Below are 115,343 nucleotides of genomic sequence, written 5' to 3'. Positions count from 1 at the left end.
TTGCATGTCAGTCACCGAATACAGCCTCGAAATCCAGCCAAGATTTACCGAAACCGATGGCCTAGGCCATATCAACAACACAGTGATCCCCGTGTGGTGCGAGGCAGCACGCACGCCAATCTTTGAGATTTTTAATCCCGAGTTGGATTTACATCAATGGAATCTGATTGTGGCGGGTTTTACCGTGGCCTTTATCGCGCCGACTTATTACGGCAAAAGTGTGACGGTAAAAACCTATGTCAGCCGTATCGGTAATAGCAGTTTCGAACTGACTCAAAGCTGTTGGCAAGCCAGCAGTAAAACTGCGGAAGTGAAAACCACCTTAGTCCACTACGACTACAGCTGCGAAAAAAGCCGACCTATCCCCGAAGATATTCGTGAAATCTTAGCCAGCCTCAATGGTGAAGCGGCTTAAATTCGCGTTCACTTTCATCACGTAATTGCAATTACGTGGTGAAAACGCTACCTTGTCGGCCGCAAATGTGATGCGGATCACTTATCCGCGCCTTTATTCCTCTTGGCCGGATTTAGCATGAGATTTTACTTCACCCGAATGCGTTCTAAGGACATCTGTCCGCCACGACAACCCCTGAAAAAGATCGTTTGGTCATGGGTCGGGGCCTTTTGTGGCATTTATTTAGTCGCCAGCCTAGCCACTTATATGGGCGATAATCTACTCGGTACTATGTTTGTGATTGGCTCATTTGGGGCGTCGGCGGTATTAGTGTATGGCGCGCCACTGGCAGAGTTTTCTCAGCCACGTAACTTGATTGGCGGCAGTGTGTTATCGGCACTGATTGGTGTGGCTGTTTATCAAGTGTTTGCCGATTATATGGTGCTCGCGAGTGCTCTAGCCGTATCACTAGCCATCGCATTGATGTATTTAACTCGCACGCTGCACCCACCGGGCGGTGCAACGGCATTAATTGCTGTGATAGGCGGTGAGAACGTACATCAACTCGGGTTTCTCTATGCGTTGATGCCAGTATTCCTCGGCTCACTACTGTTATTGCTGGTGGCGCTGGTCGTGAATAATCTCTCCACCGATCCCAAGCGCCATTACCCTGTGTATTGGATTTAGCGTACCTGTCGAGAAGCCAGTTATTTCAAAAACTTCTGCACATACCAGCAGCTGGCTTCTATAACGTAATCCTGGGCTTTGGCCCATTTTAGGCCATGGCGAACTAAACGTTCGGCAAGACCTTTGCCACGCAGTTCGTCGGGCACAAAGGTGCGACTAAAATCGATGTGCTGACCATTGAGTCGGTATTCCAGTATGGCTTCATGCCCGTCAACGGGGATCACAAAGCGTTGTTTATCCTGTTGGTGTTCAACGGTGATTTCAATTGGTGCTTTTTCTGACATACAGCCTCCCTCTGATATGGCCTAAAGTGTTATGGCAATGTAGCCATCGACTCGGTAGCTTAAGCTTGCTCGTGTTGTTTTAGAATGGCGAATAATTCTGCGGGAAGCTCGGCTTTTTGGCCGGTTTTAAAGTTAAACATCACAGCGACCGAAGAACCTAAGGTCGTAATGGCCTGTTGCTGCTTACTAAATGCTTGATAATGCATGGTAAATCTGTCGCTTTGAATATCGCTGATACTCACGCTGACCAATAGCGTATCGGGGAAGGTCACTGGACGTTTATAGCGGGCCTGATTCTCGCTAATCACCGGGCCAACACCGGATTTATACAGGGCATCGAGCGGGAAGAGGCGGTTGAAAAAATCGATACGGGCGGTTTCAAAATAACGGAAATAGACCACGTTGTTGACGTGTTGCAGCGCATCCATTTCGCCCCAAGCCACGGGGATTTCGGTCACTATAGGGTGCTGTGCGAGAAACTTTTCCATTGGACTTAGGGTTGGACTTTCCATTGCATTACTCATAGTCAAAAGCTCTAGTTAAAACGCTCGTTTAAGGCTGCCAGACTAGCAGTATAAAGTGCGAGCGACAAGCCTTAGGCAATAGTGACAACATCAAGTGAAGCAAGGAGTTGGCGATGATAAAACAGATTGGGGATACGGTTATTCAGGCAACACATCTTGCGTCTTGCCATTGTGGCGCCGTGGTGTTGGAGTTATCGCTGCCCAATGGCATTGAAAAGCCAAGGCGTTGTGATTGCTCAATCTGTCGGCGCAAGGGCGCTATCGTCGGTTCTGTGCCGCTTGCGGGATTGAAGATTATCAAGGGCGAGGCCGTATTAAAGTGCTACGAATTTAATACCAAAACAGCCAAGCATTATTTCTGCTCTGTGTGCGGCATTTATACCCATCATCAAAGGCGCTCTAATCCCAATGAATATGGCTATAATCTTGGTTGCCTCGAAGGCGTGAATCCCTATGAATTAGGCGATGTGCCCGTTTGCGATGGAGTGAATCACCCTGCGGATAGGTAGATATGATTGCCAGAAAAACAAAAAGCGACCCTAGGGTCGCTTTTGATGTGCAGTGCCGATGTTACTCGATCACTAGCTCATCGAAACTGCTAATAGTGCGAAAATCGCCCGTGCGTTGCTTGCTGTCGCGCACCATTTGGCAGGTCATCATGCCCGCTGCATCGGCGGCTTTTAATTCTTCAATCACATCAGACACAAACAGCACTTGCTTAGGGCTTAAGCTGATGGTGTTGAGAATATTGCAGTAAGCTTGTTTATCTAATTTGTTACCTGTACGGGTATCAAAATGACCGTTAAACATCTCGGTTAAATCACCGCCATCGCTGTGGCTGAATAACAGTTTTTGGGCATCGACAGAGCCCGATGAGAAACTGTAAATACGCAGATTTTGTGCGCTAAAACGTTTAACAGCTTCGATAAAGTCAGGGAAGATATGGCCCTTAAACTCATCATGGGCATAACCTTGCTTCCAAATTAACCCCTGTAGGGTTTTGAGCGGGGTCGCTTTGCGGTCTTCACGAACCCACTGCTGTAAAATTTCAGTCACGCGCGCTAAGTCAGCATCTGGCTCTAGGGCGATATCTCGGGTGTCGCAGATACAGTTTTCCACCAAAACATTGTGTTGGTTCTGCGCTAAAAAGTCTGGCAAGGCTTTGACAGAATAGGGGAATAGCACATCTTGGATAAAGGTTAGGTCTGTCGTGGTGCCTGCTGTGTCTACGACTATGGCTCTGATACCCATAATGTTTTGATACTCCACAATATGTTGGCTAAAAAATGCAACCCTGATCCTAAGCGTTATTGGGGTAATTGGCTAGTGGATTTCACCTTTAAGCCAAGGGAGAATGTGCGCCATATCACTAACTCATTTGGCTGAAAATCAATTAAATGAGTAATTTTAGAGGCTTATCTAGTGGATATAGGTGAAATACTGGATCTAGTGTGGGGAATTATGCTGTTTATAATCCAGCAGTTTGTTGTCGACATAAGACTATGGTCTTAATAGCTAAGGGAAATTTTGGCTGTTATTGTTGCTTTACTCTCTTTCGACTGAATTTGTGCGCCTTTACGATTTAAAGATTGGATTGAGCGCGTAGCAATGATGAGGCTGTTTATGAAATATTTACCCGCATTAGGCTTAGGTATTCTGTTGGCGGTATTGAGCTTTACGAGTTTTGCACTGGTTGCCAGTGCTGGCTATATGCATGCCTTGCTCGGGAGCGTCGATAATCTTAGCCCCACTAGTCCGGTTTATCTGGGGTTAGCTGCCCATGATGCGGGCTTATTATTGCTGCTCTCTGGGCTGATGCTATTTAGCTATCAGCGGCTTTTCCCTCGATTACCATTCGATTGGTACACTGCGGTGGCGATGCAAATGCCACTGGGTTTATTGGTGTTGTGGGCGGATGGGGTTTCCTTTAATCTCACGGATTTTTACGGTGTAGCTAGAGCTTTAACTCTCTTTAGCGCCGCCTTTGGTGTGCTGATTATTTTTGGCTTACTGCAACGCCGTGGCCGCAGGCTTGCTCAGGCTTAATCGGTCATTTGTAGGCCTTAAACTGGCCTTGCAGGAATAAAATCCGTAAAATCATTGGCCTAAATGGATTTGAGTCGTAAAGAGTAGGAGCTAATGAGTTCGATTGAATTTGATATTCCCGAAGAGCACCGCATTCCCTTTCTGAAGTATTACAAACAAAAAATCGCCCCTAAATGTGCACCGTTTGAAGCAAAACGTGAAGGCGTAAACCAAAGGCGGCGTGAAAATGCCAAGTTCACCACCCCAATCTACTACATCTGCATCACGGTGATTTTAGGGGCATTTGCGGGGCTGCTCGGGGTGCAGTTTATGCTGGTGCCTATGGATTATTTTGTGCCTTTGATGATTGGCGCGTTTCTGCCCGTTCCCGTGATTGCGTTAGTGGTCATTGCCTCGGGTAAGGAAAGCGATGAACTCTATAATGCCGCCTTTGAAAAACTCTATCCCATTAGCCTTAAGTATTTTGGCGATGACTTTGCGCTAACGAGGGCGCCTAAGGTCGATTTCTCTCTCTTCCTTGAGCTGGGGCTACTGCCTAAAACCGATAAGCAGTATGCGCAAAATTGCCTTAAGGGAACCTATAACAAGGTGCCGTTCCAGTTTTACGAAGTTGATGCTTACAACACTAAATCGAACGATAATGGTTCGGTTGATCGGGAAACCGTCTTCAATGGTGTACTGCTGGTGTGCAATATTCCTAAGCGATTCAACGCTACTACCTTGTTAGTCACGGATAAGGGCAGTTTAAAAAATCGAATTGAGGGGTTTAAGACAAAGCTGTCGCGGGTCAAGCTTGAGGATGTGCGGTTTGAGCGTTGCTTTGAGGTGTATAGCAGCGACCAAGTCGAGGCGCGCTACTTACTCAATCCTTTGATGATGGAGAATCTCTTAGTCCTTAGTCGCGAATTAAATGCCGAAGTTGAAGCCTGTTTCTATCAAAAACAATTACTGATAAAGATCCCGACTAAACACCATTTCTTTATCAATCAACTCGATTTAGATCGCCCCATCGATTTTAAGCTCAATATCGAGCGGATGTTCACCGAGCTAGGTTATACCTTCTCGACCATCGATACTTTGAAGCTTGATAAACATACCGGGCTGTAGTCAGGCTCGTAAATTTAGAGGAATTTATGTCGCCAGATAATCAAATAGTGTTTAAATCGCTGATTGGCTATGGTTCATTTTTCTTTATGATTTGGCTTGTTTTATCAGCGGTACTTATTTTATCAGGGTCTGCTACTTTTTCAGTAAAAGGCTTAGCGGGTGCATTTGTAGTGTTACAGATCCCGACGTTATTTCTGGTCATTAAAACAAAGCTTCGGATTAATCAAAATCCATAAAAGAGTCAAATACCTGTTATAGGATGTCATGCTAGGCAATATGCAGTCCCATAAAACATGACTTTTGGCACTTATGGGTGATTCCCCGTGCTCGTTAATATCAAGCTTCAAACTTTGATGGAGCAAGATGATGAACACGATTTTCACCCTGTCGCAATTTGTGCATATCACCGCGGGCGCACTGGCATTAGTGTTATTTTGGATGCCTGCCATGCTGAAAAAGGGCAGCGCGAATCACAGTCGTTTTGGCCGTTATTATGTCTATGCCATGTACACAGTGGCGGCGACGGGCGTGGCGATGGCAACAACAGGCCTCATTGATCCGCTCGCGGTAATTAAACTGCCTGCGGCTAACGCCGATGCTTTAGCAGCGCAGATTGCGGATCGTAAAAATGCTTGGATATTTCTCATCTATATCAGCTTGTTAACTCTAGTGACCGTTAGGCATGGCGTGTTGGTTCTGCGTTATAAGGCGCAGCGTCAGCAATTAACATCGCCGCTGCATTTGTCGTTAATGCTGAGCTTAACGTTACTTGGCCCTGTGATGGCGCTATGGGGATACCAAGAAAAGCTGATCCTCGCGGTGATTTTCGGCCTATTAGGCACTACGGTTGGGGCGGGATTCCTGCGTTATAGTTTTAAGGCGACTTTGACCAAATTAGAATGGTGGATAGAGCATTTAGGCGCGATGATTGGCTCGGGTATCGCCTGCTACACCGCCTTTTTCGCCTTTGGTGGCAGCCGTTTGTTTATCGACCATGGCAATTTGCGTCTGTTGTCGTGGATACTGCCAGGTGTTGTCGGTTTTGTGGTGATCCGCTATTTAAGCGGCAAGTATCAACGTCGTTTTGCGGATTAACCTGAAACGTAAAAGCATAGGGAGCCGTAAAAACATAGGGAGCCGTAAAAAGAACAGGGGCCGCCTAAGCTGCCCCGATTTGAGATGATGTGAGCGGTTTTACCCGAGTTAAACCTTGGTCTCGGTAGCATTGGCCGTCTTAGCAGACTCGAGCCACTGATCCATCTTTTGCTCTAATAAATCTAAGGGCAAGGCGCCATTTTCGAGCAATTTGTCGTGGAAGACTTTGATATCCATCTTATTGCCCAAGGCTTGTTTGGCCTTAGTTCGCAGTTCGATAATTTTCAGCTCGCCCAACTTGTAACCTAAGGCTTGTCCCGGCCAAACCACATAGCGCTCGATTTCGGACGTGGCCTCTGAGCGGTGTATTCCCTCAGTCGCCACTGCATAATCAATGGCTTGCTCACGACTCCATCCCTTTGCATGCATACCTGTGTCGACCACTAAGCGCACCGCGCGGTGTAACTCGGACTGCAAGCGACCAAGATCGTTAATCGGATTATCCTGATACATGCCCATCTCAGCGGCTAACCGCTCGGCATAGAGCGCCCAACCTTCACCTGCGGCATTGGAGTAAAAAATGGTACTCAGCAGCGGCAAGGTATCCGACAGACCAATGAGCGTCTGTAGATGATGGCCGGGATTGGTCTCGTGATAGGTTAAGGTTTGCAGCGAATAGGAGGGCAGCGCCGCCATATCGTACAGGCTTATCCAAAAAGTACCCTTACGCGAACCATCCTGTGACGGCGCATCGTAAAATGCACCGCTGGTTGCGGCGGCGCGACTATCGGGCACGGCTTCAACTGCAACTTGTTGATCGGGTAAGCGGCCAAACCATAGGGGTAATTTGGCATTGACTAGCGCCAGATAGCCGTGAATGTCCGTCATTAATTGTTGTTTGCCCTCGGCAGTGTTGGGGTAGATATATTTAGGATCCTTGAGCAATCGCTGCATGCGCTCGCCAACTGTGCCTTTGCGGTAACCCACTTGTTTGAGTAACACATCCATCTCGGCGGTAATGCGGGCGACTTCATCTAATCCCAGTTGGTGGATCTCATCTGGGGTCTTATCTGAATTGGCGAGGTGTTTAATCATCGCCTTATAGAGTTTCGCGCCCTGAGGCTGGTGTCCAAGTCCCGCCACATGGGTGGCCTTGAGACGCACAGCTTGTAGTGCTGAAATCAACTGGCGCGTAGCAGGGTAATATTCAGTCTCCACCAGTTCGGCGGCAGAGTTCGCCAACGCCTCACTTTCTGGTACTTGGGCGGCGGTTAATTTGGCTTTAAAACTGCTGACCAAGGGATGCTTGTTGGCATGGTGGACTAACTGTTGCTGCAACACAGCTATGGTCTTATCGATAATAAAATCGGGTGGGATTACCCCCATTTGTACATCTTGATCCAGCTTATCGATAACCGTACCCATGGCGGCAGGGTACATGCTTAAGCGGTTAAGATAAGCCTTAGCTTGCGCTGGAGTGCTGACCGCAAACTTATCTTCCATATAGCTCGGAAATTCAACATGCAATCCAGATAAGTGGTTGACGACATAAGGTAAAAACCAAACGCCGTATTCACCAAGCATAGTGCCATAGGCCACGGTTTCGGCAGGCAACAGGGCGCCGGCGATTTCAGATTTTATCGAGCCTAAACTCACTTGTTCAGAGGCGCTAAGCTGGCTAGCATCGATAGCGTTGAGTTCGGTTAATATGGCCTTAAGCGCTTTACGGCGATGATTTTCCCCCGACGGGCTGTAATCGGTCAGCTTAGAGAGAACATCTTTACCCGCTTCATCCTCGGCCACGCCATAATAGGTGGCGATTTCTGGCCTTAGGGCAAAATAACGTTGGGTGATTGGCGCAAGTTGCTGCTTAAGGCTCAATACTTGGACGGCCTTTTCGGCCTTGGCCTGCTCAGTGGTTTGATTGGTCTGTGTTGGGTTTGGATCGCTACAACCCGTTGCTAACATGGCCAGAATTAAAGCATTTACTATTCTTTTCATCAGGTTACTCATACAAAAACATTGTGGGCAAATCCGTTGTTGGACTTGTGCCGCAAGCGTTAAACCGTGATTAGTGTGATCAAGCTCAAATTTGAACGGTTATCCTAACAGTTTATTGCACTCAAACTGCATAAATTTTGTTACTAGTTTTATTGATAATCTGGAGTGAAAAGGGAAGTGGGGGACAAGGAAATCCTTATCGAACTTTATAATGCGCAGCCATTCTCAAATAGGTGGCGTTCAAGTGGATTCCCATCCACATAAAACAGCAAAGCACCTAATTCATGTCTAACTGAGAAAGCATTATTCATCATGGCCTCTGGGGCTGATAGGCAATACCATTAGGGCATATCTCGCTGAGATTGCTGCCATTCAGTGGTTAATTTTTGTGATTGAGCGATTAATTGCTGTCTTTGCGTTGTATCTGGGAAAAGTTGTCCTAGGTAATATTAAAAATGAGCGCTTGCTCAAAGGTTTTTACATCCAGAGTGATTTTACTGAACTTAGCGGATAAGGGATTATCAGAGGATTAAGTAAGTCGTTGATGTTTATATTGACTAAGGAGTTGTTGATGAGAAAAACCGCACTTTCGAGCCTTGTTTTTGCACTGCTTTTAGGGTCTCCACTGGCGAATGCCACTAATATCACGGCTGAATTTAAATCGGTTGAAAATATTAAAGATGTGAGGGCATTACAGCAGCAAGCGCCACAGTTATTAAGTTCAGGCTTGCCGAGTGAGCAACAGTTTGCGCAGCTAAAACAGGCGGGTGTGGATGTAGTGATCAACCTTATGCCGGACAATAGCAAAGATGCCCATCCAGATGAAAGAAAACTCGTGACTCAGGCCGGAATGGACTATGTGTATATTCCCGTGGATTGGCAAAACCCTAAAGTAGAAGATGTTGAAGCCTTCTTTACAGTAATGGATCAGCATAAGGGGAAAAATGTGTTAGTTCATTGCCTTGCTAATTATCGTGCCTCAGCGTTTGCCTATTTGTATCAGTTAAAGCAAGGCCAAAAACCAGAAATAGAAAAGACTATGGCGCCATGGAATGGAGAGTTATTAAACTATCCTAAATGGCATGCATTGTTAGTGGATGTAAGTCAAAAATACGGTTTCTAATGTTTCACGTGAGTATGAATCCGCCCGCGCGATTGCTTAGTTATACGCTTGATGCGCGGATGGTATTTTGCGTTAAATCGCCATTATTACCACTTATATACCAAGTGTTTAAAGGCATTGTTTTTTAACAATATACGTTTTTGTAGAGTAAAAGTAATCGCTACAAGTTAATTATTTTATAAAATGGCTTTAATTTTACGATTTTCCCTTCTTGGATGAGTTCGTTAATTATTCTACGGTATGAGCGTGTCGTTATTCCGAGTCGTTTTGCGCCAAGAGTTGATGAAAGCTTAAATTGTTCTTCGCTTGCTAAATTTTTAGCTTCTAATATTTGGTTGATAATACTCACTTTTGTTGATTGTGTCAGATTGCTGATAAGTTCGTGCATATTTAGATTATATCTTTTTGTAATTAATGACGTAATATACATGAACATATTTGAATCTTTTTCTACAATTTTTATAAAATTAGCTTTAGATATTCGATACATTACGCCGGATTTATTTGCTTTTATGCTAAATAAAGCACTGTTGTTTTCTTGGAAAAACTCCATTTCACCTAGAAATCCGCAGTAATTATCTTCAACTTTAAGAATGAATTCATTACCACTCGAGTTTATATAAGAAACAGTTAGGTTGGCATTTTCACAGAATATGAGTTCAGAAACATGCTTAGATTGTCTTAGCAAGTAGGAGTTCTTATGGTATTTAATCTCTGCAATACCAATAGCTTTAACAATAGTAGCGATATCATCCATAAGTATTTGTTACATATTCAAAACATGTTATTTGTATACAAGTATACTATCGCAGTATTGAATAGCAATCACTACCCTGGAGTATGAATTTGGTGAAAGTGGTTAAAACGCATTAAGTTAAGATTTATTCAATACGCTTTAACCATATTAAATAGATTAAATTTTAATGGCCGTTTCTAATGCGACTTTGACCATTTCATGGAGATCGGTTCTGCGTTCGTCAGCCGTTAAATGTTCATGCTGGGTAATATGGTCTGTAACGGTACAAAGAGCGAGTGCGCGGCATTGATGCTCTGCAGCAAGCGCATAAAGAGCGTTTACTTCCATTTCTACACCTAGTACGCCGTATTTTGCCATCAGGGTATAGTCATTTTCATTTGGTCGATAAAATAGATCAGATGAAAATACGTTGCCTACCTTATAGTTAACAGTTGTCGTTTTTAACACTTCAACACACGCCTGTAACAGGTCAAAGTTTGCGATGGCTGCCAGATCGTGGTCTAAAAAGCGAATACGATTTATTTTGGAGTCTGTAGAGGCTCCCATGGCAACAATTAAATCTTTCAGCTGAATATTATCCGATATAGCTCCACAACTACCTACTCGAATAAAGTTTTTAACACCGTAGGTTGTCATCAGTTCATGAAAATAAATCGAGGCTGAAGGTGCACCCATGCCATGACCCATAATTGAAATATCTTTAGATTTATATTTTCCAGTAAAACCTAATATTCCACGGACATTAGTGACTTCCTTTACATCCTCTAAATAAGTTTCTGCAATAAGTTTTGCTCTGAGTGGGTCACCAGACATAATAATTGTTTTTGCAAAGTCACCAGGATTCGCATTGATATGTGGAGTCGACATGTTTCACCTCTAAATTACATTAATGACACTAAGGCGCCTGCAATAGTACCTGACATTAAATTGGCCAAGATTGCGGCTAAAAGTACTCTTGGGCCAATTTGAGTGATAAGTTCTCGTTTATCTGGGCACATGGCAGCGATACCACCAACGACCATAGCAAGTGAGCCAATATTGGCAAATCCACATAGGCTAAAGACAACAATGGCCTGTGTTTTATCTGAAAGAGTATTAGATACTTCTAAGAAACTGATATAAGCAACAAATTCATTAATGGCAATTTTTTGGCCAATAATTGAAGCTGCAGGTATTGCTTCAGACCAAGGGACTCCCATGAGGAATGCTAATGGAGATAGCAAATAGCCAATAATCATTTCTAATGTAAGCTTATCGATACTAAATAAATTACCGATACTACCAATGATGCCATTTAATAATGCAATAATGGCTACAAATGATACTAATAATGCCGTTACAGTAATAACTTGGTTCATGCCCATTAAAGAGCCATCAGTAATGGCTGCTAATAATCCTTTGGGCTGATCAGCATCTTCGATTTTATTGTCATTATTAACTATATTTTGTTCAGTTTGTGGGCAGAGTAGCTTTGCAAATAATAGACCTGCTGGTGCGGTCATAAAACAAGCTGTAAGAATATATTTAGGATCAATGCCTAGGTTGATATATCCCACCATAGTGCCACCCGCGACACTGGCTAATCCACCTGTCATAACAGCAAATAACTCTGAGCGAGTCATGTTTTTGACTAAGGGTCGAACCATCGATGGGGCTTCAATTGGTCCGACAAAAATATTTGCTGTGGCAGAAAGAGATTCAGCTTTACTGGTACCTAATATCTTAGAGAGTCCGCCACCAATAATATTAATGATAAATTGCATGACTTTTAGGTAGTAGAGTACTGAGATTAAGGCAGAGATAAATATCACTACGCAAAGTACGTTGATAACGAAAACAAAGCCTAATTTATAGTTAGCTAGATCGCCAAAAACAAAGGTTAAACCAGAATTTGAAAAGGCAATTACACTGTTGACGCCACTGCTCATGGCTTCAATGATGGTGACTCCTGCTGGTACAAACATAACAAATGCACCGAGTAAAATTTGAAGTGTTAATGCTCCTGCAATGGTTTTAAATTTTATTTGGCGTTTATTTTCGGAGAATAGATACCCAATAAAGACTAGAACAGCAATACCGATACAACTCATGATTGTTGACATAGGTTCATCCATCATCATCTGGTAATAGATCATTTTATAGAGATGAATCATTCAAGATTTTTTCGTTAAAAAAACGGACATTTTTCCTATTTGAGGATAAAAATGTGGTTATTTGCAGAAAATCACATGAAATGTTTAATTTTTATTTTATTTCAATGTGTTAGATGATATGTGTTGGCGGTGTAACCTAATGCATCTAAATCAAGATTATGCTGTTGGAATTTAGGTATTTAGGCGATGTATCTAGTGCAGGAGATCTTGTCACTATTGTCAGAAGGTCTATTTAACTGAGTGAGTGCAGTTAAATAGACCAAAGCTTTGAAATTATTGATGGATTAGCTTACCGTTTTTTACTACATCTTTGCAGGGATTAACGCCGTAGCTGTAGGCCAACTGTGCTGGGGTGGCGATATCCCACAGACAGAAATCCGCCTGTTTACCAACCACTAAGCTGCCGACACTCTCTTCAATCCCAAGAGCCTTAGCGGCATTCAATGTTAAACCCGCAAGCGCTTCCTCTGGGGTTAAGCGGAATAGGGTGCAACCCATATTCAGCATCAATAGGGTCGAGCAAATGGGCGATGAACCTGGGTTAAAGTCGCTGGCGAGTACCATAGGTACGCCATATTGGCGCAGTAAGTCGATGGGCGGTTTTTGGGTTTCCCGCAAAAAGTAAAACGCGCCCGGTAACAGCACGGCGCAGGTGCCACTTTCACTTAGGGCTTTAACTCCGGCTTCATCCAAATATTCAATATGATCGACCGACTTAGCCCCTAAACGTGCGGCTAATGCAGAGCCGCCCATATTGGATAATTGCTCGGCATGCAGTTTAACTTGCAGGCCAGCCGCTTTGGCGGCGCTCAGTACGCGCTCGGTTTGCTCTAGGTTAAAGGCGATGTTTTCACAGAATACATCCACCGCATCGGCGAGGTTTTCGGCAATCACCGCAGGCAGCATCTTATTGATAATTAGGTCGACATAGCCGTCACTATTGTCTTTAAACTCGGGTGGCACCGCATGGGCACCGAGGAAGGTGGTCTTCACATCCACATGGTGATGTTTACCGAGTTCGCGGGCCACGCGCAGGATTTTTAGTTCAGTTTCGGTATCTAGACCGTAGCCAGATTTAATCTCAACCGTAGTCACCCCTTCTTTGGCTAGCGCGTTTAAACGCTGGCGCCCGAGGTCAAATAGTTCGGCTTCGTCGGTCTCGCGGCAGGCGTTAACCGTGGAAATAATTCCGCCGCCAGCACGGGCGATTTCTTCGTAGGTGGCGCCCTTTAGGCGTAGCTCGAATTCGCTGGCGCGATTACCGGCAAAGACTAAATGGGTGTGGGCATCAATCAGTCCTGGAGTGATCCAACCGCCCTTGCCCCTGTAAACAGGAATGGACAACACATCGAAGGCGGGCAGCTCGCTGCGTGGGCCTAGCCAGGCAATTTTACCGTCTTTTACTGCGATAGCCGCATTGGTAATTGCGCCGTAAGGTGCTGATATGGAAGGGTCCATTGTTGCTACGTTAACGTCTATCCAAACCTGATCCCAAGACATTGTTATCCCTCGCTGCGTTGGCTTTTTGGCCCCGCAAACTCTTTATTATCGAAAGTTATGTGAGCTAGCTTGTATTTACTTGTATATACAAGCTAGGATTGTAGCCGCAATTTTGAACGTTTGAAAGTGTGCCCGCATCTAGCACCTATATTCTAGATTTTTATACCGAGGAAGTGTTTTGGCTACGCCTAAGTTTGCAGAAATTAAGCAATATATCATTGGCTGTATCGAGTCCGGTGAGTGGGAAGAAAATGCCCGCGTGCCCTCGGAAAATCAGTTGGCCGAACTGTTTGTCTGTAGCCGTATGACCGCGCGTCGTGCCTTGACCGAGCTGACAGACAACGGCGTGCTTGAGCGTTCACAGGGGCTGGGCACCTTTGTAGCCGGGCGAAAGTCGCAATCCTCGATGTTGGCGATCCGCAACATTGCCGATGAAATCAAAGACCGTGGTCATGGTTACAGTGTGCAGCAGTTGGCACTGAGACAAGTGAATGCTACCGCGCCTATCGCCATCGCACTGGCGCTGGAGCTCGGGAGTCCGGTGTTTCATTCGGTGTTAGTGCATTGCGAGCAGGGCGTGCCGCTGCAAGTCGAGGAGCGTTATGTGAATCCCGCCTTTGCGCCTGATTACTTAGAGCAGGACTTTAGCGAGCAGACACCCCATGAATACCTGTCGCAGGTGGCTCCGCTGACCGAAGCGCATCATACGATTGAGGCGATTATTGCCAGTAGCGAGTTGCAGCAGAGGTTAGCGATCCCCGCGACTGAACCCTGTTTACAGATTTTACGCCGCACTTGGTCACGCCAAGGGGTAGTGAGTTTTGCCAAATTAGTACACCCAGGTAGCCGCTTTAAGCTCGGCGGACACCTGACATTCAATAAATAACGTACGCAAACAGAGGTGAAGGCTTAAGGCATTCATCCGATGTTTAGCGACAAAAACACAATAAAAACAATAGCACTTAGCCTAATGGCAAGTGAGTTCAACAGGTTGAAAGAGGACATCTCAATGGACAAGCGACACGACCCAAGCCGCCGTATTATTGCGCCCCATGGTAGCCAATTAAGCTGTAAAAGCTGGTTAACCGAAGCGCCAATGCGCATGTTAATGAACAACTTACATCCCGATGTGGCCGAGCGCCCTGAGGATTTAGTGGTTTATGGCGGTATCGGCCGCGCGGCCCGCGACTGGGACTGCTACGACAAGATTATCGAAGTGCTAAAACGCCTCGAAGACGATGAAACCCTATTAGTGCAATCGGGCAAACCTGTGGGCGTATTCCGCACCCACGCAGATGCACCACGCGTGTTGATTGCTAACTCTAACCTAGTGCCACATTGGGCAAACTGGGAACACTTCAACGAGTTAGATAAACAAGGTTTGGCCATGTATGGCCAGATGACTGCGGGTTCTTGGATTTATATCGGTACCCAAGGCATTGTCCAAGGTACCTACGAAACTTTTGTGTCTGTCGCAAAACAACACTTTGGCGGTGTGGCTGCCGGTAAGTGGATCCTCACAGGTGGTTTGGGTGGTATGGGCGGTGCGCAAACGCTCGCCGGTACTATGGCGGGCTTCTCTGTGCTCGCCTGTGAAGTGGATGAAACTCGTATCGATTTTCGTCTGCGTACCCGTTATGTGGATAAAAAGGCCACTTCATTAGACGAAGCCTTGTCTATGATCAACTATGCCAATGCCTCGGGCAAACCCGTTTCCGTCGGCCTGTTAGCTAACGCCGCCGATGTATTTGCCGAATTAGTGAAGCGTGGTATTACTCCTGACGTTGTCACCGACCAAACCTCTGCCCACGATCCGCTGAACGGCTATTTGCCACAGGGCTGGACCATGGCGCAAGCGGCCGACATGCGTAAAACCGATGAGGCTGCCGTCGTTAAAGCGGCTAAAGCCTCGATGGCGGTGCAGGTGCAAGCCATGCTGGATCTGCAAGCGGCAGGCGCAGCGACCTTAGACTATGGTAACAACATTCGACAAATGGCCTTCGAAACCGGCGTTAAAAACGCGTTCGATTTTCCAGGTTTTGTGCCTGCTTATATTCGCCCACTGTTCTGCGAAGGTATCGGCCCGTTCCGTTGGGTTGCCCTGTCTGGCGATCCTGAGGATATCTACAAGACCGACGCTAAAGTCAAAGAACTGATCCCAGATAATCCTCACCTGCACAACTGGTTAGATATGGCCCGTGAGCGTATCGCCTTCCAAGGTCTACCTGCGCGTATCTGCTGGGTGGGCTTAAAGGACCGTGCGCGTTTAGCCCAAGCCTTTAACGAGATGGTGAAAAACGGCGAGCTGTCGGCGCCGATCGTCATTGGTCGTGACCACTTAGACTCAGGCTCAGTCGCCAGCCCTAACCGTGAAACCGAATCTATGATGGACGGTTCAGACGCAGTATCCGATTGGCCATTACTGAACGCTCTGCTAAACACTGCCAGCGGCGCGACTTGGGTGTCGCTGCACCACGGCGGTGGTGTGGGCATGGGCTTTAGCCAACACTCGGGTGTGGTGATCGTCTGTGACGGTACTGAGGCCGCCGCTAAACGTGTTGGCCGCGTGCTGTGGAACGACCCAGCGACAGGCGTGATGCGCCATGCCGATGCGGGTTATGAGATCGCCAAAAACTGTGCAAAAGAGCGGGGCTTAGATCTGCCCATGCTTAAAGACTAACAACTCAACACAAACCGTGAAAAACAACGACAAGAATACGGATGTAAAAATGAAATCAGTCAATCATTTAGTATTAACGCCCGGCAGTTTAAGTCTGGCGCAACTGCGTGAAATCAGCCGCCATAAGCTGACACTCGAATTGGCGCCAGAGGCGATAAACGACATCAACACCAGCGCGCAAATCGTGCAAAAGGTGCTGGATGAAGGTCGCACCGTTTACGGCATCAACACAGGTTTTGGTCTGCTGGCCAACACTAAGATTGCCCCAGAAGATCTGCAATTACTGCAACGCTCTATCGTGTTATCCCACGCGGCGGGCACGGGCCAGTATATGCAGGATGCCACAGTGCGCCTGATGATGGTGTTAAAGATCAACTCCTTAAGCCGTGGTTTTTCTGGTATCCGTTTAGAAGTGATTAACTTCCTTATCAGCCTAGTGAATGCCGAGGTTTATCCTTGCGTGCCTGAAAAAGGTTCTGTGGGTGCCTCTGGCGACTTAGCGCCGTTAGCCCATATGTGTCTGCCGCTCTTGGGTGAAGGCGAGATGAGCTACCAAGGGCAGATTATTTCGGCCGCCGAAGGCTTAGAAATCGCCGGCCTTAAGCCAATCGATTTAGCTGCGAAGGAAGGCTTAGCGCTGCTCAACGGTACTCAGGCTTCTACCGCGCTGGCGCTGGAAGGCTTGTTCCACGCTGAAGACTTGTTTGCTGCCAGCTCAGTGATTGGCGCGATGAGCGTTGAGGCGGCCATGGGGAGCCGCAGCCCGTTTGACCCACGTATCCATGCGGCCCGTGGTCAAAAAGGTCAAATCGATTCAGCTATGGTGTTCCGTCATCTGCTGGGTGAAGAGTCCGAAATCAGCTTAAGCCATGCAAACTGTGAAAAGGTACAAGATCCTTACTCACTGCGCTGCCAACCACAGGTGCTAGGCGCTTGCTTAACGCAAATTCGCCAAGCGGCGGAAGTGTTAGGCACTGAGGCCAATGGCGTGACCGATAACCCGCTGGTATTCCAAGATACTGGCGACATTATCTCTGGCGGTAACTTCCACGCCGAGCCCGTTGCTATGGCAGCCGATAATTTGGCGATTGCGATTGCCGAATTAGGCGCGATTGCAGAGCGTCGTATCGCGCTGCTTATCGACTCTAGCCTGTCTAAACTGCCACCTTTCCTGGTTAAAAACGGCGGGGTGAACTCGGGCTTTATGATCGCCCAAGTAACCGCGGCGGCATTAGCCTCTGAAAACAAAACCTACGCCCATCCAGCCTCGGTCGACAGCTTGCCAACCTCGGCCAACCAAGAAGACCATGTGTCTATGGCGACCTTTGCGGCGCGCCGTTTGCGGGATATGAGTGAAAACACCCGCGGCGTATTAGCGATTGAATTGTTAGCTGCCGCCCAAGGGTTGGATTTCCGCGCGCCATTAGCGCCAAGTGATGCAGTGGCTAAGGCCAAAGCCGAGCTACGCGAAGTGGTTGCCTACTACGATAAAGACAGATATTTCGCGCCGGATATCGAAGCGGCAACGGATCTGTTGTACACCGCCAGCTTTAATACTTACTTGCCCCAAGGCGTATTGCCGAGTCTGTAATGCACAGTCTTTGGCGCCGATAACCCCTCTGCGGGTGAAAAGTGCTGAAGCAAGCGACCAATAAAGTGAAAGGCATAGCGATTTGCTATGCCTTTTGTCTATCTTATGCGGCGATTTCGCTGTTTTTACACTTTGTACTTTAGGTGTGTTTAACACCGCAGGATGAATGCTTTTTTATCCAATCTTTACATTGTCAGCTTTGAGAGCTGTCTATCCATCCAAAACCGATAAATATGAGGTGTTTTTAACCATCTCTTATTTCGTTTCGGCTTTAAATCTACACCTTATATAACCTTAATATGCCATTGTGAGACAAAATGGGTCTTGATGGGTGGACAAAATGTCTTTTGGTGCTTTTTGGGTTTATATCTTAATTTGTTTCGCTTTTATAGAGTTAAATTCTAAAAAAATCATATTTAAAATCTATTTAATGGTTGTTTGCTCTGTAGCTGGCAAATTGAGATCTTGATCTCATGTCATTATTTGTTATCTATTTTCACTTTAAGGATAATCTTAAATTAAGTGAGGTCTTTATTGACTCACTCAAACGATTGCAGCGTTACCACTGCAATTACCAAACTCATAACGACAAAAGTGTGAGATAACGCTATGAACAGACGCCAGTTTTTTAAACTGTGTGCGGCCGGAGCGGCAACCTCAGCGATTTCAGCGCTGGGATTGATGTCCGAAAAGGCCTATGCAGCAGTGCGAGAGTTTAAGCTGATCGGAGCCAAAGAAACCCGTAACAACTGTCCGTATTGCTCGGTAGGTTGTGGCCTGCTGATGTACAGCCAAGGCAGCGGGGGTAAAAACTCTGAACATGCTATTTTCCATATCGAGGGTGATGCCGATCATCCAGTAAACCGAGGTGCATTGTGCTCTAAGGGTGCAGGCCTTGTGGATTATGTTAACAGTCCACACCGTTTACAGTACCCAGAATATCGCGCCCCCGGCAGCAACAAGTGGGAACGGATCAGCTGGCATGATGCCTTTAAACGTATTGCTCGTTTAATGAAAGATGACCGTGATGCGAACCTGATTGAAAAGAACGCCGATGGTGTAACGGTTAACCGTTGGTTAACCACAGGGATGATGACTTCATCCGGCATGGCCAATGAAAGTGGCTTAGCGACACAAAAATTTGCTCGCGCTTTAGGCCTTGTAGCTATCGATACTATTGCACGTAACTGACACTCTCCAACGGTAGCAAGTCTTGCTCCGACATTTGGACGTGGTGCCATGACCAACCACTGGATCGATATTAAAAATTCAAACGTAGTGATTATTATGGGCGGTAATGCCGCAGAAGCTCACCCTGTCGGATTCGGCTGGGTTACGGAAGCTATGCAGCATAACAATGCTAAGTTGATTGTGGTTGACCCACGTTTCAACCGCAGTGCGTCATTGGCAGATCACTATGCCCCAATCCGCTCAGGAACTGACATTGCATTCCTTCTGGGTGTGATCCGTTATTTGATTTCGACCAATCAAGTTAACTTCGATTATGTGAAAGCCTATACCAACGCCAGTTATCTGGTGCGGGATGATTTTGACTTCCATGATGGCCTATTCTCAGGCTTTGATGAAGCAAAAGGCGAGTACAACAAAGAATCCTGGTTCTACCAACTCGACGAAGACGGCTATGCCAAAGTGGATGAAACACTTGAGCACCCGCGTTGTGTGTGGAACTTACTCAAACAACACGTAGAACGTTATGATTTTGCAACGGTAAGTAATATCACTGGTACACCAACAGAAGATTACCAAGTGGTATGTGACGCCATTGCGAGCACTCATACTAAAGATCGTGTGGCGACATTTATGTATGCGCTGGGCTGGACCCATCATAGTAAAGGTGCGCAGAACATCCGTTCTATGGCGATGATCCAGTTATTACTGGGCAACATTGGTCAGTTAGGCGGTGGTGTTAACGCATTGCGCGGTCACGCCAACGTTCAAGGTTCAACCGACATGGGGCTACTGGCCCAAAGTTTACCCGGTTACCTTAAACTGCCAAACGATAAAGAACCTACCTTAGCGGCTCACTTGGCGGCGAACACACCTAAGCCATTGCGCCCAGGTCAAACCAACTACTGGCAAAACTATCCGAAGTTTTATGTGTCCTTGCTCAAAGCCTTCTGGGGCGAGAATGCGACGCCTGAAAACGAGTTCGGTTATCAGTGGTTGCCGAAGTGGGATCAGATGTATGACTTCGGTAAGCATCTGGACATGATGTACCGTGGCAAAGTGAACGGTTGTATTGTGCAAGGGGTTAACGCCATTAACTCAATGCCTAACCGTAATAAGAACATCAAAGCACTGAGTAACCTTAAGTTCCTCGTAGTGCTTGATAACTTGTCATCGGAAACCGCCACCTTCTGGCAAAACGAACCCGGTTATAACGAGGTCGATACTGCCAGTATTCAAACCGAAGTATTCCGCCTACCTGCGACAGTGTTTGCGGAGGAAGAAGGTTCGATCGTTAACTCTGGTCGTTGGATGCAATGGCACTATAAAGGCGCTAATCCTCCAGGCGAAGCGATGTCGGACTCAGAGATTGTGTCTGGTCTGCTGCTGGAGTTGAGAAAGTTATATCGCGAAGAGGGCGGCAAACTGCCTGAGCCGATTCAAGCGATTAACTGGAACTATACCGATCCGCACAACCCTAGCGCTATCGAGCTGACGAAAGAGTTGAATGGTTACGACGTCGCGACCAAGCGTCAGATCAGCAGCTTTGCTGAACTGAAGGCCGATGGCAGTACCGCGAGTGCCTGTTGGATTTACGCGGGTTCTTGGACCGAAGCCGGTAACCAAATGGCTCGCCGCGATAACCATGACCCATCGGGTAAAGGTATTACGCCGGGCTGGGCCTTCGCATGGCCGCTTAACCGCCGCGTCCTCTACAACCGTGCTTCTTGTGATGTGAACGGTAAACCTTGGGATGAGCACCGTAAGATTGTCGAGTGGAAAGACGGCAAGTGGGAAGGGATAGACGTGCCCGACTTCAATGCCAAGTTGAATCCACAGGAAAGTGCGCATCCTTTCATTATGCAGGCTGACGGCGTGGGTCGTTTCTTCGCGCTCAAACTGCTTAAAGAAGGACCGTTCCCTGAGCATTACGAGCCAGTCGAATCGCCCATCGGCACCAACCCACTGCATCCTAATGTGGTGCACAGCCCTGTGCTGCGTTGGTTCGAAGGGGTGAAAGAGACCATAGGTACTAAAGAGGAATATCCCTACGCCTGTACCACTTACTCACTCACAGAACACTTTAACTTCTGGACGACACACTGCCGTTTAGCGGCGATTGCCATGCCAGAGACCTTTGTGGAAATGAATGAGCAATTGGCGGCAGAAAAAGGCATCAAGAATGGCGATTGGGTGAAAGTGAGCTCGAAACGTGGCCACATTCTCACCAAAGCCTTAGTGACTAAGCGTATGCGCCCATTGCAGGTTAATGGTCAAACGGTACACACGCTAGGTATTCCACGTCACGGTAGCCATAACGCGCTTACACGTAAGTCCTATAGTTGTAACGTCCTTACCACTGAGATGGGTGATGCCAACACGGGTGTTCCTGAGTACAAAGCGTTCCTCGTGAATGTTGAAAAGGCGGAGGTCTGATAATGGCGACTCAAGATATCATTCAACGTTCCGGCACTTCGCAAGCCACTCCGCCTGCACAGGCGAGAGTGGGTGGCGTGAAGCAAATTGCGAAGCTGTTTGACGCGACTAAGTGTAATGGTTGTAAAGCCTGTCAGGTAGCTTGCTCAGAATGGAATGACCTGCGTGAAGAGGTGGGGTCGTTCCAAGGTACTTATCAAAACCCTGCATCTCTGTCTCCAGAGTGCTGGACCTTGATGAAGTTCAACGAGATCGAAGACCAAGGCAAATTACGTTGGCAGTTTACCCACAGTGCTTGTATGCACTGCGCCGATCCCGCTTGCTTAAAGGCTTGTTCGACCTCTGGCGCAATCATTCAGCATGCTAATGGCACTGTGGATTTCGATTCGGACAAATGTATTGGCTGTGGTTATTGTGCCAGTGCCTGCCCATTCGATATCCCGAAGATCAGCGCCGTCGACAACAAGGCCTACAAGTGCACTATGTGTTCTGACCGCTTGGCTGTTGGGCTAGAACCTTCCTGTGTTAAGTCCTGTACCACGGGTGCGCTGCGTTTTGGTACGCGCGAAGACATGCTATTCGCCTCCGAAAAGCGAGTTAACGAGCTGAAAGAACGTGGTTTTGCCAAGGCGGGACTCTACAACCCTGAGGGCGTGGGTGGCACAGGCATGCTGATGATATTGCACGATGTCACTCAGCCTGAAACCTACGAAATGCCAAAGGATCCGCAAATCCCATTGTCTGTCACCCTGTGGCAGGACTGGGTGAAACCACTAGGTACTGTCGGACTTCTTGCAACGGCGGCTGTGGCCTGCCTGCATAAGATCACCGTCGGTCGCAACATAGTGGAAGAGGACCAACCCGGCTATCAACCGCCAGAGGAAGAGGTTAAGCAGGAAGAGGAGGCCAAGAAATGAGCAAGCATAATAAGCAAGAAATGATAGTGCGTCACAAGCTGTTCGACCGCATCTGTCATTGGTTCATTGTGGCCGTGGGGCTAGTCACGTTTCTGACGGGCTTTTCCTTCTTCTATCCCTCCTTCCAATGGTTGGGCGCGATAGCGGGCACGCCGCAATTGGCGAAGTTTATTCACCCAATTGCCGGCCTGATGATGTGTTTACCGCTGATGTTGATGTTGGTGCGTTATTACCACCACAACAAATGGGAAAAACACGATCTGGCTTGGATGCTCGCCATCAAGGACGTGATGTTCGAGAACGAGGAAAAAATCCCGCCTATCGGCCATTACAACCCTGGTCAAAAAGTGCTGTTCCGTGCCTTTGTGTTGACTTCTATCACCTTAACCGTGACGGGATTCATCATGTGGCAACCCTACTTTGCACCTTACTTCTCGGCCACTGTGGTGGGCTGGGCGATCGTGCTGCATGCCATTTGTGCCTTGATCATGCTGATGTTTGTGATGGTGCACTTTTGGATGGCGACCTGGGTGGAAGGTTCTATCACAGGCATGCTTTACGGCAAGGTCTCTAAGGCTTGGTGCCGTAAACATCATCCGCTGATGTTGGATGAACATTCGGACGTGGAGAAACATTAATGAGTCATACAGCCGAGATACCTATGGTCCCCGGCAGCGAATCGCCGCTGGAGCTTAAACCCTTAAAGGCGGTGGACCCTAAAACTGTGTATCACAGACGGGCGCAGCGTTTGTTGTCGTTGGCCAAGGACTCGCCGCTGGCCGACTACTTTGAGCTATGCCGCCGTGTGGTTGCGATTCAGGCCAGATTGGCGGCGGAGGCTGACTTCGGTCAGCTTCTCGCTTGGGGGAAAGATGAAGCGATTCCGCTTTCCCACTTGGGTTCAGAGGCAGATAGCTATTGGCAAGGACTGCTACAACAACTGTTAAGCGATCTGCTGCCGCAGGTGGATGAGGATATGGCGCGAGTGCTGCGGTTGTTGATGCAGCAATCTCCAGAACAACTCACCTCCTGGGGCAGTGCATTGCGTCAGGGACATATGAGCGCAGTGCCTGCACGCTTTAGTTTGTTTATCTGGGCGGCGATGGGGGTCTACTGGTCCCATTGGGCACCTATGGTGATTAAACGGATCGATCAACGCAAAGTCGTGCAGCAGAACCTATGCCCGATTTGCGGGTGTCATCCTGTGGCGAGCGTAATCGTCGACCAGCCGAGAGCGGGTCTGCGTTATCTGCATTGCAGTTTGTGCGAGAGCGAATGGCACTACATTCGCGCCCATTGCACTAGCTGTGGTCAGGATAAAGGGACGACGCTCTGGTCATTTGATGATGCCAAGGCGCAGGTGCGCATCGAGAGCTGCGACGAATGTCATGGTTACACCAAGATGCTGTTCGTTGAAAAGTCACCGCTGATGGATGTGGCGGCCGACGACTTAGCGACCCTGATGCTCGACAGTGAGCTAAATGCCAAGGGCTTTGGAGCGACCACGGTCAATCCATTGCTACTGGCCCACGAAACTGAGCAATAACCAAAGTCGGGAAGGGCTCACTGAGCTCTTCCCCTTATATTTATCAAGATGATACAAATGATGACCCAAGTACCCGATACACCCCAAGCCCTGTACCGCGCGCTGCCGTCGATGGACAGTTTGCTCGCCGATGCGGCGTTAGCCCCTTTGCTGCAACGCTATGGTAAAGCAGCAGTAAAAGCGGCGTTGGATACTCAGTTACGCACAGCGCGTGAGCTGATTGCCCAAGAGCGGCGCTTGCCCGCTTGGTGTGCTAATCCGGCGTTATTGAGCGGATATTTGGTTGATCAATTGTCTAAGGACTATAGCCATAGTCTCAAGCCCGTGTGGAACCTCACGGGAACAATCCTGCACACCAATCTTGGTCGCGCCCAGCAGTCTGAGGCGGCTATTCGTGCAGTGAGCTCTGTGATGCGTTATCCCACACCGCTGGAATTTGAATTAGCCGCCGGTGAGCGCGGCCATCGAGATAATGCTATTAGTGGGTTAATCCAGCGCCTAACAGGAGCTGAAGCCTGCTGCGTAGTGAATAATAACGCCGCCGCTGTGCTGCTGATGTTGTCGGCGGTCGCGGCGGGCAAAGAAGTGATTGTCTCCCGCGGTGAGCTGGTGGAAATCGGCGGCGCCTTTCGCATTCCAGACATTATGCGCCAAGCGGGCTGCACCTTAGTGGAGGTCGGCAGTACTAACCGTACTCACCTTAAGGACTATGAGCAGGCGATCACCGAAAATACCGCAGCTATCATGAAGGTGCATACTAGCAACTACCATATCAGTGGCTTTACCGCCTCGGTGGATGAGGCCAGATTAGGCCAACTTTGCCGCGAGCGCGGTATTGCGTTGATCTCGGATCTTGGCAGTGGTTCACTCACAGACTTACGCCGTTTTGGCCTGAAACAAGAGCCGACTCCCCAAGCCATGCTGGCGGATGGGGTCGATTTGGTTAGCTTCTCCGGCGATAAACTCCTTGGAGGCCCGCAATCGGGTTTGATTGTCGGTAAACAGGCGTTGATTAATAAGCTTCAAAGTCATCCGCTGAAGCGTGCATTGCGCTGCGACAAGCTGATTCTCGCGGCGCTAGAGGCTACGCTGATCCACTATCTCAACCCCGAAACCTTAGATCGGGAGCTGCCGATTATGGCTAAATTTGCCCGCAGCCAAGCTGAGTTGCGTCAAATCGGTGAGCGCCTGCAGCGCGCCTTAGCACCGCTGTTTGCCCCGAGCTATGGCATCGAATTAGTGGAGTGCCAAACCCAAGTCGGTAGCGGTTCGCAGCCCGATACCTTTTTGCCCTCAATCGCCCTGTGCTTTAACGCGCAAGAGGGCGGCAGTTTAACGCTGCTCGAGCAGCATTTTAAGCAGGCGCAGCGGCCTGTGATTGGCCGAATGACCCAAGATCAACTTCGCCTCGATTTGCGTGGTATCGATGATGAGGCCGAATTATTGGCCGAACTCAGCACCTTAGGTGTGCAGCTATGATTATGGTCACCGCGGGCCACGTCGACCACGGCAAGAGCACGCTGATCCGTGCCTTAACGGGGATGAACACCGACAGGCTCCCCGAAGAAAAACGCCGTGGTATGACTATCGATCTTGGTTACGCCTTTATGCCACTGCGAGATGGCACTCGCTTAGCCTTTATCGATGTGCCCGGCCATGAAAAATTCATCAATAACATGCTGGTGGGCGTGAGCCATGTGCGCCACGCGCTGCTGGTGTTGGCCTGTGACGACGGGGTGATGCCGCAAACCCGCGAGCATCTGCAAATCCTCGCCCTCCTACCGCTCAATAGTTTGACCTTAGTGCTAACCAAGCGGGATTTGGTCGATGACCAAACCGCCGCCAAGTTGGCTTCAGAGGGGATGGCGCTGCTTGCCGAATACGGTATCGAGGCCAGCGGCGTGTTTGAGGTTTGCGCGAATGATGCAGGTGATTCGGGGGTAGAAACCCTTAAGCAACATATTTTAGAGATTGCCGAGCAGCAATCGACCCAAGCGGAAGATGCTAGCAGTTTTAGGATGACGCTCGATCGCGCCTTTAGCGTTAAAGGCGCCGGCTGTGTGGTCACTGGCACTGTGATTAGCGGCAGTGTGTGTGTCGGCGATAGTCTCTACAGTTCAGGCCAAAAGGCCAAACTACGAGTGCGCGGCATTCATTGCCAAGGGATGGAAGTCCACAGGGCCTTAAGCGGCACTCGGGTCGCGTTGAATCTTACTGGTGTTGATAACCATAGGGCGCCCGCCCGCGGCGACTGGTTGAGTAGCCTGCCACAAGCCGAGTTGTGCGCCAGACCTGTAGTGCAAATTCGCAGTTTCGAACCCATCAGCCATTGGCAAAATGTGCATTGTCACCACGGCGCCGACCATACCTTGGGGCGAGTATCGCTTCTGGATGAAGCCGATGAGCAGGGGCGTTATCTGGCCGAAATTGTGCTGGATAAGCCACTACTGTTATGCCAAGACGATCCGATAGTGCTCAGGCATATTGGTGGTAAGCAAACGCTGGGCGCGGGGCGGGTGCTGGCATTAAAAGTTCCCAATCGTAAGAAGCGTACGCTTGAGCGTGTCAGTAAGCTGCAACAGCTGGCCAAGCTCACCAATCCGGTGAATGTGCTGGCGCTACTCGGCCAGACTGAGGCGTTCAGTATCGATGAAATCCATTGGCGCTGGCAGCTAACCGATGAAGGGCTGGCCGCCATGTTAGCGCAGGCGGGGCTGACTCGAATTGGCGCCTACGGGCTATCGACTCAGTTACTTGAGCAAGAAAAACAGCAATTTATTGAGCTGTTACGTGAGTATCACCAACAGCACCCAGACCAATTAGGGCCGGGGCGTAATCGTCTGCAACGTATGAGCCACAGTCTATTACCCAACGAGCTTGCCAATAAGGTGCTCGATAGCCTCTGCCAAGAAGGGCTGATGGTGTTGCGCGGTGCCTTGCTGCAGTTGGCGGATCACAAAATTGTTCTTGATAGCGAGGCGCAGCAGTGCTGGCAACTCTTGGCCCCTTGGCTGGCGCAGCAAACGTCGCCTGTGTGGGTGACTGAGATGGGGGAATATCTGGAACTCGAGCCCGCCAAACTTAGATTGCTATGTTTTCAACTGGTGCAACAGGGCTTTATTACCGCGGTGGTGAAGGACAGATATTTGCTGAGTGAGCAGTTGTGCCACTACGCCAATCTGGTGCGTGAGCACGTGGACACCCACGGCAAGCTTGAAACCGCAGAGTTTAAGGAACTGATTGGCCTCGGCCGCAAGGTCAGCATTCAATTGCTGGAGTTTTTTGACCGCAGCGGTTTTACCCGCAGGAAGTTTCGCAGTAACAGCCGGGAAATTCGGGATGGGGAACTGTTTTATTCCCATGAGAATTGGCGGAAGAACATAGGAGTCGAACCTACCCAGGACTGCTGGCAGCCCTACCCGGATTTGAAATCCGGACGCCTCACCGGAGACGACGTTCTTCCAATAGAAGACAACTCGATAGTAGAAAATGCGTAAACATGAATCAAGCGTATTTGCATTTCATTAAGTGGTTTGTGACTTAAGTCGTATTTTACAAGCAAACTAATTGTTTTTATTTGAATTTATGAGTTTAGAGGGTCGCTATGGAATATCATTCACACGCTGTGGTTACTGAAATAAAAGTGACCCTTTTAGAACAGGGACAGGCATCGGAGTTAACTGATTATGTCGCCAACGAGGTGCGTGTGGCGCTGGTCTACAACGGCATTTCCCACACTGTGATGTTAGCCAGCCCCGAAAACCTCGAAGAGTTTGCCATTGGCTTTACCTTGTCGGAGCGGATTGTTTCCCATGTGAACGAAATCAAAGGGGTGGATCTGGAATTCACTCCTGAAGGCGTGCTCATTCAGGTGGAGATCACCCAAAGATGTTTTATGGAACTCAAGCAGCAGCGGCGCAATATGGCGGGGCGTACTGGCTGTGGTCTTTGCGGTGTGGCTCAGTTAGAAGAGGCGGTAAAACCTGTTATCCGCGTCGACTCGGATGCCAGATTTGATATCGATCATCTTCAAATCGCTCTTGGGCAACTTAAGGAAAATCAGCATCACTTTAAGCTCACTGGGGCGACCCATGCTGCCATGGGCTTAGATCAAGACGGACAAATCATCGCCGCCTTTGAGGACATTGGTCGGCACATTGCACTGGATAAATTAATCGGCGGATTCTCAATGCGTAAGGCACAGCGTCCCGTCGCCGTATTGCTCACCAGCCGTGCCAGTTTCGAAATGGTGCAAAAGGCCGCTAGTGCCAATATCCAAATTCTGTTTGCTATGTCCGCCGTGACTTCACTGGCGTTGGAATTAGCAGAGAAAAGCAATATCACGCTTATCGGTTTTTGCCGTAATGGCAGGGCAACGCTTTACACCCACGGTTATCGCCTGTTGGGGCAGCAGTGTGTCAGCTTAGCTAAAGCCATTTAAGCGTGAGGCCACTTGAGATTGAAGTTGTCGAACGACTTCAATCACTCTGGCACACAGGTTATAAGCGTATTGCGCTTATTTTTTATAGTCTCGTTCATTAGGGTAATGACATGACATGGCAACAATTTAAACAACAATATCTGATCCGATTTTGGGCGCCAATGCCTGCGGTAATTGCCGCCGGTATCCTTTCTACTTACTATTTTGGTTTAACGGGCACCTTCTGGGCGGTGACGGGGGAATTTACTCGCTGGGGTGGGCATTTGCTGCAATTGGTGGGTGCCAATCCTGAAACCTGGGGTTATTTCAAGGTGATAGGTTTACAGGGGTCTCCCTTAGACCGCATCGACGGCATGATGATCATCGGTATGTTTGGTGGCTGTATTGCGGCGGCACTGTGGGCCAATAACGTTAAACTGCGTATGCCACAGAGCCGTATCCGCATCGCTCAGGCATTAATTGGCGGTATTATTGCCGGCTTTGGTGCGCGCTTGGCGATGGGCTGTAACTTAGCGGCTTTCTTTACTGGTATTCCGCAGTTTTCCTTACACGCGTGGTTTTTTGCCCTCGCGACGGCGGCGGGCTCTTACTTTGGTGCGCGCTTTACGCTGCTACCCATGTTCCGTATTCCAGTGAAATTGAAGAAAGTCGATAAGGCGTCTTCGGTCAAACAGGATGAAAACCAAGCCAGACGGCGTTTTCGCATCGGTATGTTAGTGTTCGCAGCCATTATCGGCTGGGGATTATTAACCATGTTCAATGCGCCTAAGCTGGGTATCGCCATGCTCTGCGGTGTGGGATTTGGCTTGTTGATTGAACGGGCGCAAATCTGCTTCACCTCGGCATTTCGCGATATGTGGATCACCGGACGCACCCATATGGCTAAGGCGATTATTCTCGGTATGGCGGTGAGTGCCATCGGGATTTATAGCTATGTGCAATTAGGTGTGCCGCCGAAAATCATGTGGGCTGGCCCGAATGCGGTGATCGGCGGCCTGTTGTTTGGCTTTGGCATTGTGCTGGCGGGTGGTTGTGAGACGGGCTGGATGTACCGTGCCGTCGAAGGCCAAGTACATTTCTGGTGGGTGGGCTTAGGTAACGTGCTCGGTTCAACCCTGCTGGCCTATTACTGGGATGATATCGCTCAGCCATTAGCAACCAACTGGGACAAAGTTAATTTACTGACCAGCTTTGGCGATAAGGGAGGCTTATTAGTGACTTATCTGCTGCTGGCATTGTCGTTTGCGGCCATGTTGCTGTGGGAAAAACGTTTCTTTGCTCGCAAGGCGAAGCGAGATGAACAATTGATTGCGGAGGCGGCGTAATGAGTCAATATATTCCAGATTATCAACTCGATATGGTGGGCGAGCCTTGCCCTTATCCTGCTGTGGCCACCCTTGAGGCCATGCCGACACTGAAACCGGGGGAGATATTAGAAGTGATCAGTGACTGCCCGCAGTCAATCAATAATATTCCACTCGATGCCAAGAATCATGGCTATAAAGTGCTGGAAATTGAGCAGAACGGACCAACGATTCGTTATCTGATCCAGCGTTAATTGAGCCATTAGAATAAGGCCATCACGGCAAATGAAAAGCGCTGCATTAGCAGCGCTTTTGGTTTTTAGCCTTGGCAATCAACGGGTAAATACTCGTCGGGAATACCATTACTGCTACATACCCAAGTCACATTATCCTGCTCGTCGACTTGTGGCGATAGGTACACCTCATAGTCTTGATAATCCCCTAGGGGTTCGCCGCCCACAAACCCGACTATGCCATCGGTGTAGAGATTAAAGGTGGCCAGTTGTGCATCCGTGAGTCCAAGGACTTCCAATTCTGTCGGCCAAGCTTTGTGGGCTTGGTAGTAGGCCGTTAAAGTATCTGTAATGGGCGTTAATGACTGATGTAATTGATCTATATGTTTAACCGCAGCATCGGTATCGGGAACTGTCAAAGTTAAAGCCGGAGTTTGATCAGTTGGCGCCTCATAACTTACTTCTGCGCCCATTTTTTCTTGGTATTCCTTATAGGCGGGAATCGCGACCGCTGCTGCCACACCGATAATCGCCGCAAGGATGATAATCCCGCCGCCTGCTGTGCCCATACGTGGCATAAACAAACTAAAGAGATAGGCAAATACACTGCGAGAAGGCGCCGTATACACTTTGCCTTGTGCGGTTGCTTGTACTCTTGCCATGCGTTTAGTCAGCCAAGGATAGCTGCTATTGATCTCATGGAAAGACATCCAAAAGCCGCTCGATTCTTGGGTTTGACGAATATATTGATCGACATTCATCCGTTTCCACTGCTCAACCCCGGCGGCGAGTACGGCAACCGCATTGGTGGCTGAACGTAAGCTATTGCAGCAGCGCAAGCCGTGTAAATCACAGGTATATTCACATGCGCGAGCATAGGCGGCGCCGATCAATGGCAGCCAAGTGGCAAACACTAACAGCGGTTCTTTGCCAATATGGTTACGGCGAATATGGCCAAGCTCATGACCGATATAAAAGTTAATTGCGTCTTTATCCGACTCAAGTGCATCCACTATTGATGAGAACAGCACTATGTAGTTGCGGCGCAAAAAGCGGGTTGCGAGGGCGTTTAACATACCATCGGCGGCTAACAGATAGGCGCGCGGTGGTTCTTTAATCTCTAAACGCTCACAGCAGGCGAGGTATTGCTTGTGTAAATCGGGGAACTGCTCAGGGCTAATCTCAACCGCCGTTCCCTTTAAGTAGCTGATAAACGCCGAGTGGGTGAAGAGGTAGATAATAAAAAACATCAGCACATAAATCAGGGCGAGACCTTTAGTGGCTATGATAAGCACGGCCCAAATCAGTCCTGAAATAATCGCTAAAATTGTAAAGAGTGACTTTTCCTTCGAATAGACGGTATCGGTCATTTGAATAGGGTTGTCGTTCCCTGCACTAACCACTTGTTCCATGTTGATCCTTTTCCTAGTGAAATAATAAAGCGGCGTGAAAATAGTCAATTTCACTAGGAAATTCAATCTCTATAACTGGAATAACCGATAATTTACCTTTTCGTGCTAAAAATGGCTTAAGGTGCCAATACGGCGGTGCCATTTTTAATCGCGTTTTGCGCCAGTTCGTAAACCTGCTTTTCGGCTATATTAACTAGCTTTTGGTGTTCATCGCCGAGTTGCTCCATCTCTTTGCCCATCACTTCCATCGATGCGCCTAGGCTTTCAATTTGCGCGTTACTCTCAGCATCTTTTTCACCTGAGGCGAGATTGACTAAGAGGTTGTTGGTTTCGGCACTGATAGCATCACCCTTTACTTGCATTTGTTCGCCTAGACGCTGCATTTTTTCGCCTTGGATCTGCATTGGGCGCACGGCCTCTTTCACTTGATTTACAAGGGCTGGATCGGTAATCACATAGCGGTTTCCGCCAGTCTTAACCCACAGGTAATCCGTTTGGTAAGAATTGCCTTGTTGTTTGAGTGTGTTCCAATCTTGGCTTTCACCCGCGCCTATCGTGAGCTCACCATCTTGGCGTACATAAATCCACGAAAAGTCAGGATAATTACTGCTATTGATTGAAATATTGGCTTCGGTCGATGACTGAGTGATTGTCTGCTGTGTAGCCCAAATTCCACAGGGGATGAGTGCGAGGATCAATAAGCCGCCGAATACTTTAGTGCGTGTGTTCATAATGCTTCCTTGTATGAATAAGTGTTTGTGATTAACTCACCTGTATAAGCAGAGTCCATGCCAATAAAATATTCTTTATTTATCATTCACATGTAGAAAGTGTCCGCCTGGCGAGCCTAAATGTGTCCGCGCGTTCAGTCTCAATGTGTCCGTTCAGTGGACACTTTTGGGATAACCCATCAGGCTGCACTACACTTAGTCGAGTTTGTTAAACACTGCTTGATTGCGGAACAGGCATTGAGTGGTTATTTGTGGAGTAGTGCTGTTTTTTGCCAGTTTGATAAGCGTATTTTGCTTAAGTCAGCTTAGGTTAAGCTGAGATGGCGTTAGCTATGGCAATGAATAGTGATTGGTCGTTGATATAAGGGACTCAAGAGTATGAGGTTAACTAAGATAATCAATATGCAAATCGCAGGAATAGCGGGGTTTTTAGCCATCGCCTTGAGTATGCCTGCTATTGCGGCTGAAAAGCCTTCCTTTGACTGTAGTAAAGTACAGCCGGACAGTATCGAAGATATGGTGTGTAAGGATGCGGGCTTAACTAAGTTAGATAAACAATTGGCCGAGGTCTATGCCAAGGCCACTGAAAAAGCGAAAAATGAACAGCCACCAACGTTAAAAGCGATGCAACGGGGTTGGGTAAAAGGCCGCAACGAATGTTGGAAAAGCGACGATAAACATGCGTGTATTGAATCGAGTTACCAAACTCGGATTGCAGAGTTACAGGCGCAATATCGCCTCGTTGAGATGACTGGCCCAGTATTTTATGCCTGCGATGGCAACCCTGCCAATGAAGTCGTGGTCAGTTACTTTAATACTGAACCTGCCACCTTAATTGCAGAGTATGGCGATCAAACTTCCTTGATGTTTATTCAGCCTAGTGGCAGCGGCGCTAAGTATCAGGGGAGAAACGAGAGCTTGTGGGAACACCATGGCGAAGCCAAAATTGTCTGGGGATATGAAGCGCCAGAAATGACCTGTACGGTCAAAACAGCTAAATGATTAAAAATTAACACCAAGCCCTAGGTTATAACTGACATCCCGAACATGGCGTATCGAGGTTTTAGTCTCATTGATATCATACTTGAATGAGAGGTAAATTTGCTGAGTCAGTAGATACTTAAGCCCAAATGTTGAGTCCGAAATATAATCAATGGTTGGTGTGTCAGGAAAGGCGATTTGGAGATCGGCATAGGTCTCCAATACGCCATCAAACCAATATTGTTTATAGTTGAGCGTGGATGCCCAAGCGTTGAGTTGATAGGTAAATATTTGGGTATCCAACCAAAAATGGTTGTATGTAACAACAAAGTCCAGTTTATCTCGTCCTATTCCCCAAAACCGATAACCCGGACCAATCGCGGCGTAATAGTTGCTAATTGGGAAGTCGAGTCTATCTTCTTGAAAATAATCTTCTTGCCGCAATAACCAATGTTCACTGATGAGGTAGTCAAGGCTGTAGTGGCCTTCAATCGTATTACGTTTGGTGGCGTTACCTTCGGTTTCATAGCGCACTTCACTTTTCAGGTTATGGCGCCATTGCAAGGTTTCGGCTGTGATATCGCTTTTTGCATGGAGTTTTTGGGTATTTTTGCTGTGGCTGGTGACATCGAGTGCGGCCTCAACACTGCCACTATAGCGCCATTCTGAGTCACTTTTTCGGTCTGAATACACCAGCTCACTAATGGGAATTTGTTTATTGTTAACCTGAACAAACCCATCGAGTTCGGAGGATTTTATGCTCACATCTTGTAGCGTACGGTTGATGCTCCAATGCTGATTTTGGGTGGTTTCAAAGCTTTTAATCGCGCTACGCTCTATGGATATTTTGGGGGAATAACTGGGTTTGATAACTAAGTGTGCTTCGTCAAAGCTTTTAATTTCGCCAGTGATTTTATCGCCATTTCTCAGTAACACAGTATCTGCCAGACTTTGCCCACTTAAGCCTGCCAGTAATATGGCTACAGATAACCTAGAAAAGTGATTTGGCATTAGTGGCTGGCTCTAAAAAATAAACAGTGTCGAAGATTTGGGCATTCTAGCCTATATGGCGCAGAGTAAGGCAATAACAATAGGCGAAGATTTCAGGAATTGGATGTTAGCACCCAATTCCTATCTTGCTTAAGGATCAACGAGAATTGATTTCGGTGATTTTGAGATTGAGCAATTGTTTCTGCCAACGGTTTTTGTCAACGCCTTCAACCCAAATCACAGGGCTCTTACGTTGCTCGCCCTTACGTAGGTAGGTTTCTGGCATGCGGAAAATCGCTTCCCAGACTTCCAGTTTTTCGGTTTTGAGCAAGGTGCCATCGTCGGTAAAGAAGCTCGCTTCGACCTCAACTAAAGTCACGTGCTCGCCGCTGGTGCTGGCAAGCTCAAAGGTCAAGCCGAGTTTATCCTGCTTCCATTGGCTCTCGCTGAAGGTGACTTTAATGCCGTCTTTGGCAGTAGAGCCTAAGATCTCGGGTCTGGCGATGGCATTGGCGGTCAAGGTTGTGACAGGTTGGGTTGCTTCAACGGCGGATGTGCTGCTGGCTACTGCCGCTGCGGCTGTTGTTACAGTAGAACTTGGGGCCGCAACTGTGGCAACAGCTGGCGCTTTAGCGGCTTTGGTCTCTGTGATGATATATTCCCAGGTAAAGTCGTCTTTTAGTCTGACCTGAGCGCCATTCTCAAGGGTAATGGTGTCCACATCGGCTGCCATCACTGAGGATGAGAGCAATAAGAGTGAACTAAGTGCGCTAAGGCGAAATGAGGTTTGCATTGATTTTCTGGCTCCGGTATCCATCTGAGTCAACATTCTGCCCTAACATAAACAATTTGCAGCATATTCGTCACTGTCTAAGTCGCGTTTTGATGAATAAAGCGGATTTAGCCGTAAGAGAGGGCAGACTGAGTTTAAGGTATGCGCTTAGGGATAAAAAGTATCAGGGCGTTGTCATAGAGTCGGATTGTCTATAAACGTCTGTAGAGGAGAGTAAAATGCAAGGTAAACATCGTACTTATGGACTCGTTATCGGCTTGATTTTCAGTGCTGTAACCTGGGCAGATGAGCCTCTTAAAACGGGCTGTGCTGCAAAATTAGCGGCTATAAGTGCTGAACTCACTGAGGCTAAGGCTGCTGGTCATCAGCACAAAGTGGCAGGGCTAGAAAAGGCCTATAGTGAGGTCGCAAACCATTGTGACGATGACAGCTTAACTGCCGAGCGTTTAGCTAAAATTGAGGTCTTAGAGGCTAAATTAGCCGAGCGCCAGCATGAGCTTACCGAAGCGATTGCCGATGGTAAGCCTATGGATAAAATCAATAAAAAACGCCAAAAGATTGCAGAAGTTGAATCTGAGCTTGCTAAGGCTAGAGCAGAGCTCGCACAATAACTTCGGACTCTTTCGGTTTAACCCGCATACCCTATGCTCAAAATGGTCGATTCAGTGCTGGAGTTATAACCTGCACTCAGCATGACATGCTCTGTTAGGCGATATCTTAGGCCTGCTTCGGCACCCCAATGTTTGGACTTATCTTCTTCCAACGAGGGTTTGCCATCGACAATGCGGGGTGAAATATTGTTGGTATAAGCTGTGGTGCTGATATAGAGGCTGCCGCCCGCATAAATGCTAAAGTCATTGGTTAAACTGTAGCTTAAGCCTAAGCGCCAGAGGCTTTCTTGTCGATGTGATAGAGCGGGTTCTGGCACCTCAATATCGGTTTCACGACTGCGGGCATAACCAAGGTAATAACCCCATCGCTGATAATCATCATCGAAATGATAGGGCGCAAGGGTGATTCCGTAGAGATTATCTTCTGCGGGAACGTAATCGAGCATCAGCGCTACATAGGGAGTGGTGGTTCTCTCAACTGATTTATCTGGCATCATCAGATGATTTGAAGTGTTATATTCCGTTGCCTGTAGCGGTTGGCATAGGCTCAGTAGCCCAATGCTAAGATAGGCGAATTTAGCTAAATGACGATACATGGGATGGCTTCCTTGGTAGCAGGTGGATTATTGTTCATTTCCTTTTGTGTGTGGTCAATTCAAAATGCTAAAATCTCTTTTAAAATAATTGGTTGTAAAATTTTCGTATCTTATGGTGAGTGTTTTTAAAGGGATATTTAACTGAGGGTAACTCAGTTGTTTCCTTTGTATGACTTTGTTGCGCTAGCGCCTAAATTGGAGTGAATTGTGGATCAGGAAATAAGGCTCGAAATTTCGGCATGGTTAACGGGTTTGGGAATTGACAGTCAACCATCCGACGGAATATCAACCAGCATTATGCTGCTTGCTTGCGTGTTAGTAGCGGCCATTGCCTATTTTATTATGCGCCGTGGGGTGATCCGCGCGGTTAACATGGTGATCCTGCGATCTAGAGTGACGTGGGACGATGTGTTTATGCGCTATAAAGTGCTCGAAAAGCTGGCGATGTTAGTGCCCGCTATCGTGCTCAATCTGCTGGTGCCTATAACCTTAACAGAGCATCCGGTACTTAGCGGCTTAGTTGATCGCCTACTGAGTATCTGGCTGGTGGTATTGATGATCCGCGCTATCTACGCGGGGCTTGATGCGGTTAATGAAATCTCTGACATCAATCTGGTCAGCCGCCGTCTACCGGTTAAAAGCTTTGTGCAGTTGTTTAAGTTGTTCCTATTCTTTGTCGGCCTTATCGTGTCCCTTTCTGTGCTCGCCGATCAGTCTCCTGTGTACTTCCTCAGCGGCTTAGGTGTAGCGACGGGTTTTGTAATGTTAGTGTTCCGCGACACGATTTTAGGCTTTGTCGCAGGGATTCAGCTCGCAGCCAACCGCATGGTAAGCAAGGGCGACTGGATCCAAATGGATAAGTACGGCGCTGATGGCGCGGTGGAGGAAGTGTCCTTAACTACAGTTAAAGTACGTAACTGGGATAAGACCATCACCATGATCCCCGCCTATGCGTTAGTCTCGGATGCGTTCCGTAACTGGCGTGGTATGTCCGAATCGGGCGGGCGACGTATCAAACGTGCGGTTAATATCGATATCAACAGTATTAAGTTTTTAACTGAGGAAGATCGAAATCGCCTGAGTAAAATCAATTGTTTGAAAGAGTATTTCCCCGCCAAGATCAGCGAGATCCAAGCGTCGAATGCTAAAGTGTCGGATCTGGATATGATGGTCAATGGTCGCCATTTGACCAACGTGGGGACTTTCCGCGCTTATTTGCAGGAATACCTGCAACGCCACGATAAAGTGCATAAGGATATGACCCTGATGGTGCGCCAATTGGCACCGACCACCGAAGGCTTACCGATTGAGGTTTATATCTTTACCAATGATACCCGCTGGGCTTTTTATGAAGCGATACAAGCGGATATCTTCGACCATATCTTTGCCGTGTTGCCTGAGTTTGGTTTGCAGGCCTTCCAAGCGCCGACGGGTAACGATATCCGCAGTCTGAAATCGGTGAAGGTCGAGGGCTAGTCTCGACTGACGAGAATCGCGGCGAGGGTAAGAAATACGCCGCCGCTGGTTCGGTCAAACCAATGCAATTTGTTGCTGGCCTTAAGGCTAGGTGCCAGCACATTGGCCATCGAGGCGTAGATCATTACAAAGCTAAAGTCGACCAGCGCCCAAGTGAGGGCAAGAATCGCCAATTGCGGTAATTGTGGTGCGGTTAAATCGATAAATTGTGGAAATAACGCCGCAAAAAACAGTAGGTCTTTAGGATTGCTGATCCCTACTAAAAATGCCTGTTTAAAGAGTTGTTTAGGCTGACCATTTCCTTCTTTTTTTGCCACTTCCAATGGCTGAACGTGCTGTTTTGTGAGCAATAATTTGATACCCAAAAACACCAGATAGGCGCCACCACACCACTTGAGTATGGTAAAGCCGTATTCCGAGGCGCTGATCAGTGCCCCTAAACCTGCCGCCGAGGCCACCATTAATACCAGTGCGGCGCTGACACTGCCAAGCCCTGTGGCTATGCTGCGTTTTTTACCGAAATGAATACCGTGGGACATAGACAACATTGCAATAGGCCCAGGAGAAATACCAATCAAAACAATCGCAAAAAGATAGAGTAACCAAGTTTCGGTCTGCATGTTTTGCTCCGAGTTAGATGAGAGAATTAGCGTTTGTTATCGGGTGAATAATCAGGGATGACCTTAGGATGACGTCCCTTAATGCTGCGGTAAAAGCATAAAATCTCAGCCATATCTTGCTCTATATCCGTGGGTTGCAGTGGTGAACGGATCACCACGGCTTTACGCGCAAAATCTAAGCCTACAGGGACAATAGCGACCTGCGCTTTGGTCGCGATATGGTAGAAGCCGCATTTCCAACGGGTAACAGGGCTACGCGTTCCTTCGGGGGCGAGTGCCAGTTTGTATTCGGACTGAGTGGCAAACAGTTGCACCGCAGAATCGACTAAGTTATTGTTTTTACGCCTATCAACTGGGCTACCACCAATCGCTCGGAAGAACCAACCCCAAGGTGGAATAAATAATTGATGCTTACCAAGGAAGTGGATGCGCGTAGCCAATGCACCGCGGGCGAGTACCCCAATAATAAAGTCCCAGTTACTGGTGTGTGGTGCGACAATGACAATGTATTTGGCTTGATTGGGGAGCTCCCCTTGGATTTGCCAGCCTGAAATTTTGAGTAGCCAGCGGCATAAATGTGTAAACATAGTGTGGTGCCCAGAGTCGAAAAATGAATAATATCATTAGCTTTTTTTAATTATAAATCGACTTAGACAAGATAGTCTGGGCCGAAATACTGATAATACAGTCTAACCTGATTGTGAGGGAGCGGTACTATGTTGCGACAAGGATTGATAAGAAAACCCATTTTGCAGTCTCTCGCGGCGCTTTTGCTGCTATTTGTTGGGCAGGTAAGTGCGGTGCCAACTGATGAGATTACCCAAATGTTAAAAGGTCAGGAAGATGCGTGGAATCGCGGTGACCTTGATGCTTACATGCAGGGTTATTGGCAGAGTGAGCAGCTTAGATTCGTCTCAAACGGTAAGTTTCGTTATGGCTGGGAAGAAACGCTTGCAGCCTATAAGAAAAATTATCCCGATAAAGAGGCACTAGGAGAGCTGAAGTTCACCATCAAAGAAATCAAAATGCTCAGTAACTACGCCGCAATGGTGGTGGGTCGCTGGGATTTAAAGCGACAAAAGGATAGCCCGACAGGCGTATTTACCTTGCTGGTGGAAAAAATTGATGACCGTTGGGTGATCACTATGGATCACAGCTCTGACTGATATACTAAAAATCGGCTAAGCAGTCGGGCTGTTGCGGTAATTGGGACGGTAGGGTGAAGTGAAAATCCTGTTGTCCCAAACGTCGTCCCTTGCCATCGTATCTCACCTCAGTGAACTGAACTTCCCCTTGGGCATTTTGTAGCAAAATGCTGGTGGAACGAGTGCCATAGTCTTGGTGGCAAATATAAATCGCCGCGAGTCGGCGTTCCCACTCTAGCCCGACGCCAGTGTCGGGTAGCTCGTGATCCTGTGGCCGAGAATCATCCTGCATCAACCGTATAAGTGACTCTAGCTCAAGCGGTCCCGATTGTTGAATAAGAGCCTCGAGCGAGCGCTGGCCTTTAGCCATTTTCGGCCAAATATCATCGAGCGCGCCGTTGCTTATTGCATGGAATCCTGCCGTGAGTTTTACCGTTTCTTGCTTAAGACTATTAAAACAGTAGAGATGAGTCCCTTGGCCAAACACGAGATTGAAGGGTTGATAATTTTCAGCGTGTTCCACAAGCCAGTTAGGGCAGATCAGCGAGCCCGAACTTAATGCCTGAATGACAAGTTCGCCGCGGCTGCGCATCGGCTCTTGGGATTTTTGAGCCACCCTGAGGTTAGTGATTCCGGCAATTTGTCCCTGCTTATTCACCCCAAACCAAGTGCCGCCCGCCTGTAAATCTTTGCCCGCGAGCATATTCTGCTCAGGCGGCCAAAACTGTGCAGGTGCAGTAGGCCTGTGGTGAAACTCATCCCGATTCGCACAAATAATCAGCGGATACTGGGGATGAGTATTAAGGGCGACGAAAAGTATGCACATAACAGGCTAAGTTTATCCAAAGATGGGGTTAACTTAGCCTGTCTGTCGGCAAATGAACAGTGTTAGTGCTGGTGCTTATCGCTATGGGGATGGCTGTGGCCGCTACTCTGACCGTGTGAATGAGAGTGGCCATGCCCGTGCGCATGTGATGTTTCGGCTGTTTTAGCATGCGCGTGCGCGTGATCATGGCGGTGTTTATGGCCGTGGGCCACAGGTTTTAACATCATTAAGCGGCGCAAGAATTTACGAGGCCCGAGGCGCAGTAAGCTGGCTGCAAATAAGGCTGATAAGATCAGCAGTGCCGTGAGGTTAATGGCCTCTGGTAGAGTGAACAACGAGAACCACATGGGCAACTTAAGGGCAGCAACGAGGGCTATGGCAATAATTGCCAGCAAAATCCCACGTTGTGACCAACCCATAAGCTTAAGTTGAGCGATATTCAACACCGGAGCGGCAATCAAAGGCAATACGATGGCCAACGGACTCCAGCCGCTATAGGCTAAGGCGATTGACAATACGGCCGCACCTAAATTGCAGAAGCGCATCGGTAAAAATACCAGCAATAGCACGGTAATCTGTAATATAGGGTTACTTAACGGTACCGAAGGGTGACCAATCAAGTTAACTAATACTAAGCTGAGGAGCACCCAAGGTGCGCTGCGATCAACCAAATGGGCGAAACCAAAACGCAGGGCTTGGCTTGGTAATTTAGTATGGGGATCGGTAATGTCGACCCGCGCATAGGCTAAATAGGCACTCATGATCAAGACGACTACGAGTTGAAACAGCGCTAACCAAGGGCCAAGCAATAGCGCCGTCAGTACGAGGGCTTCTGGGCCTGCTAAACGTTGGAACCAACGACGGGCGAGGCTATTGTCCTGTGGTGTTAAACCAAGCTGGAACCTTAGTGCTGCTACGGCGTAACTGAGTAATAGCACTGGCGCTATGGTTATTAGCCATGTTGTTAGCTGCTCTGTACTGTGGTCGTGATGGGCATGTTCGTGACCGCCAGAATCCATCAATAACAGCATCATTAATAAACCAATACCGAGCAAACTGCCGATACCCGCCTGATATTCATACTGGCCTTGTTTATCTGTTTCCTGTTGACCATGTGGCTGATGTAACACAACATGCAGAATCGAGCCTGTCACAAAAGCTTGTAAATAAACGGTTTTATCTATGCTCATGTGCGATAAAAGCTGTTCGCTAGCAAAATAGCCAATACTCGTGAATAGCATAATGGCGCCAAAAATAACCAGCGTCCAACGGGCACCAAGATGAGGTTTTAGTATCCACCAAATAGCAAAACCAACAGGGAGACGATGGAGTATAACGCCCAAGGCTAACAAAATGGAGTTGCCCTCATTTTGGGCTAATACCATAGCGCTCCCATCTGTGATGGTGTGCAGCAATAAGCCACTAATGCCAAGAAAAAGGGCAAAATTATGCGTAATTTCAGAGTAGCGGTGGAACAAGCGTTCACTGGCTGTGGGCCCCCACAGGCCGAGTACTACAAAGACGATGGCCAGCAGGCCGCCATGCTCGAGAAGTTCAGGTAGAATATGGATCAGCACTAATCCGCCTAAGGAGACGAAAATAAAGCCATCAAGTCCCTTCTGCAATCCGCTGCCTGATGCAAAGTAGCGGTAAAACAGTGGCCCGATTAAGAGTGCGAGACAACTAGCAAGAAGATAGAGCATGGATTCCACGAAAATTGGCTGAAAAAACGCTGTAGTATACCAGTTGTAATTTAAATGAGCAGCGACTTACAGGCAATTTACTCAAGCGAGATGTTGTGCTGTGGCTTGTAGTAAAAATGAATCAACGACTCAATGGCTTATGGATGATAGGTAAAAAACCGCTAGAGGATCATGAAACGGCACTCATAATCCATCTTAAGGAATTTTCTAGATAATTTTTCACATCTGTAACGCGAAAAAGTTATACAATATGTGCTCATGTTGGCTTAGACGTTGATAAAGTTAAATGGATATATTTTCTGCTGCGGTAATGTTGTTTCTCATCATGGACCCCCTCGGTAATTTACCGATATTCGCGTCGATTTTACGGCATATTGATCCTAAAAAACGTCGTAGGGTTTTGATTCGCGAACTCATTTTTGCATTAGTGATCATGTTGGCCTTCTTGTATGCCGGCGAAGCCATCTTAAGTTTCTTAAATCTGCGATCTGAATCGGTCAGTATTGCCGGTGGGATTATTTTGTTTCTGATCGCGATTCGGATGATTTTCCCCCAGCCGGGTGGTGTGGTTGGCCTTGCAGCAGGGGAGGAGCCATTTATCGTGCCGATGGCGATACCATTAATGGCGGGGCCATCTATTCTTGCCGCGCTCATTTTACTAGCGCATACCGATAGCTCACGTATGGGGGATTGGACTATTGCTCTCGTATCAGCTTGGGGCGCGAGTGCGGTTATCTTAATGTTTTATAAACTCTTTACCCGTATGTTGGGTGAAAAAGGGTTAACGGCTGTTGAACGTTTGATGGGGATGGTGCTGGTAATGATATCGGTACAAATGTTCCTCGATGGAGTATCAAACTATATGAAAACTGCTGGGTAAGCGTATTGCACCAAGTTATCAAAAACCGCATTACATCGTTAATGCGGTTTTTTTATGGCAAAAAATCGCTGTTGAGGATGCTTGCTGAACCAGCGCTGACAAAAGTACAAAAACCATCACCTTCCAATCTGTATCAAGTTGTTACACTCTTGGTGTCCTGATATGTTTTCACATCCCATTGAAGTTGGCTTTCCGATGAGGGAAGACAACCAATAAACAAACTTGCCATAGAGCAAATAGGCACTAGCCTTAAAAAATAGCTTGGCTATAACAGCGCAGATTGTGACGGAAGGAAGACGGTAATGCGAAGTACAAAGAGTATCACAGCGTTTGGATTGATGTTGGCCTTGCTAAGTGGCGCCAGTATCGCTGCGCCTAATCACACACCAGCGGATGCGGGGGTCATTAACAAAGAAAGGATCCTCTATTGGCTAATTAAGCGTGGCGAAGTCTCCGAGGATGCGAGCGATAGTGTCAAGCAAGCGGCCGTTGAAGCCTATATTGCCCGCGCGAGCCTTGCACAACCTAAAGAACCTCGGGTGGTGATTGAGGCAGAGCAAGAACGCCTCCATAAAGCCAAAACCACAGCAATGATGCGCGCACCTGCGCAGCGTGCTTTAGCGGATGCAGATGTGACTAAAACGGTTAAGGTATTAACCGTACTGATTGATTTTCCTGATTTAAGATATAACAACAACGGCTTAACCGCGAGTGATACAGACATGTATTATTCAAGTTATCCCGCTTCACACTACAAGAATTTACTCTTCTCAACGGCTGGTTTTAGTGGCCCGCAGGGGCAAACATTAGATTCGGCCTATCAGTATTACCAAGCTGTTTCGGGCAAAACTTTCTTCTTCACTGGCGATGTTAAAGGTTGGTATACCGCTGGCCAAAATGCTGATTACTATGGTGCTAATGATGCTGATACCAGCAACGACGTCAAAGTTGGCGAGCTGGTTAAAGAGGCGGTATCGCAGGCGGTTGCCAGTATGTCAGCTGCGGAGCTTGCTAGCTATGATATTGAAGATCCATATGATTTAAATGGTAATGGTAACTTAAACGAAGCCGATGGCATTATTGACCATGTGATGATTTTCCACTCCAGTATTGGGGAAGAAACCGGTGGGGGCAAATTAGGGGCTAATGCCATTTGGTCGCACCGTTATTACGTGAATCAAAGCACTCAAGGTTATACCTTGCCTGGAACAAACAAAAAAGTCTTTGGTTATACGATTCAACCAATAGATGCGGCGACTGGGGTGTGTACCCATGAGTTCGGCCATGATCTTGGGCTGCCCGATGAGTACGACACGACAGATAACGCTAACAAAGATGGCTCACCCGTGGGTTATTGGTCGTTAATGTCGGGCGGCAGTTGGACTGGAACGATTTCTGGCGCACAACCGAGCGGTTTTAGCCCCTACGCGCGTTCGTATTTACAGACGAAATATAAAGGTAAATGGCTTAACGAGCGTGAGATTAGCTTAGATACCATTCCTAGATCGGGCATGGAAATCACGCTCAATCAGGCGATAAACCAAGATGCGGTGAATCAAATATCGATTCCGCTACCTGCGACACAAATTGCCTTTAAAGCGCCTTATCAAGGGACTTACCAGTACTATTCTGGCCAAGGAAACATGCTGAGCAACAGCATGAGCTTTGCTGCAACCTTGCCAGTGACGAGTGATAAACTCACGCTTTCCATGCAAGCGAGCTGGGATATTGAGAATAGCTTTGACTATATGCAGGTCAACGTGGATGGCACAGCGATTGCGGGTAATTACACTCAATCCAGCAACACCATTAATAGTGCTCGACATATCATTACAGGTAAATCATCGAGCATCCCGACCGCAGTGGGCAGCGATGCTTGGGTCGCGTTGGAATATGATTTGTCGGCCTATGCAGGCAAAGCTGTCACTATTGAATTTAACTATGTGACCGATGAGGCAGTTAGTGGCTCAGGTATTACTATCGACAATATCAGCATCAAGCAAGGTACGAGTGAGTTGTATGCCGATAATGCCGAAGCTGCTAACAAAGCCACTTTCTCTGGTTATAGCCGCATTACTAACACTCGCCCAGGACCAGCATCACGTTACTTGATTCAATTACGCAGCCACAATGGTGTCGATGCGGGGTTAAAGAGTAAAGGATTTGATCCTGGCGTACTGCTATGGCTCGAGAATGCCAGCTATAGCGATAACAACGTGTCAGACCATCCCGGCCGAAGCTTAATTGGCGTGATTGATGCTGATCAAAATATGATTGGCACTAACTCTACCGATGTACAAATCCGAGATGCGGCTTTTAGCACGGTAAAACAAACCGCTTATTTTGGTGACAATAGCCTCGATGCGGTCAGTCTTTTTGATGATAGTTTGGATTACAGCGCACCACTACAACCTCAGTCTGGCATGCAACTGCAACAACTTGGGTTGACGATGCAAGTGGTCTCTCAGGCCAGCGACAACCGCACCGCGGTAATTCGTTTAGCCAATGCGAATGCCGATCCAGCGTTAGCTCCGTTAACTGCGGCAATAAATCTGAGCCAAAATGCCTTAACCGCCACGGTAGCCGCAGTGGTTGATGGTGGCGAGGGTGCTTACACCTATGCTTGGGATTTTGGCGTTGCCGGAGCGACGAGTAATTCATCGTCGGCGAGTTATACCTACGCGAGCGCTGGAACTTATACGCTGACCTTAACGGTAACCGATGCAAAAGGCGCAATTGCCACCGCGACGAAAACGGTGGTGATGAGCTTGCCCTTAACTGCTGGCTTTAGCGTCATTGCCAACCAGCTTACGGTGAAGTTTAGCAATACCTCGGCAGGGGGCGTTGGTAGCCTAAGTTATACATGGAACTTTGGCGATGGCACCTCAAGCACTTCGGCATCGCCTTCCCACACTTATGCTCAGACGGGTACTTACACAGTGACACTGACGGTGAAAGATACACAAAATGCCACTGCCAGCAGCAGTTCAAGTGTTACCGTATCTGAGCCAACGACGCCAGGCGAAACCCCAAGTAGTGGCGGTGGTGGCAGTCTAGGTTGGCTAAGCCTGATGTTGCTCGGTGGTTTTGCATGGCGCCGCCAGCGCCAATAAGAAGGGATTGTTCTAACGAAAAATGCCTCTGATATAGAGGCATTTTTGTTTTAGCTTAAGAGAGCTAGGGTTGTAGCCTCGCCATCGCTTGTACAGCGGCCGGAAGGAACATTTCACTGACAAACATTTCCTCTTCGTCATGGTGAAAATATCGGCGTCGGCCCCAAAGTTCATGCTCGACGTTTTGCGCTAAACTCTGTGCCAGTTGGGCAAGGCGGCTATCTGTGTCAAATTGGGCGATTTCAATGCGACCAGGAATGAAGCTATCTTGGCTAAATAATAATTCGCCGAGTGGGCGTGTACCTAGGCCTAAAAAATCGGCTTGGCGTGTCGATAACAAAGACTGAGGGATCAAGGTTCTGGCAAATACCCAAGGTACAGAATCGAGGCAGAGTAACACTTCGCGCACCCAAACGGTGTTTTGCTTAGGATATTCCCCTTCGAGCGGGGCACATTGGCCTTCACCAAGAATTTTGACTTCAAACTTATCGCAGCAGGTTTTGAGTTTTTGCGTCAGGCTTCCTGGCGCCAGCAACCATTCCTTAAGGGGAGAAGCGGGAAAATTTTTGGCATTATCGGCACAAAACCATTGAATAGATTCGCCATAGGGAAAGCTTAAGCTGGTCACATTCATTAAATACTCGTTACAATATAAGCAAACGTCGGCAGTCTACCAGATAGATTGGGAAGTTTCTTCCATTGACCATTATTGTTTTTAGGGAGCTGTAAACCGCGATGAAAAAATTATTATCAGCCTGCCTGATCTTGCTCAGTGCTGTGTTTAGCGCATATGCAGCCGACGAGAAAGCTCCACCCCCTACTGGGGATTTCGCCTATTACGGGTTTGAGCCCGAAATTGTGACTAACTATATTTCAAACCGCAAAAAGCTCGGGTTTGTAAAGATTAGTGTTGAGCTGATGGTAAAGAGTCCCGATGATTTAGTGATCGTTGAGCGCCATGATCCACTGTTGCGTGCCGCCATTATTGAGGTGCTGGGTAACCAAGCCGAAGAAAAAATTAAGTCTCTTACTGGCCGTGAGGAAATCCGCCGTGAATGCTTTGATATGGTCAATAATCTGCTGACCAAGGAAGCGGGTAAACCAATAGTAGTCAATCTACTGTTTACCTCTTATCTTTACGATTAATCCAGCCAATAGGCTAAGGGCCGATCTTTGGATTGGCCCGCTCTTGTTGAACCATCATTATGTCTAAGCCCGTCGTTAAAATTGCCGCTAAGCCTGCGATGTCACCCACAGGAAAACGCAGCAAACCAAGCACGCCTAAGCCACTTGTGGCAAAATCAGCAAAACCAGCCAAACCAAATATTGCCCCCGCTAAAGCGACGAGCAAGCCAAAACAGGGCGTTGAGAGGAAGACCTTGCACCCGCGTAATTTGCATGCTCACGGCTATGACTTTTCGGCATTGATGACGAGTTACCCTAAGCTAAAAACCTTTGTTCGGCCAACGCCATACGGCGCCTTATCTATCGATTTTGCCGACCCCATAGCAGTGAAAACCCTCAATGCGGCCCTCTTGAAACATCATTATGGGCTGGCGTTTTGGGATATTCCTAAGGGGGCGCTGTGCCCACCGATCCCCGGACGAGTTGATTATCTGCACTACTTGGCTGATCTGTTGTTCGAAGGCGCCCCCGTCCAGCGTGCTGGACAAGTTAGCGCTTTAGATATCGGCACTGGGGCGAATGGCGTTTATGCCATCCTAGGGCATCAAGTGTATGGCTGGCAGTTTGTCGCCTCGGATATCAATCCTCAGTCGCTCACTAATGTGCAGCGGATTATCGACAATAACCCGAGTTTGCAGGGGCACTTATCCTTAAGGCAACAGCAGGATGAAAAGGCGGTCTTTAAGGGGATCATTCAGGCATCTGACCGCTTTGAGTTAACTCTGTGCAATCCTCCCTTTCATGGCTCGTTAAAAGAAGCTAGCGAAGGCTCGCTGCGCAAGGTGCGTAATCTGCAACTTAATCGCGGTGAACAGCCTAAAGCGACCAGCGCGACCTTAAACTTTGGTGGTCAAGCGGCGGAGTTATGGTGCCAAGGCGGAGAGAGGCAATTTTTAGCCACAATGATCCGCGAGAGCCAAGCGTTTGCCGAGCAGTGTCTGTGGTTTACCAGTTTAGTGTCAAAGCAGGAAAATCTTAAACCTTGCTATCAAGCATTGGCAAAGTTGGGTGTGGATACCGTTAAAACCATTGAAATGCAGCAGGGCAATAAGATCACCCGCGTGTTAGCCTGGAGTTTCCATTCGCAGGCTAAACGTTTGCAGTGGCGAAATCAGATCGTCAGCGGGACATAAAACAACAGGCGCCGAGTGCGCCTGCTTTTTTACTCAGCCTCAATTACTGGGCTTTTCCTGTGGATGGTCGCGGCGAAATAGCGCCCACTCTTCAATCTGTTCACCGTTTGGCAAGGTACACATACCGTGCTCCCCCTCTGCGGTTCTTTGGATTTCCGATATGCCACCGAGGGAGGCGCAATACTCTGATGCAGGGTTGGCGATTTGTGCTTTTGCTTCCGTTTTTGTTTCAGCCTGAGCGTTTGTTGCTGGCTCGGTTTTCTCGCCGCAGCCGATTAAGCTGGCGCCGATGATGAGGCCGATTAACAGTGGTGAGGTTAGTTTCATGCTGTTTTCCTTGTCATTGAGTGACTTATTTTCGTCCTAAAATCCGCAAAATACGTAGAAATAGATTGATGATATCCATATACAAAGCGGCGGCGCTATCGACGGCGTTATCGACGGTTTTCGGGATTTGGTTCGCGCGGCCCCAATCGTAGCCAATATAGCCACAAAAGATCAGCACAACTATCCAATCTAAAATGCCGTGATGGGTATTAAAGATAAATATTTCAATTAGTTCGACCACTATCACCAATAGTAATGCGATGGTGAGTACTCCAGATATTTTTTGGAAAAAAGCTGGAAACAGGGTGCCCAAACACATCATGGCAATCGTGACTAGGCCAGTTATTCTAATCGCTTCAGTAACTAATGCGGGATCGTACTGACTGACAACCATATTAATAATCAGGCCGAAGGGCACGACTACAAAGTTATAGCCAATAAAGCTGACGAGGGGATTAGTTGAAGATTGGAACAGATAAATCCCCAAGAAGCAGGAGGCAAAGTAACCGATAAAGAACACCCACGGATTCACGCTGGCAATCGCCTCGGGGTCGATATAACTGACCATCATATAGTTCACGGCAAAACCCCAGACGAGGGTTAAGCCAATCACTAAGTTATAGACACCCGCGCCAATAATAGGGTCATCGGTTGTGCTGCGGTCAAATACGCTATTTTCAGTATCCATTTGATTTGTCATTCCTTAATTGTAAAAAGCGTGCTGAATATTAAAGGTTAATGTGCTACTCACCACATATCTTGCAGTGAGGGTGTTTGGGTAATTTCATCTCGCGAAATTCCATGGTCATAGCATCGATCATCAGCATTCGTCCTGCCAGTGTTTTGCCCATACCCGTGATGACTTTGATTGCTTCAACCGCCTGCAAGCAGCCGACCATACCGACGACGGGCGCAAGAATACCGGATTCGACACAGCTGAGTTGCTGCTCGCCAAAAAGTGAACTAAAGCAATGATAACAAGGCGTTTGCGCTTGATAGTCAAATACGGTGACCATGCCTTCCATGCGGATAGCGGCGGCAGAAATCAGTGGGATCTTGTGCTTAAAACAGCTCTGATTTAATTGCTCACGCACGCTGACATTATCAGTGCAATCGACCACGATACTGTGGTTGGCGACTAAGGCATCGATCTCATGGTCATCCAATACCGCATTGATGGTATTGATTTTAACGTGAGGATTGAGCTGATTAAGGCGCTGCTTGGCCGACTCGACTTTAGGTTGGCCAATAGTGGCATCCTGATGCAGCACTTGGCGCTGTAGGTTAGAGAGCTCAACCGTATCGAAATCGACTAAGGTCATCTCGCCAATACCCGCAACGGTCAAATATTGCCCCGCCGCGCAGCCTAAACCGCCGGCGCCAATCATCAACACTTTGGCGAGTTTTAAGCGTTCTTGGCCATCGATATCCATCGCCTTGATCGAGATTTGGCGGCTGTAGCGGGTGAGTTCGCTATCGCTAAGGATGTCTACTTGTTGATTCATAAAAAGACCTTAGCAAAGCACGCTGTTAAAGGGTTCAACCGTGACTTTTGTGCCCGCTGGCGAGTCACCTTGGAACTGTTCTAACAACACAAAGCAGTTAGCCAAACTCATAGAGGTCAACATACCCGACCCTTGACTGCCTGTAATGGCGACTTCCAGCTCGCCCTGTGCATTGCGGGATAAAATACCGCGCTGATACTCAACGCGGCCGGGCTGTTTACGCACTGGTGTCGTCAGGGTAGCCGATAACATCAGTGGCGCTTTTGGGGTTAAGCCCTGCATCTTGTTTAGAATTGGCCACACCAGCTTGTAGAAAGTCACCATAGAGGACACAGGATTACCCGGTAAACCACAGAATACTGCTTTGCCTATGCGTCCCATGGCGAAGGGTTTACCTGGTTTGATGGCGAGTTTCCAGAAGGTGATTTTGCCTTCTTCATCAAGGATCTGCTTCGTAAAATCTGCCTCACCGACGGATACGCCGCCCGAGGTTAATACCATATCCGCTTGGCTTGCGGCATGGCGAAATGCATGACGAATCGCCTCTGGATCGTCAGCGACAACCCCTAAATCCAACCATTCCACATTGGCACGGCTGAGTAACCCTTGGATTGAATAGCGGTTGGAGTCGTAAATTTGTCCTGGCGCTAAGTCGCTGCCCACGGGGCGCAGCTCATCCCCTGTGGAGAAAAACGCGACCTTGAGTTGGCGGTAAACCCGCACCTGACTCACGCCAATGGTGGCTAATACACCGAGCTCGGCGGCTTTAATTTCGATGCCCGCTTTCAGCACTTTGGTGCCTTGCAACAGCTCTTCACCGCGGCAACGCACATTGGCGCCCTTAGCCTTAGGGTGATTGATTTGGATTTGATTGCCCTGTGCTTGGGTCTCTTCCTGCATTTGCACTGTGTCATAACCCGCAGGCACTGGCGCGCCCGTCATAATGCGTACGCAGGAGTTGGGGGTAATTTCACCCTCAAAGCCATGGCCTGCGAAGGAGCTACCAATCAGTGTTAATGTGGTGTGCTCGGTTTGACTGTTTAAATCGGCAAAGCGAAAAGCGTAGCCATCCATTGATGAGTTATCAAAGGGGGGTAAATCGATACACGAGGCCAAATCCTCTGCTAACACGCGGCCAAGCGCGTGGGGAAGTGTAACGACTTCGGTGTCTGACACTGGGCTAACCTGCTCAAGCAGAAGGGGAATGGCTTGATCTGGATGCATTAAGCTAGGTTGCGAACAAGGATCGGCTTTCACGGACATCGGGTCTTCCTTATGGGCAAAGGGTTGGAGCAAATATGGGGGCTATTATGCCACGCTGCGCTTGCTTGGCTATGATCTGCATAGGAGTTTATGTGATTTGTTAGGTAGTTTTCCTTAAGTGTTGCCTAAGGTTTACTCTTTTTATACTTGAGTTTGCAGTACCGTTCGTGCGGTACTAAACGCGATTCTATGAACAAATGAAAATCATTTTTATCAATGAATCATTAACTTAGCTAAGTCAACAAAGGTAAATTTTGTTGCTTTTGCTGCCGCCCTTCATGACAATGTGAGCCGATGATTTAAGTGCGAATGCCCAAGAGGATTAACTATGCTGTCTGCAACCATGATCGAAAAGTTGAATGAACAAATTAATATGGAGTTTTTCTCCTCTAATTTATACCTGCAAATGAGTGCATGGTGTGAAGATCAAGGCTTTGAAGGCGCAGCAAAATTTATGCGCGAACATGCAGATGAAGAAATGGGCCATATGCGCCGTTTGTTCACCTATGTGAGTGAAACCGGTGGTTTACCTCTATTGGGCGCCATTGCAGCACCTCAGTCACAGTTCGATTCTCTGCTGGCGTTATTCGAGCTGACCTATGAGCATGAACAGTTAATTACTCGTCAGATTAACGCGTTAGCCCACACTGCATTTTCGAATCAAGATTATTCAACCTTCAATTTTCTGCAATGGTATGTGGCTGAACAGCATGAAGAAGAAAAGCTGTTTAAGTCGATTGTCGATAAGATCCGTTTAGTGGGTGAAGATGGCAAAGCGCTGTTCTTTATTGATAAAGATCTTGCCAAATTAGCCTCAAAGGGCGGCGAAAGTATTATGAATGCCCAAAGCCAACCGCAGGCTTAAGCGCAACACCTTTGCCCATAAAAAAAGCAGCCCAGGCTGCTTTTTTATGGGCAAAAATCAGGATTTTCGTTAACCTATCAAGCGTTTACGCACTTTTCGCGCGGTTCTTGCTGCTGTAATAATGCCGGTAGTGTTTGGCTTAGCAGCGGCGTAATGGCTGCAAATGGCAGGGGCTTAGAGATCAAATAGCCTTGGGCGTAGTGGCAACCTAAATCGCGCAGTAGATTCCATTGGGCTTCGGTTTCAATCCCTTCGGCCACGAGTTCCATTTCAAGGCTTTGTCCCATCATCACGATGGCTTTCACTAAATTGGTATTTGAGCTATTGCTCAGGGCATTTTCCACAAAGCTGCGATCGATTTTTATCACAGAGATAGGGAATTTCTTCAAATAACTCAAGGATGAATAGCCAGTACCAAAATCGTCGATATAAATCTGCGAGCCTAAATGACGAATGGATTCTAGGGTGGTTAAGCAATGGCTAGCATCGCCCATCAGCATGCTTTCGGTGATCTCAATATGCACGTTTCTTGGGTTGATATGGTGGCGGTTAAAGCATTCTTGCAGCACTTGATCAAATCCTAAACCTCGAGCATTTACACATTGGCGGCTTGAAACATTGATAGCCACGTTAAGGTGTAAGCCAAGTTGCTGCCATTGTCTGAGGTCGTGCATCGCTTGGTTGAGTACCCATTCCCCCATAGGTTCGATAAGTCCTGTTTCTTCAGCGATGCGAATAAACTGGTCAGGAGGGATTAAGCCTAAATCCGGATCTTGCCAGCGGATCAACGCTTCAACACTGCAGACTTTACCTGTTTTCATCTCCACAATCGGTTGATAGTGCAGCGTAAACTCATTCTGTGCCACGGCACGGCGTAGCCGCTGTTCAAGCTCCATACGGGCAAACATGGCTTGGTTCATTCCCGAGGTGAAGTATTTGAAGTTATTGCGGCCGGCGTCTTTTGCCTGATACATGGCCATTTCGGTGTTGCGGGTCAGCGAGCTGACATCTAGCCCATCTTCTGGGTAAACCCCAATCCCAAAGCTGGCGGAAATTTGAATTTCCCGTTCATTCAAGCTAAAAGGCGTCGACAGGGTTTCGATGATATGGCTTGCCATATGCTCGATCGCAAATTCATTGGTGACACGGGGAAGGATAAGCACAAATTCGTCCCCGCCGATGCGGGCGACAAAGTCGGTTTTACCGGCAATATTTTCCAGTCGCTTGGCCACATCTTGTAATAATAAGTCGCCTGTGGCGTGGCCTTGTACGTCATTAATATATTTAAATTGGTCTAAATCAATCAGCAGAATCGCCAGTTTACGGGAGTCATGTTGGGCGAGCTGGATTTCATGCTGCAGCCGCTCATTAAAGAGTTTGCGATTCGGTAATCCGGTGAGCGTATCGAAATGTGCCTGATACCACAGATCCTGTTCATATTGCTTACGTTTACTGATATCCATAAACAAACCAATATGTTGGATTATTTCACCCCGTTCATTACGCACCACTGTAATCGCAAGATACTCGGGATACACTTGGCCATCTTTGCGCTTATTCCAGATTTCGCCTTCCCATTTGCCGTTTTTTTCTAATGCTTCCCACATCGCGGTATAGAAATGGCTTGGATGGCGTTTCGAGCTTAAAAGTGAAGGGCTTCGGCCTTTCACCTCTTCTAAGCTATAGCCTGTGATCTGGCTAAAGGCGGGGTTAACTAATTCGATATGGTTATCGGCATCCGTCACCATAATGCCTTCGGCCGAATAGTTAAAGACCGCCGCGGCCCGATTAAGCGCTTGATTCGCTTTCTGGCGCTCGCTCAGCATACGGTTCATCGCCCGAGACATCCGCGCAAGTTCATCTGAGCCTGACACATCAATATGAATATTCAACTCAGGGTCGGCGGCCATTCGCTGCATATCATTAGCAATTTGGGTGATTTTATCCATAAAGCTACGAATGATTTTCCGCCCTAGCCACAGGGTGATGGTGGCGGTAAATAAGGCGGAGAGCAGATAAATACCTAATAAGGTTAGCGCATGCTGTTGTTGTTCATTACTCTGGCGAGCCATGGTACGCGTGATTTCATTACTAAGCGCGTTCAGCTTATTGATTCTATCTGTGGTTAATGTCCACCAGTGTTTGCTGCTCACTGGGTGGGGAGGCATTAATAATTTATCAATGGCGCTAGTGAGATCGGTATTGTTGATGTGGGCAAGGGCGGTGATTTCAGCGAGCGATAGTTTTTGATCTTTTAATTGTAAGATCTTGGACATGCAGAATTGATACTGGTTAATACTCTCTTCGATAATCTGTACTGCAGGTGCAAGTGAAGGCAGGTTGATTGTTTCGCGGTTGAGTTCTGCGATTTTTTGCTGAATCGTGGCTAAGGATTGATTGAACTTCTCAAGCGATATCAGGCTACCCGTTAATAAGTAATCTTGAAAACTATCGATTAACCCATCGTAACCCAGATTGGCGTTGATGCTTTGTACTAACGTGCTGATATGGATCTGTTGCTCTATTTGTTGACTGATTTTAAGTATTCGCAAGCTTTCCGGTGAGGCTTGTATCTGGCGGATGAGGGAATGTCTGTCAGATATTGAGGCATTGCTGGCATGGGAGATGGCTTGGCCATATTCATACATAATGGTATTGATGGCTTTGTAGTCATTAATGCTGAGGCTTTCTGACAACAACATACGATTGATGGCGCTGCGTTCTTTCACTGCCAACTCTTGCACCATCAGTAGATTCAGTAAATCTGCGTAGGCTCTTGATTGATTAATATCATTGGTGAGTAATTGCAGTTGTTGGATTAACTGCATTAATTCAGAATTAAATTGTTGATATAAATCGATAAATGCAGATGGGTGTTGATCGAGCGCTTCTTGGCGGCTCGATGCCAATTTATGACTTAGCAGCGTTAAACTCGTCAGTTTTTCCTGTAATTGGGTCGATGCCAGTTGGCCACTTAACGCAGTATTCAACGCAAGCAAAGCCGGACTTTTAAGCAGTGCTTCTAGTGCATCAGAGGTCAGTTGTTGCTGTTGCAATAGACGAGTTTCATCTTGAGGCGTAGTGGCGGGGAGTAATTGGGTACTTAATCCATATTCGTTATGAAGTTGATAGAGTAATTCATTGATTTTTGAAGTAGTTTGTATTGCCAAATGGTTTTGAGTGGCAAAGCGATACTCTTTCACAAGTACATACATTCGCGACAGCACAAAAATACTCATCATCAGCAAAGGTAGCAGCGAAAACAGAATCAGTTTCTGTTTCAAGCTGAGATGCTGTAGCGTGGATGGCATACAAACTTACTCCTCAATTGGCCTGATTTGAGACATAAAAAATCAAGGAATTTCCTTGATGGGGTGAAAGCGGAAGGTCAGGCACTGGGTGCGAATATTTAACATAGAAGCCTGTCGCTCGCGACCCTTGGTTTATGGATATCTAATCTAGCTCACGAAATTCAGCTATTTATTATATACACCTAAGATTATATTTTTATTGATGAAATTTTCTCCTAGCAGATAAATTGTTTTGCTGTCTGTGATATCTAGCGTGATTTGATGCTTAACCAAAGTGTTTTATCGAAGTTAAATAAAAAAGGACGCGGGCCTTCGCACGCGTCCTTTAAATTGCATCCTGTTTATGGGGCCAAATTTAGCCTACATTGGCTAATAACGACTTACGGTAAACCACGATATCTTCAATCGTCAGTACAGGCATTTTATGCGCTGCTCCAAAGGCGATAATCTCAGGCAGACGCGCCATAGTACCGTCGGGGTTAGTGACTTCACATAACACGCCAGCGGGCTTGAGTCCGGCCAGTTGCATTAAATCAATAGTGCCTTCGGTGTGGCCACGACGAGTTAACACGCCGCCGGGTTGAGCGCGCAGCGGATACACATGGCCTGGGCGAGCTAAATCGCTTGGCTTAGCATTGTCGGCGATGGCGGTTTTAATGGTGGTGACACGGTCAGCGGCCGAAACCCCAGTGGTTACGCCCACTTTGGCCTCGATACTCACGGTAAACGCTGTGCCATATTGACTCGAGTTGTTTTCGACCATAGGTGGCAGCTCAAGGGCTTTGACCTTTTCATCCGGTAAACACAAACACACGATACCGCTGCATTCGCGAATGAGCATGGCCATTTGCGCATTGGTCAGTGACTCGGCGGCAAAAATTAAGTCGCCTTCGTTTTCCCGATCTTCGTCATCGACCACCAACACACCTTGGCCTTGGCGCAGGGCAGCAAGACCCGCTTCAACGCGTTCGATAGCAGTACCAAAAGGAGCAAGTAAAGACTGATTCATGGTTAATATCCTTCAAAAATACGACATGGGAATATCCAGAATCAGGGCGTGCAGAAATACAGCCATTACCCTAAAGGGGATTGTGCTGTAGCAATCGACCCGCTTTAAGCGCAGGCTTAAAAACGTGATTGCAAAATATGAGGCTAACAGCAGGGATACTTAGCTCAAGTTAATGCCAATTATCCAAGTGTTGTCTTACATTCTCTTCCATCCGGACTCAGTACTGTTGCTTGCGGCAAACAGTCCATTACCGTCGGCTCTGGAATAGTAGCGCTCGATAGGCATTAACCATGGCGAGACAAGCTAGGGCACCAGATCTGCTGACCCCGAATTGCGTTCGGGCGCTCGCGGGCTTTAGTGTGGGGAAATTTATTCACCTCACTATTTACCGCCGGTGGGGAGTTTCACCCCGCCCTGAGAATTGTTGATAGGCTTTGGCCTAAAAACGCGGTTATGTTGCGCCTAATTAATGGTGATGGCAATAACATCGCGCCTGAAATTGGGCAATGTTTGCGCAAGCGCACAATGCCTTGTGATCCTTAAGCAAGCGCAATCTTTAGGAAACTCGCAACTTGAGCTAGCTTGGGTATATCATATCCGGCACATTTACTTATTGGCTTGCCGTCGTGCCCCACGATGGTGTTTGAACGTCACAAGGACGTATACATGCGCTCTCTGCTGCTTACTTTAGGTCTTGCTATGCTATTACCCGGTTGCTCCACTCCAAAAGGGCAAGTCTCTGCGCCCGTTGCGGAAAAAATTCCCCATGTGATGACCTTGCACGGCGTCACACGCACCGATGACTACTATTGGATGCGCGACGATAAACGCCAAGATCCTAAGGTATTAGCGCACCTTAAGGCTGAGAATCGTTATACCCAAGCTTACTTTAAGCCGCTTAAGTCATTGCAAGACGGGTTGTTTAACGAGCTGACTGGGCGTTTAGTGGCTGATGAGTCGAGTGTGCCGTACCAATGGCACCAGCATAGCTATTACCGCCGCTACCAAGAGGGCAGCGAATATCCGCTGATCGCCCGCAAAGGCAGTGACGGGGTTGAGCAAATGATGCTCGATGTGAATGAGCGCGCCAAGGGCCATGAGTTTTATGGTTTAGGTGGCGTTAGCGTCAGCCCAGATGAAACCATGTTGGCCTTCGGTGAAGATGTGTTAAGCCGCCGCGTGTATCACATCTATTTTAAAGATATCGAATCCGGCGCCATGATCACCGATGTGCTTGAAAACACAGAGGGTCGTATCGTTTGGGGCAACGACAATCGCCATGTGTTTTATATCGCCAAAGATCTGCAAACCCTGCTGGGCTACCGCGTATATCGCCACGAACTCGGCACGCCACAATCGCGCGATGTGTTGGTGTATGAGGAGCAAGATGATGCTTATTACATCTCTCTCGGCAAGAGTTTAGATGAGTCGCAAATTGTGCTGTTCCATGAGAGCACTACCACTAGCGAAGTGTCAGTGCTGGATGCTAACGATCCTTTAAGCCTGTTCAAACCTGTTCTGGCGCGGGAAGAAGGCCATGAATACAGTGTCTCTAAGCTGGGTGACAGTTATTACATTCTCACCAACTGGCAGGCGACTAACTTCCGTTTGATGAAAGTGGCGATTAAGGATGCCGCCGATAAATCCAAATGGCAGGAAGTGGTTGCTCACAATCCCAATGCGCGGCTTGAAGATGAGCTGGTGCTGAAGGATTACCTGATTATTCAAACCCGTGAAAATGGCCTGACACGGATTAAAGTGATGCCATTCAATGGCCAAAAGCCTTTTGAGCTGAGTTTCGATGAACCCGCCTATGTGCTGGGTTTAGATGTTAACGCCCAGCAAGATAGCGATAAGTTACGGGTTTTCTACTCCAGTCTGACCACGCCAGAGGCGATTTATGAGTACCACTTAAGCAATCCCGATAGACGCGATCTGCTCAAACAGGATCAAGTGTTAGGCGGCTTCGATGCCAGTGCGTACAAAGCCGAGCGCTTATTTATCACCGCCCGCGATGGCGCTAAGGTGCCAGTGTCCTTGGTGTATCGTAAGGATAAGTTCAAGAAAGACGGCACCAACCCTATGTACCAATATGGTTATGGTTCCTATGGTTACACTGTAGAGCCTGATTTTTCGTCGTCGGTTATTAGTCTGCTCGACCGTGGCTTTGTATATGCCATCGCCCATGTGCGCGGCAGCGAAATGTTAGGCCGCCCTTGGTACGATGCGGGCAAGTTACTGAATAAAAAGAATACCTTTAATGACTTTATCGATGTCACCACCGCCTTAACCGAGCAAGGTTATGGCGATAAAAATAAAGTGGTGGCTTCGGGCGGCAGTGCCGGCGGGCTATTAATGGGCGCGATTGCCAATATGGCGCCTGAAAAGTACTTTGCTATTGCGGCGCACGTGCCCTTTGTGGATGTGGTTACGACCATGCTCGATGAGTCGATTCCGCTCACTACCAATGAGTACGATGAATGGGGTAATCCAAACGACAAGACCTATTTTGACTATATGCTCAGCTACTCGCCCTATGACAATGTTGCCGACCATGAGTATCCCCATCTGTTGGTGACCACAGGTTTGCATGATTCACAGGTGCAGTATTTCGAGCCAGCGAAATGGGTAGCTAAACTGCGTGAAGTGCAAAATAAATGGTACAAACTGGACGATAAGGTGTTGTTATTCGAAGTTAATATGGATGCAGGACACGGTGGCAAGAGTGGCCGTTACCGCCAGTATCAAGACACTGCGCAGGAATATGCCTTCTTCCTAAGCCTGCTCGGCATGACTAAGTAGGCGCCAACGGGTGATCGATTTAGTGATTGAAGCCGCTAATTCAACTCCCTCGGCTAGGCCCCCAAAAGGGGCTAGCCAAGCGCCAGCTGTTAACCAAGTTCAGCTTTCTAGCAAGCCAGAAGCGCTAGGAGCTGAGCAAGCTGTTACTTCGGAGCAAGGTGCGACGTTAGAGATAGAACAAGTCTCGACATGGTATCTGTACCTTATCCGCTGCGCCAATGGCCACTTATACACCGGCATCACCACAGATGTCGCACGCCGATTTAACGAACATCAATCAAGCAGCCCCAAGGCAGCAAAGTACCTGCGCGGCAAAGGGCCATTAACCCTGATGTATCAAGAGCAAGTCGGCACCCGCAGCGATGCCCTAAAGCGTGAAATCTCGGTTAAGAAGTTAAGCCGCGCTCAGAAACTGGCGTTGATTGAAAGTGGGCGTGAAACTGCTAACAGTCTTTTTTCGTCATTCCCGCAATGCTGTTGAGCGTGAATCCAGATCTATTAAATGCATTGAAATGATTAAGCACAGTCATTACAGTGACACGCAGCAAGTACGTCCTTGTATGCTCGACCGTGACATCCATGTCACGGACGGTCACTTCCATGTCACGGACGGTCACTTCCATGTCAGTGCTTAATCCAATTAACCACAGAGTATTCTTTTAGCCCTATATGCTCCGATTTTGTTGTTTCACAGCAGAATTTAACAGTGGGTGTCTCATTAAACTGTGGTGGCCAGGCATCACAAGCAATAGCCAGAAAGACAGACTAGAGCCAATAACTAAGTAAAAATTCACTAAACGCACTTGATTGAAAAATAAATATCCCCATTTATAAATAAATCATTAAAAAGTCATGGATACTGAGATGGAAAGAAGACACAGCGTAATCATTAAGTATCAAGGTGAACATATAGCAATACAGTTACCTTCAGTACCAAAGAAAGGTGAAAGAATTAATTTTGATGGAAAATTACGTGAAATTAAGTCAGTCGAATATGAGTTAAATAACCAAGAACAATCAATCGTTATATTTGTAAACTAACTATTCACGGAAATAATTAGACCTTAAAGCCGCCGTTTTTTGTTTCTATAGTACAGTAAAAAGGGGATTTTAGCCTTTAGATATAGCAAGAGTATTAACAAAATTATGGGCTTGATCCAATCACTAAGTAGCAGTATTTTCTACTTGCACATAACGTTACGTAAAAATTAGGGAAGAGCATGAAAGTTGATTTGGATTATATGGGGAAAATTCTATCTGTTTTTATAGAATCTGACAGAGCACATGCGACATTACATGATTTCGCAGAAAAAGATCTTCGACTTGAGAATGAGCATGGTGAAATTAACCAAAAGCTTTTGTTTCATATTCAGATTGCAATAGATAACTTTTTTTTAGGTACATCAACTTCTAATACAATCCATAATTTAAAGGATATAGGTATCAGTACAACAGATACTGATCTATCGCTGTCAATAAGACAAATCCGCTTAACACAGCGAGGACACGATTTTGCTAAAACGTTGCAAAATAAAGAAGTATTAATAAAATTAAAGACGGAATTTAAAGATGCACCTTTTAATGTAATTTTCGACGGTGGTCAAAAGTTACTAGAGCATTACTTTAAAAAGAAGTTAGATGCTTTATTGGACTAGTAATGTTTGGTGAAATTAGCCAAGCCACTAGTTTATCTATAGTTTATCGAGACACCCACTGTTAAATTTTCTTACAGGAATGATAGGGCTGGAAAAACTCTTTTAGGAATAACAAAGGCAAAAGTCAGGACTGGCATTATTCGGTTATCAATGGTTGCACCCAATCAGGCATTGTTGCGCCAGTGACCTTCTAAAACATGGATGTTTTAGTAGAGCCTACAAGGACGTATCCACGGCGAGTCACTGGTGTAACAGTGCGAAAGCCTGCGGCAGGCAATTAGGGGATACCGTTTAACGAGACCGTTTAGTTTAACGAGACACCCATTGTTAAATTTTGTGAGTGATGCAATAAAAATTAGGCATTACTCGTCTATCAATGGTTGTAAAAGTCATGTAAAAGTCAGGACAGGCATTACTTGGTTATCAATGGTTGCACCCAATCCAGCATTGTTGCGCCAGTGATCTCCTAAAACAGGGATTTTTTAGTAGAGCCTACAGGGACGCGATTTTTAAAACATGAGTACGGCGAGTCACTGGTGTGGCTCATATAAGAGCCTGCGGCAGGCAATTAGGGGATACGATAGCCAGAAGCCATGATGCCGCCTATTTGCCCCTCGAACTATTACCGCAACTAAGTTTTGCTATGGAACTACCCATAGGCAGTATCGATGCCACCACACCTTCTGTTAGTTTTATTCTTGTAAGGTTGATTGTAGCCAGTCAAGAAAGTGTGCGTTATGCCGATTGCTTAGTAGGGCTTTATTGGGGATGTAATAGCAAAGGCCTGATTTTACAGTGTTAGGGCTAACGGCTTGCAATATCCCAGCCTGTACATAGAGTGGTAGCGAAGTTTATCGAGACACCCATTGTTAAATTTTGCCCCACATTTATCGTTGTTACTTTAAATCATGTATTAGCTAAGGTTATGCCTTTTAGAAACCAGCAAATAACTACTATTAATTATCCGTTCGGATAGCGAAAGTTGAATGTCTGGCTTATATATTTATGGAGGGAATAAGCCTGTATCAGGCGTCGTATAAACACATTTGAGCATAGTCATCATTGTCGGGGTTTACATGCGTAATCTAAAGATAAATCATCTTTTACTTGGAGCTTTTGCAATTCCCATGATTGCGATTCTTGGGTTAGCCATGCTAGCGATAGGTAAAATGCAAGTCATTAATGAGCAATCCACCGTCATAGCCAATGACTGGCTACCATCCGTGCGCGTTATAGAACGACTGAATGGCCAAACGGCAGATCTTAGGGTGTTAGAATCCCGTCATATTCTCTCGTTGGACGATGCTCAAATGCGAGATACTGAACGCGAATTGGATAAAATAAAAGCGAAAATTGACGAATCTATACGCACCTATCAACAACTGATCACCGAGAATGAAGAAAAAGTCATATTCAATGATTTTAATCGCTTATATAAGGAGTACCTGGGAATTCAGCAGAAGCTTCTCACTCTCTCAAGGGCAAACAAGAATGAAGACGCCAAACAACTGCTGTTAACCGAATCTCTAAATGCTTATAACGAATACTCGGATTTATTACTCCAATTATCTGATTTAAATAGCAAAGGAGCACAAGCTGCGAGCAATCATGGTGATGAGATTTACGATGAATCGATTAAAATAATGCTATTTATCTTAGTCATTGTTTCGCTATTGGTATTTGCTACATCGATTATCATATCGAGATTTATTGTAACTTCGATTAAGACAGTTCAGGCCTTTATTTCTAAATTAGCAAATGGCGATCTTACAGATCGAATTAACGATATTGGTAATAACGAATTAGGTCTATTGGCAAAGGGCTGCAATGATACTGCTGATAAAATTTCTGAAATGACCGAGCAGTTGATTAACGTTGCCGATAATACAGCGACTTCTGCGGAAGTATTGGCCTCCACTATGAATCAGGTTGAAAATAACTCTAAGCAAATGCTGGTTCAGGTTGAACAAATCGCGACCGCACTCAATCAAATGTCCAGTACAGCCCTAGAAGTGAGTAAAAATGCATCTGAGGCTGAAACCAGTGCAAGGGAGGCAATGGATAATGTCACTGTGGGTAATAAATCCCTCGGTGAATCTGATGTCATTTCTGAAAAAATCGGCGCGGCCATTCGTGATTCAGGAGCCATAGTGAATCAACTAAAAGATTATTCGATAGAAATTGGCTCTGTTATTGACGTTATTACCAGTATTTCCGAACAAACTAATTTACTGGCATTAAATGCTGCAATTGAAGCAGCACGGGCCGGAGAAGCAGGACGCGGTTTTGCTGTAGTGGCAGATGAAGTACGCTCACTTGCCGCTAAAACACAACAATCGACTATTGATATTCAAGGGATCATTTCCAAGCTACAGTCTCAAGCAGGAAAAGCTGATCATTACATGAAAGCAAATACAAGTTTGTTAGATGAATCTCAAATGGTTTCGGAAAAGGTACGTAACGCTTTCCATGGTATTTCCACGTCGGTCAATACAATTTCCAATGTCAATACTGTCGTTGCAACGGCTTCTAGCGAACAATCAAGTGTGACTGAAGATATCTCCCAAAATATTTCCTCTACAGTTGAAATAGTCGACCAAAACGTAATGGGTATTGGCAGTGCCAGCAAGGCCTGCCAAGATGTGTTGGCTGAAGCTGGTAAACAAAAGCAACTACTTGCCTTTTTCAAAACAAAACGTCGATATTGAGTGAGTAAGTCGACACTAAAAAAGTCATGACAGGCATTACTCGGTTATCAATGGTTGCACCCAATCCCGGAAAGTCTCAGACTCAAAAAAAGATGCCACTACAAGGGGTTAGTGGCATAAAGTGCATAAGATTGTCCATGGAACGGTAACGCAAAAGGGGTGGGTAGAAGACTGACATTTGGTTGGGTACTGCAACATCAGTCTCTACGCCGGGAAGTTGGTGGAGCGGTAACGCTATTGGTCTAACGGGCTTAGAGTTTGCTTACTGGGCCATCGATTTTATCGAAGCTCACATCACCTGAACCTGACGAGAGAATGGTTAAGCCCTTAGTGTTCACCACATTGATATCGCCTGAGCCATCGTTGATGGTGACTGTGCTTTGCACATTAGCGACTTCAATTTCGCCTGAACCATCGTCAATGGTGATGCTGCCTTTAATATCATTAACTTGGATACCACCAGAGCCGTCGACAATGGCAAGGTTGCCGTTGACTTGGCTGACTTCAATCGCGCCAGAACCATCGTCGATACTGACATTATTGCCGCCATGGATAACCAGTTCGCCTGAGCCATCCTTGACCTTGATATCCGCAGTCATCTTGTTGATAAACACAGCACCTGAGCCATCGTCGATATCTAGCGCTAATCCGGCTGGCACTTGTAGTTTCAAATCGATATAGGGAGAGTAATTGCTAAAGCTGCTATGGGATTCAAAGTCGGCCTTAAGCTTGGCTTTGTTGGCCTTTTTCTCAAGGGTGAGAATGACTTTGCTATCGTCATTGCTATAGATATCAGCGACTAATTTAATTTGGGTTAGGCCTTCGACACCGATGATTTCAAGGCTGCCCGCACCTGTTTCGGCAACGAGCTCCTGTAAGTCTTGAGCATCGAGGCTGAGTTCACGTTGCTCGTGGTCTAAATCCGGCATGCCAGCGGCGTTCACATTGATAATGCAGCCAGTGAGTGACACGCCAACCGTAAAGAGGGCGACAAATCCGAGGGTGAATATAAAAGGGCGTAGTGACATTTTCTTCTTCCTTGTTATCGACACTCGACGACCGACTGAGTGCTGAGCTATTAGCGATAAGCTTGATATCAGTCGAGATTGCACATCCTATGCCAATTTTAAAATATATTAATAATCATGTAGATAAGTTAAATGTGTCCGCTTGGACGAGGGCGGACATGTCCGCTGAATAAGTGATTTTTCCCAAAGAGTGGTGAAATTACTCACTTATTCAGTTAGCGTGTGTTCAACATTCCAGCTTGATAAAAGCGTAACCAGAAAGGATTCATATGGATTACTTAACGACCAATAAAACCGCCTGGGATGCTCGCACTCGGGTGCATTTAACCTCTGATTTTTATGATGTTGAAGGCTTTTTGAGTGGCAAAACATCCTTAACGGAAATCGAGCTAAACGAGCTTGCGGTGACGGGCAAAAGCCTACTGCATCTGCAATGTCATTTTGGTCTAGATACCCTGTCGTGGGCGCGAATGGGCGCAAAGGTGATAGGAGTCGATTTATCCGAGGTGGCGATTGCTGAGGCGCGCAAGTTGGCGCAGCAGACGCAGTTGTCCGCCGAGTTTATCTGTAGCGATGTCTACAGCGTAGCGGGCAAGGTTGAGCCGCAAGATATTGTTTTTACCTCCTATGGTGCCATTGTGTGGCTGCCGGATTTAACACTCTGGGCGCAGACCATTGCGGCGTGTTTAAAGCCCGGCGGACAGTTTTATATGGCCGAGTTTCATCCGGCGCAGCAGCTATTTGATGGTTATAGCTATTTTAATCGCGGTGAGCCAGACATTGAGCAGGAAGGGACCTATACCGAGAATGCCGGTGATGAGCAGCAAACCTTAATGTGCTGGTCACATAGTTTGTCTGAGGTGATCAATGCCTTATTGCAGGCGGGCTTAGTGTTGGAGTTCTTCCACGAATTTGCGTTTAGCCCCTATAACTGTTTTGCAGGGCTAGAGGCGCAAACCGATGGCCGTTATGTACTAAAACACCAAGGGCAACAGGTGCCCTTGGTGTATAGCATTAGCGCGCGTAAGCCTGCTTAATCCTTGCCGTTTTTAACTGCGGGATTAACGGCTACGGTAGACTGGATACTTAAGATATTGATTATCGTAGTAAGGACTGCGCTCATAGAACCAGCGTAAGCGTGCCTCGGGATCGGCAGCAAACGCTGGGTTTTCCAGCGCTTTGTTAAATTCCGCCTGTAGCTTGGGATCTTCCTTAAGCATCTTGGCGGCCAGCGGCTCTACGGCGTAGTCCTCAATGTATTCGGTACGGGTAAAGATAGGGTTGAAGAAGCCCCATTGCAGTAATGAGTCCGGTGATTGTGGCTCAAGCAGTAAAATCGCCAGATCGCCTAAGGGTTGATCTGTACTGATTTTCACTGTGCCTGCGGGCAAGGTGGTGGTCAGTTTCGCCAGTGTCGAGTCGGTCTTCACTGTGAGTCGCCCCTCGAACGCTTTGGTATTAAACACCGGATTGCTCAGGCTATATTGCTGCAATTTAAGCTCTGTTGGCTTGCTTAAACGTGTCATCCGAATGCCGTGTAGATTCAAGCGGTCAATCACTTGCGTCCACTGGGCGGGAATATAGTAAGCACTCGGGCGAGTGACTTTAATATCGGGCACGGTTTCGGCCATCACAGGCAGGTTAGGGTACAGCTTAGGCTCGCCTGTCCAACGCACTACCTCGGTGCCGCTAATCGGACTCTGCTCAAGAGTGTAGTCGATGCCTTTAAAATCCCAGCCTTTAGCCAGTGGTGCCGATTTCCACGTTAATGTGATCAGTGGCGAGGCGCGGTATTTATCCTCTTGAATTGCACTCTTTAACTTGGTCGCTTGGTCGCCCACGGTTTTAAGGGTTTGCTCAAGCATTACATATGTGCCAAGTACGCGCTGCTTAAAGGGTTTTAAGCTGTGGTTCTCAATCAAAATAGTCGGCAGATGGCGGGCATCACCATAACCATTAGAGAAGCGTGGGCTCGGGTTCCACAGTGACATGCCCTTAGTGATATCGGTATTGTCGATGGCGAAAATCAGCGGACCTGGAATATGGCCCTGGGCGCTTAGCGCGGCTTCTACCGCTGGGCGATAGCTATTTTCGAGCCAGCGGAAACTAGCGGGACTCAAGCCTTGGGCGAGGTTGTAACCGAAGGTGATATCGTATTGGTAATCGATGCCGTCGGTGACATGCACATCGATATACAGATCCGGTTGCCACACATTAATTGCCCGCAGCATATGCTGCATTTCTAGGGTGTCGGCCTTAGCATAGTCGCGGTTAAGGTTGAGGTTATTGGCATTGGTGCGCCAGCCCATATTCACTGGGCCTCGTTGGTTTACGCGATTAAATTCGCCGCTGCGCTCATGGGCATCCACACTAAACATAGGTACAAACAAGAGGTTGGCTTTTTCGATTAGATCGCTTTTGTCGCCTTTAACTATATCCCGCAGTAGCATCATGCCGGCATCTTTACCGTCGATCTCGCCTGCGTGGATCCCCGCTTGTACTAACACCGTTGGCTTAGTGTTTTGCTTGAGACGCGCCGATTCGTTAATGCCTTCACTGCTGGCGACATACATCCAAATATCGCGGCCTTGAGGGCTCTGACCTAGGCTGACTTTTTGCAATTTAGTGGTTTCGGCTGCCAATCGGTCGAGCCATGCGATGGTGTCGTCATAGCTTGGGCTTTCGGTGCCGTTGCTTTGCTCGAAGGGCGTCGCCCATTCGTTATCGGCGCTGAGTAACAGAGCTTCGCTGCCACCATGCCACGTGATGCTCGGCGGGAGAATGGCATCATTGACAAAGGTATTAGCGCGAGTCGGTGTCGCTGTGACTTCGGGAGCGGTTTCTATCGCGCTCAAAGCGCTACCGCTGGCATTTGTTTCAACCGCGTCGGTTTTAGCGGCCTCAGTGCTGGCAACTTCAGCGTTGGCAGCTCCAGAATTAGTCACTTCGGGTTGTGCGACTTCGGTATTCGCGGCAACGGCTAACTGGGCTGTGAATAATGAGCCCGCCGATAAGCAGGCAATGGCGATAACGGAAGGGGAAAACAAGCGCATGAAAACAGTCCACACATCGAATTTTTATTAGGGCGGTATCTTTTCATTAAGCCCCTACAAGTGCAAGGGCTGCCAAGGGTTTATCTTGGTCTGAGGGAGTGGTTTTTCGCTGCTATTCCCGTGGTGACGGCCTATGCGCGCTTGGTAGTTTTATGTAACACGGTTTGTCCGCGATAGGCGACTTCGATAATCTCGATATCGGCGTAGAGAGCTTCGACGGCAATGGCAAGTTGATAGATAAGCCAGCCGTATCCCGTGAGGGCAAATCCCTGTGCGACTTCATTTGCCAAAGGGGGCGAATTTGGTGTCTGAGCGGCCAAGCTAAGTTGTAATCTGTGTTGCAACTCTTGCTCTAATGCATTTGGTAGTGTGGGCAATGTGGCTGTTTTACCTGCAACAAATTCGCTAAGGCGTTGCAGATAAGCCGTAAGCTCGGCGGCGACTTTGTTGATTTGGTGGTAAGCCTCTTTGTCGGCCTCCTGCCAGCGACTCAAAGGTAATAATTCGAGCAGGGTGATCAGCCGCACCTGTTTATTGACTAATTCCGCCAGCAGCACTTTATGTTTTTTTAGGGTTTTGCTTTCCCACTCGAGGGAGAAAAACAGTTTCTTCTGGGTTAATACCGCCTTCATCGCCGCTTCGAGTTCGGCGCGAAAATCTAAATCATGGTTGGCTGGCGCCTGTAAATGTTGGGTCAGCACCTTGGCCATATTATCGATGGCATTGGCGAGCTGACTACGCCAGTCCTGCTTGGCTTTAATCGGGAAGATAAACAGCGACACCAGAATCGCGATAACACAACCCAGCAGAATATTGGCCGTGCGCCATAGCGCCTCAGAGGTATCATGATTAGCATCGCCCACCACTATAATAATGGTGAATCCCGCCACCAGATAGGCATAGCTGTAGCGTCCCGCCGAGATAAAACAGATCAGCGTCACCCCTAAAATTAACAGCCCCATAATCAGCCAATAGCTGTCGAGTGTGGCCACTAACATCACACCATAAGCCGAGCCTAAACAAGTGCCTACCGCCCGTTGTAGCGACTTTTCAATCGCACCACCCACCTGTGGTAGACTCATCATAATGATCACAATCGTCACCATGCTCCAAATAAAATGCGGCGGTGACCAAATGGCATTAATGGTGACGGCAATCAGCAGGGCGAGGCCGAGTTTGAGGGCGTGAATGGCGCGGAAATGGCGATAGATAAAGTCGGCAAAAGGGCTTGCAGGGGCAAAGACGGACATAATGCAACACTCCTTTGGACTGATGGTAGCCAAGTCATTATCGCAGAAACGCACTTCGCCCGTGTGGTTGGGCTGATAAAGAAATGCAAATTGCGAGGCGGCGCTGTTTGAGCTTAGTCCAAGGCACCGCCAAGATCACATTAAAGCTAGGTAATTGATATTAAATCAGTAAGATAGCGTGCAGTCTGTACAAAGCTCCGTCATAAAAAGGCTTGAATAAGCAAGCCTATTCAAGCCTTAGGATGCGCGTGCGTGTTAACTCGGTTCTTGAGTCGGTTGCTCCGCAGTGTACTTATCCATAATCACGGCACAGGCGGCGTCACCTGTGATGTTTAGCGCGGTGCGGATCATGTCAAACACTCGGTCGAGGGCGAATAACAGCGGTAAACCATCAATGGGAATACCCGCAGCCAATAGCACTGCGACCACTAAAAATGACGGACCTGGCACACCCGCTTGGCCAATGGCGCCTAAGGTGGAGGTAAAGATAATCGCAGCATAGGCGGTCATTGATAGGTCAATGTTGTACATTTGCGCGAAAAACATCGCGACCAGACCATAATAAATCGCGTTGCCGCTCATATTGATGGTGGCACCTAAAGGCAGCACAAAGGCAGTGGTGGCCTTAGAAACCTTAAGATCTTCTTCGCAGGTTTCCATATTTACTGGCAGCGTTGCCATTGATGACGCCGTCGACAGTGCCATCACCTGCGGCTTTTTCATCGCCGAAATAAATTGGCGTGCCGATACCTTAGAAAACAGCTGGACCACTAAGGGGAAGAACACAAAACCGTAGATCAGAATCGCGGCCACAAACACGGCAAACAGCTTAAACACGACTTCTAAGGCATCGAAACCGAAGGTGCCGACGGAATCGGCCATCAAGCCAAATACCCCAATAGGGGCTATCACCATCACGCAGTTGATCATCCACACAAAGGCGTCGACTACGGTATTTAACGCTGCCATGATGGGTTTAGCGCCATCACCTTTGACCTTCGTCAGTGCGATACCAAAGAAAATACTAAACACCAGTATTTGAAGGATATTTCCGCCGTTTAGCGATTCGAACACATTGGTTGGGATCATGCCGATAAAGGTGTCGATCACTCCGGGGAGTGCACCATGTTCGGCGGTCACTTCCATCAAGCCATTGCCACTGTGGGCGGTAAAGTCAACACCGGCGCCGGGTGTAAACATCTTACCCATCACTAATGCCAAAGCGACGGCAAGGCCTGAGGTGACAATAAAGAAGCCAAAAGTGCCCACGCCAATCTTACCCGCCGAGGGGCTATCACCTAAGCTGGCGGCGCCACTGATGATTGACACCAGTACCAATGGGATCACTAGCATTTTGATTAAATGGATAAAAATGGTACCAAGCGGTGCGAAGATACTCGCACTTTCACCCATGATAAAACCCACCAGTGCGCCAATAATCATGGCGATAACCACTTGTACACCAATGTTGCCTAATAAACTCTTGCTCTTCATTCTTGCGAAACTCCCCGGTTGCCGCGGCATTTTGTGTCTTAAGACTCGTTATCTATTTACAGGTCAGCCTTTGCTTTTAGCGTAAAAAGCTCAGCCCCGATAGGTTTTTTGGGCGCCTAAGGTATCACAGTTGCTGTAACGGTTTTTGTGAAACATCATCAACCTTGGTTTGAAAATAACCAAAACCTAAATAACATGACCTATAAATAAATAATATTTAAAAATTATCGTATTAAAATGGTTTTTATTTAATTCAGACTTGTTTTTTGTCCATCGAATTGATGAATTGTGATTTAGGCTTTGATGGGCGCAGATATCCTCTCGTATTCTTGGCACCGGTTGAGTCGCGATAATTCCCATCTTTTACTTGTATGAATCTTGAGAGTGGGGAATAGCCAAATAGCCTCCATGACTATTCAACTCTTTGACTTACTCGGTTTTCCCTATGACAACACCATTTCGAGGACATTATGAATATCACTTCATTCTTTGGTAAACCTGAGTCGTTACAGTGCTGGATAAGAAAGTGCATCGAACAACCTAGATTAAGTTATTGGCTGGTCTATCAAGATCTTGATCAAGGTAAATCCCTTCAACTGACCACATTGTTGTTCCCGATAGTGGTTAGGGCGTGTTGACGTTTCGAGATTAGATTTTGTTCGTTCTGGCAAGCACGTGCTCGCGAAACGAGGAATGAAGTGTAGTTATTCTACTCAAATGACGAGTGACAAAGAGCAAGGGCTTGCCAGGCGAACCCTTCGGGCAGCATTTGGCTGGCGTTTCTGCTGCGTTATTGTCCGTTTATGTAGAGTAACTACACTGCACGGACTTTGCCTTGCATAAAAGCCAGCCAAACTGCTGCAAAAACAACCATGAAACGTCAACACGCCCTAATATGAGGGATCTATCGGATGCCGAAATCGATGCCTTTGAGGATGATTTAGGCCGGAGTGACTATGGTTATCTGCTAAATACGGATCAAATCGAGGATGTCATTGCTAATCTTAAGCAGCAAAAAGCTCAGCCCAGTGAACAGGAACTGCTTGAAGCTATCATCTTTTACTATGAGCGAGATGCGTTTATCGATATTAAAGTATTTGTATTTACATGTTTTAAATCAGATGAAATGCCGACGTTTTACGTCGGCATCGGCGTTTAAAGCGAGGTGGTAAGTGGTGCAGTGTTTAGTGGTTATTGAGGATCGAGTGCCCTGTTTTTTATGAATTCAATGTTGCTAGCACTCGATACCTCTTTTCGCCCTAAGGCATTGCTGGGAAAGTGAATGAACTACCGATACCTAATGGCAGACCTAATGCCCAATATGCCAATAAGAAACCGCTCCAAAGCAGGAGAAAACTGATTGAAAACGGCAGCATCAGCGCCACTAGGGTACCAATGCCTGACTCCTTAACGTATTTTTGGCAAAACACTACTATCAGCGGAAAATAAGGCATCAGCGGGGTAATGATATTGGTCGACGAGTCGCCCACGCGGTAAGCGGCTTGAGTCAAATCGGGCGATACGCCCAGCTCCATTAACATGGGTACCATAATGGCACCAATCAACGCCCATTTGGCTGAGGCTGAGCCGACTAATAGATTGACAAACGCGGTGAGAAACACAATCCCCACCAAAGTCACACCCATCGGAAGAGCCAATTCTTTCAACGCCAACGCGCCTTTAATGGCCATTAATGCACCTAAATTGGATTGGCCAAACGCATAAATAAACTGAGCACAGAAAAAGGCCATAACGATGTAATAACCCATGCCGCTCATGGACTTACTCATGCCTTGAATAATGGCTCTGTGGTTATTCGCCGTACCCGCAACATAGCCATAGACTATGCCTGGCACGAGGAAGAACACAAAAATAATCGCCACAATGGAGCGCATTAATGGTGCGGAGGCACTGGTTAAGGCGCCGTCAGTAGCGCGCCAAGCAGAGTTGTCACCATAGGCGGTGAATACTAATCCTAATGCACACAATAACATGGATAGCATCGCAAATCTGAGTCCGCGGCGCTCATGGGGTTGCAGCTCATCAAGTGTGGGGAGTGTTGCTGGATCGCCATTTACCGCAGTGTTTTTTAGGCGCGGTTCGATGATCTTATCGGTAATAAACCAGCCAACTAAGATAATTAACACGGCTGAAGCTGACGTAAAGAAAATATTATTCAGTGGGTTAATTGTTAATGTTGCGGCAGCTGGGTCGGCCGATAATCTTGCGGCCGCCTGAGTTAAGCCCGCTAACATAGGATCAAGACTCGATGGCACGCCCACTGTTGCAGAAAAACCACCGGATACGCCAGCAAAAGCGGCGGCAATACCGGCTAGGGGATGACGACCCGCAGCATAGAAGATCACCGCGCCCAGTGGGATAACGAGTACATAACCTGCGTCAACCGCGACATGGCTCAGGATACCCACTGCGATCAGTACCGGAGTGAGTAAAATCTTGGGTGTCACGGATAAAATTGAGCGCAGCCCCGCATTAATAAAGCCTGTATGTTCTGCAACACCTAAGCCAAGCATTGCAACCAGCACGACACCGAGCGGCGGAAAAGTCACAAAGGTTGATACGAGTGTTGAGGTAAAGGCGGTTAATGCACCGCCTTCGAGCATATTGACGACTTGAATCGGGTTACCCGTTCGGGGATCGATTTCATCAAAACTGACGCCCGATAACCCCCAAGAGATCAGCCAGACCAAGCCTAGAAATAGTGCAAATAATACTGCGGGGTCGGGGAGTTTATTCCCTACTGTTTCGACAGTATTGAGAAATCGCTGGAATCCTGTGGCAGGTTTATGATTTTCCATTTGGGTGCCGCTTCCTAAAAATGATGATTGTTATTGGTGATTATAAAAACGCAGCATTAATTTAAGCTTGGTTTAACTAATCGATAAGAAATAAAACACATAAAAATCTAACGCAGCGACGTTAGTGCGGGTGGGTTTTAGTTACAAAATTAACCGACAAATAAAAAGCGCGGGTTCATCACTGAATCCGCGCTTTTTTACTCAACAATGTGTTTGATTACATTATCTAAATGAATCCGCTACGCGTTTATGCCTTTGGGCCAGCGTTACGGATGGCGTCTGACACTTGATACTTCGCGAAGTTCTTAGTGAAGGCTTCGGCCAGTTTTTGGGCGTATTCGGCGTACAGTGCTTTATCGCTCCAAGTGTTCACTGGGTTGAGTAGATTGCTGTCGACACCGCTAACCGCTACAGGCACCGCGAGGTTTAAGGTATCTAAATGAACGGTTTCAACGTTTTTCAGCTCGCCGCTGACAATCGCATCGACAATGGCGCGGGTGGTTGGGATGTCGAAACGTTTACCAATACCGTGTGGGCCGCCAGTCCAGCCAGTGTTAACTAGGTATACTTGGCTACCGAATGATTCGATACGCTTCATCAGCAGCTCAGCATACACGCCCGCAGGACGTGGGAAGAACGGCGCGCCGAAGCAGGTAGAGAAGGTTGACTGAATCGCAGAGGTTGAGCCGATTTCAGTCGAACCGACTTTCGCCGTGTAGCCAGAGAGGAAGTGGTAAGCCGCTTGCTCTTTGCTCAGGATAGAAACTGGTGGCAACACGCCAGACACGTCGCAGGTTAAAAACACCACTGCGTGAGGCTCGGCGCCACGGTTGTCTTCTTTACGCTGGGCGATATGCTCGAGCGGGTAAGCCGCACGGGTGTTTTCCGTCAGGCTGCTGTCTTTGTAGTTAGGTACGCGGTGCTCGTCCATTATCACGTTTTCCAGCACAGTACCGAAATGAATCGCATCCCAAATCACAGGCTCGTTCTTTTGGCTCAGGTCGATACATTTGGCGTAGCAGCCGCCTTCGATGTTGAATACGCCGCCCGGTGCCCAGCCGTGCTCATCGTCACCGATCAGGAAGCGTTTTGGATCCGCAGACAGGGTGGTTTTACCTGTACCCGACAGACCGAAGAATAGGGTGGTGTCGCCGTCTTTACCTACGTTTGCCGAGCAGTGCATTGGCAATACGCCTTGGGCTGGCAGCAGGAAGTTTTGTACAGAGAACATCGACTTCTTCATTTCGCCAGCGTATTTCAGGCCCGCTAGCAACACTTTGCGCTCGGCAAAGTTTAAGATCACCGCCGCATCTGAATTGGTGCCATCACGCTCAGGAACACAGACGAAGTCTGGTGCGTTGATGATTTGCCATACAGGCTTGTCTTGACGGTTAAATTCTTCTGGGATGATAAAAAGGTTGCGGGCGAACAGTTGGTGCCAAGCGTATTGAGTCGTCACGCGCACTGGCTGGTAATGTTCTGGGTCTGCACCGACTTCGAGGTCAGATACAAACAACTCTTTATCGGCGAGGAATGCTTCTACACGCGCCCATAATCCTTCAAAAGCACCGGGTTCAAATGCTTGGTTGACGGGTCCCCATTCGATATCAGCCGCTGAACTAGGTTCTTTAACAATAAAACGATCGCCAGGAGAGCGACCTGTGCGTGTACCGGTTTTGGCAACCAGCGCACCATTGGCGGTTAATTCACCTTCGCCGCGGAGCAGGGCAAATTCGACCAGTTGTGCTGTTGAGGGGTTGTAATGAACGCGGTTTAATCCATCCGCCATAGTGAGGTCTCCATTGACTTGTATTTGTAAGGTTATTTTTTATCGATCGTCTGCCGATTTTGCTTTTATTTATCGCCCGAGGCGTGCTAGGGGACAAAGTGTGCCGATTGTATCCTATCCGTAGCTAAAGTGTGAGCTGGATCATTGAGGTGGTACAAAAAAGGGCACCCAAGGTGCCCTTTTGACAGTAAGTAAAAACTTACTGCTGGGTATTTGAAGTGGTGCCATTGGCATAGATTGCTGCAACATCAATAGCATCGAACACGTATTTCGCATTGCAGTATTCACAGTCCATGTCGACCTTACCGTCTTCCGCCAGAATGGCTTCGACTTCGGCTTGATCGATGGTTTTAATCGCCGCCGCACTGCGCTCGCGTGAGCAAGTGCATTTAAAGCTGACTTCGATAGGATCGAATAGACGCACTTCTTCTTGATGATACAAGCGGTGTAATACGTCCTGCGCTTCTAGGGTGAATAACTCTTCCGCCTTGATGGTCGCTGTCAGCTGACATAAATGCTCGAAGTCGGCATTGTGGTCTTCTTGGCTTGGTAATATTTGCAGGAACATGCCAGCAGCTTGTTTACCGTCGGCAAATAGCCACATTGCTGTGGGTAATTGCTCTGACTGGTTAAAGTAGTCTTCGACACAGGCGGCTAAGGTGGGTTTATCAAGGGCGACCACGCCTTGATAGCGTTCGCCTTCGTCCGGTGTGAGGGTGATAACCATATAACCTTGGCCAAACAGGTCGGCTAGGCTGGCATCGTCGGCTAACTCGCCATCCCAGCGGGCGATACCGCGTAATTGCTGCTGGTTATTGCCATTGATCACCGCCAGCGATACTGGGCCATTCCCTTGCAACTGCACGCTAATATCACCGCTAAATTTTAGGGTGGCGGTTAATAAAGAGGTCGCCGCTAGCAATTCGCCGAGCAGGGTTTGCAGCACAGGAGGATAGGCATGTGAACCTATTACCTGCTGATAGCTGTCTTGCAATTGCACCAGTTCACCACGCACATCGGCATTATCGAACAGGTAGCGGTGTAAAATATCTTGGGTCATTTTGTATCTCACTATTAGGTAACTTTTACGTAATTCTTAGCATTCTTTAAATCGGATAAGTTGGCGTCGTTGCTTTTTATCCGGTTTATGGTCGGGTGCAGGATTATTAAGAATATTCAATCGTCTTGCTTCGGCATTTAACGCGCGTTTAGCGATGCTGGCGGCGGTTTCTTCGTACAATTCCTGTGCAATTGATGCACTTTGGCGTGATTCTGATAATTTTTTTATGACGATCTCTTTATCGTCATAACCTTGTCGTATCTTAAGGACGGCACCTATCTCAGCATTCTTACTAGATTTGGTGCGCGCACCGTTGTAATGTACTTTGCCGCCGTTGATCATTTCTTTGGCTATGGCTCGGGTTTTATAAAAACGTGCGGCCCATAACCATTTATCGAGTCGAACGCTGCCACTGTCGCCTGAACTTTGTGTCATAGTGTCTCCAAGATAAAAGATCGATGAGTTCACATGCTGAGTAATAAAATGCCTAAGTCGCATTGCTATTATGTTAAAGAGTGGTGCGCTTCACACCCTTTTTAGGCGGGCAAAGTTAGCATAAATGGCCAATTTTCGCCAATTGCAATACTGTTATGGGGTTGTTGCCAAATGCGGCCTAGGTTAGCATGTGGCGAACATGATAATTTTTATAATCAGAACAGAGACCTGTATTGAGGGTCCACATAAATATGGATTTATTAGATAACGTTATCGCAAAAGCTGCAGGTATTCCGCATAAGCCGTTGAGTCAGGTTGTTTTCTGGCTTGGTTTTATTCTGAGTTTACTCTTAGCCGCGCAAATTACATGGAAACTCGTGCCTACCACCTCTTCTCCTACAGCATGGTCTCCCACTGCGGTGACCACGGCGGGTAAAGGGGCTGGGCAAATTGATCTGGCAGGATTACAGCAACTCGCACTTTTCGGCAAAGCCGACGCCAAGGCGGATAAACCTAAAGTCGAAGTGGTCGAAACCGTAACCGATGCGCCAAAGACTTCCCTTTCTATTCAACTGACGGGGGTGGTGGCATCCACCGCTGACCAAAAAGGTCTAGCGATTATTGAATCCAGTGGTAGCCAAGAAACCTACAGCTTGGGTGATAAAATTAAGGGTACATCCGCTTCGTTAAAAGAAGTCTATGCAGACCGGATTATCATTACCAATGCGGGTCGCTATGAAACCTTGATGCTTGATGGTTTGGTTTACACCAGTCAAAGCCCAGCGAATCAACAATTACAAAAGGCCAAGAGCGGAAAAGCTGAAGTCGTTAGCCGAGTGGATCAGCGCAAGAATGCTGAAATCTCTCAAGAGCTGGCCGAATCTCGCAGTGAACTCTTAGCCGATCCCAGTAAAATTACTGACTATATTGCGATTTCGCCCGTGAGACAGGGAGAAAACGTTGTTGGCTATCGCCTCAATCCTGGCAAAGATGTGAACCTATTTAAGCAAGCAGGCTTTAAACCCAATGACCTTGCTAAATCGATTAATGGATACGACCTGACCGTAATGAGTCAGGCGTTAGAAATGATGAGCCAATTGTCTGAATTAACTGAAGTTTCTGTTATGGTTGAACGGGAAGGGCAGTTGGTTGAAATCATGTTTAGTTTGCCGCAATAACACGCGTTAGGGGAAAGTAAAATAATGAATAACAAACGGATTCGACGCAAACTGATTGCTGGAGTTGTGGCGGGCGCCACTATGCTGACCTCGCAATTTGTTTGGTCTGAACAATATGCGGCCAACTTTAAAGGCACTGATATTCAAGAGTTTATCAATATTGTTGGTAAAAACTTGAACAAAACCATCATTGTTGACCCGACGATTCGCGGCAAGATCAACGTTCGCAGCTATGATCTGCTCAATGACGAGCAGTATTACCAGTTCTTCCTCAACGTGCTGCAAGTATACGGTTATGCCATCGTCGAGATGGAAAATAACGTTATCAAAGTGATCAAAGACAAAGATGCGAAAACCGCGGCGATTCGTGTTGCTAATGACAACGATCCTGGCCTAGGCGATGAAATGGTTACCCGCATCGTGGCGTTGTATAACACCGAAGCCAAGCAATTAGCACCATTATTACGTCAGTTAAACGATAACGCTGGTGGTGGTAACGTAGTGAACTACGATCCATCAAACGTGCTGATGCTCTCTGGCCGCGCTGCGGTGGTTAATAAGTTAGTTGAAATCATTCGCCGTGTAGATAAACAGGGTGATACCTCTGTTCAAGTCGTGCCACTTGAATATGCTTCTGCTGGCGAAATGGTGCGAATTATCGATACCCTGTACCGCGCGACAGCTAACCAAGCGCAGCTTCCCGGACAAGCGCCTAAGGTTGTTGCCGACGAGCGGATTAACGCCGTAGTGGTCAGTGGTGATGAAAAGAGTCGTCAACGGGTGGTGGAGCTGATCCACCGTCTCGATGCCGAGCAAGCCAGCACGGGCAATACGAAAGTACGTTATTTACGTTATGCCAAGGCCGAAGACTTAGTTGAAGTGCTAACCGGTTTCGCCCAAAAGTTGGAAGGTGAAAAAGATCCTAGCGCTCAGGCAGCGGGTGGTGGCAAACGTCGTAATGAAATCAATATTATGGCCCACACTGATACTAACGCATTAGTGATCAGCGCTGAGCCAGATCAAATGCGCACTATTGAAAGCGTGATCAACCAACTCGATATTCGCCGCGCCCAAGTATTAGTAGAAGCCATTATCGTGGAAGTTGCCGAAGGCGATAACGTCGGCTTTGGGGTGCAATGGGCCGCGAAAGCGGATGGTGGCACTCAGTTCAATAACTTAGGCCCAACCATAGGCGAGATTGGCGCGGGTGTATGGCAGGCGCAGGATAAAGAAGGAACCTATATCACTAACCCAAGCACGGGCGAGGTGATTGGCCAGAACCCAAAAACTAAGGGTGATGTGACCTTGTTGGCGCAGGCCTTAGGTAAAGTGAATGGTATGGCATGGGGTGTAGCCATGGGCGACTTTGGCGCCCTAGTACAAGCTGTGTCGGCCGATACCAACTCAAACGTACTGGCAACACCTTCTATTACTACCTTAGATAACCAAGAAGCATCTTTCATCGTCGGTGATGAAGTGCCTATTCTGACTGGTTCTACCGCCAGCTCAAACAACAGTAACCCATTCCAAACCGTTGAGCGTAAAGAGGTTGGGGTGAAGTTAAAAGTGGTGCCGCAGATCAACGAAGGTAACGCGGTTAAGCTTGCGATTGAGCAAGAAGTCTCCGGCGTAAACGGTAACACGGGTGTGGATATTTCCTTCGCGACTCGCCGTTTAACCACTACTGTTATGGCTGATTCAGGCCAAATCGTGGTACTCGGTGGTTTGATTAACGAAGAAGTCCAAGAAAGCGTGCAGAAAGTGCCATTCCTCGGCGATATTCCAGTACTTGGCCATTTATTCAAATCTTCTTCCAGTAAGAAGACCAAGAAGAACCTGATGATCTTTATCAAACCCACTATTATCCGTGATGGTGTGACGATGGAAGGTATCGCAGGTCGTAAATACAACTATTTCAGAGCATTGCAGCTTGAACAGCAAGAGCGTGGTGTCAATCTAATGCCTGAGACTAAAGTGCCGGTATTAGATGAGTGGAACCAGTCTGAGTATGTGCCGCCAGAAGTGAACGATATTTTAGATCGTTATAAAGAAGGCAAAGGGCTAGAGACTCAGATGCGTAAAACTGACCCGACTCTCAAGTCGCTGGATGAAAACAAAAACAAAGATAAAACACAATGAGTGAAATACAAGTATCCCAAGTCGAGGATTTAAGCTTAGTTTCCAATGAACTAGGTATTGAAGCCGAAGGTGATGAGGTATTTCGCTCCAGCAGCAAAGAGCGTTTACCCTTTGCCTTTGCCCACCGCCATGAGGTGATTTTAGCCTATGGCGATGATGGCGCCTTGAACCTGTTTTATACCGCCAAAACCCCGTTAGCGGCGATGCTTGAAGCGCGTCGCTACTCGGGCGTGGATTTACCTTTGGTACAGCTCGAGCCGAGTAAGTTTGAGGTCAAACTGACTCAGGCCTATCAAGCCAATTCCTCCGAAGCGCAGCAGCTGATGGAAGACATTGGCAATGAAATGGATTTATTTACTCTTGCAGAAGAGTTGCCACAAACCGAAGATTTGCTCGAAGGCGATGATGATGCGCCGATCATTAAGCTCATTAACGCCCTCTTATCAGAAGCGATTAAAGAAGAAGCCTCGGATATCCATATCGAAACCTACGAGAAGCAGCTAGTCGTGCGTTTCCGTATCGACGGTGTGCTGAAGGAAGTGCTTAAGCCGAATCGTAAGTTGTCATCCTTGTTGGTGTCGCGGATTAAGGTGATGGCGCGCCTCGATATCGCCGAGAAACGTGTACCACAAGATGGCCGTATTTCGCTGCGGATTGCGGGCCGCGCGGTGGACGTGCGGGTATCGACCATGCCATCGAGCCACGGTGAGCGTGTGGTGCTGCGTTTGCTGGATAAGAATGCCGGTAATCTGGATTTAAAACAGCTGGGTATGACGGACAGCATCCGAGCCAAGTTCGATGAGCTTATTCGTCGTCCCCACGGCATTATCTTGGTAACGGGTCCTACGGGTTCGGGTAAGAGTACCACGCTATATGCTGGGCTTACTGAGATTAACTCTAAAGATACCAATATCTTAACCGTTGAAGATCCCATCGAATACGAATTAGAAGGCATAGGCCAAACTCAAGTTAACACTAAGGCGGACATGACCTTTGCCCGTGGTCTACGGGCGATTCTGCGTCAAGACCCCGATGTAGTAATGATCGGGGAAATCCGTGACCTTGAAACCGCCCAAATTGCGGTGCAGGCATCCTTGACGGGTCACTTAGTGATTTCGACTCTCCACACCAACACCGCTTCGGGCGCGATTACCCGTTTGCAGGATATGGGTGTTGAGCCTTTCTTAGTCTCATCAAGTTTGCTCGGGGTATTGGCTCAGCGCTTGATCCGTACCCTCTGTCCAAAATGTAAGACTGCGCATGTGCCCGATGAGCGTGAACGTGAACTGCTGGGTATTACTGCCGATGATCCACGCCATATTTATCGTGCCAACGGCTGTAAGGCCTGTGGTAACAGTGGCTACCGTGGTCGTACTGGCATTCACGAACTATTGTTGGTCGATGATAATGTGCGCGAGCTTATTCACGGTGGACGTGGCGAACTGGCGATTGAGAAATATATCCGCCAGTCGGTACCAAGCATTCGCCACGATGGCATGAGCAAGGTGCTCTCAGGTATCACCACTCTGGAAGAAGTCCTAAGGGTGACCCGCGAGGAGTAAGCTATGCCTGCATTTGAATATAAGGCGCTGGACGCCAAGGGGAAGCAGCTTAAGGGCGTGATCGAAGCGGATACCGCCAGACACGCACGTAGCCAATTGCGCGATCAACGCTTGATGCCGCTGGATATTCTGCCGGTCAGCGAAAAAGAAGCCAAGGCGAAAGGTGCGGGATTTTCGCCCTTTAAGCGCGGGATTTCAGTGGCGGAATTAGCGCTGATCACCCGTCAAATCGCGACACTGGTGGCGGCGGGCTTACCGATCGAGGAATGTCTTAAGGCGGTAGGCCAGCAATGTGAGAAGGCGCGGCTTGCCAGTATGATCATGGCGGTGCGCTCCAGGGTCGTTGAGGGTTATAGTCTGGCCGATTCCTTGGCTGAATTTCCGCATATTTTCGATGACTTATACCGCGCTATGGTGGCCTCGGGGGAAAAATCTGGCCACTTGGAAGTGGTGCTAAACCGCTTAGCCGATTACACCGAACGTCGCCAGCAGCTTAAATCTAAACTGCAACAGGCGATGATTTATCCCATCATGCTGACGATTGTCGCCATTGGGGTTGTCTCAGTGTTACTTGCGGCTGTGGTTCCAAAGGTCGTTGGTCAGTTTGAGCATATGGGCGCCGAGTTACCGGCGACGACCCGTTTCTTAATTGCTGCCTCGGATTTTGTCCAACACTATGGTCTGTTTGTTGTTTTAGCGATAGGTATTCTGCTGGTCGTGTTTCAGCGTCTACTCAAGTCACCGATTTTCAAGATGAAATACCATACATTTTTGCTGAAAATGCCGGTGATTGGCCGAGTAAGTAAAGGACTCAATACTGCGCGTTTTGCGCGTACCTTGAGTATTTTATCCGCCAGTTCGGTGCCTTTGTTGGACGGGATGCGCATTGCCAGCGAGGTATTGCAAAATATGCGGGTACGGGCGGCGGTGGATGATGCAACGGCGCGCGTACGGGAAGGAACTAGCCTCAGTACCGCGTTGACTAACACTAAGCTATTCCCGGCGATGATGTTATATATGATCGCCTCGGGGGAGAAGAGTGGTCAGCTCGAAGACATGCTTGAGCGTGCTGCGGATAACCAAGATCGCGAGTTTGAGAGTAATGTGACGCTCGCCCTCGGCGTATTCGAACCCATGTTAGTGGTGAGTATGGCGGGGGTTGTACTCTTTATCGTGATGGCCATTCTGCAACCGATATTGGCGCTGAACAATTTGATTAGTGGCTAGTTTTTGACATTATGGAATATTGCCTTTCAGTCATACGGCTGAGAATGGCACAGGTTTTTTAGGAGATGTAATCGATGCAAATGAATAAAAAGCACAAGGGTTTTACCTTACTTGAAGTGATGGTGGTAATCGTTATCCTCGGTATTTTGGCGTCTATGGTGGTGCCAAATTTGATGGGCAACAAAGATAAAGCCGACCAACAAAAAGCGGTATCTGACATAGTCGCGCTCGAAAACGCCTTAGATATGTACAAGTTAGATAACGGTGTTTATCCAACGACTGAGCAAGGTTTAGAAGCCTTAGTGCAAAAACCAACGATTTCACCTGAGCCTCGCAACTACCGCGAAGAAGGTTATGTAAAGCGTTTACCACAGGACCCATGGCGTAATAACTACTTACTGTTAAGCCCTGGCGAAAACAGCAAGTTAGATATCTTTAGTGCAGGCCCAGACGGTCAACCAGGTACCGAAGATGATATCGGTAACTGGAACTTACAGAACTTCCAATAAGATGTTAACGCTGCGCCACGCCGGCTTCACCTTGATGGAGGTGATGCTGGTGATTTTGCTAATGGGACTCACCGCCGCGGCGGTGACCATGTCTATTGGCAATTCGGGGCCACAACAGGCGCTGGAAAAAACCGCGCAGCAATTTATAGCCGCTACAGAGTTAGTGCTAGATGAAACCGTATTAAGCGGCCAATTTATCGGTATTGTGGTGGAAAAAACCAGTTATCAGTTTGTTTTTTATAAAGATGGTAAATGGAATCCATTGGAAAAGGACAGAATTCTGTCTGAAAAACAAATGGAACCTGGTGTGGTGATTAATTTGGTGCTCGATGGTTTACCGCTCGCACAAGAGGACGAACAAGATGACTCTTGGTTTAAAGAACCTTTAATCGAGCCTTCTGCGGAAGATAAGAAAAAGCACCCTGAACCACAGATTTTGCTATTTCCCAGCGGCGAAATGAGCGCCTTTGAGTTGAGTTTTATTACCAAGACAGATAAAGGCTCCCTCGACGTGTTGGTGGTGGGCGATGCCCTTGGCCGTTTAACCCTAGGGCGCCCCGATGAAATACGCTAAGGGCATGACTTTACTCGAAGTGATCGTCGCCTTGGCGGTGTTTGCGATTGCCGCCGTTTCAATCACCAAAAGCTTGGGTGAGCAAATGGCGAATATGCCGATTTTGGAGTCGCGCACCCTTGCTCAGTGGGTAGCCGACAATCAAATGGTCGATGCCAGACTCGAGCCTCAATTTCCGGAAATCGGCAAAAAAGAGGGCCAAGTAGAACTGGCGGGTAAGGATTGGTACTGGCGAAAAGAAGTGGTGAAAACCACCGATGATAATTTTCGCATGATCCGTATTAGTGTCAGTGAAGATGAGCGTTATCAGCGTATTGCAGCACAAGTGAGCAGTTATGTCCTTAAAACAAACTAATGCTCATCGGGGGTTTACCCTGCTGGAAATGCTGATCGCGATTGCGATTTTTGCCATGTTGGGCTTAGCGGCCAATGCGGTACTCAGCACAGTTCTGACCAATGATGAAGTGACAAAGAATTTCTCAACCCGTTTAAAAGCGTTGCAACAGGGCTTTGGAGCGATTGAGCGCGACTTGGGACAGATGGTTGCCCGCACACCCAGACTCCTCGAAGGTGGCCGCGGAACAACGGTATTTCAGACGGGGAATGACCTTTTAGATTCGGAATCCGAGGCTTTAGTCTTTTACCGCTTGGGCTGGCTCAATCCAGATGGCTTATTGCCCCGAGGCAGTTTGCAGTCGGTCGCCTATGTCGTACGAGAAGGAAAATTAGAACGCTGGTATTATCCTTACCCTGAGCCGGAATTTGGTGCCGAGCCAATCAAGACGGTGATTATCGATAAGGTGCTCTCGGTCGAGTACTCCTTCTTTATGGAGGATAAGTGGGAGCGCAAGGTTGAGGCGACTAAGTTACCCAAAGCCATTGCAATCGAAATTGAGATTGAAGGTCTAGGTAAGATTCAGCGTAAGTTTATGCTGCCTCTGGGCGCGGCGGCGCCAGAAAAGTCTAGTGATGAAGACAACAAAGACGAAAACACCGAAGACAATAAAGAAGACAACGGTGACAAAGATAATAACGGCGATGGTTCCGGTAACGGGGAAGAAGATCCCGGCACCGGTGAGCCAGAAAATGAGGATGGCGCATGATAAGGCGAACTCCTACTAAACAGCGTGGTGTCGCGCTGATCGTCGTATTACTGATCGTGGCCATGGTGGTGATTATTGCCACCAATATTACCAGTCGTAATCAGTTGTCGATGCGCCGCACCTTAAACTTAGCTCAGTACGATCAGGCCTATTGGTATGCTATTTCCGCCGAAGAGCTGGCGAAGAAGATCCTCAAGCAGGACTTAGACGATTCAGAGGGGCGTGTCCATAAGCAACAATATTGGGCCATGAGCGATGTGGTATTTCCGGCAGAATATGGCGAGATTGCAGGCAAGATCACCGATATGCGTTCGTGTTTTAACTTAAATGCCTTGTCCGTCACCACAAAAGATGTGGAAAACGGTCAACCTAAATTGCCCTTGGCGGCTAGGCAATACAAGGCGTTATTAGTGAGTTTAGGTATGGATGATTTTACCGCAGATCATCTCACTCAAACCCTAAAGGATTATATCGACGAAGACACGATCGCCAGCCCCTATGGCGCTGAAGATGCCGAGTATGAAGCACGCCATGTGCCATACCGTGCCGCTAACACTCTGATGAATCATCGGAGTGAGCTGCGGGCAGTGATGGGATACACACAGGATATTTATTTGAAATTATTGCCTTATATTTGTGTTATCCCGGGGAATGACAGGCAATTGTTGAATGTGAATACCATTGATGTCGAACAAGCAGCGCTGTTGGCGGCCATGCTCGATAATCAGATTTCCGTCGGTGAGGCGGAAAGCATTATTAACCAGCGCCCTGGCGATGGTTTTGCCAAGATTGATGATTTTTACGAATCCTCCTCAATGGGGTCGATTAAATGGGAAGATGCGATGAAGTCGACTTTTGTGATCGACAGTCAATATTTCCTCCTTGCCTCGGGCGCAAAGGTCGACAACGCCATTTTTAGGATGGAGAGTGTGCTCAAAAAGGGCAGCGGTAACAAAATGGATGTGCTCACCCGTCAGTTTGGTGGACAAAAATAATAGCAAACAAGCTCAATCCCTTAAGGTTGAAGCTGGTGGAGAAAAACTGTGAGTGAACGGCTATTTATTCGCTTAGGCAGAACCGCAGAGCAGGCATGCTCTTGGCTGGTTTGGTCCGAACAAGAACAAGAAATTATCGCCTCAGGCGAACTGGCCAACGCCCAAGGTTTATCAACCTTAACTGAGCGCGCGGGCAATCGCCCAATTGATGTGTTGGTGCCAGCTTCCGCCATGACGCTCACCAGCGTGAATCTGCCCGAAAAAGGCCAACGCCAAGCCTTAAAGGCCCTGCCTTTTATGTTGGAAGAATCCATCGCCGAGGATGTGGATGCGATGCACTTTACCGTTGGTCCACGCAATGGCGATGCCCTCAGCGTGGTGGCCGTTGCCCATGAGCAAATGCAAACTTGGCTCAGCTGTTTGGCCGAAGCGGGCTTAAAAGTGAAGCGTATTGTGCCTGATTGCTTGGCCTTGCCATTGCAGGAATGCCAATGGGCGGCCATGCGTTTCGGTAACGAGTTATTGTTGCGTACAGGATTAGGAACGGGCCATAGCCTGCCTTTATCTTGGTTGCCAGTGGCAATGAAGCAACTGACGGCTCAGACAGACGAGGTGTCGGTCGCCAGTTATACCGAGATGGAGTTGGACGGTGTTGAGCTTAAGCCACAGCCACTCGACTTACCTATGTTGGTGCTGGCGCGCGGCATTTTACATGCGCCGATTAACTTACTGACGGGTGTCTATACGCCTAAGCGCGAATACAGTAAGCACTTGTTGCAATGGAAGAATGCGGCAATTGTACTAGCCATTGCTATTGTGTTGTCTCTGGTAAATAAAAGCTTAACCATTCATCAGGTAAATGGCCAAATCGCCGATTTGAAGGCGCAAAGTGAAGCCATTTATCAACAAGTGATACCAGGAAATTCACGCATCGTGAATTTACGCTCGCAGATGGAGAGCCAACTGCGAGCACTCCAAGGCCAAGGCAGTGGTGCAGAGTTTTTTGCTATGCTGGCGGGGTTACAAGACGCCTTTAAACAAGTACCTGAGCTAAAACCCAATAGCTTACGATTTGAAAGTGCCCGTAATGAAATCCGCATGCAAGTCACTGCTAAAAATTACGCGCAAATTGAGAAGTTTAAAGAGATTGTCGGCCGTCGTTTCCAAATGGATGGCGGTACGATGAACAGCGGTGAAGATCAGGTCACCAGTACCTTAACCTTGAGGAGCAAATAAGATGGATAATTTGCGGACTTGGTGGCAAGGGCTTGCATCGCGCGAGCAGCAAATCGTGGGCTTCGGCGCCGTTTTCTTAGTGATCGGCGTGTTTTACTGGGGTATCTGGACTCCCATTGCCAATGCCGAAGCCAATGCACTGCGCAACTTAACGGCGCAGCAGCAGACCCTGACCTATGTAAAGCAAACGGCGAATAAAATCGCTGGCTTAAAGCAAAGCGGCGCTAAGCCGACAATGTCAGGCAGCTTAAGCTCGGTCGTTAACCAAACGGCGGGCACTTACGGATTAGTGATCACTCGCATGCAGCCCCAGGGCGATAAAATCCAAGTGTGGATGGATGATGTGCCATTCGATGCCTTACTCAATTATTTGAGTGACTTAGTGCAGAAAAAAGGCCTATCACTTGAGAGTGTTGATTTGGCAGAGGCCGACGCGCCTGGCTATGTCAAAGTAAGACGTATCCAACTAGCGCAATAGGTTAAGGTGTAGCTGTGAGTTTGATAAAAAAAATCATTATAGGTGTACTGGTTTATTTAGTGTTTTTGCTGGCGTTATTTCCCGCCAGTGTCGCTGTGCGCCTCGCACCACTGCCTGCAAATGTGGGGATTTCTGGGGTGAGCGGCAGTATTTGGTCTGGCAGCATTGAAACCTTAAATCTGCAGCAACGCCAATTGGAACAAGTACGCTGGGAGCTGAGCCCTTGGGCGTTGTTTTTGGGTAAAGTGAAGCTGGATTTTCAAGTGGGTAGCCGTGCGACCCCAGTGAGTGCCAAAGGGTTAATCACTTGGTCTATGGGCGGGATCAGCGCCCAAGGATTGCGTTTTGAAGCGCCCGATAGCTTCTTGATTGGCAATGCAAAACTGCCCTTTAGAACCGAAATTAATGGTGAAGTCAGCCTACTGGTGGAAACTCTAGAGCAAGGTAAACCTTGGTGCGAGCAGTTATCGGGCAAGTTGTTTTTAAATCAAACCAATGTGAAGAACCAATTCGGCAATTATCCACTGGGTAATATCGAGTTGGGGCTGAGTTGTGTTGAGGGTAAAGTGCAGCTCGCCACCGATGAGAGCAAAAACCAGTTGGGGATTATTGGCACGCTACAGCTAGATGAAGGCAATATGGTTAAGGTTGCCGCTAAGATTAAAGAAACCAACGAACAGCCAGAAGATATGCGTAAATCTCTTAATATCCTCGGTAAGCGTGGAGATGATGGTTACTTCCCTATTGTTTATCAGGGGCGTATTCCTGGGCTTTAATCTTCAGTAAGTTTGTGCATGATTCGATAGAGGCACCTTAGGGCTGTCTCTCATACACAAATCCCTGAACAATGCTCAGGGATTTTTTTTGAACTCATTCCCCGCATTGTGATCAGATCGTCTAGGGCTAAATATTCGAGGCGATTATGATGAAGATGATGGATCCAGAGCAGTGGCACCGCGGTGGAAGAGCTGAGAATGCAGTGCCGTGAGAACCTGGAGCGTATGAGTGTGATACTGGCTTTTATCGCCACACGCTTACTCCAGCTTCGCTTTATGAAGGTATCCAAAGCGGAAGTGGCAGCACAATGTTGTGAAACGCTATTGGGTCAGAAAGCGTGGAAATTACTTTGGCTGAAAATGGAGGGACGTCCGTTACCTCAACAGGCACCCGATATGCAGTGGGCGTACGAGCGTCTGGCCAGATTAGGGGGTTGGAAAGATACCAAGCGGACAGGTCGAGCTTGTATAGAGGTATTGTGGGAAGGATGGTTTAGGTTACAAACCATCCTTGAGGGTTACGAATTGGCCATGTCTCTCAATCACGAAGACTTGTGATCAAGAGACAGGCCTTAGGGTGCCTTTTGTATTTTAAGGGATTAACCCGCCAGATCGGCAAATAGCAGGTGATAGTCGCTAATGGCCGGAAAATCATTGAAGGTTTTAGCCGGTTTCTGGCTATCGGGATTGCTGATCCCGAGCTGATGGCCTACGCCCGCTAAGCGCGCCGCATTCAAAATCGGCTCGCTATCATCGATAAACAGGCAACGCTCAGGCACTAGGGCGAATTTTTCAAATAGCGTTTGCCAAAATTGTGGGTGTTCCTTGGGATAACCCGTTTCATGGCTCGAAATCATCGCATCTAAGCCGCTTGCCAGTTCAGTGTGTTCCAGCTTAAGCGCAAGACTCTTAGGATGGGCATTGGTGACTAAGATACGTTTTTTACCCGCGGCGGCGAGGGCATCGAGAAACGGCATGCTGTCTTGGCGCAGCTGAATACGGTCAACTAAGTTACGGTGAAGCCCCATAATGTCGAGCTGTAACTCGGACTGCCAATAATCGAGGCAATACCAGTCTAATGTGCCCGCGACTCTGCCGTAGGCTTGTTCCACCAGTTGTTGTGCCTGGCTTTGGCTTAATCCCCGCTGCTTGCTCAGCTCCTGTGGCACCAGGCTCAACCAAAAATGGTTATCAAAGTGCAGGTCGAGCAGGGTGCCGTCCATATCGAGCAGTACAGTATCAATCTTCTTCCAGTCAAACATGGGCTGTCCTGTGTGATTCACTCGGCTGAGAATGAGGTTTACATTAGCCTATCTTGTCAGTATGACACTTTGTGCTAGGCTTGATTAATTCGTTTTTGTCTAAAAATGAGACACTTGGATATGGATATCTGCTCATTCGCCTTGCTTACCCAAGCTCCGAATATCACTAGTTTACAGCAAGAACTCACTTCTTTGTTGCAGCATGAGTGGTTGCCGCATATTAACCAACGGGATTATCAGGGCGGTTGGGATGTGTTGGCCTTGCGCTGCGCCGAGGAATATCGAGTCGCGCACCCTATTTTGCAGGCCTTTTCCATTAGTGCTGCAACAGATTGGGATAATTTGCCCTCACTGGAATCGAGCCCCGTGCTACTGCAGTTTATTCAATCCCTTGCTTGCCCGGTTAAATCGGTACGCTTAATGCGTTTACATGCTGGCGCCGAAATCAAACCCCATAGGGATCAAGGCTTATCCCTAGAGCAAGGCGAAGCAAGGTTGCATCTTCCCATTCAAACCCACGCCCAACTGCATTTTTATGTGGATGATAAGCGGGTGCCGATGCAGGCGGGGGAGCTGTGGTATATCAATGCCGACCAAACCCATTGGGTAGCGAACAAAGGTGTGGAAGCCAGAATCAATTTGGTGATCGATTGTGAAGTTAACTCGTGGTTAAAGGAGCTTATCCATGATGCCAAGATCAAAGCCTAATGCAGGGCAGCGCGAGGCGCTTTTGAGATTAAAGCTGTTTGCTCAGGCGCTGTTGCAATCCCATTCAGCGGGGGAGGCAAAGCGGCTTATCGATCCTATGCTGGCGCAGTTATGCCAATTGACAGGGGTGGAACTGCACCCGGCGTTGTTTCTCGATACGGAGGCCAGCATGACCCCTTTTGGCAAGGCTGTATCTCCAACAACTGCGGCGCAATGTGCAGAAGATCCCGAGCGTAGCAGAGTGTTTATTCAGGGAATTTATCAAGCGATACAGGACAAACTTAAAGCTCACTCGAATCATCCTGTGCACATACTCTATGCCGGAACAGGGCCTTTTGCTTGGTTAATTTTAGCCTTATTACCGCTATTTACGGCGAAGCAAGTGCGAGTAACCTTACTCGACATTCATCGAGCGTCATTGGAGAGTGTTGAAAAGCTGCTGGCATATTTCGGCGTAGCGGATCGTGTCGATGCGCTTATTTGTGCTGACGCTACGCTTTGGCGGCCAGCATCAACACAAGCCTTTGATCTGATTATTTCTGAAACCATGAAACACCTGCTGCAACAGGAACCGCAGGTACAGATTTTTAGCCAGCTACAGCATTTTTTAGCAGAGGATGGATGTTTGATCCCCGAGTCGATTGAGTTGGATGCGTGGCTCAAGCTAAAAGAGCAGCCGCCAATATATTTGGGCCCTTTATTCTGCCTCGATTTAGCCCATGCCCGCTTGCTCGCTCAAGGCGACAAGAGTGGGTTGGCGGGGAGCTTATTGTTACCCGATTATGATCCTCAACCCATAAACCTAAAATTGACGACGCAAATCAGGGTTTATGGCGAACATCAATTACTTGAAAATCAATCACAATTAACCCTATCCCAATATAAAAAATCCCTGTGGCTTAAACCTCTGAGTAGAGTGGACTTTAGCTACGAGTTGGGAACCTATCCCGATTTTATCTTCCAATATCAGCAGCAGAAATTGCCGCTTGTTGGCAGTGAGGATTTGAGTTGTTTGGGGATTTATCACTTGCAGCGGCTATGGCAAAAAATTCAGTTACAAAAGCTTGGACAAACCAATGAGGTGACAGAGGGAGAATGGAACCTAGATAAAGTGCTGCTGGATCTTTGCGGTATTGGATTAGAGCCTGGGATGAAGGCGCTCTATCAATATGATAAACAGGCTGATTTTATCGCCTTCGTTCAAAGGCAAACTAAGCTGACTACAGCGGATATTGTTGGCATCAATCAGCGATTGCGCGCCTTATCCCAAGCTGAGCCAGAAAACGGCAATACAGAGCTAGCTTATAGCGATGCTTTACCTCAAGTGCTTACCGACGCCCAACTCGCCTTTTGGCAACGGGAAGGTTATTTAGTCATCCCGCAAGTGTTGTCAAAAGCCCAATGCGCGGCGAGTCGAGCCGTGATTTGGCAGCAGCTTGGCGCGAATGAAAATGATCCATCAACTTGGTACCAGTCCCATGAGTTGATGCAGAAAATCATGCTGCAGTTATTTCGTCATCCCGTCCTCGATGCCAATCGGCAAACACCGCTAATCCGCCTAGCCTTTGAACAATTATGGCAGCGTACCGATTTAGTGATGACGACTGATAGAGTGAGTTTTAATCCTCCTGAAACGCCCACTTGGCAGTTTCCTGGCCCAAATATGCATTGGGATATGCCACTGCAACTACCCGTGCCATTTGGAACGCAAGGATTGATTTATCTTACGGATACCCCTGCCGAACAGGGGGCATTTTGCTGTGTTCCAGAGTTTCACCTCAAAATAGAAACTTGGCTACAGGAACAAAACAAGACTGATATTGAGTTGCAGCAACAGCGTTGGGAGGAATGGCCCATTAAACCCATTGCCGCAAACGCAGGGGATTTAATCATTTGGCACCACGCCTTGCCCCATGGACCGACGCCAAATCGAGGCGTGCTACCCCGCATGGTGCAGTACATTAACTTCTACCCAATGGCCAGCTAATGATTGATATTCATAAACAGCAGCAACGCTATTGGCAACTGTTGCATCAACCGCAAATGCTGATTTTGCTGCATCAAGCCAACGATGTTGAGCATTTTATTACTTTGATGGCCGACTTCTTCAATTGGCCCGAGCTAAATTTAGAGCAGATGCTGGCATTTATTGCCTTGCAGCAACAAGGTTTCATTCCGGATTTAGTACGCTTCAGCCAAGTTTGGTTTCCTTCTCGTTATCATGCTCAAACCAAAACAATAAGTTGGGTTCCTGTCTTTCAGCGGTTATCAAAACCTTTCTTGGAGGACGATATCAGCGATGCTCGTCGTGGTTTACTGGCCAGTTTTATCCAACCTCAAACTTTGCTCGAACCCTTATTATCCCAACGCGAAAGTTTGCCCGCGATCAATCCTAATTTGATGATTTTCCATTGGTCTCGTTGTGGCTCAACACTGGTTTCTAGCAGTTTTTCCCTACTCAAAACTTGCCGAGTGTTATCCGAATCTATGCTCTGCAGCGATGTGATGCATCATGATGCTTGGCCTTCGACCTTAACACCGCTGCTGGTGGATTTATGTTTAAGGCTACAAGGGCGCTTGAGGCCTGATGAGCGTGAGCTAGTGCTCAAGTGGAATGCGTGGGATTTAGCCTGTTGGCCCATGTTGCTCGAACTTTATCCTAATAGTCGAGTGCTATGCCTGATGCGCCACCCCAGAGATATTTTGGCTTCGCATCAACGCGTTGCTGGTATGCATATGGCGGGACGAGTGAAGGCTGTATTTCCCCATTCATTACCGCTTACGGAAAGTGAGCCTAGTGTAGACGCATTTCGAATGGGTGTGTTACATGGTTTTGCCCAGCAAACTGCTGCACTTTATCAATCAAGTCATTGCATCTTAATGGATTATCAACAATTAAATGCGCTTAAACCCAGCGAACTTTCGGCCATTTTAGAATGGCCGTTAGCCGCAGAAGATATTGAGCATTGGCAAGGCCACTGGCGCTTTGATGTAAAGCGACAAGGGCAATTGTTTGTACCCATGGTACCCGTGCTATCTACCCCATTAAATGAATCACAAACTCTCTCATGGCAGCTGTTATTGAATGCTTATGAGCAACTGTTGCAACCTTTAGTTCGAGATAAAAACCATGATGCTAGCTGAGTTAAATCCATTCACTGGCTTGAGTATTAAGCCTGCCAATGCAAGCGATAACCTATTTATGGCAGAACTTTTTTATTCAACTAAAACCTTCTTCTATGAGCTTGGTTTACCCCTTGATGTCGTACAGAACATGTTGGAGCAACAATATCGGCTGCAACAAGTCTCCTATCGGGAACAATATCCAAATGCCATCAGCTACATTTTGTTTTATCGGCAAAAAGCGGTCGGCAAACTGATGCTAGATATTAATGAGCAGAGAGTTCATCTTGTTGATTTTATTATTACGCCAAGCATGCGAGATCGCGGTTTAGGCTCTGCGGTATTAGAGGCGGTCAAGCTTGAGGCGACACAACGTCAGTTGCCTGTTCATTTATCAGTAGAGAGTGAAAATACTCAAGCTAAATCACTTTATTTACGGCATGGATTTCAGTTTCAAAGCCGTTCCGAAACCTATGAGTCAATGCTATGGCCTTAAACGTTGGCTGATAATTTACACAAAATTATTTCTGCCTAATTGTGTTTGCCGATTTTTCAGATATGTTTAGTTGTAACTAAGTTGTTTTAATTGCGTTGCATAATAACCTCCCCAATGTGTGATGTGGATGATGTTGTAATCAGCAGAAGGAACTCGCTGTCGATTAATTGTCGTGAGTAATTAAACCATTAAAAGACGTTACATAGACAAAATCGTTATTTAAGGAGAAATACAATGTCAGAGCCATTTATTGGAGAAATCCGCATGTTCGCTGGTACTTTCGCTCCGCGTGGCTGGGCGCTTTGCAATGGACAGTTATTGGCCATTTCCACCTACAGCGCGCTCTTCTCTCTTCTAGGTACAAACTATGGTGGCAATGGCACCACAACCTTTGGATTGCCTAATCTGCAAAGTCGTACTCCTGTGGGTACCGGAACTGGTGCAGGGCTAAGCAATATTGTTCTTGGGCAGAGCTCCGGTGCTGAGAACATCAATCTCACTACCAATCAGCTACCTATTCATACACCAACAGCTACTTTCACTGGCAATGCAAGTAGTGTGGCTGCAACGGTTGATGTTGCTACCACTACGACCACTGCAATGGTTCCTCCGGCAACGGGCGCAACTACCTACCTCTCTGCTACGACAGCTAAGGCGGGGCCTGCAAATGTTGCGTTTAATGGATTGTTTACTGGTACGGCGCCAGACTCTACAAAGGCTAGCCTCGGTGGAGTGCAGGGTAACGTAACACCTACAGGCACAGTAACCGTCAATCCTGTTGGTGGAGGACAGCCTGTCGGAATTCGCAATCCCTATCTGGGAATGAATTTTATTATCGCGTTGGAGGGTATTTATCCGTCACGTAATTAACGTTGGATAATTGCTATTAAATTAATTCAGTAATCCAGAGGGAATTAAATCTTCTGGATTACTGGTTTTAGCTACTTTAGCTAAATCAAAAATTTTCGTACACAGCTATTAAGGGGCTTAATATGTCATGCTGCAAAACAGATCATCCCGATGATCGATATCAAACTCCGGCTTGTGGATTCGTAAATATAAATACGGGCATTAAGTGGATCGTTCAACTGGGTTTTGCAGCAGTAGTGTTGCTAAGTATGAGTGTCAATGCGGCTTCAATTCCTTCTAATGTCATTGTCGATTTCAATGCTTCTGGTTTTGTTGAGAGTGCAGACCATGGATCAAATGTTTTTACACAGGGTGACTTTAAAATAACTTACAGCGCCGCTAACTGGTTTCAGGATACGGATGATGGTCAGAGTAATTCTGCCGGGTTATTTGCAGGTATGTATTCTGGAGTTGAAACAATTATTGTCGAAACCACCTCGGGCAATGAATTTGACTTCGTTAGTTTTTACATCAATGCATTTGGTGGTGGTTTTGCCTCGGTTGAGGGCTTTAGAGACGGATCATCTGTGGGGACTCAAAGTACTGGGTCTGGCTTTGGTCAGGCTAATGGCTCATTTACTGTAACGTTAAACAACAATCCCTTTGATAATGTTGACAAGGTAGTTATTACTTCAAATGGCGGCGGTTATTTTGATGTATTTGATAGCTTTGTATTTAATACGGTTCCTGATATCACCCCTCCAACAGTCACCAGCGTAAATGTCCCTAGCAACGCAACTTATATCACCGGGCAATCACTGAGCTTCATTGTTAACTCGAGCGAAAACGTCATCGTGAACACGGGTGGTGGAACTCCCCGTATCGCATTGACCATTGGCGCCACAACCAAATACGCAACCTATTCGTCGGGCTCTGGAAGCTCGGCGCTGGTTTTTAGTTACACGGTTGAGAGTGGTTTGGTTGATTCTGATGGTATTACCGTAGGTGCGCTTGGTTTGAACGGCGGAACCTTGAAAGATGCTGCCAATAATGACATGACGCTGACGCTAAATTCTGTCGGCTCCACAAGCAGTGTTCTTGTGGATAGTACAGCCCCCACCGTTTCTTCTGTGATAGCCAGTACAGCCAATGGCACTTACAAATTGGGCGATAGCATCAGTATCCAAGTTAACTTTAGCGAAGTGGTCAATGTCACTGGTACGCCACAACTGACTCTGGAAACAGGCACAACAGATCGTGCCGTTAATTATACCAGTGGCAGTGGAACCAGTAGCTTGACCTTCAGCTATACGGTTCAGGCGGGCGACAACAACAGCGATTTGGACTACGTATCAACTAGTGCACTGGCGTTAAACAGTGGCACCATTCGTGACGCCGCTAGCAACAACGCAACGCTGACATTGGCAACACCGGGTGCTGCCAACTCATTGGGCGCCAATAAAGCGCTGGTTGTGGATGGCGTTACACCGTCTGTAACCAGCACAGCTCCTGTTGGTGGCGCAGTATCGACTGATACCAGCGTCGATTTCACGGTCAACTTCAGCGAATCCGTCAGCAATATTTCTACCGATGACTTTGCGCTTGGTACTACCGGTGGCGCGACCGGCACTATTGCAAGTGTATCAGCTAGTTCGGGCTCCAGTGTGACAGTGACCGTCAGTGGTATCACCGGCAACGGTACTATCAAGCTGAATCTGAATGGCGCAACGAATATCAGCGATGCTGCTGGCAACGTAGGTCCAGCCGCCTATACGAGTGGTTCCGCCCATACTGTGGCCATTCCGACAGTGCCTGATGCGCCAACCATAGGCACTGCAACCGCAGGTGATGGCCAGGTATCAGTTGCTTTCAGCGCTCCCGGCAATAACGGTGGTTCTGCTATCACTGGTTATACCGTGACCTCTAACCCCGGAGGTTTTACAAATACGGGTGCCAGTTCACCGATTCTCATCACCGGTCTCACCAACGGCACTGCCTATACCTTTACTGTGACGGCGACCAACGGGATAGGTACAGGCACTGCCTCGGCCGCATCCAACTCGGCAACTCCCAAAGCCGACCAGACAATTACCTTTGCCCAGCCGAGCAACTATAACTTTGGTACTACACCGAACTTGTCTGCAACTTCAGACTCCGGTCTCACAGTCACCTTCTCGTCGTCTACCACTGGCGTATGTACGGTGAGTGGCGTTGCTTTGACCTTTGTAAGTGCAGGTACCTGTACGATTGATGCCGATCAGGCTGGTAATAGCGCAACCAATGCGGCGACTACAGTAACCCAAAGCTTTACGGTGAATGCGGTAGTTCCTGATGCGCCAACCATCGGTACGGCAACCGCAGGTGATGCCGAGGCAACGGTAACATTTACTGCACCTGCCAGTACCGGTGGTGCATCGATTCTTGCTGGTGGTTACACCGTCACTGCTAGTCCAGGTGGTGCAACAGGTACTGGCTCCGGTTCGCCGGTTACAGTGACCGGCTTGACCAATGGTGCTTCCTACACCTTCACGGTGACAGCGACTAACTCGGCGGGCACGGGGGCGGCTTCAGGAGCATCGAATTCCATTACCCCGGCAGCACCGCAAACCATCACCTTTAACAACCCTGGAGCACAGACCTTTGGGACTACACCAACGCTGACAGCCAGTTCGTCTGCAGGCGGTGGTTATGTTGTCACTTTCACCTCATCCACCCCTGGTGTCTGTACGGTGAGCGGCACTACGCTAACATTCGTGACCGCTGGCACCTGTACTATTAATGCGAATCAAGCGGGCGATTCATCCTACTTGGCCGCTCCCCAAGTCAGCCGCTCGTTTGCGGTAAGTGCGATTGTTCCTAGCGCGCCCACCACTATTGTTGCGACGGCAGGCGATACCCAGGCGAGCGTGGCGTTTGCACCTCCTGCCAATAACGGCGGTTCGAATATCCTCGGCTATGTTGTATCGGTGACGCCAAATGACGTTTTACCTGTCAGTGGAGCAGGCTCACCGATTGTGGTGAGTGGTCTAACTAATGGTGTGACCTATACCTTTACGGTGGAAGCTGAGAATGCAGTGGGTTTCGGCCCTGCCTCCAGCGCATCTAACCCAATTACGCCCAAAGCGATCCAAACGCTTACCTTCCTCAATCCGGGATCGCAAAACTTTGGTACTTCACCGACTTTGACTGCAACGTCTGATTCAGGTTTGGCACCAACCTTTACCTCATCCACTCCGAGTGTCTGTACCATCACCAGTGGGGGCTTATTGAGCTTTGTCACTGTAGGCACTTGTACCATCAACGCAGACCAAGTGGGCAATGCGAGTTATTTGGCGGCGACTCAAGTGAGTCGTTCATTCAGTATCAATGCCGTTGTGCCAAGCGCGCCAACAATCGGCACTGCCACTGCGGGGAATGCTCAAGCAACGGTGAGTTTTAGTGCTCCGGCATTCACTGGTGGTGATGCCATTACGGGCTATTCCTTAGTATCGACTCCAGGCGGTATTACGGCATCGGGTACTTCTTCACCCATCACGATAATGGGATTAACCAATGGGACTTCCTATTCATTTACGGTTGCAGCTATAAACTCAGCAGGAACCAGTAGCGCCTCCTCGGCGAGTAACGCAGTGAAGCCTAATGGTGCTCCCGTTATCAGTTCAACCGCACTCACGAGTGCCACCCAAGATGCAGCCTATAGCTACACCTTGGTAGCGACGGATAGCGACGTGGGCGACAGTCTCACCTTAAGCGCCGTGACACTGCCAAGCTGGCTGAGCTTTAATGCAGCCACGGGCGTACTGAGTGGTACCCCAGCTAATGCTAACGTAGGCAGTCATGCCGTGGTACTACGCGCCACCGATGTGGATGGTTTAACCGCAGAGCAAAGCTTCAGCATTGTGGTGGCAAACGTTAATGATGCACCGACCATCAGTTCAACGGCGTTAACCAGTGCCAACCAAGATGCAGCCTATAGCTACACCTTGGTGGCGACCGACAGCGATGTCGGCGACAGTGTCACCTTAAGCGCAGTCACTCTGCCAAGCTGGCTGAGCTTTAATACTGCCACTGGCGTGTTAAGCGGTACTCCAACTAATACCAATGTCGGCAGTCATGCCGTGGTGCTACGCGCCACCGATGTCGATGGCTTAACCGCAGAGCAAAGCTTCAGCATTGTGGTGGCAAACGTTAATGATGCACCAACTATCAGTTCAACGGCGTTAACCAGTGCTACCCAAGATGCAGCCTATAGCTACACCTTGGTGGCGATCGACAGCGATGTCGGCGACAGTGTCACCTTAAGCGCCGTGACACTGCCAAGCTGGCTGAGCTTTAATGCAGCCACAGGCGTGTTAAGTGGTACCCCAACTAATGCTAACGTGGGTAGCCATGCGGTAGTGCTACGCGCCATCGATGTCGATGGCTTAACCGCAGAGCAAAGCTTCAGCATTGTGGTGGCAAACGTTAATGATGCACCGACCATAAGTTCAACGGCATTAACCAGTGCTACCCAAGATGCAGCCTATAGCTACACCTTGGTGGCGACGGACAGCGATGTCGGCGACAGTCTCACCTTAAGCGCAGTCACTCTGCCAAGCTGGCTGAGCTTTAATGCAGCCACAGGCGTGTTAAGTGGTACCCCAACTAACACCAATGTCGGCAGCCATGCGGTGGTGCTACGCGCTACGGATGTGGATGGCTTAACCGCAGAGCAGAGCTTCAGCATTGTGGTGGCAAACGTCAACGACGCACCGACCATCAGTTCAACGGCGTTAACCAGTGCTACCCAAGATGCAGCCTATAGCTATACCTTGGTGGCGACGGACAGCGATGTGGGCGACAGTGTTACCTTAAGCGCAGTCACTCTGCCAAGCTGGCTGAGCTTTAATGCCGCGACTGGCGTGTTAAGTGGTACCCCAACTAACGCCAATGTCGGCAGTCATGCCGTGGTACTACGCGCCACCGATGTGGATGGTTTAACCGCAGAGCAAAGCTTCAGCATTGTGGTGGCAAACGTTAATGATGCACCTGTCGCTACCAATCAGACAGTGACGCTAGAGGAAGACAGTTCGGTGATGATCACGCTTGCGGGTGAGGATGCCGATAATGATCCTCTGACCTATGAGATCAGCGCCCAACCTGCCTCTGGTACCTTAGAGCAGCACGGTAGTGTCTGGCTCTACACGCCTGAGAAGGATTTTAATGGTACTGACTCTATTGGCTTTATCGCTAAAGATGCAGAGCTGAGCTCAGAGCCTGCCACAGTCACCGTTACGGTTACGCCAGTGAACGACGATCCTCAAGCTATCGATGACAGCTATACCTTAACCAGTACTGCAAATGACACCTATTCGTTAGCTGTGTTGGCAAACGATGTGGATGTTGATGGTGACACCTTAAGCATTGATGGTGCTGCTGCGGATATTGGCAGTGTACAAATCACTGCTGATGGACTCAGCTTTACCGCGCCCGAGGCTTATGTGGGGCCAGTTGCACTACGTTATACCATTAGCGATGGCAACAAAGGCCGAGCAACCGCCAAAGTGAATCTGCTGATTGAAGGCGCTGATTCAGCGAGTCAACCCGTGATCACCCTCCCTGATGATGTGGAAGTGAATGCGACAGGCCTGTTTACGCGGGTGAAACTCGGTTTTGCCAAGGCGGTTGACCGTAATGGCCATCCATTACCCGTGTCGCTGGTGAATAAGAGCTTATTCTTCGCTCCTGGCAACTACTTAGCCTATTGGCAGGCTATAGACAGCGAGGGCAATAAGGCGATTAAAGCGCAGAAGGTCAAAGTCAATCCATTGATTTCGCTGAGCAAAGATCAAGTTATTGCAGAAGGGAATCAAGTGACCGTGAGTGTTCACCTCAACGGAGAGGCACCAAGCTATCCGCTGAGTATTCCTTACACAGTGTCAGGAACGGCAGACAGCAGCGACCATGATTTGGTTGATGGCGTAGTGGAGATAGCCTCAGGACAAATGGCAGAAATCCACTTTACTACCTTGAACGATGGTGTGAGTGAAGGGAATGAAGAGGTACTAATCAGCCTTGACCCAAGCCTGAATCTTGGTAGTAAGCAGCAGACCCAAGTGGTGATTACCGAAGCCAATATTGCACCACAGGTTAGTTTGGCGGTGACTCAAGCTGGCCAGCAACAAGTCATTGTCGCGCAAAATGGCGGCGATGTGCATATTCGTGCCACCGCCTCCGATGCCAATGAGCAAGATACATTGACGCTGACGTGGGCTAGCGGCGCGTTAAGCTTGCAAGCGGATGCGACGGGGATGATGTTCTCTCCAGCCGCGGTAACGCCGGGGATTTATCCCGTGAGCTTAACAGCGACCGATGATGGTTCGCCTATGCTGTCGAGTACCGAAACAGTGTACATCGTAGTGCGTCCAAGTTTAGCCGCATTGACGAGTGCCGATACGGATGGCGATTTAATCCCTGATGTTCAAGAAGGCTATAGCGATAGCGATAGTGATGGCATCCCAGATTATTTGGATGCGAACAATGACTGTAATGTGATGCCTGAAGGTGAATTGCAGCCAGTGTACTTCTTGGCCGAAGGGCAAGCGGGCGTCTGTTTACGTTTGGGAAATATTGCCCTAAGCCGTGGACAGAGCGGTGTGCAACTACAGCCTGAAGCCGTGGCTGAAGATGCTTTAGCTGCCAATGTGGGTGGTATTTTCGACTTTATCGCGACGGGTCTGCCACAACAGGGCCAAAGCTATAGCTTGGTATTGCCACAACGCTCGCCCGTTCCAGCGAATGCCGTCTACCGCAAGTTTAATGCGCAAGCGGGCTGGCGAGACTTTGTGATTGATGCAAACAACACTGTTGCCAGTACTGAGGGTGAACGTGGTTTCTGCCCGCCACCCGGGGATAGCCGTTGGACGCCGGGATTAACCGAAGGCCATTGGTGTGTGCAGTTGACTATCGAAGACGGTGGCCCTAACGATGATGATGGTGTGGCTAACCGTACTATCGTCGACCCAAGTGGCGTCGCGGTGATGCTCAATGGTAACCACTTGCCTGTCGCCAATCCCGACTCGGCAGCAATTGCTTGGAACCAAAGTATCGATGTCAATGTGCTCGCCAACGATACGGATAGCGATGGCGATAGTTTGAGCGTCACGCAAGTGATTAGTGAGTTTGGCACAGTCACCGTGCTGGCCAATCAGCAGCTCAGCTACACACCGGCGGCAGACTTTATCGGCACCGATGTGTTGGTGTATAGCATTACTGATGGCAAAGGCGGTACGGCAAGTAGTGAGCTGACGATCGTGGTGAATGGTAACACTGCACCTGTGACTGTCGATGACAGCGCCGCTACCGATGACCGTACCAGCTTGCTTATCGATGTGCTGAGTAATGACACCGATGTGGATGGTAATACGTTAACCTTGTTAAGTGCGACGGCTCAACAGGGCACTGTGGCTATCGAAGCCAATAAACTGCGCTATATCCCTAAAACAGGATTCGATGGTGTGGATACCGTGACCTATAGGATTAGCGATGGCCAAGGTGGTGAAGCGACGGGGCAGGTGCTTATCACAGTGAAAGCCTATCAAGAGGTCATTATCGATAATAAGTCAGGAGGAGGCAGTATGACCTTATGGGCGTTGGCATTTATCTTGGCATGCGCGATATTGCGTCGCCGAGAATTACAGCGATTGGCCTTAGGCTGCCTGTTATTGCTCAGTGTGACGCAACAGGCACAGGCAACCGACTGGTATGTTGAGGGTTTTATCGGCCAAGCGCAGGCCGATAAAACACTGCCTGAGTTGAATACCCAAGTCGGAGAGGGACAACTCCTCAACGTCGATGACTCGGATACCGCATTTGGGGTGAGTCTAGGTTATCAATGGACGCCGATTGTGGCGTTGGAACTGGGCTATGCCGATTTTGGTGAAGGAACAGCGAGGATTAAGGGCGCGACGTTAACGCCAGCGCAATACCATGAGTTGGTGAAAACTGTCACCCCAGTGCTTGCCGATGGGGTTATGTTGGGCTTGAGATTTACCTTGCTGCAGCATCAAGGTTGGCGCTTTGAAGTGCCTGTAGGCTTGTTCCATTGGCAAGCGGATATTAGTAGTACCATGGGCAATACCACGATAACGACCGATTTAGACGGCACAGATTGGTATGCGGGAGTGCGTTTCAGTTACCAATTTAGTGATGCTTGGTCTATGGGTTTAGGTTATCAATACATTGATATTGAACCGAATGACCTATTGAGCTATCAACTCAATCTGCGTTATCAGTTTTAGATGATATTGACATCAAAAGGGGCTTAGCCCCTTTTTTGTGGGTGAATTTTCGCGATAAAAAGCGGGAAAGTTTTAGCCGCTTCTCCTTTGTTATTGCTTAGTGCGTGACTTAAATCCCATTACTTGGGTGCTGGTCTTTGGAATAGCCGCACTAAATTCAGGTTGTAGATTAAAGACAGGATAGTAAGATTGTCACTTATCCTAGTTAGTTTGTTGCTATTTTTATCCAGGGGCAGTTATGTCACAGCGGCACCACAAGCCGGAAATCTTGCATACTGAAGTTGTCGCTAAGAGCCGTTTGTTTCAAATTGAACAAGTCCATCTTAAATTTTCCAACGGTGTCGAGCGCCAGTATGAGCGGATGAAGGGCGGAAGCCGTGGCGCTGTGATGGTGGTGCCCATTCATCAAGGTAACATGCTGTTAGCCCGTGAATATGCCGCTGGCACCGACAATTACGAGCTAGGTTTTCCTAAGGGATTAATAGACCCTGGTGAGCAAGCTATCGAAGCGGCCAATCGAGAATTGCAGGAAGAAATCGGTTTTGGGGCCCGTAAGCTGACCCTGTTGAAAGAACTTAGCCTTGCGCCGGGTTATTTCTCTAGCAAGATGCAAATTTTCATAGCTGAAGATTTATATGAAAGCCGCCTCGAAGGCGATGAGCCAGAACCCATAGATGTGGTGCCTTGGGCGTTGGCCGAGTGGGAAGCGTTACTCGAAAATAGCGATTTTTCGGAATCCCGTAGTGTGAGCGCATTGTTTTTAGCGCAGAAACATCTACAACTTAAATAATCTTTTTTGTTATAGCATTCAGCAATTGAGTGCTTGTGGATCATTCGCGATGTTAGCGATTGGAGTGGTTATGAAGCCAGAAGAGTTAATCGACGAGGTGATTGCGATAGCAACGGATGCGGGTCGCACTATTCGTGAGATTTACCTCAAGGGTAATTTTGAGCGAGAAACTAAGTCTGATAATACCCCTGTCACCTCGGCGGACCTAGCGGCGAATAAGCTGATTTGTGAACGCTTAGCCGCATTGACGCCCGATATTCCTATCCTGTCTGAAGAGGCTGCCGATATTCCCCTGAGTGAGCGTGTCGGCTGGAAACGTTATTGGTTAGTCGACCCTCTCGATGGCACGGGAGAGTTTATTGCAGGTAGTGGTGATTTTTCGGTGATCATTGCGTTGGTGGAGCACAATCGTCCAGTAATGGGCGTGGTCTATGTGCCGATGACGCAGGTGTGTTACTACGCTATTGCCGGCTTAGGCGCCTATAAACGTACCGATAAACAAGAAGTGCGCATCAGTAGTCGGCAAATTCTCCACCGTGAGCAAGTTTCCCTTAGGTTAGCTGTGAGTCGTCGTCAGGATCCCCAATCCGTGTTGACCTTATTCAATCATCCTAAGCACTGTGAGTTGGTGGTCATGGGCGGTGCGGCCTTGAAGAGTTGTCTGGTCGCCGAAGGACGCGCCGATTGTTATGTGCGAGTCGGGCCGACAGGTGAATGGGATACCGGCGCCGCGCAGATCATTATTGAGGAAGCGGGTGGTCAGCTCATGGATACCGAGCTGCAACCTTTGACTTATAACGAGCGTGAGACGCTTGAAAATCCTAACTTTATTGTTGTTGGTGCGCCAAATTTAGAGTGGGATAAAATTTTAATTGGTGAATAGGTTTACATGCAGTCGATTCGTCCAGTATTAAAGTCAGAGTTAGCCGACGTTTTTCAACTTGAACAGGCTATCTTTGGCGATCATTGTTATCCCGATTTTTTCTTCCGCCAAGGGTTTGATTGTTGGCCAGAGCAGTTTCTGGTTGCCGTAGACGCTGACGGGGAGCTTTTAGGCTATTTGCTCTGCGCTCAAAGTGGCGACCCTACCTGTATGTGGATCCTGTCCGTGGCGGTGAGTGAGCAAGCCCGCGGGCGAGGCATTGGTAAACAATTAATACAACAATGTTTAAGCCAAATACCACCTCTGGTTAAGCGGGTGGATTTAACTGTCGATCCCCATAATCCTGCCCATGGTTTATATCAGCGTTTAGGGTTTGTCGATACTGCCTTCGAAGCGGACTATTTTGGCGCTGGGGCCGACAGAGTCGTGATGAGTTATCACTGCCGCTAGGTAAAAGTTCAATCTCGAAATGGTGCCCTCAATTGAGGGCGTCATTTTTTATGCGTTAAAAGTTAAATTCCCTCCAAGGTTCGCATCGAGCGATTGCCCAGAGTTAGACTTTCTTCCCTCATTTTTATGCCTTTTACTTCATGCTGTACGCAAAATAAACTTATTTTGAACGTTGTTTTTTATTTTTCAGGCTGTTAATCTCACACCATTCAACAGGGAGTGAGACCTATGGCGAGACGCAAAGAACATAGTCATGATGAGATTCGTGCTATGGCAATAGAAGCAGCAATGGCACTGCTGCAACAGCAAGGGACACAAGAACTGAGTTTACGCAAGATTGCAAGCCAGATTGGCTATGTGCCGAGTACCTTAATCAATATCTTTGGTAGCTATAACTACCTTTTGTTAGCCGTTTCTGAGGCAACGCTGCAGGCGCTGATGCATGAGCTCTCCGAGGTAAATGCAGATAATAGTCGCAATCAGATCATCAGTATGGCGCAAAAATACGCTGAGTTTGCCCATGCGCAGCGCCAATGTTTTAAGTTGGTATTTGAACTGCAGCTACTCGACTCCGAACCTTTGCCCGAATCCCAAGGCCAACTTATTGCGGGTTTATTCAGTTTAATTGAGCGTGAGTTAGCCCTATTGTTCCCCAATAAGACTGCTGAGCAGCAACTTCAAATGAGTCGAGTGCTTTGGGGCGGCATCCACGGACTCACCGCCTTATCACTGGATAATAAATTGTTTGCCGATACGGCATCTTTACCCGCTTTACTAGAGAGTCATGTGACAGGGTATTTACAGGGAATGGGTTATCAGAGGGAAAAATCATGCTGCTAACAAAACGTTTTTTACCGTATTTCGCAACCCAATGTCTGGGTGCACTTAACGACAATATCTATAAAAATGTGTTGTTGTTGCTCGTCACCTTCAGCCAAGTCAATGATTTACCCATTAGCGTCGACATGTTTGTTAATTTGGCTGCAGGGGTCTTTATCCTGCCGTTTTTCCTGTTTTCTGCCCATGCCGGCGTCGTGGCCGACAATATGGATAAAGCCAAACTTATCCGTCGCTTAAAACTGCTCGAAGTCATCATTATGTTCAGCGCCGCACTCGCTATTGTGAGTGAGAATTACATGATGATGTTATTACTGCTGTTTTTAACCGGTAGCCAGTCAGCCTATTTTGGACCTGTCAAATATTCCCTCTTGCCTCAAGCCTTAAAAGAGGATGAGTTAGTGACGGGCAATGCCTGGGTTGAGATGGGGACGTTTTTGTCTATCTTGATCGGTACCTTGAGTGCCGGGATTTTAGTGTCTGAAAACAACGCCACTTTGTGGTCGGCCATCACGGTCGCAGCCCTTGCCTTGGCGGGGTATTTGTCTAGCCGTGCGATCCCTGCTTTACCGCCGCAGGGCACGGTACAGAAAATCCAATTTCGTCCATTATCAGGCACTTGGCGCACCATTAAGAAGGCACGCCAAACGCCTTCTATTTGGATGGCCATCCTCGCCATTAGCTGGTTCTGGTTTTTGGGGGCGACATATCTGACCCAATTCCCTAACTTTGCCAAGCTGCATTTGCACTCTGGCGCGACTGTGGTGTCGCTGTTGCTGGGGATGTTTTCAATCGGGATTGCGGTGGGCTCCTTTGTCTGTGAGCGTTTTTCCTTTGGCCATGTGGAGTTAGGTTTGTTGCCCTTTGGGGTGCTCGGGTTAACCGTGTTTGGTGTGGACTTGCTGTGGGCGATTCCGCCTGCACCTGCGGATGCTAGTTTTGTTTATGGCTTACAAAGCTTTATTGCCGAGCAGAAGCATTATCGAGTGATGTTGGACTTCTTTATGATTGGGGTCAGCGGTGGTCTGTTTATCGTGCCTCTGTACGCCTTTATTCAAGCGCGTTCTGCGAAGGGAGAATGTGCGCAAGCGATTGCCGCGAATAACATTATGAACTCGCTGTTTATGGTGGCGTCAGCGTTGTTGTCTATGCTGTTACTCGGTGTGGCTGGCTGGAGTATTCCACAGTTATTCTTACTGTTGGCGGTGATGAACTTTGTGGTTGCGCTTTATGTTTATTCGCAGGTGCCTGAGTTTACACAACGATTTATCAGTTACTTACTCAGCCATGTGATGTATCGGGTGACTGTGACTGGGCGAGAAAAGATCCCTAAGGAAGGTGCAGGGATTATCGTCTGTAACCATGTGAGCTATGTGGATGCGTTGATCATTATGGGCGCGTCGACCCGGCCGATTCGTTTTGTGATGGATAAATCGATCAGTGAAATTCCGGTGCTGAAATATCTGTTCCGCCATGCAGGAGTGATTCCGATTTGTTCGCCGCGCCAGAGTGAGACCACTTACAATCAAGCCTTTGAATCAATTCATGAGGCGTTAGCGAATGGCGAGTTGGTGTGTATCTTCCCTGAAGGTCGTTTAACCCCCGATGGTGAACTCGGCGAGTTTCGTCCTGGTATCGATAAAATCTTGGCCCGCGATCCCGTGCCCGTAATCCCTATGGCGCTCAATGGTCTGTGGGGCTCTTACTTCAGTCATAAAGATGGCCATGCATTGACTACAATGCCTAAACGCTTTTGGTCCAAGGTGTCGGTGAGCTTAACGGATGTGGTGGATGGGCAAAATGCTGATCGGCACTCGCTCAGGGATAGTGTCGCGAATCTACTCAATAAGTCCTAACTTGACGAGATAGATAAAGAAAACCGTGGCAGTTAGCACACGGTTTTCTTGTTTTTAACATGCTGAGCTGTACTTGTTTAGCCAAGATTATCTTGCGATAAGTTATCTAACCACTGATGCATGTCTTGGTGATTTCCCCTAAAAAGCACTCTATGTGCTTTTTTTGCTAATTGGTATTCATACATAGGGTCGTAATACTTTTGCAGTAGCAGGCTTATCCAAGTTAAATGCTGTGAGGTTTGGTTTTGATTGAGTTGCTGCGTCAGAGCCAGTTGCATGATGTCTTGTAATTCTTGAAATTGTTTACCACCGAGACGTTTACGAATACTGGTAAGGCTCTGCAAAAGATATTGGCTAAAGGCATCAAAGCCTGCCTCAATACCTAAGCGTTCAACAAAACCGTGATGCATTTTATGAACATATTCATCGAGTAAGCGACTTAGCCTAACGTCGTCATCTTCTTCGAGTACTACAATATCGGCTGCCTGCATGGCGCTATAAAAGCTTTGCGGCAGCGCTGAGCGGCCAATCAGAAAGCTTTCATCCTCAAGTAGTAAGCAGGAATGATTGCCCTGTTGGTGGCGGAGTAGTGCAATCGCGAGCTGATTTTCAAAGTTTATTTGCGTTGGTTGTGGGTCGATGTTTTTACCAAAACTCGATCCTCTGTGATTGGCGATACCCTCAAGATCCACTGCCTCTTTGCGCTGTTTTAAAAAATCCGTTTTACCGCAGCCCGTCATACCACTTAGGCTTAACAAGCGTTGTTCGTTAGGGACGGCATCAATCACACCAATTAAATATTGGCGCATGCCTTTGTAGCCACCCTGTACATAAGGTACGACTACGCCCGCTTCTTTAAGCCATTGCTGAGTTAATTGTGAACGCAGGCCACCACGAAAGCAGTAAAGATAAGCTTCGGGGTGGGCCGATAAAAAGTGTAACCAAGCATCAATTCTTTGTTGTTTTACTGCGCCATGTACGAGTGAATGGCCTAAGGTAATCGCGGCTTGCTGTCCTTGCTCTTTGTAGCAAGTGCCGACCTTTTCCCTTTCTTTATCAACCATTAACGGCAGATTTACCGAGGAAGGAAACGCGCCGCGGTCAAACTCGATTGGCGCTCTTAAGTCGATTAATGGCTGCCCAGCAATAAAGATATCGTGATATTGCTGGGCGGGAATGATCATCGCTGACATTAACACAGCACTACATTAGCGGTGGAGGTGGGCGTTTCTAATGAGCCAATACAGATAGGCTCTATCTGATGTGCATTAAGCAGTGCCACCAGTTCCGCTTCGGCATCACTCGACACTGCCACTAACAAGCCGCCACTGGTTTGTGGGTCACACAATATGGCTTTTTGATGATCGGTAAGTACGGGTAAGTGTTCACCATAACTGTCGTAGTTACGGTGGGTGCCACCTGGAATACAGCCTTGCGCTAGATAGTCGAAGGCGCGGGGTAAGAGTGGCACGGCATCCAGATTAAGTTTAGCGGTGAGTTTAGCACCTTGACAGACCTCAAGTAGATGGCCCGCCAGCCCAAAACCTGTGACATCGGTGAGGGCGTTCACGCCTTTAATCTTAGCGATTTTGGCGCCTATACTATTGAGCTGGCACATCGCATTCACCGCAATTTGGCTATCTTCGTCTTTGAGCTTCTTCTGCTTTTGTGCCGTGGTAAGAATGCCAATACCGATAGGTTTAGTGAGATACAAACGATCGCCCGCTTTTGCGGTATCGTTTTGTTTTAAATCCGTCAGGGCGATTTGCCCTGTGACCGCAAGGCCGAAGATTGGCTCAGGCGCATCGATACTATGACCACCGGCCAGCATTATCCCAGCTTCCATACAGGCTTGACGGCCACCATCGACTACTTGTTGCGCGATCTCGGCGGGAAGCTTGTTTACTGGCCAGCCTAGAATCGCAATCGCCATCATGGGCGTGCCGCCCATGGCATAGATATCGCTAATGGCATTGGTGGCGGCGATGCGGCCAAAGGTAAAGGGGTCATCTACGATTGGCATAAAAAAGTCGGTGGTACTGATAATGCCAATTTCATCATTGAGCTTGTAAACGGCTGCATCATCACGGCTTTGATTGCCGACCAACAGGTTAGGATCGGTGAATACAGGCAGCTGCGAGGCAAGAATGGTGGTCAGTACTTTAGGGGAAATTTTACAGCCGCAACCGGCACCATGACTATATTCGGTGAGTTTAATGCTATCGGTTGGAGATACTGCACAATTCGACATGAGCCTAACATCCTGTAAAAAGTGAATGAGGCATCATAATAATAGGATACGGCCACCATGCAAGGCGGCCGTATGATTTTTACCGATAATTGTGGCCTAGCTATAAGTTGCAGTCAGGCTCTTCCAGCTTTTTTGCTGATTCAGGAGTCGGGTTTTTAGCTCTTCGACTTGCTGCAATAATTGCTGATCGACCAGTTGCTTACGTTTGGCCTCTAACAGTGCCTTTTGGGCTTGATAATATTCGAGTAAGTGTTGTTTCATCAACTCATACTCTTGTTGAATTTTTTCAATAATTTCATCGGCATTTGGCAAATTGAGCACTTTGCTTTTAGCATGCAGCAGTTGCATTTGTAAGCGGGCACTCTCGATTCGCTCCTGCGGACTCGTGCGTAAGTCTTTGGCTAAACCCACCCAAGATAACGCCTTAATCAACCACTTAGTCGGATCGTAATGCCACCATTTAATCCCGTTACGATAATCGTTTTCGAAGATATGGTGGAAATTATGGTAACCCTCACCGTAGGTCAGTACAGCCAGAAAACCATTATCGCGGGCCGTATTTTTATCGGTATAAGGTTGGCTACCCCAAACGTGGGCGAGGGAGTTAATGAAGAAGGTGCAGTGATGCACGACCACTAAGCGCAGAAGTCCCGCCATCAGTAACATACCCGCGATATTGCCAGTGAACCAGCCTAATAAAGCAGGCAGACCAATATTCATAAGTAGCACAAGCGCAAGATAGTGCTTGTGTTGCCACATCACGATACGGTCGTTCTGCAAATCACGCACGTTTTGGTAGTCATGGTAGCGTTGGGCTTGGTATTCGCGCAGCATCCAACCGATATGGCTGTACCAGAAACCCATGTTGGCGGAGTAAGGATCTTTGTCATTGTCATCGACGTGCTTATGATGCACTCGATGATCGGATGCCCAATGTAACGCGCTGTTTTGTAATGCTAATGCACCACCAAGTGCGTAGATGAAACGTATTACAGGGTGTGCCTTATAGGCTTTATGTGACCAGAGTCTATGGTAACCCGCAGTGATCGACAGACCACTGGCAAAGGCTAACACCACAAAAGCAATCCATTCGCTGACACCGTAACCGTGGGCTAGGCCATACCAAGGAACGAGGATTACCGCACTGAGAAAGGTTAGGCTAAATAGGGTGACATTAAGCCAGATGATAGGGGGTTTATTCATTATAGTTTCCAATATCCGCATTTGAGCGTACAACTGTAAGCTAATTTAGCCCAGCAATCTTGTTTGGTCAAGGTGGATAGGGCTGTGTTTCAATCGCAAAAGCGGTATTATCGCGTCATTACATTCAGTTAGCGGATTGAAGAATGGGTATTCGTGCACAGCAAAAAGAGAAAACTCGGCGGGCTCTAGTCGATGCGGCCTTTAATCAGCTCAGTGCTGAGCGGAGCTTCTCTAGCTTAAGTTTGCGAGAAGTGGCGAGGGAAGCCAACATTGCGCCCACATCCTTTTATCGTCATTTTAAGGATATGAATGAACTCGGGTTGACTATGGTCGACGAGGGCGGGCTTACCCTAAGGCAAATGATGCGCAAGGGGCGTCAACGTGCCGAAGCGGGTGGTAGCGTGATCCGTATATCAGTGGATACCTTTATGGAAGTACTTGATTCTAATCCAAACGTTTTCAGAATTTTACTGCATGAGCGTTCTGGTACCTCGGCGGCATTCCGCGCAGCGGTGGCTCGCGAGATCGAACATTTTATTTCTGAATTGGCCCATTACACCGAAGCGACGGCGGGCCGTACACCTATGCTAGCCAGAGCGCAGGCAGAAGCGCTAGTGACCTTAGTGTTTAACGCCGGAGCGTCGGCACTGGATATGAAGCGCGCCGATCGTAAAGTGCTTGCCGATCAATTAGTAATGCAGCTGCGCATGGTCGCCAAGGGCGCTGAAGCATTACAACATAAAGTAGAACATCGTTAGTTGGGTACGGTTTGACTAAAAACAAAGGAGCCACAGGCTCCTTTGTTTTTAGGTATATAGAGTCGCCTAACGACGCTCTAGCAGTACACCTGTTTCCATATGGTCGGTGTAAGGGAACTGATCGAATAGCGCAAAACGTGTCACCTTGTGAGTCTGATTTAGTTGCTGCAAATTGTCTTTTAAGGTATCGGGATTGCACGAGATATACAAAATCCGCTCATAACCTTGCACTAAGTCCAACGTGGCTGGGTCAATACCTGCTCGTGGTGGGTCGACAAAAATGGTGTTGCACACATAGCTATCCAGATCGATGTCTTCTAAGCGTCTAAAGCTGCGCTTTTTCGCCATCGCATCGCTAAATTCTTCCGCCGACATACGAATAATCTGCAGATTATCGATATTGTTGACTTCGATATTGAACTGGGCTGCATCCACCGAAGGTTTAGCTAACTCGGTCGCGAGCACGCGATTAAAGTTTTGTGCCAGCGCGATAGAGAAGTTGCCATTACCACAGTAAAGCTCCAGCAAATCGCCTTGGCTGTGTTGAGTTACGTCGATAGCCCATTCCAGCATCTTGATTGCCACCTTGGCATTTGGCTGGGTAAAACTGTTTTCGATTTGTTTGTAATGAAGAACTCTGTCATTCACTTGCAGTGACTCAACTACAAAGTCTTTATCTAAATCGATTTTCTGTTTGCGCGCACGGCCAATGATATTGACCTTAAATTGGCTGCTCAATCTGGTTTTAAGTGCGGTGGCTTCGCTGCGCCATTGATCATCAAGCTGTCTGTGATACAGCAGTGATACTAGAATCTCACCACTGAGCGTTGATAAAAAATCAACCTGGAAGAGTTTGTGGCGTAGGCTGTGGTTAGGTTTTAACTCGGCGATCAGTGCCGCCATCATTTGATTGATTAACGCACTCGCAGGTAAGTATTGATCACAACGTACTTTGTCGTTCAATACTTTATCAAACATGTAATAGTATAAATCGTCGCCCTCGTGCCATACGCGAAACTCGGCGCGCATACGGTAGTTGGCAGGCTCAGAGGCAAACACTTCAACACTCGGCGTCTCAAATTGGGCAAAGGCCTGCTCTAGCTTGATACGCTTTGCAGTCAGTTGCGCATCATAGGTCGTGGGATCCATTGCTGCTAAATTCATTGTTGATTCACCGTGGCTGTAAATTGGGGCGCAAATTTTATACTAGGTGACACGAATGTCCAGCATCTTGGTTTTGCGGTTTGAGCAAAGCTGTGGGAAAATCCGCCCGCGCATGGGGCGAAGAAGAATTAACTGGAGATGGGCTTGTCGCAACCAATATTAGTATTCGATTCTGGCATCGGCGGTCTATCCGTATTAGCAGAAATTCGCAAACTGCTTCCTCACCATGATTACTGCTATTTATTCGATAATGCCAGATTGCCCTATGGCGAATTGGAGGAGCAGGAACTTGTCTCGGGTTGTGTCGCGCTAATCGACCAAGTCGTAGAGCGTACCCATGCAGCAATTGTTGTCGTAGCTTGCAATACCGCGAGTACGGTTGTGTTGCCCGCGCTGCGTGCCACTTTAACTGTTCCTGTTGTCGGTGTTGTCCCCGCCATTAAACCTGCGGCGCAGTTATCTAAAAGTAAGCGTATCGGTTTACTAGCCACCCCAGGTACGGTAAAGCGCCACTATACTCACGAACTCATTAGCCAATTTGCCGATGACTGCCATGTAGAGCTGTTCGGATGTTCGGAATTAGTGCTGATGGCCGAGCAGAAGATTGCCACTGGTCAGCTGGATATGGTGCGATTAACGCAGATATTGTCGCCGATTGTCGAAGCGGAGTTAGATGTATTGGTACTTGGATGTACTCATTTCCCAATGATGCGTGATGAATTGCAGCAGGTATTGGGTCAAGGTGTGACTCTGCTTGATTCAGGTGAGGCAATAGCTAAACGAGTCAAAACACTGTTAGCTACTAAGAGCGAACAGCAAGGTCTAAAAGACGAGCACCAAGATTCGGTTATGCAGGCGTTTTATACTAAAGCGGAAATCAGTGAGGGATTGATGACTATGTTAGTCGATTGTGGCTTTTCGGCCCTAGAGCGAATCACCACAATCAACCAGAACGGATAAGCTAACGCAGATTATTCATCAGTACCTGTACGGTCGGCGGCTTCCGAATCTTGAGTCTTAGCTTCTCTAACCTTTAAGGTTCTTTCTTGGAAGTTAAAGTCATTTAGCTTAACCATTGCTTTTTGAGCACCTGCTTCGGACATTTCAACAAAACCGAAGCCTTTACGGCGGCCTGTTTTACGATCTCGAACTAAACGGACTGAATTGACTGGGCCGAATTCACCAAACAAGACTTTCACTTCTCCCTCATGCACACGATAAGGCAAGTTACCTACATAAAGTGTCATTGTCGGGCCGACATATTGTTCATCAGCAGCTTGAGTAGTACCTAAATCAGGGACAAATTTAAAGATAAGCGTAGTAATAATCACGCCAGCAACAAAGGCGATGTAAGCGGGTAATGTTGTTGCAAATTGAGATAGCGCAATTGCGCCAAGAATGGCAATAACCAAAACAATAAGAAATGACTTTTGCATATAAATGCTCTCTGAATGAAATAGAAAATGATAAATAACTGTTAACAGCAAGTCATATGGTAATGAATTATTTACTTTTACACTAGACTGCTGCCGAAAAATTGAGCGCGAATTATCATTTATCAGATAAAAACTTACATCAAAATTGAATAACCAAGCCAAAATAGATAAAAAATAAACATAATGCTTAAAATGTCGGCGTACAGTCTTTGGGGGCTAAAAAAGCACTTGCACAAAAAGTTCCGCTGCCTATAATGCGCATCCACTGACACGGCAGACAGCGATACGCAGTTGCAAGTGCCAGTTCATCGAGTGATTCAGTCCTTGATGAGCGAAAAGAAAGTTTAAAAAACTACTTGACGCAAAAACGGGAATGCGTAAAATACGCAGCCCTGACCCGCTGAAATCACATGTGATAATGCGATGGTCAACGCTCTTTAACAATTTATCAAGCAAATCTGTGTGGACACTCACAGGTGTTGAGTTAATCGAAATTACTCTGCCGTTCGGTGAGTAATCAAAGAATTAAATCAATGAATGAGTGTTCATAGCAATATGTACATAATTTTGATTTCGCTTTCTTCTCTTTATGAAGAGAGGGCGGAAACAAATGACAGAATTCATTGAGCCGAATCTTCGGATTCAC

At 47.8% G+C, this 115,343-nt stretch carries 100 protein-coding genes, 1 tRNA gene, 2 pseudogenes and 1 riboswitch; of the genes and pseudogenes, 64 read left to right on the top strand and 39 right to left on the bottom strand.

Going from position 1 to position 115,343, the window contains the following annotated elements:
- Nucleotides 1-4: 4 nt before the first annotated feature.
- Together KXJ80_RS01595 and KXJ80_RS01590 are read left to right on the top strand one after the other, a co-directional pair.
- Complete coding sequence (locus KXJ80_RS01595; RefSeq protein ID WP_218737665.1) at nucleotides 5-415, top strand: acyl-CoA thioesterase; 411 nt, start codon at nucleotides 5-7, stop codon at nucleotides 413-415.
- Between the two features lie 117 nt (nucleotides 416-532).
- Nucleotides 533-1,081, top strand: coding sequence for an HPP family protein (locus KXJ80_RS01590; protein ID WP_037416221.1), 549 nt, complete (start codon nucleotides 533-535; stop codon nucleotides 1,079-1,081).
- 20 nt (nucleotides 1,082-1,101) lie between these two features.
- Here KXJ80_RS01590 and KXJ80_RS01585 read toward each other — a convergent pair whose 3' ends face one another.
- Together KXJ80_RS01585 and KXJ80_RS01580 are read right to left on the bottom strand one after the other, a co-directional pair.
- Complete coding sequence (locus KXJ80_RS01585; RefSeq protein WP_218737664.1) at nucleotides 1,102-1,365, bottom strand: GNAT family N-acetyltransferase; 264 nt, start codon at nucleotides 1,363-1,365, stop codon at nucleotides 1,102-1,104.
- A 59-nt stretch (nucleotides 1,366-1,424) separates the two neighbouring features.
- Nucleotides 1,425-1,853 (bottom strand): acyl-CoA thioesterase, encoded by a 429-nt coding sequence (locus KXJ80_RS01580; RefSeq protein WP_218737954.1) that lies wholly within the window; start codon nucleotides 1,851-1,853, stop codon nucleotides 1,425-1,427.
- Between the two features lie 149 nt (nucleotides 1,854-2,002).
- On the opposite strand from KXJ80_RS01580, the gene KXJ80_RS01575 reads away from it, so the two are divergent.
- Complete coding sequence (locus tag KXJ80_RS01575; RefSeq protein WP_218737663.1) at nucleotides 2,003-2,398, top strand: GFA family protein; 396 nt, start codon at nucleotides 2,003-2,005, stop codon at nucleotides 2,396-2,398.
- 61 nt (nucleotides 2,399-2,459) lie between these two features.
- Here KXJ80_RS01575 and mtnC read toward each other — a convergent pair whose 3' ends face one another.
- A complete protein-coding gene (mtnC, locus tag KXJ80_RS01570) occupies nucleotides 2,460-3,140 on the bottom strand; it encodes an acireductone synthase (RefSeq protein WP_037427953.1) in 681 nt (226 codons plus the stop codon).
- Nucleotides 3,141-3,512: 372 nt separating this feature from the next.
- Here mtnC and KXJ80_RS01565 point away from each other — a divergent pair, with 372 nt between their 5' ends.
- The 4 genes from KXJ80_RS01565 (at nucleotide 3,513) to KXJ80_RS01550 (ending at nucleotide 6,137) form a co-directional block, all read left to right on the top strand.
- The gene (locus KXJ80_RS01565) at nucleotides 3,513-3,935 is read left to right on the top strand and encodes a hypothetical protein (protein ID WP_037416234.1); all 423 of its coding nucleotides are present in this window, start codon (nucleotides 3,513-3,515) and stop codon (nucleotides 3,933-3,935) included.
- Nucleotides 3,936-4,028: 93 nt separating this feature from the next.
- Nucleotides 4,029-5,042, top strand: coding sequence for a DUF3137 domain-containing protein (locus KXJ80_RS01560; RefSeq protein WP_218737662.1), 1,014 nt, complete (start codon nucleotides 4,029-4,031; stop codon nucleotides 5,040-5,042).
- A gap of 26 nt (nucleotides 5,043-5,068) precedes the next feature.
- Complete coding sequence (locus tag KXJ80_RS01555) at nucleotides 5,069-5,278, top strand: hypothetical protein (RefSeq protein ID WP_037416240.1); 210 nt, start codon at nucleotides 5,069-5,071, stop codon at nucleotides 5,276-5,278.
- A gap of 127 nt (nucleotides 5,279-5,405) precedes the next feature.
- On the top strand, nucleotides 5,406-6,137 hold the full coding sequence (locus KXJ80_RS01550; RefSeq protein WP_218737661.1) for a hypothetical protein: 732 nt from the start codon (nucleotides 5,406-5,408) through the stop codon (nucleotides 6,135-6,137).
- A gap of 108 nt (nucleotides 6,138-6,245) precedes the next feature.
- Here KXJ80_RS01550 and KXJ80_RS01545 read toward each other — a convergent pair whose 3' ends face one another.
- Nucleotides 6,246-8,138 (bottom strand): DUF885 domain-containing protein, encoded by a 1,893-nt coding sequence (locus KXJ80_RS01545; RefSeq protein WP_256930981.1) that lies wholly within the window; start codon nucleotides 8,136-8,138, stop codon nucleotides 6,246-6,248.
- A 571-nt stretch (nucleotides 8,139-8,709) separates the two neighbouring features.
- Between KXJ80_RS01545 and KXJ80_RS01540 the strand changes: the two genes are divergently transcribed.
- The gene (locus KXJ80_RS01540; RefSeq protein WP_218678089.1) at nucleotides 8,710-9,261 is read left to right on the top strand and encodes a protein tyrosine phosphatase family protein; all 552 of its coding nucleotides are present in this window, start codon (nucleotides 8,710-8,712) and stop codon (nucleotides 9,259-9,261) included.
- Nucleotides 9,262-9,421: 160 nt separating this feature from the next.
- Here KXJ80_RS01540 and KXJ80_RS01535 read toward each other — a convergent pair whose 3' ends face one another.
- The 4 genes from KXJ80_RS01535 to hutI form a co-directional block, all read right to left on the bottom strand.
- The gene (locus tag KXJ80_RS01535) at nucleotides 9,422-10,018 is read right to left on the bottom strand and encodes a Crp/Fnr family transcriptional regulator (protein ID WP_218737659.1); all 597 of its coding nucleotides are present in this window, start codon (nucleotides 10,016-10,018) and stop codon (nucleotides 9,422-9,424) included.
- 156 nt (nucleotides 10,019-10,174) lie between these two features.
- Nucleotides 10,175-10,885, bottom strand: coding sequence for a purine-nucleoside phosphorylase (deoD, locus tag KXJ80_RS01530; protein ID WP_047536455.1), 711 nt, complete (start codon nucleotides 10,883-10,885; stop codon nucleotides 10,175-10,177).
- A gap of 14 nt (nucleotides 10,886-10,899) precedes the next feature.
- On the bottom strand, nucleotides 10,900-12,120 hold the full coding sequence (locus tag KXJ80_RS01525; protein WP_047540364.1) for a NupC/NupG family nucleoside CNT transporter: 1,221 nt from the start codon (nucleotides 12,118-12,120) through the stop codon (nucleotides 10,900-10,902).
- A gap of 324 nt (nucleotides 12,121-12,444) precedes the next feature.
- Nucleotides 12,445-13,671: an imidazolonepropionase gene (hutI, locus tag KXJ80_RS01520; RefSeq protein ID WP_218737658.1), complete on the bottom strand. Its 1,227-nt coding sequence runs from the start codon at nucleotides 13,669-13,671 to the stop codon at nucleotides 12,445-12,447.
- Nucleotides 13,672-13,849: 178 nt separating this feature from the next.
- Between hutI and hutC the strand changes: the two genes are divergently transcribed.
- The 9 genes and pseudogenes from hutC to selB all read left to right on the top strand — a co-directional run.
- The gene (hutC, locus tag KXJ80_RS01515) at nucleotides 13,850-14,557 is read left to right on the top strand and encodes a histidine utilization transcriptional repressor HutC (protein WP_218737657.1); all 708 of its coding nucleotides are present in this window, start codon (nucleotides 13,850-13,852) and stop codon (nucleotides 14,555-14,557) included.
- Between the two features lie 123 nt (nucleotides 14,558-14,680).
- A complete protein-coding gene (gene hutU, locus KXJ80_RS01510) occupies nucleotides 14,681-16,351 on the top strand; it encodes a urocanate hydratase (RefSeq protein WP_218737656.1) in 1,671 nt (556 codons plus the stop codon).
- A gap of 49 nt (nucleotides 16,352-16,400) precedes the next feature.
- Complete coding sequence (hutH, locus tag KXJ80_RS01505; protein ID WP_055646902.1) at nucleotides 16,401-17,942, top strand: histidine ammonia-lyase; 1,542 nt, start codon at nucleotides 16,401-16,403, stop codon at nucleotides 17,940-17,942.
- Nucleotides 17,943-18,551: 609 nt separating this feature from the next.
- A complete protein-coding gene (gene fdnG, locus KXJ80_RS01500) occupies nucleotides 18,552-21,566 on the top strand; it encodes a formate dehydrogenase-N subunit alpha (RefSeq protein WP_218737655.1) in 3,015 nt (1,004 codons plus the stop codon).
- Nucleotides 21,567-21,568: 2 nt separating this feature from the next.
- Nucleotides 21,569-22,483, top strand: coding sequence for a formate dehydrogenase subunit beta (gene fdxH, locus KXJ80_RS01495; RefSeq protein WP_306299125.1), 915 nt, complete (start codon nucleotides 21,569-21,571; stop codon nucleotides 22,481-22,483).
- The gene (locus tag KXJ80_RS01490) at nucleotides 22,480-23,121 is read left to right on the top strand and encodes a formate dehydrogenase subunit gamma (RefSeq protein ID WP_037416279.1); all 642 of its coding nucleotides are present in this window, start codon (nucleotides 22,480-22,482) and stop codon (nucleotides 23,119-23,121) included. The genes fdxH and KXJ80_RS01490 overlap by 4 nt, the downstream gene beginning before the upstream one ends.
- Nucleotides 23,121-24,029 carry a formate dehydrogenase accessory protein FdhE gene (gene fdhE, locus KXJ80_RS01485; RefSeq protein WP_169548452.1) on the top strand — a complete coding sequence of 303 codons (909 nt, stop codon included), beginning with the start codon at nucleotides 23,121-23,123 and terminating at the stop codon, nucleotides 24,027-24,029. Before KXJ80_RS01490 ends, fdhE begins: the two co-directional genes overlap by 1 nt.
- 57 nt (nucleotides 24,030-24,086) lie before the next feature.
- On the top strand, nucleotides 24,087-25,508 hold the full coding sequence (gene selA, locus KXJ80_RS01480; protein ID WP_218737654.1) for an L-seryl-tRNA(Sec) selenium transferase: 1,422 nt from the start codon (nucleotides 24,087-24,089) through the stop codon (nucleotides 25,506-25,508).
- Nucleotides 25,505-27,307 (top strand): annotated as a pseudogene (gene selB, locus KXJ80_RS22460) (selenocysteine-specific translation elongation factor); the annotation flags it as partial. The gene selA and the pseudogene selB, both read left to right, overlap by 4 nt.
- A gap of 90 nt (nucleotides 27,308-27,397) precedes the next feature.
- Here selB and KXJ80_RS01465 read toward each other — a convergent pair.
- A tRNA-Sec gene (locus tag KXJ80_RS01465) sits at nucleotides 27,398-27,492 on the bottom strand.
- Nucleotides 27,493-27,633: 141 nt separating this feature from the next.
- Between KXJ80_RS01465 and fdhD the strand changes: the two genes are divergently transcribed.
- From fdhD to yedF, 3 genes are all read left to right on the top strand, one after another.
- Nucleotides 27,634-28,470 carry a formate dehydrogenase accessory sulfurtransferase FdhD gene (gene fdhD / locus KXJ80_RS01460; protein WP_218737653.1) on the top strand — a complete coding sequence of 279 codons (837 nt, stop codon included), beginning with the start codon at nucleotides 27,634-27,636 and terminating at the stop codon, nucleotides 28,468-28,470.
- Between the two features lie 110 nt (nucleotides 28,471-28,580).
- The gene (gene yedE / locus KXJ80_RS01455) at nucleotides 28,581-29,795 is read left to right on the top strand and encodes a selenium metabolism membrane protein YedE/FdhT (protein WP_218678082.1); all 1,215 of its coding nucleotides are present in this window, start codon (nucleotides 28,581-28,583) and stop codon (nucleotides 29,793-29,795) included.
- The gene (yedF, locus tag KXJ80_RS01450) at nucleotides 29,795-30,028 is read left to right on the top strand and encodes a sulfurtransferase-like selenium metabolism protein YedF (RefSeq protein WP_011070517.1); all 234 of its coding nucleotides are present in this window, start codon (nucleotides 29,795-29,797) and stop codon (nucleotides 30,026-30,028) included. The genes yedE and yedF overlap by 1 nt, the downstream gene beginning before the upstream one ends.
- A gap of 65 nt (nucleotides 30,029-30,093) precedes the next feature.
- On the opposite strand, the gene KXJ80_RS01445 is transcribed toward yedF, so the two are convergent.
- Together KXJ80_RS01445 and KXJ80_RS01440 are read right to left on the bottom strand one after the other, a co-directional pair.
- Complete coding sequence (locus KXJ80_RS01445) at nucleotides 30,094-31,419, bottom strand: M48 family metallopeptidase (RefSeq protein ID WP_203432497.1); 1,326 nt, start codon at nucleotides 31,417-31,419, stop codon at nucleotides 30,094-30,096.
- A 116-nt stretch (nucleotides 31,420-31,535) separates the two neighbouring features.
- A complete protein-coding gene (locus KXJ80_RS01440; protein WP_218737652.1) occupies nucleotides 31,536-32,150 on the bottom strand; it encodes a hypothetical protein in 615 nt (204 codons plus the stop codon).
- 402 nt (nucleotides 32,151-32,552) lie between these two features.
- On the opposite strand from KXJ80_RS01440, the gene KXJ80_RS01435 reads away from it, so the two are divergent.
- Nucleotides 32,553-33,152, top strand: coding sequence for an MliC family protein (locus KXJ80_RS01435; protein ID WP_370687104.1), 600 nt, complete (start codon nucleotides 32,553-32,555; stop codon nucleotides 33,150-33,152).
- Here KXJ80_RS01435 and KXJ80_RS01430 read toward each other — a convergent pair whose 3' ends face one another.
- Entirely contained in the window at nucleotides 33,153-34,142 is a 990-nt protein-coding gene (locus KXJ80_RS01430; protein WP_037416307.1) for a DUF481 domain-containing protein, read from the bottom strand.
- 136 nt (nucleotides 34,143-34,278) lie between these two features.
- Nucleotides 34,279-34,914 carry a DUF3157 family protein gene (locus tag KXJ80_RS01425; protein ID WP_259474517.1) on the bottom strand — a complete coding sequence of 212 codons (636 nt, stop codon included), beginning with the start codon at nucleotides 34,912-34,914 and terminating at the stop codon, nucleotides 34,279-34,281.
- 218 nt (nucleotides 34,915-35,132) lie between these two features.
- Here KXJ80_RS01425 and KXJ80_RS01420 point away from each other — a divergent pair, with 218 nt between their 5' ends.
- Entirely contained in the window at nucleotides 35,133-35,525 is a 393-nt protein-coding gene (locus KXJ80_RS01420; RefSeq protein ID WP_037427934.1) for a DUF1090 domain-containing protein, read from the top strand.
- Nucleotides 35,526-35,542: 17 nt separating this feature from the next.
- On the opposite strand, the gene KXJ80_RS01415 is transcribed toward KXJ80_RS01420, so the two are convergent.
- Complete coding sequence (locus tag KXJ80_RS01415; RefSeq protein ID WP_218737649.1) at nucleotides 35,543-36,121, bottom strand: outer membrane beta-barrel protein; 579 nt, start codon at nucleotides 36,119-36,121, stop codon at nucleotides 35,543-35,545.
- A 207-nt stretch (nucleotides 36,122-36,328) separates the two neighbouring features.
- Between KXJ80_RS01415 and KXJ80_RS01410 the strand changes: the two genes are divergently transcribed.
- A complete protein-coding gene (locus KXJ80_RS01410) occupies nucleotides 36,329-37,597 on the top strand; it encodes a mechanosensitive ion channel family protein (RefSeq protein WP_037416320.1) in 1,269 nt (422 codons plus the stop codon).
- On the opposite strand, the gene KXJ80_RS01405 is transcribed toward KXJ80_RS01410, so the two are convergent.
- Together KXJ80_RS01405 and KXJ80_RS01400 are read right to left on the bottom strand one after the other, a co-directional pair.
- Complete coding sequence (locus KXJ80_RS01405; RefSeq protein ID WP_218678079.1) at nucleotides 37,594-38,217, bottom strand: LysE family translocator; 624 nt, start codon at nucleotides 38,215-38,217, stop codon at nucleotides 37,594-37,596. The two genes, KXJ80_RS01410 and KXJ80_RS01405, sit on opposite strands and share 4 nt — an antisense overlap.
- A gap of 26 nt (nucleotides 38,218-38,243) precedes the next feature.
- On the bottom strand, nucleotides 38,244-38,804 hold the full coding sequence (locus tag KXJ80_RS01400) for a lysophospholipid acyltransferase family protein (RefSeq protein WP_188871302.1): 561 nt from the start codon (nucleotides 38,802-38,804) through the stop codon (nucleotides 38,244-38,246).
- A gap of 129 nt (nucleotides 38,805-38,933) precedes the next feature.
- Between KXJ80_RS01400 and KXJ80_RS01395 the strand changes: the two genes are divergently transcribed.
- Nucleotides 38,934-39,383 carry a YybH family protein gene (locus tag KXJ80_RS01395; RefSeq protein WP_037416327.1) on the top strand — a complete coding sequence of 150 codons (450 nt, stop codon included), beginning with the start codon at nucleotides 38,934-38,936 and terminating at the stop codon, nucleotides 39,381-39,383.
- Nucleotides 39,384-39,387: 4 nt separating this feature from the next.
- On the opposite strand, the gene KXJ80_RS01390 is transcribed toward KXJ80_RS01395, so the two are convergent.
- Together KXJ80_RS01390 and KXJ80_RS01385 are read right to left on the bottom strand one after the other, a co-directional pair.
- On the bottom strand, nucleotides 39,388-40,188 hold the full coding sequence (locus tag KXJ80_RS01390) for an NRDE family protein (protein WP_218737648.1): 801 nt from the start codon (nucleotides 40,186-40,188) through the stop codon (nucleotides 39,388-39,390).
- 62 nt (nucleotides 40,189-40,250) lie between these two features.
- Entirely contained in the window at nucleotides 40,251-41,891 is a 1,641-nt protein-coding gene (locus KXJ80_RS01385) for a ZIP family metal transporter (protein WP_144376218.1), read from the bottom strand.
- Nucleotides 41,892-42,177: 286 nt separating this feature from the next.
- Between KXJ80_RS01385 and KXJ80_RS01380 the strand changes: the two genes are divergently transcribed.
- Nucleotides 42,178-42,771: a YhgN family NAAT transporter gene (locus tag KXJ80_RS01380; RefSeq protein ID WP_037416335.1), complete on the top strand. Its 594-nt coding sequence runs from the start codon at nucleotides 42,178-42,180 to the stop codon at nucleotides 42,769-42,771.
- A gap of 302 nt (nucleotides 42,772-43,073) precedes the next feature.
- Complete coding sequence (locus KXJ80_RS01375) at nucleotides 43,074-45,884, top strand: immune inhibitor A domain-containing protein (protein ID WP_218737647.1); 2,811 nt, start codon at nucleotides 43,074-43,076, stop codon at nucleotides 45,882-45,884.
- A gap of 64 nt (nucleotides 45,885-45,948) precedes the next feature.
- Here KXJ80_RS01375 and KXJ80_RS01370 read toward each other — a convergent pair whose 3' ends face one another.
- Entirely contained in the window at nucleotides 45,949-46,518 is a 570-nt protein-coding gene (locus KXJ80_RS01370) for a chorismate--pyruvate lyase family protein (RefSeq protein ID WP_172589865.1), read from the bottom strand.
- 101 nt (nucleotides 46,519-46,619) lie between these two features.
- On the opposite strand from KXJ80_RS01370, the gene KXJ80_RS01365 reads away from it, so the two are divergent.
- Nucleotides 46,620-47,030 carry a flagellar basal body-associated protein FliL gene (locus KXJ80_RS01365; RefSeq protein ID WP_037416344.1) on the top strand — a complete coding sequence of 137 codons (411 nt, stop codon included), beginning with the start codon at nucleotides 46,620-46,622 and terminating at the stop codon, nucleotides 47,028-47,030.
- Nucleotides 47,031-47,089: 59 nt separating this feature from the next.
- Nucleotides 47,090-48,202: a 23S rRNA (adenine(1618)-N(6))-methyltransferase RlmF gene (gene rlmF / locus KXJ80_RS01360; protein ID WP_218737646.1), complete on the top strand. Its 1,113-nt coding sequence runs from the start codon at nucleotides 47,090-47,092 to the stop codon at nucleotides 48,200-48,202.
- Between the two features lie 39 nt (nucleotides 48,203-48,241).
- On the opposite strand, the gene KXJ80_RS01355 is transcribed toward rlmF, so the two are convergent.
- Genes KXJ80_RS01355 through moeA form a run of 4 tightly spaced genes read right to left on the bottom strand, consistent with a single transcriptional unit; the run spans nucleotide 48,242 to nucleotide 51,297 of the window.
- The gene (locus tag KXJ80_RS01355) at nucleotides 48,242-48,529 is read right to left on the bottom strand and encodes a putative hemolysin (RefSeq protein WP_047536502.1); all 288 of its coding nucleotides are present in this window, start codon (nucleotides 48,527-48,529) and stop codon (nucleotides 48,242-48,244) included.
- 25 nt (nucleotides 48,530-48,554) lie between these two features.
- Nucleotides 48,555-49,217 carry a Bax inhibitor-1 family protein gene (locus KXJ80_RS01350; RefSeq protein ID WP_099457154.1) on the bottom strand — a complete coding sequence of 221 codons (663 nt, stop codon included), beginning with the start codon at nucleotides 49,215-49,217 and terminating at the stop codon, nucleotides 48,555-48,557.
- Between the two features lie 55 nt (nucleotides 49,218-49,272).
- Nucleotides 49,273-50,034, bottom strand: coding sequence for a molybdopterin-synthase adenylyltransferase MoeB (gene moeB, locus KXJ80_RS01345; RefSeq protein ID WP_169548438.1), 762 nt, complete (start codon nucleotides 50,032-50,034; stop codon nucleotides 49,273-49,275).
- A gap of 9 nt (nucleotides 50,035-50,043) precedes the next feature.
- Complete coding sequence (moeA, locus tag KXJ80_RS01340; protein WP_169548437.1) at nucleotides 50,044-51,297, bottom strand: molybdopterin molybdotransferase MoeA; 1,254 nt, start codon at nucleotides 51,295-51,297, stop codon at nucleotides 50,044-50,046.
- A gap of 328 nt (nucleotides 51,298-51,625) precedes the next feature.
- Between moeA and ftnA the strand changes: the two genes are divergently transcribed.
- Nucleotides 51,626-52,162 (top strand): non-heme ferritin, encoded by a 537-nt coding sequence (gene ftnA, locus KXJ80_RS01335; RefSeq protein ID WP_037416358.1) that lies wholly within the window; start codon nucleotides 51,626-51,628, stop codon nucleotides 52,160-52,162.
- Nucleotides 52,163-52,239: 77 nt separating this feature from the next.
- Here ftnA and KXJ80_RS01330 read toward each other — a convergent pair whose 3' ends face one another.
- Nucleotides 52,240-55,473 carry an EAL domain-containing protein gene (locus KXJ80_RS01330; RefSeq protein WP_218737644.1) on the bottom strand — a complete coding sequence of 1,078 codons (3,234 nt, stop codon included), beginning with the start codon at nucleotides 55,471-55,473 and terminating at the stop codon, nucleotides 52,240-52,242.
- A gap of 355 nt (nucleotides 55,474-55,828) precedes the next feature.
- Nucleotides 55,829-56,482: a 3,4-dihydroxy-2-butanone-4-phosphate synthase gene (gene ribB / locus KXJ80_RS01325; protein WP_037416362.1), complete on the bottom strand. Its 654-nt coding sequence runs from the start codon at nucleotides 56,480-56,482 to the stop codon at nucleotides 55,829-55,831.
- 195 nt (nucleotides 56,483-56,677) lie between these two features.
- Nucleotides 56,678-56,908: riboswitch (FMN riboswitch) on the bottom strand.
- Between the two features lie 240 nt (nucleotides 56,909-57,148).
- On the opposite strand from ribB, the gene KXJ80_RS01320 reads away from it, so the two are divergent.
- The 7 genes from KXJ80_RS01320 to KXJ80_RS01290 all read left to right on the top strand — a co-directional run bounded on the left by KXJ80_RS01320 (nucleotide 57,149) and on the right by KXJ80_RS01290 (nucleotide 63,647).
- The gene (locus KXJ80_RS01320) at nucleotides 57,149-59,284 is read left to right on the top strand and encodes a S9 family peptidase (protein WP_218737643.1); all 2,136 of its coding nucleotides are present in this window, start codon (nucleotides 57,149-57,151) and stop codon (nucleotides 59,282-59,284) included.
- A gap of 10 nt (nucleotides 59,285-59,294) precedes the next feature.
- Complete coding sequence (locus KXJ80_RS01315; RefSeq protein ID WP_259474516.1) at nucleotides 59,295-59,765, top strand: GIY-YIG nuclease family protein; 471 nt, start codon at nucleotides 59,295-59,297, stop codon at nucleotides 59,763-59,765.
- 31 nt (nucleotides 59,766-59,796) lie between these two features.
- On the top strand, nucleotides 59,797-59,919 hold the full coding sequence (locus tag KXJ80_RS01310) for a hypothetical protein (RefSeq protein WP_256930976.1): 123 nt from the start codon (nucleotides 59,797-59,799) through the stop codon (nucleotides 59,917-59,919).
- Nucleotides 59,920-60,148: 229 nt separating this feature from the next.
- Nucleotides 60,149-60,325 carry a hypothetical protein gene (locus tag KXJ80_RS01305; RefSeq protein WP_218737642.1) on the top strand — a complete coding sequence of 59 codons (177 nt, stop codon included), beginning with the start codon at nucleotides 60,149-60,151 and terminating at the stop codon, nucleotides 60,323-60,325.
- A 179-nt stretch (nucleotides 60,326-60,504) separates the two neighbouring features.
- Entirely contained in the window at nucleotides 60,505-60,939 is a 435-nt protein-coding gene (locus KXJ80_RS01300) for a DUF2513 domain-containing protein (protein WP_218737641.1), read from the top strand.
- Nucleotides 60,940-61,477: 538 nt separating this feature from the next.
- Nucleotides 61,478-61,741 carry a hypothetical protein gene (locus KXJ80_RS01295; protein ID WP_218737640.1) on the top strand — a complete coding sequence of 88 codons (264 nt, stop codon included), beginning with the start codon at nucleotides 61,478-61,480 and terminating at the stop codon, nucleotides 61,739-61,741.
- Between the two features lie 274 nt (nucleotides 61,742-62,015).
- The gene (locus KXJ80_RS01290) at nucleotides 62,016-63,647 is read left to right on the top strand and encodes a methyl-accepting chemotaxis protein (protein ID WP_218737639.1); all 1,632 of its coding nucleotides are present in this window, start codon (nucleotides 62,016-62,018) and stop codon (nucleotides 63,645-63,647) included.
- Nucleotides 63,648-63,898: 251 nt separating this feature from the next.
- On the opposite strand, the gene KXJ80_RS01285 is transcribed toward KXJ80_RS01290, so the two are convergent.
- Entirely contained in the window at nucleotides 63,899-64,675 is a 777-nt protein-coding gene (locus tag KXJ80_RS01285) for a DUF4097 family beta strand repeat-containing protein (protein ID WP_218737638.1), read from the bottom strand.
- A 269-nt stretch (nucleotides 64,676-64,944) separates the two neighbouring features.
- On the opposite strand from KXJ80_RS01285, the gene KXJ80_RS01280 reads away from it, so the two are divergent.
- Entirely contained in the window at nucleotides 64,945-65,712 is a 768-nt protein-coding gene (locus tag KXJ80_RS01280; protein ID WP_218737637.1) for a class I SAM-dependent methyltransferase, read from the top strand.
- A 24-nt stretch (nucleotides 65,713-65,736) separates the two neighbouring features.
- On the opposite strand, the gene KXJ80_RS01275 is transcribed toward KXJ80_RS01280, so the two are convergent.
- The 3 genes from KXJ80_RS01275 to KXJ80_RS01265 form a co-directional block, all read right to left on the bottom strand.
- Nucleotides 65,737-67,728, bottom strand: a complete 1,992-nt coding sequence (locus tag KXJ80_RS01275; RefSeq protein ID WP_218737636.1) for a M14 family metallopeptidase — start codon at nucleotides 67,726-67,728, stop codon at nucleotides 65,737-65,739.
- 131 nt (nucleotides 67,729-67,859) lie between these two features.
- Nucleotides 67,860-68,978, bottom strand: a complete 1,119-nt coding sequence (locus KXJ80_RS01270) for an FUSC family protein (protein ID WP_218737635.1) — start codon at nucleotides 68,976-68,978, stop codon at nucleotides 67,860-67,862.
- A 255-nt stretch (nucleotides 68,979-69,233) separates the two neighbouring features.
- Nucleotides 69,234-70,472, bottom strand: a complete 1,239-nt coding sequence (locus tag KXJ80_RS01265; RefSeq protein WP_218737634.1) for a dicarboxylate/amino acid:cation symporter — start codon at nucleotides 70,470-70,472, stop codon at nucleotides 69,234-69,236.
- Nucleotides 70,473-71,367: 895 nt separating this feature from the next.
- On the opposite strand from KXJ80_RS01265, the gene KXJ80_RS01260 reads away from it, so the two are divergent.
- Nucleotides 71,368-71,631 (top strand): DUF7716 domain-containing protein, encoded by a 264-nt coding sequence (locus KXJ80_RS01260; RefSeq protein WP_259474515.1) that lies wholly within the window; start codon nucleotides 71,368-71,370, stop codon nucleotides 71,629-71,631.
- 100 nt (nucleotides 71,632-71,731) lie between these two features.
- Here KXJ80_RS01260 and KXJ80_RS01255 read toward each other — a convergent pair whose 3' ends face one another.
- From KXJ80_RS01255 to hslR, 4 genes are all read right to left on the bottom strand, one after another.
- Nucleotides 71,732-73,291, bottom strand: a complete 1,560-nt coding sequence (locus KXJ80_RS01255) for an AbgT family transporter (RefSeq protein ID WP_218737633.1) — start codon at nucleotides 73,289-73,291, stop codon at nucleotides 71,732-71,734.
- 247 nt (nucleotides 73,292-73,538) lie between these two features.
- Entirely contained in the window at nucleotides 73,539-75,080 is a 1,542-nt protein-coding gene (locus tag KXJ80_RS01250; RefSeq protein ID WP_088586493.1) for a phosphoenolpyruvate carboxykinase, read from the bottom strand.
- 199 nt (nucleotides 75,081-75,279) lie between these two features.
- A complete protein-coding gene (hslO, locus tag KXJ80_RS01245; protein WP_218737632.1) occupies nucleotides 75,280-76,140 on the bottom strand; it encodes an Hsp33 family molecular chaperone HslO in 861 nt (286 codons plus the stop codon).
- 36 nt (nucleotides 76,141-76,176) lie between these two features.
- Nucleotides 76,177-76,575: a ribosome-associated heat shock protein Hsp15 gene (gene hslR, locus KXJ80_RS01240; RefSeq protein WP_037416410.1), complete on the bottom strand. Its 399-nt coding sequence runs from the start codon at nucleotides 76,573-76,575 to the stop codon at nucleotides 76,177-76,179.
- Between the two features lie 251 nt (nucleotides 76,576-76,826).
- Between hslR and gspC the strand changes: the two genes are divergently transcribed.
- The 13 genes and pseudogenes from gspC to KXJ80_RS01175 all read left to right on the top strand — a co-directional run.
- Nucleotides 76,827-77,753: a type II secretion system protein GspC gene (gene gspC, locus KXJ80_RS01235; RefSeq protein WP_037427535.1), complete on the top strand. Its 927-nt coding sequence runs from the start codon at nucleotides 76,827-76,829 to the stop codon at nucleotides 77,751-77,753.
- Nucleotides 77,754-77,777: 24 nt separating this feature from the next.
- Complete coding sequence (gspD, locus tag KXJ80_RS01230; protein ID WP_099457140.1) at nucleotides 77,778-79,892, top strand: type II secretion system secretin GspD; 2,115 nt, start codon at nucleotides 77,778-77,780, stop codon at nucleotides 79,890-79,892.
- Nucleotides 79,889-81,454 carry a type II secretion system ATPase GspE gene (gspE, locus tag KXJ80_RS01225; protein WP_037427531.1) on the top strand — a complete coding sequence of 522 codons (1,566 nt, stop codon included), beginning with the start codon at nucleotides 79,889-79,891 and terminating at the stop codon, nucleotides 81,452-81,454. Before gspD ends, gspE begins: the two co-directional genes overlap by 4 nt.
- A gap of 3 nt (nucleotides 81,455-81,457) precedes the next feature.
- Nucleotides 81,458-82,681 carry a type II secretion system inner membrane protein GspF gene (gspF, locus tag KXJ80_RS01220; RefSeq protein ID WP_037427529.1) on the top strand — a complete coding sequence of 408 codons (1,224 nt, stop codon included), beginning with the start codon at nucleotides 81,458-81,460 and terminating at the stop codon, nucleotides 82,679-82,681.
- Nucleotides 82,682-82,755: 74 nt separating this feature from the next.
- Nucleotides 82,756-83,190 (top strand): type II secretion system major pseudopilin GspG, encoded by a 435-nt coding sequence (gene gspG, locus KXJ80_RS01215; RefSeq protein WP_011715426.1) that lies wholly within the window; start codon nucleotides 82,756-82,758, stop codon nucleotides 83,188-83,190.
- Nucleotide 83,191: 1 nt separating this feature from the next.
- A complete protein-coding gene (gene gspH / locus KXJ80_RS01210) occupies nucleotides 83,192-83,764 on the top strand; it encodes a type II secretion system minor pseudopilin GspH (RefSeq protein ID WP_218737951.1) in 573 nt (190 codons plus the stop codon).
- A complete protein-coding gene (gene gspI / locus KXJ80_RS01205; RefSeq protein ID WP_037416429.1) occupies nucleotides 83,751-84,119 on the top strand; it encodes a type II secretion system minor pseudopilin GspI in 369 nt (122 codons plus the stop codon). The genes gspH and gspI overlap by 14 nt, the downstream gene beginning before the upstream one ends.
- Entirely contained in the window at nucleotides 84,100-84,867 is a 768-nt protein-coding gene (gspJ, locus tag KXJ80_RS01200; RefSeq protein ID WP_069453822.1) for a type II secretion system minor pseudopilin GspJ, read from the top strand. The genes gspI and gspJ overlap by 20 nt, the downstream gene beginning before the upstream one ends.
- Nucleotides 84,864-85,862, top strand: a complete 999-nt coding sequence (gspK, locus tag KXJ80_RS01195) for a type II secretion system minor pseudopilin GspK (protein ID WP_144346548.1) — start codon at nucleotides 84,864-84,866, stop codon at nucleotides 85,860-85,862. Before gspJ ends, gspK begins: the two co-directional genes overlap by 4 nt.
- Nucleotides 85,863-85,910: 48 nt before the next feature.
- Nucleotides 85,911-87,098, top strand: coding sequence for a type II secretion system protein GspL (gspL, locus tag KXJ80_RS01190; RefSeq protein WP_069453821.1), 1,188 nt, complete (start codon nucleotides 85,911-85,913; stop codon nucleotides 87,096-87,098).
- Nucleotide 87,099: 1 nt separating this feature from the next.
- The gene (locus KXJ80_RS01185) at nucleotides 87,100-87,576 is read left to right on the top strand and encodes a type II secretion system protein M (protein ID WP_011715431.1); all 477 of its coding nucleotides are present in this window, start codon (nucleotides 87,100-87,102) and stop codon (nucleotides 87,574-87,576) included.
- A gap of 14 nt (nucleotides 87,577-87,590) precedes the next feature.
- Nucleotides 87,591-88,352, top strand: a complete 762-nt coding sequence (locus tag KXJ80_RS01180) for a type II secretion system protein N (protein ID WP_218737631.1) — start codon at nucleotides 87,591-87,593, stop codon at nucleotides 88,350-88,352.
- Nucleotides 88,353-88,517: 165 nt separating this feature from the next.
- A pseudogene (locus KXJ80_RS01175) lies at nucleotides 88,518-88,910 on the top strand (IS4 family transposase); the annotation flags it as partial.
- Nucleotides 88,911-88,951: 41 nt separating this feature from the next.
- Here KXJ80_RS01175 and yrfG read toward each other — a convergent pair.
- Nucleotides 88,952-89,614, bottom strand: a complete 663-nt coding sequence (gene yrfG / locus KXJ80_RS01170) for a GMP/IMP nucleotidase (RefSeq protein WP_218737630.1) — start codon at nucleotides 89,612-89,614, stop codon at nucleotides 88,952-88,954.
- Nucleotides 89,615-89,734: 120 nt separating this feature from the next.
- On the opposite strand from yrfG, the gene KXJ80_RS01165 reads away from it, so the two are divergent.
- The 11 genes from KXJ80_RS01165 to KXJ80_RS01115 all read left to right on the top strand — a co-directional run bounded on the left by KXJ80_RS01165 (nucleotide 89,735) and on the right by KXJ80_RS01115 (nucleotide 107,885).
- Nucleotides 89,735-90,322 (top strand): aspartyl/asparaginyl beta-hydroxylase domain-containing protein, encoded by a 588-nt coding sequence (locus KXJ80_RS01165; RefSeq protein ID WP_218737629.1) that lies wholly within the window; start codon nucleotides 89,735-89,737, stop codon nucleotides 90,320-90,322.
- Complete coding sequence (locus tag KXJ80_RS01160; protein ID WP_069453818.1) at nucleotides 90,300-92,309, top strand: phytanoyl-CoA dioxygenase family protein; 2,010 nt, start codon at nucleotides 90,300-90,302, stop codon at nucleotides 92,307-92,309. The genes KXJ80_RS01165 and KXJ80_RS01160 overlap by 23 nt, the downstream gene beginning before the upstream one ends.
- Nucleotides 92,309-93,466 (top strand): sulfotransferase family protein, encoded by a 1,158-nt coding sequence (locus tag KXJ80_RS01155; RefSeq protein WP_069453817.1) that lies wholly within the window; start codon nucleotides 92,309-92,311, stop codon nucleotides 93,464-93,466. Before KXJ80_RS01160 ends, KXJ80_RS01155 begins: the two co-directional genes overlap by 1 nt.
- Complete coding sequence (locus KXJ80_RS01150) at nucleotides 93,453-93,941, top strand: GNAT family N-acetyltransferase (protein ID WP_069453816.1); 489 nt, start codon at nucleotides 93,453-93,455, stop codon at nucleotides 93,939-93,941. Before KXJ80_RS01155 ends, KXJ80_RS01150 begins: the two co-directional genes overlap by 14 nt.
- 234 nt (nucleotides 93,942-94,175) lie before the next feature.
- Nucleotides 94,176-94,811 (top strand): phage tail protein, encoded by a 636-nt coding sequence (locus KXJ80_RS01145; RefSeq protein ID WP_069453815.1) that lies wholly within the window; start codon nucleotides 94,176-94,178, stop codon nucleotides 94,809-94,811.
- A 122-nt stretch (nucleotides 94,812-94,933) separates the two neighbouring features.
- Complete coding sequence (locus KXJ80_RS01140) at nucleotides 94,934-103,069, top strand: putative Ig domain-containing protein (protein ID WP_259474514.1); 8,136 nt, start codon at nucleotides 94,934-94,936, stop codon at nucleotides 103,067-103,069.
- Nucleotides 103,070-103,307: 238 nt separating this feature from the next.
- On the top strand, nucleotides 103,308-103,859 hold the full coding sequence (nudE, locus tag KXJ80_RS01135) for an ADP compounds hydrolase NudE (RefSeq protein ID WP_037430523.1): 552 nt from the start codon (nucleotides 103,308-103,310) through the stop codon (nucleotides 103,857-103,859).
- Nucleotides 103,860-103,929: 70 nt separating this feature from the next.
- Nucleotides 103,930-104,742 (top strand): 3'(2'),5'-bisphosphate nucleotidase CysQ, encoded by an 813-nt coding sequence (gene cysQ / locus KXJ80_RS01130; protein WP_218737627.1) that lies wholly within the window; start codon nucleotides 103,930-103,932, stop codon nucleotides 104,740-104,742.
- Nucleotides 104,743-104,748: 6 nt separating this feature from the next.
- Nucleotides 104,749-105,192: a GNAT family N-acetyltransferase gene (locus KXJ80_RS01125; protein ID WP_047535773.1), complete on the top strand. Its 444-nt coding sequence runs from the start codon at nucleotides 104,749-104,751 to the stop codon at nucleotides 105,190-105,192.
- A 228-nt stretch (nucleotides 105,193-105,420) separates the two neighbouring features.
- Nucleotides 105,421-106,032 carry a TetR/AcrR family transcriptional regulator gene (locus tag KXJ80_RS01120; protein ID WP_088213147.1) on the top strand — a complete coding sequence of 204 codons (612 nt, stop codon included), beginning with the start codon at nucleotides 105,421-105,423 and terminating at the stop codon, nucleotides 106,030-106,032.
- Nucleotides 106,023-107,885: an MFS transporter gene (locus tag KXJ80_RS01115; protein WP_218737626.1), complete on the top strand. Its 1,863-nt coding sequence runs from the start codon at nucleotides 106,023-106,025 to the stop codon at nucleotides 107,883-107,885. Before KXJ80_RS01120 ends, KXJ80_RS01115 begins: the two co-directional genes overlap by 10 nt.
- A gap of 77 nt (nucleotides 107,886-107,962) precedes the next feature.
- On the opposite strand, the gene mnmH is transcribed toward KXJ80_RS01115, so the two are convergent.
- The 3 genes from mnmH to KXJ80_RS01100 form a co-directional block, all read right to left on the bottom strand.
- Nucleotides 107,963-109,078 (bottom strand): tRNA 2-selenouridine(34) synthase MnmH, encoded by a 1,116-nt coding sequence (gene mnmH / locus KXJ80_RS01110; protein ID WP_218737625.1) that lies wholly within the window; start codon nucleotides 109,076-109,078, stop codon nucleotides 107,963-107,965.
- Nucleotides 109,078-110,136 carry a selenide, water dikinase SelD gene (gene selD, locus KXJ80_RS01105; protein WP_218737624.1) on the bottom strand — a complete coding sequence of 353 codons (1,059 nt, stop codon included), beginning with the start codon at nucleotides 110,134-110,136 and terminating at the stop codon, nucleotides 109,078-109,080. Before selD ends, mnmH begins: the two co-directional genes overlap by 1 nt.
- 96 nt (nucleotides 110,137-110,232) lie before the next feature.
- Entirely contained in the window at nucleotides 110,233-111,339 is a 1,107-nt protein-coding gene (locus KXJ80_RS01100) for an acyl-CoA desaturase (RefSeq protein WP_218737623.1), read from the bottom strand.
- A 143-nt stretch (nucleotides 111,340-111,482) separates the two neighbouring features.
- On the opposite strand from KXJ80_RS01100, the gene fabR reads away from it, so the two are divergent.
- On the top strand, nucleotides 111,483-112,097 hold the full coding sequence (gene fabR, locus KXJ80_RS01095; RefSeq protein WP_011070594.1) for an HTH-type transcriptional repressor FabR: 615 nt from the start codon (nucleotides 111,483-111,485) through the stop codon (nucleotides 112,095-112,097).
- A gap of 66 nt (nucleotides 112,098-112,163) precedes the next feature.
- Here fabR and trmA read toward each other — a convergent pair whose 3' ends face one another.
- Entirely contained in the window at nucleotides 112,164-113,261 is a 1,098-nt protein-coding gene (gene trmA, locus KXJ80_RS01090; protein ID WP_218737622.1) for a tRNA (uridine(54)-C5)-methyltransferase TrmA, read from the bottom strand.
- Between the two features lie 144 nt (nucleotides 113,262-113,405).
- Between trmA and murI the strand changes: the two genes are divergently transcribed.
- Nucleotides 113,406-114,221 (top strand): glutamate racemase, encoded by an 816-nt coding sequence (gene murI / locus KXJ80_RS01085; protein ID WP_188871257.1) that lies wholly within the window; start codon nucleotides 113,406-113,408, stop codon nucleotides 114,219-114,221.
- Between the two features lie 11 nt (nucleotides 114,222-114,232).
- On the opposite strand, the gene KXJ80_RS01080 is transcribed toward murI, so the two are convergent.
- The gene (locus KXJ80_RS01080) at nucleotides 114,233-114,697 is read right to left on the bottom strand and encodes an RNA recognition motif domain-containing protein (protein ID WP_037430549.1); all 465 of its coding nucleotides are present in this window, start codon (nucleotides 114,695-114,697) and stop codon (nucleotides 114,233-114,235) included.
- Nucleotides 114,698-115,343 lie beyond the last annotated feature (646 nt).

This window comes from Shewanella xiamenensis (assembly GCF_024971755.1).
GTDB lineage: Bacteria > Pseudomonadota > Gammaproteobacteria > Enterobacterales > Shewanellaceae > Shewanella > Shewanella xiamenensis.
The sequence above is the reverse complement of the archived record's forward strand: the minus strand, read 5'-3'. Positions and strand labels throughout refer to the sequence as shown.

Bases quoted from the DNA above. Each gene is read 5' to 3' on its own strand.
- KXJ80_RS01595 (WP_218737665.1), top strand. From the start codon at position 5: ATGTCAGTCACCGAATACAGCCTCGAAATCCAGCCAAGATTTACCGAA.
- KXJ80_RS01590 (WP_037416221.1), top strand. From the start codon at position 533: ATGAGATTTTACTTCACCCGAATGCGTTCTAAGGACATCTGTCCGCCA.
- KXJ80_RS01585 (WP_218737664.1), bottom strand. From the start codon at position 1,365: ATGTCAGAAAAAGCACCAATTGAAATCACCGTTGAACACCAACAGGAT.
- KXJ80_RS01580 (WP_218737954.1), bottom strand. From the start codon at position 1,853: ATGGAAAAGTTTCTCGCACAGCACCCTATAGTGACCGAAATCCCCGTG.
- KXJ80_RS01575 (WP_218737663.1), top strand. From the start codon at position 2,003: ATGATAAAACAGATTGGGGATACGGTTATTCAGGCAACACATCTTGCG.
- mtnC (WP_037427953.1), bottom strand. From the start codon at position 3,140: ATGGGTATCAGAGCCATAGTCGTAGACACAGCAGGCACCACGACAGAC.
- KXJ80_RS01565 (WP_037416234.1), top strand. From the start codon at position 3,513: ATGAAATATTTACCCGCATTAGGCTTAGGTATTCTGTTGGCGGTATTG.
- KXJ80_RS01560 (WP_218737662.1), top strand. From the start codon at position 4,029: ATGAGTTCGATTGAATTTGATATTCCCGAAGAGCACCGCATTCCCTTT.
- KXJ80_RS01555 (WP_037416240.1), top strand. From the start codon at position 5,069: ATGTCGCCAGATAATCAAATAGTGTTTAAATCGCTGATTGGCTATGGT.
- KXJ80_RS01550 (WP_218737661.1), top strand. From the start codon at position 5,406: ATGATGAACACGATTTTCACCCTGTCGCAATTTGTGCATATCACCGCG.
- KXJ80_RS01545 (WP_256930981.1), bottom strand. From the start codon at position 8,138: ATGAAAAGAATAGTAAATGCTTTAATTCTGGCCATGTTAGCAACGGGT.
- KXJ80_RS01540 (WP_218678089.1), top strand. From the start codon at position 8,710: ATGAGAAAAACCGCACTTTCGAGCCTTGTTTTTGCACTGCTTTTAGGG.
- KXJ80_RS01535 (WP_218737659.1), bottom strand. From the start codon at position 10,018: ATGGATGATATCGCTACTATTGTTAAAGCTATTGGTATTGCAGAGATT.
- deoD (WP_047536455.1), bottom strand. From the start codon at position 10,885: ATGTCGACTCCACATATCAATGCGAATCCTGGTGACTTTGCAAAAACA.
- KXJ80_RS01525 (WP_047540364.1), bottom strand. From the start codon at position 12,120: ATGTCAACAATCATGAGTTGTATCGGTATTGCTGTTCTAGTCTTTATT.
- hutI (WP_218737658.1), bottom strand. From the start codon at position 13,671: ATGTCTTGGGATCAGGTTTGGATAGACGTTAACGTAGCAACAATGGAC.
- hutU (WP_218737656.1), top strand. From the start codon at position 14,681: ATGGACAAGCGACACGACCCAAGCCGCCGTATTATTGCGCCCCATGGT.
- hutH (WP_055646902.1), top strand. From the start codon at position 16,401: ATGAAATCAGTCAATCATTTAGTATTAACGCCCGGCAGTTTAAGTCTG.
- fdxH (WP_306299125.1), top strand. From the start codon at position 21,569: ATGGCGACTCAAGATATCATTCAACGTTCCGGCACTTCGCAAGCCACT.
- KXJ80_RS01490 (WP_037416279.1), top strand. From the start codon at position 22,480: ATGAGCAAGCATAATAAGCAAGAAATGATAGTGCGTCACAAGCTGTTC.
- fdhE (WP_169548452.1), top strand. From the start codon at position 23,121: ATGAGTCATACAGCCGAGATACCTATGGTCCCCGGCAGCGAATCGCCG.
- selA (WP_218737654.1), top strand. From the start codon at position 24,087: ATGATGACCCAAGTACCCGATACACCCCAAGCCCTGTACCGCGCGCTG.
- fdhD (WP_218737653.1), top strand. From the start codon at position 27,634: ATGGAATATCATTCACACGCTGTGGTTACTGAAATAAAAGTGACCCTT.
- yedE (WP_218678082.1), top strand. From the start codon at position 28,581: ATGACATGGCAACAATTTAAACAACAATATCTGATCCGATTTTGGGCG.
- yedF (WP_011070517.1), top strand. From the start codon at position 29,795: ATGAGTCAATATATTCCAGATTATCAACTCGATATGGTGGGCGAGCCT.
- KXJ80_RS01445 (WP_203432497.1), bottom strand. From the start codon at position 31,419: ATGGAACAAGTGGTTAGTGCAGGGAACGACAACCCTATTCAAATGACC.
- KXJ80_RS01440 (WP_218737652.1), bottom strand. From the start codon at position 32,150: ATGAACACACGCACTAAAGTATTCGGCGGCTTATTGATCCTCGCACTC.
- KXJ80_RS01435 (WP_370687104.1), top strand. From the start codon at position 32,553: ATGCAAATCGCAGGAATAGCGGGGTTTTTAGCCATCGCCTTGAGTATG.
- KXJ80_RS01430 (WP_037416307.1), bottom strand. From the start codon at position 34,142: ATGCCAAATCACTTTTCTAGGTTATCTGTAGCCATATTACTGGCAGGC.
- KXJ80_RS01425 (WP_259474517.1), bottom strand. From the start codon at position 34,914: ATGCAAACCTCATTTCGCCTTAGCGCACTTAGTTCACTCTTATTGCTC.
- KXJ80_RS01420 (WP_037427934.1), top strand. From the start codon at position 35,133: ATGCAAGGTAAACATCGTACTTATGGACTCGTTATCGGCTTGATTTTC.
- KXJ80_RS01415 (WP_218737649.1), bottom strand. From the start codon at position 36,121: ATGTATCGTCATTTAGCTAAATTCGCCTATCTTAGCATTGGGCTACTG.
- KXJ80_RS01405 (WP_218678079.1), bottom strand. From the start codon at position 38,217: ATGCAGACCGAAACTTGGTTACTCTATCTTTTTGCGATTGTTTTGATT.
- KXJ80_RS01400 (WP_188871302.1), bottom strand. From the start codon at position 38,804: ATGTTTACACATTTATGCCGCTGGCTACTCAAAATTTCAGGCTGGCAA.
- KXJ80_RS01395 (WP_037416327.1), top strand. From the start codon at position 38,934: ATGTTGCGACAAGGATTGATAAGAAAACCCATTTTGCAGTCTCTCGCG.
- KXJ80_RS01390 (WP_218737648.1), bottom strand. From the start codon at position 40,188: ATGTGCATACTTTTCGTCGCCCTTAATACTCATCCCCAGTATCCGCTG.
- KXJ80_RS01385 (WP_144376218.1), bottom strand. From the start codon at position 41,891: ATGCTCTATCTTCTTGCTAGTTGTCTCGCACTCTTAATCGGGCCACTG.
- KXJ80_RS01380 (WP_037416335.1), top strand. From the start codon at position 42,178: ATGGATATATTTTCTGCTGCGGTAATGTTGTTTCTCATCATGGACCCC.
- KXJ80_RS01375 (WP_218737647.1), top strand. From the start codon at position 43,074: ATGCGAAGTACAAAGAGTATCACAGCGTTTGGATTGATGTTGGCCTTG.
- KXJ80_RS01370 (WP_172589865.1), bottom strand. From the start codon at position 46,518: ATGAATGTGACCAGCTTAAGCTTTCCCTATGGCGAATCTATTCAATGG.
- KXJ80_RS01365 (WP_037416344.1), top strand. From the start codon at position 46,620: ATGAAAAAATTATTATCAGCCTGCCTGATCTTGCTCAGTGCTGTGTTT.
- rlmF (WP_218737646.1), top strand. From the start codon at position 47,090: ATGTCTAAGCCCGTCGTTAAAATTGCCGCTAAGCCTGCGATGTCACCC.
- KXJ80_RS01355 (WP_047536502.1), bottom strand. From the start codon at position 48,529: ATGAAACTAACCTCACCACTGTTAATCGGCCTCATCATCGGCGCCAGC.
- KXJ80_RS01350 (WP_099457154.1), bottom strand. From the start codon at position 49,217: ATGGATACTGAAAATAGCGTATTTGACCGCAGCACAACCGATGACCCT.
- moeB (WP_169548438.1), bottom strand. From the start codon at position 50,034: ATGAATCAACAAGTAGACATCCTTAGCGATAGCGAACTCACCCGCTAC.
- moeA (WP_169548437.1), bottom strand. From the start codon at position 51,297: ATGTCCGTGAAAGCCGATCCTTGTTCGCAACCTAGCTTAATGCATCCA.
- ftnA (WP_037416358.1), top strand. From the start codon at position 51,626: ATGCTGTCTGCAACCATGATCGAAAAGTTGAATGAACAAATTAATATG.
- KXJ80_RS01330 (WP_218737644.1), bottom strand. From the start codon at position 55,473: ATGCCATCCACGCTACAGCATCTCAGCTTGAAACAGAAACTGATTCTG.
- ribB (WP_037416362.1), bottom strand. From the start codon at position 56,482: ATGAATCAGTCTTTACTTGCTCCTTTTGGTACTGCTATCGAACGCGTT.
- KXJ80_RS01320 (WP_218737643.1), top strand. From the start codon at position 57,149: ATGCGCTCTCTGCTGCTTACTTTAGGTCTTGCTATGCTATTACCCGGT.
- KXJ80_RS01310 (WP_256930976.1), top strand. From the start codon at position 59,797: ATGATTAAGCACAGTCATTACAGTGACACGCAGCAAGTACGTCCTTGT.
- KXJ80_RS01305 (WP_218737642.1), top strand. From the start codon at position 60,149: ATGGAAAGAAGACACAGCGTAATCATTAAGTATCAAGGTGAACATATA.
- KXJ80_RS01300 (WP_218737641.1), top strand. From the start codon at position 60,505: ATGAAAGTTGATTTGGATTATATGGGGAAAATTCTATCTGTTTTTATA.
- KXJ80_RS01290 (WP_218737639.1), top strand. From the start codon at position 62,016: ATGCGTAATCTAAAGATAAATCATCTTTTACTTGGAGCTTTTGCAATT.
- KXJ80_RS01285 (WP_218737638.1), bottom strand. From the start codon at position 64,675: ATGTCACTACGCCCTTTTATATTCACCCTCGGATTTGTCGCCCTCTTT.
- KXJ80_RS01280 (WP_218737637.1), top strand. From the start codon at position 64,945: ATGGATTACTTAACGACCAATAAAACCGCCTGGGATGCTCGCACTCGG.
- KXJ80_RS01275 (WP_218737636.1), bottom strand. From the start codon at position 67,728: ATGCGCTTGTTTTCCCCTTCCGTTATCGCCATTGCCTGCTTATCGGCG.
- KXJ80_RS01270 (WP_218737635.1), bottom strand. From the start codon at position 68,978: ATGTCCGTCTTTGCCCCTGCAAGCCCTTTTGCCGACTTTATCTATCGC.
- KXJ80_RS01265 (WP_218737634.1), bottom strand. From the start codon at position 70,472: ATGAAGAGCAAGAGTTTATTAGGCAACATTGGTGTACAAGTGGTTATC.
- KXJ80_RS01260 (WP_259474515.1), top strand. From the start codon at position 71,368: ATGAGGGATCTATCGGATGCCGAAATCGATGCCTTTGAGGATGATTTA.
- KXJ80_RS01255 (WP_218737633.1), bottom strand. From the start codon at position 73,291: ATGGAAAATCATAAACCTGCCACAGGATTCCAGCGATTTCTCAATACT.
- KXJ80_RS01250 (WP_088586493.1), bottom strand. From the start codon at position 75,080: ATGGCGGATGGATTAAACCGCGTTCATTACAACCCCTCAACAGCACAA.
- hslO (WP_218737632.1), bottom strand. From the start codon at position 76,140: ATGACCCAAGATATTTTACACCGCTACCTGTTCGATAATGCCGATGTG.
- hslR (WP_037416410.1), bottom strand. From the start codon at position 76,575: ATGACACAAAGTTCAGGCGACAGTGGCAGCGTTCGACTCGATAAATGG.
- gspC (WP_037427535.1), top strand. From the start codon at position 76,827: ATGGATTTATTAGATAACGTTATCGCAAAAGCTGCAGGTATTCCGCAT.
- gspD (WP_099457140.1), top strand. From the start codon at position 77,778: ATGAATAACAAACGGATTCGACGCAAACTGATTGCTGGAGTTGTGGCG.
- gspE (WP_037427531.1), top strand. From the start codon at position 79,889: ATGAGTGAAATACAAGTATCCCAAGTCGAGGATTTAAGCTTAGTTTCC.
- gspF (WP_037427529.1), top strand. From the start codon at position 81,458: ATGCCTGCATTTGAATATAAGGCGCTGGACGCCAAGGGGAAGCAGCTT.
- gspG (WP_011715426.1), top strand. From the start codon at position 82,756: ATGCAAATGAATAAAAAGCACAAGGGTTTTACCTTACTTGAAGTGATG.
- gspH (WP_218737951.1), top strand. From the start codon at position 83,192: ATGTTAACGCTGCGCCACGCCGGCTTCACCTTGATGGAGGTGATGCTG.
- gspI (WP_037416429.1), top strand. From the start codon at position 83,751: ATGAAATACGCTAAGGGCATGACTTTACTCGAAGTGATCGTCGCCTTG.
- gspJ (WP_069453822.1), top strand. From the start codon at position 84,100: ATGTCCTTAAAACAAACTAATGCTCATCGGGGGTTTACCCTGCTGGAA.
- gspK (WP_144346548.1), top strand. From the start codon at position 84,864: ATGATAAGGCGAACTCCTACTAAACAGCGTGGTGTCGCGCTGATCGTC.
- KXJ80_RS01185 (WP_011715431.1), top strand. From the start codon at position 87,100: ATGGATAATTTGCGGACTTGGTGGCAAGGGCTTGCATCGCGCGAGCAG.
- yrfG (WP_218737630.1), bottom strand. From the start codon at position 89,614: ATGTTTGACTGGAAGAAGATTGATACTGTACTGCTCGATATGGACGGC.
- KXJ80_RS01165 (WP_218737629.1), top strand. From the start codon at position 89,735: ATGGATATCTGCTCATTCGCCTTGCTTACCCAAGCTCCGAATATCACT.
- KXJ80_RS01160 (WP_069453818.1), top strand. From the start codon at position 90,300: ATGATGCCAAGATCAAAGCCTAATGCAGGGCAGCGCGAGGCGCTTTTG.
- KXJ80_RS01155 (WP_069453817.1), top strand. From the start codon at position 92,309: ATGATTGATATTCATAAACAGCAGCAACGCTATTGGCAACTGTTGCAT.
- KXJ80_RS01150 (WP_069453816.1), top strand. From the start codon at position 93,453: ATGATGCTAGCTGAGTTAAATCCATTCACTGGCTTGAGTATTAAGCCT.
- KXJ80_RS01145 (WP_069453815.1), top strand. From the start codon at position 94,176: ATGTCAGAGCCATTTATTGGAGAAATCCGCATGTTCGCTGGTACTTTC.
- KXJ80_RS01140 (WP_259474514.1), top strand. From the start codon at position 94,934: ATGTCATGCTGCAAAACAGATCATCCCGATGATCGATATCAAACTCCG.
- nudE (WP_037430523.1), top strand. From the start codon at position 103,308: ATGTCACAGCGGCACCACAAGCCGGAAATCTTGCATACTGAAGTTGTC.
- cysQ (WP_218737627.1), top strand. From the start codon at position 103,930: ATGAAGCCAGAAGAGTTAATCGACGAGGTGATTGCGATAGCAACGGAT.
- KXJ80_RS01125 (WP_047535773.1), top strand. From the start codon at position 104,749: ATGCAGTCGATTCGTCCAGTATTAAAGTCAGAGTTAGCCGACGTTTTT.
- KXJ80_RS01120 (WP_088213147.1), top strand. From the start codon at position 105,421: ATGGCGAGACGCAAAGAACATAGTCATGATGAGATTCGTGCTATGGCA.
- KXJ80_RS01115 (WP_218737626.1), top strand. From the start codon at position 106,023: ATGCTGCTAACAAAACGTTTTTTACCGTATTTCGCAACCCAATGTCTG.
- mnmH (WP_218737625.1), bottom strand. From the start codon at position 109,078: ATGTCAGCGATGATCATTCCCGCCCAGCAATATCACGATATCTTTATT.
- selD (WP_218737624.1), bottom strand. From the start codon at position 110,136: ATGTCGAATTGTGCAGTATCTCCAACCGATAGCATTAAACTCACCGAA.
- KXJ80_RS01100 (WP_218737623.1), bottom strand. From the start codon at position 111,339: ATGAATAAACCCCCTATCATCTGGCTTAATGTCACCCTATTTAGCCTA.
- fabR (WP_011070594.1), top strand. From the start codon at position 111,483: ATGGGTATTCGTGCACAGCAAAAAGAGAAAACTCGGCGGGCTCTAGTC.
- trmA (WP_218737622.1), bottom strand. From the start codon at position 113,261: ATGAATTTAGCAGCAATGGATCCCACGACCTATGATGCGCAACTGACT.
- KXJ80_RS01080 (WP_037430549.1), bottom strand. From the start codon at position 114,697: ATGCAAAAGTCATTTCTTATTGTTTTGGTTATTGCCATTCTTGGCGCA.